Origin of the sequence: Pseudoalteromonas sp. S408, assembly GCF_005886645.1 — a bacterium.
GTDB lineage: Bacteria > Pseudomonadota > Gammaproteobacteria > Enterobacterales > Alteromonadaceae > Pseudoalteromonas.
Genome location: NZ_PNDY01000022.1, coordinates 57,672 through 161,960, shown reverse-complemented (window position 1 = coordinate 161,960; position 104,289 = coordinate 57,672). Strand labels below are relative to the sequence as shown.

Annotated in this window: 110 protein-coding genes, 3 tRNA genes, 1 other RNA gene and 1 riboswitch (1 of these 115 cut by a window edge); of the genes, 72 read left to right on the top strand and 42 right to left on the bottom strand. The window is 40.4% G+C overall.

Annotated elements, in window-relative coordinates; genetic code table 11:
* The 3 genes from CWB62_RS16060 to CWB62_RS16050 all read right to left on the bottom strand — a co-directional run.
* Nucleotides 1-667: ABC transporter permease (locus tag CWB62_RS16060; RefSeq protein WP_138556286.1), on the bottom strand; the 667-nt coding region annotated here is incomplete at its 3' end.
* Nucleotides 664-1,350 carry an ABC transporter ATP-binding protein gene (locus CWB62_RS16055; protein ID WP_138527887.1) on the bottom strand — a complete coding sequence of 229 codons (687 nt, stop codon included), beginning with the start codon at nucleotides 1,348-1,350 and terminating at the stop codon, nucleotides 664-666. The genes CWB62_RS16060 and CWB62_RS16055, both read right to left, overlap by 4 nt.
* 8 nt (nucleotides 1,351-1,358) lie before the next feature.
* A complete protein-coding gene (locus tag CWB62_RS16050; protein WP_171034594.1) occupies nucleotides 1,359-2,432 on the bottom strand; it encodes a CDP-glycerol glycerophosphotransferase family protein in 1,074 nt (357 codons plus the stop codon).
* A 200-nt stretch (nucleotides 2,433-2,632) separates the two neighbouring features.
* Between CWB62_RS16050 and CWB62_RS16045 the strand changes: the two genes are divergently transcribed.
* The 8 genes from CWB62_RS16045 (at nucleotide 2,633) to CWB62_RS16010 (ending at nucleotide 10,532) form a co-directional block, all read left to right on the top strand.
* Nucleotides 2,633-3,736 carry a phosphoribosylaminoimidazolesuccinocarboxamide synthase gene (locus CWB62_RS16045; RefSeq protein ID WP_138527876.1) on the top strand — a complete coding sequence of 368 codons (1,104 nt, stop codon included), beginning with the start codon at nucleotides 2,633-2,635 and terminating at the stop codon, nucleotides 3,734-3,736.
* 122 nt (nucleotides 3,737-3,858) lie between these two features.
* On the top strand, nucleotides 3,859-4,524 hold the full coding sequence (locus CWB62_RS16040; protein WP_138527878.1) for a methylamine utilization protein: 666 nt from the start codon (nucleotides 3,859-3,861) through the stop codon (nucleotides 4,522-4,524).
* Complete coding sequence (locus CWB62_RS16035; RefSeq protein WP_138527879.1) at nucleotides 4,514-6,829, top strand: bifunctional diguanylate cyclase/phosphodiesterase; 2,316 nt, start codon at nucleotides 4,514-4,516, stop codon at nucleotides 6,827-6,829. The genes CWB62_RS16040 and CWB62_RS16035 overlap by 11 nt, the downstream gene beginning before the upstream one ends.
* Nucleotides 6,816-7,649, top strand: a complete 834-nt coding sequence (locus tag CWB62_RS16030; RefSeq protein WP_138527881.1) for a DUF3034 family protein — start codon at nucleotides 6,816-6,818, stop codon at nucleotides 7,647-7,649. The genes CWB62_RS16035 and CWB62_RS16030 overlap by 14 nt, the downstream gene beginning before the upstream one ends.
* The gene (locus CWB62_RS16025; RefSeq protein WP_058403291.1) at nucleotides 7,649-8,074 is read left to right on the top strand and encodes a group I truncated hemoglobin; all 426 of its coding nucleotides are present in this window, start codon (nucleotides 7,649-7,651) and stop codon (nucleotides 8,072-8,074) included. Before CWB62_RS16030 ends, CWB62_RS16025 begins: the two co-directional genes overlap by 1 nt.
* Nucleotides 8,075-8,161: 87 nt before the next feature.
* A complete protein-coding gene (locus CWB62_RS16020; RefSeq protein ID WP_058403290.1) occupies nucleotides 8,162-9,229 on the top strand; it encodes a CDP-glycerol glycerophosphotransferase family protein in 1,068 nt (355 codons plus the stop codon).
* Nucleotides 9,226-9,621, top strand: a complete 396-nt coding sequence (locus CWB62_RS16015; RefSeq protein WP_058403289.1) for an FAD synthase family protein — start codon at nucleotides 9,226-9,228, stop codon at nucleotides 9,619-9,621. Before CWB62_RS16020 ends, CWB62_RS16015 begins: the two co-directional genes overlap by 4 nt.
* A gap of 80 nt (nucleotides 9,622-9,701) precedes the next feature.
* Entirely contained in the window at nucleotides 9,702-10,532 is an 831-nt protein-coding gene (locus CWB62_RS16010; protein WP_138527883.1) for a sulfurtransferase, read from the top strand.
* 414 nt (nucleotides 10,533-10,946) lie between these two features.
* Here CWB62_RS16010 and CWB62_RS16005 read toward each other — a convergent pair whose 3' ends face one another.
* Nucleotides 10,947-11,306 carry a DUF5522 domain-containing protein gene (locus CWB62_RS16005; protein WP_138529530.1) on the bottom strand — a complete coding sequence of 120 codons (360 nt, stop codon included), beginning with the start codon at nucleotides 11,304-11,306 and terminating at the stop codon, nucleotides 10,947-10,949.
* A gap of 43 nt (nucleotides 11,307-11,349) precedes the next feature.
* Between CWB62_RS16005 and CWB62_RS16000 the strand changes: the two genes are divergently transcribed.
* Nucleotides 11,350-11,676 (top strand): hypothetical protein, encoded by a 327-nt coding sequence (locus CWB62_RS16000; protein WP_138529532.1) that lies wholly within the window; start codon nucleotides 11,350-11,352, stop codon nucleotides 11,674-11,676.
* 63 nt (nucleotides 11,677-11,739) lie between these two features.
* On the opposite strand, the gene CWB62_RS15995 is transcribed toward CWB62_RS16000, so the two are convergent.
* On the bottom strand, nucleotides 11,740-12,708 hold the full coding sequence (locus tag CWB62_RS15995) for a class 1 fructose-bisphosphatase (RefSeq protein WP_138529534.1): 969 nt from the start codon (nucleotides 12,706-12,708) through the stop codon (nucleotides 11,740-11,742).
* Between the two features lie 154 nt (nucleotides 12,709-12,862).
* Between CWB62_RS15995 and CWB62_RS15990 the strand changes: the two genes are divergently transcribed.
* Nucleotides 12,863-15,292 (top strand): zinc-dependent metalloprotease, encoded by a 2,430-nt coding sequence (locus CWB62_RS15990; protein WP_138529536.1) that lies wholly within the window; start codon nucleotides 12,863-12,865, stop codon nucleotides 15,290-15,292.
* Between the two features lie 148 nt (nucleotides 15,293-15,440).
* Entirely contained in the window at nucleotides 15,441-16,214 is a 774-nt protein-coding gene (locus CWB62_RS15985; protein WP_058403284.1) for a YggN family protein, read from the top strand.
* A gap of 69 nt (nucleotides 16,215-16,283) precedes the next feature.
* On the opposite strand, the gene rsuA is transcribed toward CWB62_RS15985, so the two are convergent.
* Nucleotides 16,284-16,982 carry a 16S rRNA pseudouridine(516) synthase RsuA gene (gene rsuA / locus CWB62_RS15980; RefSeq protein WP_058403283.1) on the bottom strand — a complete coding sequence of 233 codons (699 nt, stop codon included), beginning with the start codon at nucleotides 16,980-16,982 and terminating at the stop codon, nucleotides 16,284-16,286.
* 59 nt (nucleotides 16,983-17,041) lie between these two features.
* Here rsuA and zapE (CWB62_RS15975) point away from each other — a divergent pair, with 59 nt between their 5' ends.
* Entirely contained in the window at nucleotides 17,042-18,151 is a 1,110-nt protein-coding gene (zapE, locus tag CWB62_RS15975) for a cell division protein ZapE (RefSeq protein ID WP_058403282.1), read from the top strand.
* Nucleotides 18,152-18,197: 46 nt separating this feature from the next.
* On the opposite strand, the gene galE is transcribed toward zapE (CWB62_RS15975), so the two are convergent.
* Nucleotides 18,198-19,214 carry a UDP-glucose 4-epimerase GalE gene (gene galE / locus CWB62_RS15970; protein ID WP_058403281.1) on the bottom strand — a complete coding sequence of 339 codons (1,017 nt, stop codon included), beginning with the start codon at nucleotides 19,212-19,214 and terminating at the stop codon, nucleotides 18,198-18,200.
* A 272-nt stretch (nucleotides 19,215-19,486) separates the two neighbouring features.
* Between galE and CWB62_RS15965 the strand changes: the two genes are divergently transcribed.
* Nucleotides 19,487-19,978 (top strand): DUF3016 domain-containing protein, encoded by a 492-nt coding sequence (locus CWB62_RS15965; RefSeq protein WP_058403280.1) that lies wholly within the window; start codon nucleotides 19,487-19,489, stop codon nucleotides 19,976-19,978.
* Nucleotides 19,979-20,018: 40 nt separating this feature from the next.
* Here the strand turns inward: CWB62_RS15965 and CWB62_RS15960 are convergent, their stop codons facing one another.
* Nucleotides 20,019-20,309, bottom strand: a complete 291-nt coding sequence (locus tag CWB62_RS15960; RefSeq protein ID WP_010555634.1) for a hypothetical protein — start codon at nucleotides 20,307-20,309, stop codon at nucleotides 20,019-20,021.
* A gap of 72 nt (nucleotides 20,310-20,381) precedes the next feature.
* Between CWB62_RS15960 and CWB62_RS15955 the strand changes: the two genes are divergently transcribed.
* Entirely contained in the window at nucleotides 20,382-20,591 is a 210-nt protein-coding gene (locus tag CWB62_RS15955) for a hypothetical protein (RefSeq protein ID WP_058403279.1), read from the top strand.
* A gap of 8 nt (nucleotides 20,592-20,599) precedes the next feature.
* On the opposite strand, the gene epmB is transcribed toward CWB62_RS15955, so the two are convergent.
* Nucleotides 20,600-21,613 carry an EF-P beta-lysylation protein EpmB gene (gene epmB / locus CWB62_RS15950; protein WP_058403338.1) on the bottom strand — a complete coding sequence of 338 codons (1,014 nt, stop codon included), beginning with the start codon at nucleotides 21,611-21,613 and terminating at the stop codon, nucleotides 20,600-20,602.
* 41 nt (nucleotides 21,614-21,654) lie between these two features.
* Here epmB and efp point away from each other — a divergent pair, with 41 nt between their 5' ends.
* Nucleotides 21,655-22,221: an elongation factor P gene (efp, locus tag CWB62_RS15945; RefSeq protein WP_058403278.1), complete on the top strand. Its 567-nt coding sequence runs from the start codon at nucleotides 21,655-21,657 to the stop codon at nucleotides 22,219-22,221.
* A gap of 87 nt (nucleotides 22,222-22,308) precedes the next feature.
* Nucleotides 22,309-23,283, top strand: a complete 975-nt coding sequence (gene epmA / locus CWB62_RS15940) for an elongation factor P--(R)-beta-lysine ligase (RefSeq protein WP_058403277.1) — start codon at nucleotides 22,309-22,311, stop codon at nucleotides 23,281-23,283.
* 124 nt (nucleotides 23,284-23,407) lie between these two features.
* On the opposite strand, the gene CWB62_RS15935 is transcribed toward epmA, so the two are convergent.
* Entirely contained in the window at nucleotides 23,408-25,525 is a 2,118-nt protein-coding gene (locus CWB62_RS15935; RefSeq protein ID WP_235591396.1) for a TonB-dependent receptor, read from the bottom strand.
* A gap of 130 nt (nucleotides 25,526-25,655) precedes the next feature.
* Here CWB62_RS15935 and CWB62_RS15930 point away from each other — a divergent pair, with 130 nt between their 5' ends.
* The 8 genes from CWB62_RS15930 (at nucleotide 25,656) to CWB62_RS15895 (ending at nucleotide 33,281) form a co-directional block, all read left to right on the top strand.
* Nucleotides 25,656-26,060 (top strand): acyl-CoA thioesterase, encoded by a 405-nt coding sequence (locus CWB62_RS15930; protein ID WP_058403276.1) that lies wholly within the window; start codon nucleotides 25,656-25,658, stop codon nucleotides 26,058-26,060.
* Between the two features lie 121 nt (nucleotides 26,061-26,181).
* The gene (locus tag CWB62_RS15925) at nucleotides 26,182-26,580 is read left to right on the top strand and encodes an META domain-containing protein (protein WP_082653578.1); all 399 of its coding nucleotides are present in this window, start codon (nucleotides 26,182-26,184) and stop codon (nucleotides 26,578-26,580) included.
* Between the two features lie 99 nt (nucleotides 26,581-26,679).
* Nucleotides 26,680-26,788: riboswitch (TPP riboswitch) on the top strand.
* Between the two features lie 143 nt (nucleotides 26,789-26,931).
* Nucleotides 26,932-28,884, top strand: a complete 1,953-nt coding sequence (thiC, locus tag CWB62_RS15920) for a phosphomethylpyrimidine synthase ThiC (RefSeq protein ID WP_058403275.1) — start codon at nucleotides 26,932-26,934, stop codon at nucleotides 28,882-28,884.
* A gap of 105 nt (nucleotides 28,885-28,989) precedes the next feature.
* Complete coding sequence (locus CWB62_RS15915; RefSeq protein ID WP_138529538.1) at nucleotides 28,990-29,997, top strand: FAD-dependent oxidoreductase; 1,008 nt, start codon at nucleotides 28,990-28,992, stop codon at nucleotides 29,995-29,997.
* Nucleotides 29,998-30,192: a sulfur carrier protein ThiS gene (gene thiS / locus CWB62_RS15910; RefSeq protein ID WP_058403273.1), complete on the top strand. Its 195-nt coding sequence runs from the start codon at nucleotides 29,998-30,000 to the stop codon at nucleotides 30,190-30,192.
* A 4-nt stretch (nucleotides 30,193-30,196) separates the two neighbouring features.
* A complete protein-coding gene (locus CWB62_RS15905) occupies nucleotides 30,197-30,988 on the top strand; it encodes a thiazole synthase (RefSeq protein ID WP_138529540.1) in 792 nt (263 codons plus the stop codon).
* 12 nt (nucleotides 30,989-31,000) lie between these two features.
* The gene (gene thiE / locus CWB62_RS15900) at nucleotides 31,001-32,539 is read left to right on the top strand and encodes a thiamine phosphate synthase (protein WP_138529542.1); all 1,539 of its coding nucleotides are present in this window, start codon (nucleotides 31,001-31,003) and stop codon (nucleotides 32,537-32,539) included.
* Nucleotides 32,532-33,281 (top strand): HesA/MoeB/ThiF family protein, encoded by a 750-nt coding sequence (locus CWB62_RS15895; protein WP_138529544.1) that lies wholly within the window; start codon nucleotides 32,532-32,534, stop codon nucleotides 33,279-33,281. The genes thiE and CWB62_RS15895 overlap by 8 nt, the downstream gene beginning before the upstream one ends.
* Nucleotides 33,282-33,659: 378 nt before the next feature.
* On the opposite strand, the gene asd is transcribed toward CWB62_RS15895, so the two are convergent.
* Together asd and rsgA are read right to left on the bottom strand one after the other, a co-directional pair.
* Complete coding sequence (asd, locus tag CWB62_RS15890; protein ID WP_171034611.1) at nucleotides 33,660-34,538, bottom strand: archaetidylserine decarboxylase; 879 nt, start codon at nucleotides 34,536-34,538, stop codon at nucleotides 33,660-33,662.
* Nucleotides 34,539-34,553: 15 nt separating this feature from the next.
* Entirely contained in the window at nucleotides 34,554-35,612 is a 1,059-nt protein-coding gene (gene rsgA, locus CWB62_RS15885; RefSeq protein WP_058403269.1) for a small ribosomal subunit biogenesis GTPase RsgA, read from the bottom strand.
* Between the two features lie 162 nt (nucleotides 35,613-35,774).
* Here rsgA and orn point away from each other — a divergent pair, with 162 nt between their 5' ends.
* The 4 genes from orn (at nucleotide 35,775) to CWB62_RS15865 (ending at nucleotide 36,769) form a co-directional block, all read left to right on the top strand.
* On the top strand, nucleotides 35,775-36,320 hold the full coding sequence (gene orn, locus CWB62_RS15880) for an oligoribonuclease (protein ID WP_058403268.1): 546 nt from the start codon (nucleotides 35,775-35,777) through the stop codon (nucleotides 36,318-36,320).
* A gap of 93 nt (nucleotides 36,321-36,413) precedes the next feature.
* Nucleotides 36,414-36,489, top strand: a tRNA-Gly gene (locus tag CWB62_RS15875).
* A gap of 38 nt (nucleotides 36,490-36,527) precedes the next feature.
* Nucleotides 36,528-36,603: transfer RNA gene (locus CWB62_RS15870), tRNA-Gly, on the top strand.
* A gap of 90 nt (nucleotides 36,604-36,693) precedes the next feature.
* A tRNA-Gly gene (locus tag CWB62_RS15865) sits at nucleotides 36,694-36,769 on the top strand.
* A 232-nt stretch (nucleotides 36,770-37,001) separates the two neighbouring features.
* Here CWB62_RS15865 and CWB62_RS15860 read toward each other — a convergent pair.
* The 3 genes from CWB62_RS15860 to CWB62_RS15850 form a co-directional block, all read right to left on the bottom strand.
* Nucleotides 37,002-37,430 (bottom strand): secondary thiamine-phosphate synthase enzyme YjbQ, encoded by a 429-nt coding sequence (locus CWB62_RS15860; protein WP_058403267.1) that lies wholly within the window; start codon nucleotides 37,428-37,430, stop codon nucleotides 37,002-37,004.
* Nucleotides 37,427-37,894, bottom strand: a complete 468-nt coding sequence (locus CWB62_RS15855) for a chemotaxis protein CheX (RefSeq protein WP_058403266.1) — start codon at nucleotides 37,892-37,894, stop codon at nucleotides 37,427-37,429. Before CWB62_RS15855 ends, CWB62_RS15860 begins: the two co-directional genes overlap by 4 nt.
* A 73-nt stretch (nucleotides 37,895-37,967) precedes the next feature.
* On the bottom strand, nucleotides 37,968-38,405 hold the full coding sequence (locus CWB62_RS15850; protein WP_058403334.1) for a transcriptional repressor: 438 nt from the start codon (nucleotides 38,403-38,405) through the stop codon (nucleotides 37,968-37,970).
* A gap of 94 nt (nucleotides 38,406-38,499) precedes the next feature.
* On the opposite strand from CWB62_RS15850, the gene CWB62_RS15845 reads away from it, so the two are divergent.
* The 8 genes from CWB62_RS15845 to CWB62_RS15810 all read left to right on the top strand — a co-directional run bounded on the left by CWB62_RS15845 (nucleotide 38,500) and on the right by CWB62_RS15810 (nucleotide 44,020).
* Entirely contained in the window at nucleotides 38,500-39,120 is a 621-nt protein-coding gene (locus tag CWB62_RS15845) for a MarC family protein (protein WP_138529546.1), read from the top strand.
* A 93-nt stretch (nucleotides 39,121-39,213) separates the two neighbouring features.
* Nucleotides 39,214-40,188 (top strand): tRNA dihydrouridine(20/20a) synthase DusA, encoded by a 975-nt coding sequence (gene dusA / locus CWB62_RS15840; RefSeq protein ID WP_138529548.1) that lies wholly within the window; start codon nucleotides 39,214-39,216, stop codon nucleotides 40,186-40,188.
* Nucleotides 40,189-40,430: 242 nt separating this feature from the next.
* A complete protein-coding gene (locus CWB62_RS15835; RefSeq protein WP_138529550.1) occupies nucleotides 40,431-41,111 on the top strand; it encodes a PspA/IM30 family protein in 681 nt (226 codons plus the stop codon).
* An 8-nt stretch (nucleotides 41,112-41,119) separates the two neighbouring features.
* Entirely contained in the window at nucleotides 41,120-41,335 is a 216-nt protein-coding gene (locus CWB62_RS15830) for a PspC domain-containing protein (protein ID WP_058550685.1), read from the top strand.
* A gap of 1 nt (nucleotide 41,336) precedes the next feature.
* Entirely contained in the window at nucleotides 41,337-41,663 is a 327-nt protein-coding gene (locus CWB62_RS15825) for a hypothetical protein (RefSeq protein WP_008130274.1), read from the top strand.
* Nucleotides 41,664-41,741: 78 nt separating this feature from the next.
* Nucleotides 41,742-42,251: a copper chaperone PCu(A)C gene (locus CWB62_RS15820; RefSeq protein ID WP_138529636.1), complete on the top strand. Its 510-nt coding sequence runs from the start codon at nucleotides 41,742-41,744 to the stop codon at nucleotides 42,249-42,251.
* 8 nt (nucleotides 42,252-42,259) lie between these two features.
* Entirely contained in the window at nucleotides 42,260-43,246 is a 987-nt protein-coding gene (locus tag CWB62_RS15815) for a DUF2333 family protein (protein WP_058403261.1), read from the top strand.
* Between the two features lie 3 nt (nucleotides 43,247-43,249).
* A complete protein-coding gene (locus CWB62_RS15810) occupies nucleotides 43,250-44,020 on the top strand; it encodes a TIGR04219 family outer membrane beta-barrel protein (RefSeq protein WP_058403260.1) in 771 nt (256 codons plus the stop codon).
* A gap of 33 nt (nucleotides 44,021-44,053) precedes the next feature.
* Here CWB62_RS15810 and CWB62_RS15805 read toward each other — a convergent pair whose 3' ends face one another.
* Complete coding sequence (locus CWB62_RS15805; RefSeq protein ID WP_058403259.1) at nucleotides 44,054-44,941, bottom strand: TIGR03899 family protein; 888 nt, start codon at nucleotides 44,939-44,941, stop codon at nucleotides 44,054-44,056.
* Nucleotides 44,910-45,491: an SRPBCC family protein gene (locus CWB62_RS15800; RefSeq protein WP_138529552.1), complete on the bottom strand. Its 582-nt coding sequence runs from the start codon at nucleotides 45,489-45,491 to the stop codon at nucleotides 44,910-44,912. Before CWB62_RS15800 ends, CWB62_RS15805 begins: the two co-directional genes overlap by 32 nt.
* Nucleotides 45,492-45,642: 151 nt before the next feature.
* Between CWB62_RS15800 and CWB62_RS15795 the strand changes: the two genes are divergently transcribed.
* Entirely contained in the window at nucleotides 45,643-47,838 is a 2,196-nt protein-coding gene (locus CWB62_RS15795) for a bifunctional diguanylate cyclase/phosphodiesterase (RefSeq protein WP_138529554.1), read from the top strand.
* 107 nt (nucleotides 47,839-47,945) lie between these two features.
* Nucleotides 47,946-50,132, top strand: coding sequence for a YgiQ family radical SAM protein (locus CWB62_RS15790; RefSeq protein ID WP_058403256.1), 2,187 nt, complete (start codon nucleotides 47,946-47,948; stop codon nucleotides 50,130-50,132).
* A gap of 68 nt (nucleotides 50,133-50,200) precedes the next feature.
* Here CWB62_RS15790 and mgtE read toward each other — a convergent pair whose 3' ends face one another.
* From mgtE to CWB62_RS15730, 12 genes are all read right to left on the bottom strand, one after another.
* Nucleotides 50,201-51,559 (bottom strand): magnesium transporter, encoded by a 1,359-nt coding sequence (mgtE, locus tag CWB62_RS15785; protein WP_058403255.1) that lies wholly within the window; start codon nucleotides 51,557-51,559, stop codon nucleotides 50,201-50,203.
* A gap of 109 nt (nucleotides 51,560-51,668) precedes the next feature.
* Nucleotides 51,669-51,941: an HPr family phosphocarrier protein gene (locus tag CWB62_RS15780; RefSeq protein WP_058403254.1), complete on the bottom strand. Its 273-nt coding sequence runs from the start codon at nucleotides 51,939-51,941 to the stop codon at nucleotides 51,669-51,671.
* Between the two features lie 43 nt (nucleotides 51,942-51,984).
* Nucleotides 51,985-52,830 (bottom strand): RNase adapter RapZ, encoded by an 846-nt coding sequence (gene rapZ, locus CWB62_RS15775; RefSeq protein ID WP_058403253.1) that lies wholly within the window; start codon nucleotides 52,828-52,830, stop codon nucleotides 51,985-51,987.
* A 19-nt stretch (nucleotides 52,831-52,849) separates the two neighbouring features.
* Entirely contained in the window at nucleotides 52,850-53,302 is a 453-nt protein-coding gene (gene ptsN, locus CWB62_RS15770) for a PTS IIA-like nitrogen regulatory protein PtsN (RefSeq protein ID WP_058551044.1), read from the bottom strand.
* A gap of 4 nt (nucleotides 53,303-53,306) precedes the next feature.
* Nucleotides 53,307-53,594 carry a ribosome hibernation promoting factor gene (gene hpf / locus CWB62_RS15765; RefSeq protein WP_006792096.1) on the bottom strand — a complete coding sequence of 96 codons (288 nt, stop codon included), beginning with the start codon at nucleotides 53,592-53,594 and terminating at the stop codon, nucleotides 53,307-53,309.
* Nucleotides 53,595-53,620: 26 nt separating this feature from the next.
* Nucleotides 53,621-55,120 (bottom strand): RNA polymerase factor sigma-54, encoded by a 1,500-nt coding sequence (locus tag CWB62_RS15760; RefSeq protein ID WP_138529556.1) that lies wholly within the window; start codon nucleotides 55,118-55,120, stop codon nucleotides 53,621-53,623.
* Between the two features lie 69 nt (nucleotides 55,121-55,189).
* Entirely contained in the window at nucleotides 55,190-55,915 is a 726-nt protein-coding gene (gene lptB / locus CWB62_RS15755; protein WP_138529558.1) for an LPS export ABC transporter ATP-binding protein, read from the bottom strand.
* Nucleotides 55,912-56,448 carry a lipopolysaccharide transport periplasmic protein LptA gene (gene lptA / locus CWB62_RS15750; RefSeq protein ID WP_058403250.1) on the bottom strand — a complete coding sequence of 179 codons (537 nt, stop codon included), beginning with the start codon at nucleotides 56,446-56,448 and terminating at the stop codon, nucleotides 55,912-55,914. The genes lptB and lptA overlap by 4 nt, the downstream gene beginning before the upstream one ends.
* Complete coding sequence (gene lptC, locus CWB62_RS15745) at nucleotides 56,438-56,992, bottom strand: LPS export ABC transporter periplasmic protein LptC (RefSeq protein WP_058403249.1); 555 nt, start codon at nucleotides 56,990-56,992, stop codon at nucleotides 56,438-56,440. Before lptC ends, lptA begins: the two co-directional genes overlap by 11 nt.
* A complete protein-coding gene (kdsC, locus tag CWB62_RS15740) occupies nucleotides 56,989-57,540 on the bottom strand; it encodes a 3-deoxy-manno-octulosonate-8-phosphatase KdsC (RefSeq protein WP_058403248.1) in 552 nt (183 codons plus the stop codon). Before kdsC ends, lptC begins: the two co-directional genes overlap by 4 nt.
* Nucleotides 57,541-58,512 (bottom strand): KpsF/GutQ family sugar-phosphate isomerase, encoded by a 972-nt coding sequence (locus tag CWB62_RS15735; protein ID WP_138529560.1) that lies wholly within the window; start codon nucleotides 58,510-58,512, stop codon nucleotides 57,541-57,543.
* Between the two features lie 3 nt (nucleotides 58,513-58,515).
* Nucleotides 58,516-59,484, bottom strand: a complete 969-nt coding sequence (locus CWB62_RS15730; protein WP_058403246.1) for a calcium/sodium antiporter — start codon at nucleotides 59,482-59,484, stop codon at nucleotides 58,516-58,518.
* Nucleotides 59,485-59,858: 374 nt separating this feature from the next.
* On the opposite strand from CWB62_RS15730, the gene CWB62_RS15725 reads away from it, so the two are divergent.
* The 7 genes from CWB62_RS15725 to murA are packed head-to-tail and all read left to right on the top strand — an operon-like array spanning nucleotide 59,859 to nucleotide 64,524.
* Complete coding sequence (locus tag CWB62_RS15725; RefSeq protein ID WP_138529638.1) at nucleotides 59,859-60,674, top strand: ATP-binding cassette domain-containing protein; 816 nt, start codon at nucleotides 59,859-59,861, stop codon at nucleotides 60,672-60,674.
* On the top strand, nucleotides 60,674-61,453 hold the full coding sequence (mlaE, locus tag CWB62_RS15720; RefSeq protein WP_006792105.1) for a lipid asymmetry maintenance ABC transporter permease subunit MlaE: 780 nt from the start codon (nucleotides 60,674-60,676) through the stop codon (nucleotides 61,451-61,453). Before CWB62_RS15725 ends, mlaE begins: the two co-directional genes overlap by 1 nt.
* 14 nt (nucleotides 61,454-61,467) lie before the next feature.
* A complete protein-coding gene (gene mlaD, locus CWB62_RS15715) occupies nucleotides 61,468-62,016 on the top strand; it encodes an outer membrane lipid asymmetry maintenance protein MlaD (RefSeq protein ID WP_006792106.1) in 549 nt (182 codons plus the stop codon).
* A 5-nt stretch (nucleotides 62,017-62,021) separates the two neighbouring features.
* Entirely contained in the window at nucleotides 62,022-62,702 is a 681-nt protein-coding gene (locus CWB62_RS15710; protein WP_138529562.1) for an MlaC/ttg2D family ABC transporter substrate-binding protein, read from the top strand.
* Nucleotides 62,695-62,988 carry an STAS domain-containing protein gene (locus CWB62_RS15705; RefSeq protein ID WP_058403244.1) on the top strand — a complete coding sequence of 98 codons (294 nt, stop codon included), beginning with the start codon at nucleotides 62,695-62,697 and terminating at the stop codon, nucleotides 62,986-62,988. Before CWB62_RS15710 ends, CWB62_RS15705 begins: the two co-directional genes overlap by 8 nt.
* A 5-nt stretch (nucleotides 62,989-62,993) precedes the next feature.
* Nucleotides 62,994-63,251, top strand: coding sequence for a BolA family protein (locus CWB62_RS15700; RefSeq protein ID WP_006792109.1), 258 nt, complete (start codon nucleotides 62,994-62,996; stop codon nucleotides 63,249-63,251).
* A 13-nt stretch (nucleotides 63,252-63,264) separates the two neighbouring features.
* A complete protein-coding gene (murA, locus tag CWB62_RS15695) occupies nucleotides 63,265-64,524 on the top strand; it encodes a UDP-N-acetylglucosamine 1-carboxyvinyltransferase (protein ID WP_058403243.1) in 1,260 nt (419 codons plus the stop codon).
* 43 nt (nucleotides 64,525-64,567) lie between these two features.
* Here the strand turns inward: murA and CWB62_RS15690 are convergent, their stop codons facing one another.
* From CWB62_RS15690 to CWB62_RS15680, 3 genes are all read right to left on the bottom strand, one after another.
* Nucleotides 64,568-65,650 (bottom strand): trypsin-like peptidase domain-containing protein, encoded by a 1,083-nt coding sequence (locus tag CWB62_RS15690; RefSeq protein WP_058403242.1) that lies wholly within the window; start codon nucleotides 65,648-65,650, stop codon nucleotides 64,568-64,570.
* Nucleotides 65,651-65,751: 101 nt separating this feature from the next.
* Nucleotides 65,752-67,104: a DegQ family serine endoprotease gene (locus CWB62_RS15685; protein WP_058403241.1), complete on the bottom strand. Its 1,353-nt coding sequence runs from the start codon at nucleotides 67,102-67,104 to the stop codon at nucleotides 65,752-65,754.
* Nucleotides 67,105-67,235: 131 nt separating this feature from the next.
* Nucleotides 67,236-67,679: a Z-ring associated ZapG family protein gene (locus CWB62_RS15680; protein ID WP_138529564.1), complete on the bottom strand. Its 444-nt coding sequence runs from the start codon at nucleotides 67,677-67,679 to the stop codon at nucleotides 67,236-67,238.
* A 133-nt stretch (nucleotides 67,680-67,812) separates the two neighbouring features.
* On the opposite strand from CWB62_RS15680, the gene zapE (CWB62_RS15675) reads away from it, so the two are divergent.
* The 8 genes from zapE (CWB62_RS15675) to CWB62_RS15640 all read left to right on the top strand — a co-directional run bounded on the left by zapE (CWB62_RS15675) (nucleotide 67,813) and on the right by CWB62_RS15640 (nucleotide 74,316).
* Nucleotides 67,813-68,901, top strand: coding sequence for a cell division protein ZapE (gene zapE, locus CWB62_RS15675; protein WP_138529566.1), 1,089 nt, complete (start codon nucleotides 67,813-67,815; stop codon nucleotides 68,899-68,901).
* A gap of 270 nt (nucleotides 68,902-69,171) precedes the next feature.
* Nucleotides 69,172-69,600 (top strand): 50S ribosomal protein L13, encoded by a 429-nt coding sequence (gene rplM / locus CWB62_RS15670; RefSeq protein ID WP_002957960.1) that lies wholly within the window; start codon nucleotides 69,172-69,174, stop codon nucleotides 69,598-69,600.
* A gap of 8 nt (nucleotides 69,601-69,608) precedes the next feature.
* Nucleotides 69,609-70,001, top strand: a complete 393-nt coding sequence (gene rpsI, locus CWB62_RS15665) for a 30S ribosomal protein S9 (RefSeq protein ID WP_086007041.1) — start codon at nucleotides 69,609-69,611, stop codon at nucleotides 69,999-70,001.
* Between the two features lie 579 nt (nucleotides 70,002-70,580).
* A complete protein-coding gene (gene petA / locus CWB62_RS15660) occupies nucleotides 70,581-71,171 on the top strand; it encodes a ubiquinol-cytochrome c reductase iron-sulfur subunit (RefSeq protein ID WP_006792117.1) in 591 nt (196 codons plus the stop codon).
* Nucleotides 71,171-72,436 (top strand): cytochrome b, encoded by a 1,266-nt coding sequence (locus CWB62_RS15655; protein ID WP_006792118.1) that lies wholly within the window; start codon nucleotides 71,171-71,173, stop codon nucleotides 72,434-72,436. The genes petA and CWB62_RS15655 overlap by 1 nt, the downstream gene beginning before the upstream one ends.
* Complete coding sequence (locus CWB62_RS15650; RefSeq protein WP_058403238.1) at nucleotides 72,433-73,176, top strand: cytochrome c1; 744 nt, start codon at nucleotides 72,433-72,435, stop codon at nucleotides 73,174-73,176. The genes CWB62_RS15655 and CWB62_RS15650 overlap by 4 nt, the downstream gene beginning before the upstream one ends.
* Nucleotides 73,177-73,255: 79 nt before the next feature.
* On the top strand, nucleotides 73,256-73,882 hold the full coding sequence (sspA, locus tag CWB62_RS15645; protein ID WP_006792120.1) for a stringent starvation protein SspA: 627 nt from the start codon (nucleotides 73,256-73,258) through the stop codon (nucleotides 73,880-73,882).
* Nucleotides 73,882-74,316 carry a ClpXP protease specificity-enhancing factor gene (locus CWB62_RS15640; protein WP_058403237.1) on the top strand — a complete coding sequence of 145 codons (435 nt, stop codon included), beginning with the start codon at nucleotides 73,882-73,884 and terminating at the stop codon, nucleotides 74,314-74,316. The genes sspA and CWB62_RS15640 overlap by 1 nt, the downstream gene beginning before the upstream one ends.
* Before the next feature lie 60 nt (nucleotides 74,317-74,376).
* On the opposite strand, the gene dolP is transcribed toward CWB62_RS15640, so the two are convergent.
* The 4 genes from dolP to CWB62_RS15620 are packed head-to-tail and all read right to left on the bottom strand — an operon-like array spanning nucleotide 74,377 to nucleotide 77,831.
* Entirely contained in the window at nucleotides 74,377-74,946 is a 570-nt protein-coding gene (dolP, locus tag CWB62_RS15635; protein ID WP_138529568.1) for a division/outer membrane stress-associated lipid-binding lipoprotein, read from the bottom strand.
* Nucleotides 74,939-75,532: an SIS domain-containing protein gene (locus tag CWB62_RS15630; RefSeq protein WP_058550706.1), complete on the bottom strand. Its 594-nt coding sequence runs from the start codon at nucleotides 75,530-75,532 to the stop codon at nucleotides 74,939-74,941. The genes dolP and CWB62_RS15630 overlap by 8 nt, the downstream gene beginning before the upstream one ends.
* 25 nt (nucleotides 75,533-75,557) lie before the next feature.
* Nucleotides 75,558-75,929, bottom strand: a complete 372-nt coding sequence (locus CWB62_RS15625) for a YraN family protein (protein WP_058403234.1) — start codon at nucleotides 75,927-75,929, stop codon at nucleotides 75,558-75,560.
* Nucleotides 75,930-75,953: 24 nt separating this feature from the next.
* Nucleotides 75,954-77,831 carry a penicillin-binding protein activator gene (locus CWB62_RS15620; RefSeq protein WP_138529570.1) on the bottom strand — a complete coding sequence of 626 codons (1,878 nt, stop codon included), beginning with the start codon at nucleotides 77,829-77,831 and terminating at the stop codon, nucleotides 75,954-75,956.
* 61 nt (nucleotides 77,832-77,892) lie between these two features.
* Here CWB62_RS15620 and rsmI point away from each other — a divergent pair, with 61 nt between their 5' ends.
* Together rsmI and rnpB are read left to right on the top strand one after the other, a co-directional pair.
* On the top strand, nucleotides 77,893-78,750 hold the full coding sequence (gene rsmI / locus CWB62_RS15615) for a 16S rRNA (cytidine(1402)-2'-O)-methyltransferase (protein WP_058403232.1): 858 nt from the start codon (nucleotides 77,893-77,895) through the stop codon (nucleotides 78,748-78,750).
* A 41-nt stretch (nucleotides 78,751-78,791) separates the two neighbouring features.
* Nucleotides 78,792-79,155: RNase P RNA component class A (gene rnpB, locus CWB62_RS15610), an RNA gene on the top strand.
* 58 nt (nucleotides 79,156-79,213) lie between these two features.
* Here rnpB and CWB62_RS15605 read toward each other — a convergent pair.
* Entirely contained in the window at nucleotides 79,214-80,230 is a 1,017-nt protein-coding gene (locus tag CWB62_RS15605) for a mechanosensitive ion channel family protein (RefSeq protein ID WP_502704947.1), read from the bottom strand.
* A gap of 176 nt (nucleotides 80,231-80,406) precedes the next feature.
* Between CWB62_RS15605 and CWB62_RS15600 the strand changes: the two genes are divergently transcribed.
* Complete coding sequence (locus tag CWB62_RS15600) at nucleotides 80,407-81,360, top strand: YihY/virulence factor BrkB family protein (RefSeq protein ID WP_058403231.1); 954 nt, start codon at nucleotides 80,407-80,409, stop codon at nucleotides 81,358-81,360.
* A 7-nt stretch (nucleotides 81,361-81,367) separates the two neighbouring features.
* Here the strand turns inward: CWB62_RS15600 and CWB62_RS15595 are convergent, their stop codons facing one another.
* Together CWB62_RS15595 and CWB62_RS15590 are read right to left on the bottom strand one after the other, a co-directional pair.
* Nucleotides 81,368-82,252 (bottom strand): LysR family transcriptional regulator, encoded by an 885-nt coding sequence (locus CWB62_RS15595; RefSeq protein ID WP_138529574.1) that lies wholly within the window; start codon nucleotides 82,250-82,252, stop codon nucleotides 81,368-81,370.
* Nucleotides 82,253-82,364: 112 nt separating this feature from the next.
* Nucleotides 82,365-85,394 carry a bifunctional diguanylate cyclase/phosphodiesterase gene (locus tag CWB62_RS15590; RefSeq protein ID WP_138529576.1) on the bottom strand — a complete coding sequence of 1,010 codons (3,030 nt, stop codon included), beginning with the start codon at nucleotides 85,392-85,394 and terminating at the stop codon, nucleotides 82,365-82,367.
* Between the two features lie 276 nt (nucleotides 85,395-85,670).
* On the opposite strand from CWB62_RS15590, the gene CWB62_RS15585 reads away from it, so the two are divergent.
* Both CWB62_RS15585 and CWB62_RS15580 read left to right on the top strand, forming a co-directional pair.
* The gene (locus CWB62_RS15585) at nucleotides 85,671-86,516 is read left to right on the top strand and encodes a pirin family protein (RefSeq protein WP_058403228.1); all 846 of its coding nucleotides are present in this window, start codon (nucleotides 85,671-85,673) and stop codon (nucleotides 86,514-86,516) included.
* Nucleotides 86,517-86,533: 17 nt separating this feature from the next.
* Nucleotides 86,534-87,505, top strand: a complete 972-nt coding sequence (locus tag CWB62_RS15580) for a glutathione S-transferase family protein (protein WP_138529578.1) — start codon at nucleotides 86,534-86,536, stop codon at nucleotides 87,503-87,505.
* On the opposite strand, the gene CWB62_RS15575 is transcribed toward CWB62_RS15580, so the two are convergent.
* Genes CWB62_RS15575 through CWB62_RS15565 form a run of 3 tightly spaced genes read right to left on the bottom strand, consistent with a single transcriptional unit; the run spans nucleotide 87,506 to nucleotide 88,547 of the window.
* On the bottom strand, nucleotides 87,506-87,748 hold the full coding sequence (locus CWB62_RS15575; protein ID WP_138529580.1) for a hypothetical protein: 243 nt from the start codon (nucleotides 87,746-87,748) through the stop codon (nucleotides 87,506-87,508).
* Between the two features lie 10 nt (nucleotides 87,749-87,758).
* Nucleotides 87,759-88,205 (bottom strand): threonine/serine exporter family protein, encoded by a 447-nt coding sequence (locus CWB62_RS15570; RefSeq protein ID WP_138529582.1) that lies wholly within the window; start codon nucleotides 88,203-88,205, stop codon nucleotides 87,759-87,761.
* Between the two features lie 6 nt (nucleotides 88,206-88,211).
* Nucleotides 88,212-88,547: a hypothetical protein gene (locus CWB62_RS15565; RefSeq protein ID WP_058403224.1), complete on the bottom strand. Its 336-nt coding sequence runs from the start codon at nucleotides 88,545-88,547 to the stop codon at nucleotides 88,212-88,214.
* 496 nt (nucleotides 88,548-89,043) lie between these two features.
* On the opposite strand from CWB62_RS15565, the gene mraZ reads away from it, so the two are divergent.
* The 14 genes in view from mraZ to ftsA are tightly spaced (at most 29 nt apart) and all read left to right on the top strand, a layout consistent with a single transcriptional unit that may run on beyond the window.
* The gene (gene mraZ, locus CWB62_RS15560) at nucleotides 89,044-89,502 is read left to right on the top strand and encodes a division/cell wall cluster transcriptional repressor MraZ (protein ID WP_006792136.1); all 459 of its coding nucleotides are present in this window, start codon (nucleotides 89,044-89,046) and stop codon (nucleotides 89,500-89,502) included.
* 29 nt (nucleotides 89,503-89,531) lie between these two features.
* Complete coding sequence (gene rsmH / locus CWB62_RS15555) at nucleotides 89,532-90,470, top strand: 16S rRNA (cytosine(1402)-N(4))-methyltransferase RsmH (RefSeq protein ID WP_058403223.1); 939 nt, start codon at nucleotides 89,532-89,534, stop codon at nucleotides 90,468-90,470.
* Nucleotides 90,467-90,796: a cell division protein FtsL gene (gene ftsL, locus CWB62_RS15550; RefSeq protein WP_058550716.1), complete on the top strand. Its 330-nt coding sequence runs from the start codon at nucleotides 90,467-90,469 to the stop codon at nucleotides 90,794-90,796. Before rsmH ends, ftsL begins: the two co-directional genes overlap by 4 nt.
* The gene (locus CWB62_RS15545; RefSeq protein ID WP_058403221.1) at nucleotides 90,793-92,610 is read left to right on the top strand and encodes a penicillin-binding transpeptidase domain-containing protein; all 1,818 of its coding nucleotides are present in this window, start codon (nucleotides 90,793-90,795) and stop codon (nucleotides 92,608-92,610) included. The genes ftsL and CWB62_RS15545 overlap by 4 nt, the downstream gene beginning before the upstream one ends.
* On the top strand, nucleotides 92,603-94,081 hold the full coding sequence (murE, locus tag CWB62_RS15540; RefSeq protein ID WP_138529640.1) for a UDP-N-acetylmuramoyl-L-alanyl-D-glutamate--2,6-diaminopimelate ligase: 1,479 nt from the start codon (nucleotides 92,603-92,605) through the stop codon (nucleotides 94,079-94,081). Before CWB62_RS15545 ends, murE begins: the two co-directional genes overlap by 8 nt.
* Nucleotides 94,078-95,460 (top strand): UDP-N-acetylmuramoyl-tripeptide--D-alanyl-D-alanine ligase, encoded by a 1,383-nt coding sequence (locus CWB62_RS15535; RefSeq protein WP_138529584.1) that lies wholly within the window; start codon nucleotides 94,078-94,080, stop codon nucleotides 95,458-95,460. The genes murE and CWB62_RS15535 overlap by 4 nt, the downstream gene beginning before the upstream one ends.
* On the top strand, nucleotides 95,460-96,542 hold the full coding sequence (gene mraY, locus CWB62_RS15530; protein ID WP_138529586.1) for a phospho-N-acetylmuramoyl-pentapeptide-transferase: 1,083 nt from the start codon (nucleotides 95,460-95,462) through the stop codon (nucleotides 96,540-96,542). Before CWB62_RS15535 ends, mraY begins: the two co-directional genes overlap by 1 nt.
* The gene (gene murD, locus CWB62_RS15525) at nucleotides 96,543-97,877 is read left to right on the top strand and encodes a UDP-N-acetylmuramoyl-L-alanine--D-glutamate ligase (RefSeq protein ID WP_138529588.1); all 1,335 of its coding nucleotides are present in this window, start codon (nucleotides 96,543-96,545) and stop codon (nucleotides 97,875-97,877) included.
* A complete protein-coding gene (gene ftsW / locus CWB62_RS15520) occupies nucleotides 97,874-99,049 on the top strand; it encodes a cell division protein FtsW (protein WP_138529591.1) in 1,176 nt (391 codons plus the stop codon). Before murD ends, ftsW begins: the two co-directional genes overlap by 4 nt.
* Nucleotides 99,046-100,122, top strand: a complete 1,077-nt coding sequence (gene murG / locus CWB62_RS15515) for an undecaprenyldiphospho-muramoylpentapeptide beta-N-acetylglucosaminyltransferase (protein ID WP_138529593.1) — start codon at nucleotides 99,046-99,048, stop codon at nucleotides 100,120-100,122. The genes ftsW and murG overlap by 4 nt, the downstream gene beginning before the upstream one ends.
* Entirely contained in the window at nucleotides 100,123-101,574 is a 1,452-nt protein-coding gene (gene murC, locus CWB62_RS15510) for a UDP-N-acetylmuramate--L-alanine ligase (RefSeq protein WP_138529595.1), read from the top strand.
* Nucleotides 101,571-102,491, top strand: a complete 921-nt coding sequence (locus tag CWB62_RS15505; RefSeq protein ID WP_138529597.1) for a D-alanine--D-alanine ligase — start codon at nucleotides 101,571-101,573, stop codon at nucleotides 102,489-102,491. The genes murC and CWB62_RS15505 overlap by 4 nt, the downstream gene beginning before the upstream one ends.
* A gap of 1 nt (nucleotide 102,492) precedes the next feature.
* Complete coding sequence (locus CWB62_RS15500) at nucleotides 102,493-103,272, top strand: cell division protein FtsQ/DivIB (RefSeq protein WP_138529599.1); 780 nt, start codon at nucleotides 102,493-102,495, stop codon at nucleotides 103,270-103,272.
* Nucleotides 103,269-104,289 carry the 5' portion of a cell division protein FtsA gene (gene ftsA / locus CWB62_RS15495; RefSeq protein WP_138529601.1) on the top strand. Its footprint extends 212 nt past the window's final position, so only the first 1,021 of its 1,233 coding nucleotides appear in the window; the start codon lies at nucleotides 103,269-103,271; the stop codon falls past the right edge of the window. The genes CWB62_RS15500 and ftsA overlap by 4 nt, the downstream gene beginning before the upstream one ends.

Here is a 104,289-nt window from a genome sequence, read left to right as displayed (position 1 = left end):
CATCGTGCTCATCGTGCTCATGGCTTGCGTTACCGCCATGAATTAAATCAATAGCGGCGAGCGGTATATGCAGTGTTTTATCGACCGGAGTGCCTGTTGGATTTAAAATGCCGACTACTTCAAACGGGTTGTCGTTGTGATGATGAAAACTGGTATTGCCCATACCATGGGATATTATAATGCTATCGCCCAGTTTGTAGCCTAGTTTTGTAGCTACCTCGCTACCCAATACCACACCGTGAATAGTGCTAAAAGGGTTGCCTGCACTAAAACTTAAGTGTTGTTTTTTAGCAAAGCGGTAATGGGTAAAGTAATCGGGTGATGTACCTAAAACGGCTTGACCTTTGTGGCTATCGCCAAGGCTAATGGGAATGCTCCACTTTACCCCGCGTTGGCTTGTTATGTATTTGTAGCTTTGCCAGCTTACGCCATTATTGGTGTGGCCAATTCTAAATACCGATGAAAGCAGTAATTGAATATCGCCGGTGCGTGCTCCTACAATTAAATCGGTGCCCGAAATAGTATTGCTAAAACTACTTTTAGCATCAGCTCTAATACGTTCAATACTTAGCAATAACATAACGCTTACGGCAATGGTAAACAGCGTTAAAACAACACTTGCACGCCTATTTAATAAGCTTTTAAAGGCTAATTTTGTAAGGATCATAATGCCCCCTGCAAGCTTACTAAGTCGATTGAGCGATTAAATAGCGGTTTTAAATTTTTGTCGTGACTTACAAATATGAGTGTGCTGTTTGCATTGCTCGCTTGCGCAAACAATAAGTTAATAAAGCTTTCGCGGTTTTGTGTATCAAGGGCTGAGGTTGGCTCGTCGGCAATTATAATTTCAGGGTTACCAATAAATGCGCGTGCGGCAGCTACACGTTGTTGTTGGCCAATGCTTAGTTCTGCCACATTTTTAGTATGGTATTGCTCGGTTAAGCCCAGTGCGTTTAATAGCCGGGTAGCCTCATCATTTAAAGTAGTTGAGTGGCTTAATGCTTTTTGTTGGCGCTTTTTTGAAAATTGGCAGCCCAGTATTACGTTTTCAATAGGCGATAAGTAAGGGAGTAAGTTAAAGTTTTGAAAAATAATACCAATGTGGTCAGCTCTAAATATATCTCGCTGGGTGTTACTTAGGGTATTTAAGGTGTGGTTTAATAACGTGACATTGCCGCTGGTGGCTGTATTTATACCGGCCAATAAGGCTAGTAACGTTGATTTACCCGAACCACTTGGGCCATGTAAAAAAACGTGTTGGCCTTTTTCTATATTCAACTTGCTAATAGTTAGCGTGGGCGTTGTATCGTTTTTATGCCATTTAAAAGTAACGTTATTAAGGCTTATCATTGTTTGGTTTACCATTTCCAATAATTAAGATTTTTGCGTGTTTTAAACTGCCTAATAATATTAAACGGCTTAGGTTTTAGTTTATCGTCACTCAGTAAAAACTCATTGGTTGCAGCGACTACTCGCTCACTTGACTTACCATCTGTGTATGGATGTAGCTGTTGGCAATAGCTTTCTATATTTTGCATCAATGTTTTAGGGTGAGTAAAAGCAAGGTCTATCGCGTCTTCTAGTTTATTTGGATCTGTTACGTTTAGTAAGTGTTTGTCTGGGGCATTATTACAAAAGGTCACCACCGGCTTGCGTTGCACTATAAACATTAAAAGTACCGATGAGGTATCACATAGCATTACATCGGCCGACTTTAATAAGGGGACTACGTCGTCTGTTTCAATAAACGTTAAATTTTGATTACTCAGCGCTTTGTACTTATTAACAAGTTCAAGCGGCATTTTAGGATGAAACTGCATTAATATGCGCCACTTTCCTGTTTCGCTAAAGTGTTTTATTTGCTCGTAAAGTTTAGGTGCAAGTGATAAACGTTTTGAAAAAGTAGAACAAATTAAAAGTGTAGGGCGCGTGTCGGCTTTATTGGTGTAATTTGTTTGCAATTCACCGGTAAATAAACGGTCGAGCGTTGGCCAGCCCGTTTCGGTTACTTTAAAATACCCCAGCTTTTTTTGTAAGGCTTTAAATGGCGCTGTGGTATTTGGGCCTTGGGTACAGTAAAGGTCAAAGCAGCCCCTTGCTTTTAGGTGGTCGTTGTTGCCTTTTTTATCAAGTTTTCCGGCGTCAAAACCATGAAACACACCGACTTTAATACCCGGAAAAAACGTAGGAATCAAATTGGCCGGTGCGAATGTTGCGTCGGGTTTCCAGTTGTGAATATCGTCTATTGAATTAAGGCGTATTTCATCGGGTGTTAAAAAGTTAGGGTTTACTGAACTACCTTGTAAAAACCAGCGCACTTGCCCTCCATTCGCTAATATGGCCGCCTGAATAGGTCTCAAAATTGCGTATGAATAATTTTGAGATATATACATTAAGTATTTTTTATTTTTGGTAGTGGTTAGGTAGTTCAAGCTAGCTCCTCGACTCGTTAGCATAGCCAGTTTACCCGATTGTGACAGCCATATAAATATTCTTGGTGAATCTCTCAACCAAAGTTCAGGCTATTTAGTTTTTAGCCCACGATTGAGCTTTGAAGTTGGCTGGATTATCATACCGCACATAACCCCATACTCTACTTTGCTCATAGAGCATCCCTAACCCCGGAGATAGCATGACTAGCTATAAAGTTTTAGACGTAAACGATGATTTACCCATTCGAACCAAAGGTGAAGTACACAGTGGTAAAGTCCGTTCAGTTTATTGGCTAACAGACGAAGACAGCGCGCGACTCATCAAAGAAAAAGAGTACAGAGTACCCGCAGGTACCGAGCTGGCTATTATGGTTATTTCAGACCGTATTTCTGCGTTTGATTGTATTTGGCAAGGTGAAAATGGTTTAAACGGCGTGCCAGGTAAGGGGATAGCGCTTAATACGGTTGCATCTTACTGGTTTAAGTTATTTGATGAGGCAGGCCTTGCTGGTAATCATATTGTTGATATTCCACACCCGTATGTATGGATAGTACGTAAAGCAAGCACAGTTAAGGTAGAGGCGATAGCGCGCCAATATATTACCGGTAGTATGTGGCGTGATTATGCTAAAGGGACACGTAACTTTTGCGGTATAGAGTTGCCTGAGGGCTTAAACGCGAACCAAAAATTAGAAAACGTACTAATCACCCCGTCAACGAAAGGCATTATTGAAGGCGTTGCCGATATCCCGCCAGTAGACGATGTAAACATTACCCGCGAAAATATAACTAACAACTTAGATGTGTTTAATTTTAAGTCGGCAGACGACGTAGCTAAATACGAAAAGCTGTTAGTAGAGGGTTTTGGCTTAATTAGTAAAGAGCTTGCCAAGCTTGACCAAATTTTTGTAGACACTAAATTTGAATTTGGTTACGTAGAAGATTTAAATGGCGCACAACAACTCATTTATATTGATGAAGTAGGTACACCCGATTCGTCGCGCATTTGGGATGGTGCTGCATACCGAGAAGGTAACATTGTTGAAAACTCTAAAGAAGGCTTTCGCCAGCTGTTAATTAATAATGTGCCAGAAAGCGATGTATTACTAAATAAAGATCGCATGGCTGAGCGCGAAAAATTAGCAAAGGAGTATATTTTACCTGAATCAGTTATGCTTGAAGTGTCTAATACTTATGTGGGCATTGCTAGCAAAATTGTTGGTGAAGCAATTACTATTCCTGAGGATCCGCGCCAAGAGGTTATTTCTATTTTAGATGCTGATTATGGCTTAATTGTAAAATAGTCATGATTTAGTATTAAAAATCCCAGTAGCTTATTTTTTATTTTTAGTTACTGGGCTATATTCCTTGCAATTAACCCCTTTAATTAATTACCTTAACCTAACGTTAATAGTTAGGTGGTGTTATGTTTGAACGTGGTTTGCAAAAAATAACTAAAAGTTGCCGTTTTTTAGCCATGGGGTTGTTTTTTGGTAACTTTTCTAACGCCGCTGCACTGGAGTTGGTAACAGAAGATCAGCACGGTAATAAATTAGAAAATACCGTTGTTGAGCTACATTTTAACGCCGAGCAATTAGCTCAAGCAAACCTTCCATTGGCCACTATGGATCAAGTTCATAAACAGTTTATGCCTGAACTTTTAATAGTACAAAAAGGGCAACAAGTTGATTTTCCTAACAGCGATAACATTCGCCATCATGTGTATTCTTTCTCGCAAGCTAAGCCTTTTCAGCTTAGGTTATATTCAGGCCAACCCAAAGCACCGATTACTTTTGATAATCAAGGCGTGGTTGTCTTAGGGTGTAATATTCACGACTCTATGGTTGGCTACATATATGTGGCAGGTAGTAAGCATGTTTACAAAACAAACAAGCAGGGCAAAGTGACCTTACCAGATAATCTATTACCAATTGAGTTAAGCGTATGGCACGCTTTGCAAACCGCGCCATTGGAGAATAAAAAAATTATTAAATTGAATGCTAAAAATAAACATACCGTTACTGTAAACACATCTACACCCGCACCTAGAAACACTTTTGGCAGCAAATTTAAGGCTGGTAATGACGCATAGTTTAAAAAACCGAATTACCATACTTTGCGTAGGGCTAGTGTTATTAACAACGCTGGTGAGTGTTGCTAGTTTTTGGTGGTCAACAAGTCAGTTTCAAGAACAAAAAGTAGAGCAAGATATAAGTGTTGCGCAAAACGTTTATAAGCAATATTTAACCTCAAAAGAAAGCTTATTGTTAACTGCAGCTAAGGTACTCACCGCCGATTTTGGTTTTAAGCAAGCGGTTGCAACACGCGATGCTGGTACAATAAGCAGTGTTTTGTATAACCATAGCCAACGGATAGACGCGCAATTAATGTTGCTTATAGATTTATCGGGTCAGCTAATTTCATCAAATTTAGAGCAGGGAGCCTTTGAAGACGACTTGCGCCCTTTACTCGCAGAGCTATTTAACGCACAAGAGCAATCCACATTTGTAGTGTTAAACAATGAGCTTTACCAGGTTATTTTATTACCTGTAAAAGCTCCAAGAACCATAGCTTACAGTTTAGTGGGCTTTAAAATAGACGACAGTGTTGCAAGCGAGCTTAAAAGCCTAACAGGCATGGACGTTAGTTTTGTAGGCAGTGCCGACCACTTAGTTATTAGCTCGCTAGATGCGCGCCCAACGCCATTTGAACCGGTGAGTTATTTTAACAACACGACCACTACAAGAATATTTGGTGAGTACCCAGTTTACCAAAACCGAGATATTAATTTAGCGTCTTTAGCGACCCATCCCATTATTATTTTGTTAAGTGCCGATTTAAAACAAAGCTATAGCGATTTTGAAAAGCTATTTTTTACTCTTATCATTTTGTCTATCTTAACTATGTTTGTGGGTGTTGTTACCAGTAGCTTATTGGCTAACAACTTAACAACGCCGCTTTCTCAGTTGGTTGTGATTGCAAAGCAGTTTGCACAAGGTAATTATAACTTTGAGTTTAAAGATAAAAAGCAAAGCACAGAAATAACGACCTTAGTAACCGCGTTCGACAACATGGGTAACGACATTAGCAAGCGTGAACAGCAAATTAGTTTTCAGGCGCGTCACGATGCGTTAACTGGCTTTTATAATCGTTCTGCAATGTTAGAAGTGCTAGACAACGAATTAAGCGAATCCATCCAATATACGCTTGTAGCAATAGACATAAAGGGTTTACGACATATAAACGATAAGCTGGACCCACGTATTGGCGATGAGTGTATAAAAACTGTAGCATGCAGAATTAGTGAGTTTTCGGATGAGTTCGGTGGAATGCATGCGCGTATTGGCGGCGATGAGTTTTTAACGGTATTTCCAAGCACCGCGGTTAGCGAGAAAAAATGTGGAATAGAGGGGTTAATTGCTAGGCTACAACAGTGTTATACCATTCAAACGTTAAAAATTAACTTACAGTTTAGTACCGGGGTATTGCAGTACCCATCTCAAGGAACCGCCAGTGACGACTTGGTAAGGCGAGTACTTATTGCCGTAGAAAATGCGGCAAATAATCAAAATCATATACATTATTACCAAGATGGCGAAGACGAGGCCCATTTAGATCGTTTAATTATGCTTGATGAATTAAAACAAGCGATTAACGATGACGATGGTCAGCTGTTTATGACATACCAACCTAAGTTGCATATGCAAACCCAAAAAATAGACAAGGTTGAGTCACTTATTCGTTGGCAACGTAAAGATGGTAGCTGGGTTAACCCTGAGTTGTTTATTGATTTAGCTGAGCGTTCAGGGCTTATTGTTGAGCTAACTGCATGGGTAATAAATACCGTTGTTGCGCAAGTTGCCGATTGGAAGTCGAAGGGCATTGAGCTGCAAGCAGCTATAAACGTATCTGCTCAGGATATTGCGTTTCCGGGTTTTCATGCCGCGTTGGTGGCGACGCTTAAAAAGCATAATGTGGATGCAAGGTTAATCACTATTGAATTAACTGAACGCGACATGATAGAAAACGAAGAAAAGGGCATAAAAGCGCTTAAAGATTTAAAGCAAATTGGCGTTAAAATATCGCTTGACGATTACGGGGTAGGGCAAACATCGTTGGGGCGTTTAAAAATGCTGCCTATTGATGAACTTAAGCTCGATAAGTGTTTTATTTTAAAGCTAGATGCGTCGCAAAAAGATCAATTTATAGTGCAATCGTCAATTACGCTGGGGCATCAATTAGGTTTTTCGGTGGTGGCTGAAGGAGTAGAAACCGAAGAGTCGTTAGCTTTACTCAAAACAATGCAATGCGACCATGCGCAAGGTTACTACCTTAGCCGGCCTTTAAAAGCAGAGTTACTAGAACAATGGCTAGAAGAATACTATGTTAAAAATTAGGTTTTTATTTGCCTGTGTTTTATTGCTAATAAGTTTGCCTATTTTTGCAAGCAGCGGGAAATTATTAGCAACACCTGGCGTATCACAAATTGAAGGTAGCGGCGGCGGCGGCATTGTGCCTTGGGCTCAGCTTGCCGGGTATGCGAGCGAAGATGAATTTTCGGTAAATGGTTTTTGTAGTCGAGCCGATGTAAGCGACTACGCATTAAATGTATGTGGTGCGCAATTAAACTTATTTAATCGAGTGGAGCTAAGTTACGCAATTCAGCATTTTGACGTACCTGCGCTTAACACAGAAATAGAGCAATCTATTACCAGTGCAAAAATACGTTTATATGGTGATATTGTTTACAGCCAATGGCCGCAATTAAGTTTAGGTATCCAACATAAGTCGCTAGATGACGGCACCGTAGCCAAACTTGTTGGCGCAGAGGATACAAGCGGTACAGATTATTACTTGGCTGCCAGTAAGCTTCACTTAGGTGCACTTGCAGGTTATAACTGGTTTTGGAACGTAACAACACGCTATAGCGAAGCGAATGAGCTGGGCTTATTAGGCTTTGGTGGTACAAATGCACAGAGCAAGTTTTTATTTGAAGGTAGCACCGCGGTATTTTTAAGTCGCGAATTGGCAGTGGGTATTGAGTATCGTCAAAAGGCAAATAATTTAAACTTGAGCGAGCAGGATTGGAACGATGTTTTTGTTGCCTGGATGCCTAACAAAAACATCAGTGTAACAGCTGCGTATTTAGATTTAGGACGTATTGCAGGCGCAGACGATCAAACGGGTTGGTATTTATCTGTCACAGGGTATTGGTAATGAAGTTAATTGCAGTTGGGATTTTATGTGTTGGTATTTTAATGGGCTGTGCAAATAAAGCGCCACCTACTTTATATTACCAAGTCGGTGGCAACGCCGGCATAGAAAAACTAATTGATAGCTTTATTAATCAAATAGGCAATGACGAACAAGTATTTCACTACTTTGAGCACGCAAATATAGCGCATTTTCGTCAAGGTTTTATTTTACATATGTGCATGCTTACCGATGGCCCGTGTAAATATAGTTATGTAGGTGATTCAATGGTAGACATACACACCGGGATGAACATAACAGAAAAAGATTTTAATCATGTTGTTGATTTATTAGTGAATGCCATGAATGAGCAAAATATTTCTCACCCTATCCAGAATAAAATTTTGTCAAAAACGGCGCCATTAAGAGCCGATATTATTAACATATAGCGGATAAACATTATTTTCTGTTTACCTACAATACAAGCCATTAGTTATGTACAATGGATAATATTGTTACTTTATTGTATATTTTTCATGTTTGTATATTTCGACGTCCAGCATATTTATTATTTACCTCAATATATACCTGTAATTGAAAAATTATCACATAGAGGTCATCAATGCGCATTAGTATTTTATAGATCTCAAGAGAAGCAATTTATAGATATTTGCGAGACATTCGCTGTTGAACATTCAATAAAAGCAATTTGGCTGGAAGATAAATCAAATACATTAGATTTTTATCAGGGTGTTGAATGTGATTGGGTTGTGTTTGGTAATGCATTTTTAGACGTTGATAAGCTCAATAATAAAAGTGTATTAATGCAGCACGGCATAGGTCCAAAAAGCTGCTACTACGATGTATCAAACACAACGACTACTGTTCGCTTTGTTGAAGGTGAGCATCGCTTAAAACGGTTAGAAAACTTATACCCAAATGGTAATTTTGTTGATACTGGCTATGCGAAATTAGATCCAATTATTAATAACTCAGTCGAAAAAATTGATTTGTCTAGGTTGGGTTTAGATGAAAATAAGCCAACACTTTTATATGCCCCCACTTTTTATCCTAGCTCTATTGAGTGTATGAACGATGACTTTCCAGAGTATTTTCCCGATTATAATATCATTATAAAACCGCACTTTTTTAGTTTGTCTAAACCTCGTTATAAAAAACAAAAAAATAAAATCATGCGTTGGCAAAAATATAATAATGTTTATTTAACAAGCGAAAGCGAATTTAACTTAACGCCTTTTTTAGCCATTGCGGACATAATGTTATCAGACGCGTCATCTGCTATATTTGAGTTTGCAGCTCTGGATAAGCCTGTTGTATGGTGTGACTTTTACAAGTTACGATGGAATTATAGAGGCATATTTTCTTATCGTTTTAAGGCACGGCTTGATGAGGACATAAATTATTTTCACAAAATCTGTCAAAGGGCTGAACAATTCAGCGATGTGGTATCTGCAGTTCAATTGTGTGGCTCGGAATCTGAAGAATTCAGATTTAACCGAAAAAAAATTATTGAGCAGCTTGCAGGCAAAATAGATGGCAATTGCGCTGAGCGTATAGTTAATTACTTAGAGAGTTATGAATGAAACGAGTTATTACATTTGGTACCTTTGATATTGTTCATGTCGGCCATATTAATATTTTAGAACGCGCTAAATCTTTAGGTGATTATTTAATTGTTGGCATATCATCAGATGCACTCAATATGCAAAAAAAGGGTAGAGCTCCTGTCTACAGTGAAAGCGATAGGGTTAAAATAATTAGCTCTTTACGCTGTGTTGATGAAATTTTTATAGAGCATTCCCTTGAGCTCAAAGGCGATTATATAAAACAACATGATGCAGATTTGTTAGTTATGGGGGACGATTGGGCTGGTAAATTCGATAACTTTAAGACGTTATGTGACGTAAAATATTTAGCTAGAACACCTTCTATTTCAACCACGGAAATAATTGAAGTAGTTCGTAACCCCTCATAAAAACTTATAAGAGCGATTGTTCAGCACTATTTTGGTTAATGCTCCAAACCTTATAAGCCTCATTATTAAAAGGGTATCAAATCAAAAATCTAATAACTTGCCAACAATTACACAAAAGGCTAAATGACCCTGCTCTAGTTTTGTTTGATGCGGGTATGCTGCGCCCTGGTGTTTTAGGCTCTTATAAGCCTGAAGCTATGCTGCCAAACGCAAAGCGGTTTGACATAAAAAATGAGCTGGCAGATAGATCAAACCCGCTACCAAGTACAATGTGTAATGCACAGCAGTTTACACAGGTTATGCAGCAGTCGGGCGTAAACCACGATTCGTTTATTGTTGTTTATGAAGATCAAGGCTTATTTAGTGCTGCAAGAGCGTGGTGGATGCTAAAAGCCATGGGGCACCACAATGTAAAAGTATTAAGTGGCGGCCTTAAAAAGTGGTTAGCTTGCGGCTATGCAGTTCAGCAAGGTTATAGTGAGGCTTTAATGGGTGGTGATTTTGAAGCAAGTTATAACCCAAGCTACTTTATTGGCAGCCAGCAAGTATTAGCAGCAATAGACGATACCAATACTGTATTGTTAGATGCGCGTGCCTATAAACGCTTTACTGGTGAAGAGACCGAACCTCGAAAAGGTATGCGAAGTGGGCATATACCCCAAAGCCGTTCGTTGCCTTTTTTGGATTTATTATCTGATGGTGAAGCAAAATCTTTTGAGGATATAAAAGCAAAGTTTGCATACGCTGTAGGCAATGTACAGCATCTTCAATTTAGTTGTGGCTCTGGTATTACGGCGTGTGTTTTAGCTTTATTTGCTGATGAATGCGGCTACAAAAACTTAAGTGTTTATGACGGCTCTTGGAGTGAATGGGGCGCAAGTGATTCATTGCCGATAACCAAAGATGTATAAGCGAAAATACCATAACAAGCAATTTGTGTAGGGGCCTTGCTTGCCGGCGCGTTTAATTTATACATAGTTACGTTAACAACCTTTTGCGTGAGCAAGCTTCACGCCTACGTGTGGGTGACTTTAAATGTTTATTACCACCGAGAACACCGAGGCGCAGCGCGCTACACTTAGTAGAGCGTAACGGTTGATTGGTTTTAAAATCACTTCTCCTGCACTGCTTCTTGTCTTCTCTGTGGTGAATAAGTCCCTTTTTGTTGTATTACTTAATAGCATTTAATTACCACCGAGAACACCGAGGCTCTGCGCGCTACACTGAGTAGAGCATAACGGTTGATTGGTTTTAAAATCACTTCTCCTGCTTTGCTCCTTATCTTCTCTGTGGTGATAATAATGTTTTATTCACTTTGAAACTTTTTACAGTTTGTATCCATACGGGCAGTTTTTACAGCCATTTTTACAACAGGTTCCTCGCTTTAAAAAAAACCATTTACTAAATACCATGTAGCCATTTTGCATGGTGTAGTCGAGTTCTTCAATTAAGTTATCGTTTCCTCTAAATGCTTTCGCAAACGCAATTTGATCTTTAATTGGTTGGGTATAAAGCTCTTCAAGGTAGTGACTAATTTTATTTAGCGTACATGGTTTGCACAAACAGCTTGTTGCTGTTGCGTCTAGGGGTAAAATAGCGGGGAGTTGGTTACACCAACATGCGGTTATATTATTTACATTACAGTTAAGCGCGGTATTACATTGGCTGCAGTTTGTTTGAGTCATTTTAGTTCTTATCAACAGTAGAGCGCCAAGAATAACAAATATTATGAATATACAAAAAGCGTTAGCAGAATTTATTACGTTTTCAGTGCAAAGAGATGATGCAATATCGGTTATTGTATCAACGCCTGCATATGATCAAGCCCCCTTATATACATTAAAAACAGATGTGTTAGTTGATGTAATTGAACGCTGTTTAAGCGGTGAAATAGACCTAGACGACTTAGAACTTTGGGCTAATGTGATTGAGTCACGAGAAGATGTTGATTGCGCTGAACACGAAGGCGTTATTTATGCGCTAAGCAACAGCGAACAAATGGGCGAGCTTGATCACCAAAAGCTTAAAAAAATACGGGTACTGTTAAAGGATTAAAGTTTAGGTTAGCTTAAAACCGCATTTAAATTAAATGCAGTTTTAGTATTTTTGACAACGTGTTTACTTATGGTATCCCAAGCAGGTTTCTACTTCGTTTTTAGAACCTAAAATAACCGCTACACGCTGGTGGATAGCGTTTGGCTGAATATCCATAATACGTTCAGATCCTGTTGAGGCAATGCCGCCGGCTTGCTCTACTAGCATAGCCATCGGGTTTGCTTCGTAAAGCAAGCGCAGTTTATTAGGTTTGTTAGGATCTTTTGTATCGGTTGGGTAAGTAAATACACCGCCTCGGCTTAAAACGCGATGAACATCGCCCACCATGGCTGCAATCCAACGCATATTAAAGTTTTTAGCGCGAGGGCCTGTATCGCCTTCTAACAAATCATTTATATAGTTTTGCATAGCGGGTTGCCAATGGCGTTGATTAGACGCATTAATAGCAAACTCGTTGGTATCTGCAGGTATTGTGGCAAAGTCTTCTGTTAGTAAAAAGCTACCTTGGGTTTTATCAAGGGTGAACATACGCGTGCCCTTACCTGTACTGAGTGCCAACATAGTTGATGGGCCGTAAAGTACGTAACCTGCTGCAACCTGTTTATGGCCAGGCTGCATAAAAATACTTTCGTCTGCTGCATCTGAACCTTCAGGCGCTTCCATAATTGAAAATATAGTCCCTACCAGCGAGTTAATATCGGTGTTTGACGAACCATCTAGTGGATCAAATGCCACAATATATTTAGCATCGGGGTTACCTGCAACGGTGTAGTCTTCTTCTTCAGAGGCAATGGCTTTAACGGTGCCCGACTCCAGTAAAATATCTTTTAATAGCTGGTTAGATAATACATCGAGCTTTTTTTGAGTTTCGCCTTGAATGTTTTCATCAAGTGTTGAGCCCAATACGCCAGAAAGCGCACCTTGGCCAACACGAAACGATATTTCTTTACATGCCGCTAAAATAGTTCGGATTAACGATAAAAGTTCTCTTGGGCAACCATCTTCAAGTAATACTGGAGGGAGTCTACGCATTCTATTTTCCTGATAACGTGTTAAAACCAATCATAATGTGAGAGAGATTAGTTTAGAGCGCTGAATTTCGTCTTAAATATCTGTATTGTTTAAATACCGCCCTATAATGGGGGCACCTAATCGTACCTAAAACGCCAATAACAAAGATAAGATTATGAAAAAAATACCACTACTAAGTTACATATTCTTTACTGTGCTGTGCTCTATCATAACTCAAGCGCACGCAGCAATTAAGTCCATTGATGAATTTACTACACAAATGAACCACTTTCCGGGCTACTACTCGTTTTTTTACGATACTCAAAACGGTAAGGTATATTTAAAAGTAGATAAGTTTGAGCAGCCATTTTTACTGCAACAAAGCTTGCCATACGGCATCGGCTCAAACGATATTGGGCTTGATAGAGGTCAGCTTGGTAACACGCACCTTGTAAAATTTGAGCGCTTTGGCGATAAAGTGATGCTGCGTGCTGTAAATACCTACTATCGTGCAAACACCCAAAATAAAGCGGAACAACAAAGTATTAAAGAAGCATTTGCATCAAGCATATTAGCGGGCTTTAAAGTGGTTGCAGAGGATCAAAGTACTGCACTTATTGATTACACGCCTTATTTATTAAGCGATGTACACGGAGTAAGCCGCACATTAGCTGCGCGTAAGCAGGGCAATTTTAACCTTGATGAATCACGAAGTGCAGTTTACATGGCGCGCTCAAAAGCCTTTGTAAAAAACACCGAGCTTGAAGCTGTATTAACGTTTAAAGGGACAAAACCGGGTGAGTTTGTTCGTCAAGTTAGCGCAGATCCGTACGCTATTACCGTACATATGCACCATTCACTTATTGAATTACCTGATGATAACTACACTCCCCGTCAGTTTAATCCGCAATCGGGATTTTGGAGTATTGAACATAAAGATTACGCTGCGCCTTTAGGCGAGTCGATGTTTGTCCGTTATATACCGCGTCATCGTTTAGCAAAAAAAGATCCGAGCTTGCCTATTAGCGAGCCAGTTGAACCTATTGTTTATTATTTGGATCCGGGTGTACCCGAGCCGGTTAAAAGCGCCTTACTTGAAGGTGGTAAGTGGTGGAACGATGCATTTAGCGCTGCAGGCTATAAAAATGCGTTTATTGTTAAAGTATTACCAACCAATGTTGACCCGATGGATATTCGTTATAACGTGATTCAATGGGTGCATAGGGCAACACGTGGCTGGTCATACGGAAGCTCGGTTATTGATCCGCGTACCGGTGAAATATTAAAAGGCCATGTAACGCTGGGATCGCTTCGCGTTCGCCAAGATATTTTAATCGCAGAAGCACTTGCTGCTCCTTATCTTAAAGGTGATGAAGTGGCTAAAAACTTACACGCGATGGCGCTTGATCGCATTCGCCAGTTAAGTGCACACGAAATTGGTCATACATTGGGTATTGCCCATAACTTTGCCGCATCAGTTAACGATAGAGCGTCAGTAATGGATTATCCGCACCCATTATTGAGCTTTAATGAACAAGGTAGGCTTGATGTAACTCGTGGCTATGCAACCGGTATGGGCATATGGGATACCCAAGTAATTAAATACGGTTATAGCGATTTTACTCATCAAGATGAAAGCGCAGAGCTGGCTGAAATTTTAAAAGAGAACAAAGCTAAAGGTTTAGCGTTTATTTCTGATTCTGATGCGCGTGCCAAAGGAGGCGCTCATCCAACGGCTCACTTATGGGATAACGGCGCTAATCCATCAGAAGAGCTTTTACGTGTACTTGACGTTCGTAAAAAGGCGCTCTCGCAGTTTGGTCTTAATAATATTAAGTCGGGTGTTGCGCTATCTCAATTAGAAGAAAAGCTTGTACCACTTTATTTATTTCATCGTTTTCAAGTTGAATCTGCGGTTAAGTTAATTGCCGGCGTACATTACGAATACGAAACCCGCGGTAATGAGCCTGCGCAAGGTGCAAAGGTTGTTGATAAGCAAGTACAACAAGCGGCTGTAAATGCCATTTTAGCCACGCTTACAGCCAGTAACTTAGTCATACCTGAATCGGTATTATCGTTGATTCCGCCAAAAGCATATGGTGAGTCTAAAACACGCGAAAGCATCGTTGGACGTACTGGGTTAACGCTCGATGCAATGGCTTTACCTGAGGTGGCAGTGCAGCATAGTTTATCTTTGTTGTTAAATCCGCAGCGTTTAAACCGTTTAGCGCAACAACAAGCGCGTAATAACCAGTTTTATAGTTTAGATGTGTTACTAAAGCAGTTATATAGCCATGTTTATAATGTGTCGGCGCCCGATACAATGAAAGGCAAAATAACTCAGCGTATTCAGTTTTTAACGGCAAAAACCTTTGCTGATTTAGTGGCAAATAATAATGTAAGTCCAGAGGTACAAGCGCAACTTCGTTATTACTTAGTCAAGTTAAGTGAAGACTTTAATCAAAACACGATGCTGAGTAATACAAGCACCGGCGAAAGCGCATTTAAACAATATTTAGCGATGCATGTTAAACACTTTTTAGCTAATGGAGAGTGGCCTAATAACTTTAAGGTTCTGCCAATCCCGCCAGGTTCTCCTATTTAATTTTTTAAGGGCAAAGGTTGACTCGCCTTAAGCCTTGAACGCTTGTATAAACAGCGCTTCGATAGTATCGAGCGCTGTTTTTTTCTTGCATAAAATTGGTTTTTTGTTAACCTAGCTGCCTTCCACTTTTTGTCTTTTTGAGGTGTTTATGGCGTTTTTATCTCGTGCGATTTTATCGCTGTCCATTGCACTTTCAAGTACAACTGCATTAGCACAAAAGCCCTGCGACGTAGAGCTCAGACATGGTCTAATTATTACCGATGACGTAATACGTATTGTAGATAAAGGCCAAACCCGAGTACAAATTAACAATAATAACCAGCTGTTTATTCGTGGATACTGGGTAGATTTAGGTGACGATGAAAGCAAAGTGCTCGAGCAGTTTAGCCAAGGCATTCGTCAAACAGTGCCTGAGCTTGTTAATTTAGCCACCGATGGTGTTAATTTAGGGCTGAGTGCGATTGAGCAGGTGGTTGAAGGCATGTCGGATAAAGAGCCTGAAGTGCTCAAAACCCAGCTGCAATACGTAGAGCGGGCGTTGATGGATAAGTTTAAACGTGGCGACGACTTTTTTTTTATAGCTCCGCAATCGCTTTCGCAAATAGATGACTTTTTTACAAAAGAAATAAGCCAAAAAATTCACTCGGCGGTTCATGGTTCATTAGGTGCTATTTTAGTGTCTTTAGGGGATGCGTTTAAATCCCGTGAAGGCAATATTGAGGACCGTATTAATGATATGGGTCAACGTATGGATATCATTACTAAAGAAATTGATAAGTCATTACAAAAAAAAGCAGACCAATTAGAACTTAAAGCGTCAGAATATTGCGAATACCTTAATACGTTAGATGTCACCGAATCTCGCTTACAAGCGATTGTACCGGGTATGGCAGACTTTGATTTAGTGCAGATTAAATCGTGAAAAAGTATTGAGTTTCAACTGACCCCGATAAAGTAGACATCAGTCGACTAGTTTAATGACTGACCGCTCTTATAGTTTTATCTCATCCTCGGTTAATAAACGGTATTCGCCTGGGGCTAAGTTTTCATCTAATGTAATACCCGCAATTTGCTCACGGTGTAATTCAACTACTTTGTTATCCACGGCATAAAGCATACGCTTTACCTGGTGGTACTTTCCTTCACTAATTGATAAACGCAAACCGTAATTAGCTAAACGTTCAGCAATGGCGGGGCGAGTCGTGTCTTTTTCGTTATGTAGCATGACGCCTTCGCGTAATTGCGTTAGCGCTTCGTCGGTAATTGGCTCTTGGGTTTCAACTAGGTATGTTTTAAATTTATTACTGCGTGGTGAGGTAATTTTATGTGACCAGTCACCATCGTTAGTGATAATGACTAAGCCTGTTGTGTCTATATCTAACCGGCCTGCTACATGAAAGTCACTCATATTTGGCTCATCAAGTAGGTCAAACACAGTTTTGTGTAAGTCGTCGCTGTTTGCGCACACATAGCCAACAGGCTTATTTAGCATAAAGTAACGTTTACCTAAAAACACTAATGGCTCACCGTTATGTAATACTTCATCGTCTTTTGCTAGCTGAAAATTATGTGCTGTAATCGCCTCACCATTTACGCTTACTTCTTTACGCTTAATACTGGCGCGAGCTTGCGTGCGCGGTATTTCTGCTAAGTGGCTAATAAATTTATCTAAGCGGCAAGGGAATTTCATTTTTGTTCACATTTTTAGTCGGCTACAATGGGCGCGATTATAGCCGATAGTGAAATACCATGACAGTGCACAGCACACTAATTTTAAACCTATATAAGGCTAAAGTAGCCTCAGGTGAGCTGGTGTATGATGCGGCCCAGCAACGTGCGGTTATGGCATTAAGCACCTTAAGCCTACAACTTCAAACACCAGTAAAATGGTGGCAAAAAGCACCAAAAATAAACGGGGTTTATTTGTGTGGGCCAGTGGGACGCGGTAAATCTATGTTAATGGATTTATTTTATAATAATGTGCCTATAGTACAAAAACAGCGCCTGCACTTTCATCACTTTATAGCACATGTTCATAGTCAATTAGCAGACTTACAAGGTCAGGCTAATCCTCTGACATTGATAGCTAAAAAATGGGCTAAAAACATTAAAGTATTATGCTTTGATGAATTTTTTGTCAGCGATATCGGCGATGCCATGATTATGGCAAGGTTGTTTAAGGCCTTGTTTGACCAAGGTGTAGTGCTGGTGGCTACCTCTAATGCAAAGCCAGAGCAGCTTTATAGCAACGGCCTGCAACGCGCAAGATTTTTACCTACAATCGATTTAATTAACGATCACTGCCACATAGTTAGTGTGGCCGGGCAGGAAGATCACCGTTTCAGATACGGTAAAAACAACTGCCATTACTTTGTTAATTTACCCAATGATGAGTTTAATAAACTGTTTACTAAGCAGTACCCTCAAGCGACTAAAAATCAAAGCTTACAGGTGCACTCGCGCGCTTTGCCATATTTATTTAAAGCGAAGAATGCGCTGATGATTGATTTTATGGCGCTGTGCTCTGGCCCTAGAAGCGCTCACGATTATATGTTTTTAGCCAAAGAGTTTGATGTTTTGTATATAGCAAACGTGCCTAAAATGGGGGTAGGGGCTACGGGTAAGGTAATAGTGCACGGGATTGAAGATAGCTATCAACGAGAAAAACAAACGCTTGATGAGCACTATTTAGATGACGAAGCACGGCGTTTTATTGCATTGGTTGATGAGTTTTACGATTGCCACAAGCTGTTAGTAATTAATGCACAGGCGCAGATTGAAACGCTTTATGAGGGTAAAAAATTAAGCTTTGAATATGCGCGAACACAGTCGCGGATAGTCGAAATGCAAAATTGGTAAAATAAACGCGCTTAACGGTTTATGGCTAAGCGCAAATTTAATTATTTTACTTGCTGTAGCCATTTGGGTTGTTTGACTGCCAGCGCCATGTATCTTCCATCATGGCATCAATTCCTCGTACCGCTTCCCAACCTAGCTCATTTAGGGCTTTTTCAGGTGCCGCGTAACAGGCCGCAATATCGCCCGGGCGACGAGGTGATACTTGATAAGGCACGGCTTGGTTGCTTGCTTTAATAAATGCATTAACCATTTGCAGAACAGAATAACCATTACCAGTGCCCAGGTTATAGATAAGTGCACCTTTATTTTTAGCAATTTTATCTAGCGCTTTTAAGTGGCCAATAGCTAAATCTACCACGTGAATGTAGTCGCGTACGCCTGTGCCATCAACTGTGTCGTAGTCATCACCAAATACAGCGAGTTGCTTTAATTTACCTACGGCAACTTGGGCAATAAATGGTAGTAAGTTATTAGGGATACCGTTAGGGTCTTCGCCAATCAAGCCTGATTCATGTGCACCAACAGGATTAAAGTAACGCAAAATAGCAAACGCAAAGCGCTCGTCAGATTTAGCGATATCTTGCAGCATCATTTCAACCATTAACTTTGATGTGCCGTATGGGTTAGTTGTGCCACCGACGGGGAAGTCTTCTTTAATAGGTAAACTGGCAGGATCGCCATAAACGGTGGCCGATGAGCTAAATACTAATTTAAACACGCCAGCATCACGCATTGCATCTACGAGCGTTAGCGTACCTTGTACGTTGTTTTGATAGTACTCAACAGGTTTAGCAACAGACTCGCCAACCGACTTTAAACCAGCAAAGTGAATAACGCTATCTATGGTGTGTTTAGCAAATATTGAGTCTAAAAACGCTTTATCAAGAATATCACCTTGATAAAAGGTTGCCTCTTTACCCGTAATTTTTTTAACGCGAGCCAGAGACTCTTGCGATGAGTTTGCTAAATTATCTATAACAACAACATCACTTCCTTGTTGCAAAAGTTCTAAAACGGTATGCGAGCCAATATAGCCTGCGCCACCGGTAACTAAAATAGTCATGAAAGCTCCGTGGGGGTCTTTATTCAATTGTTTTAATTTCAACACAAAATGACATGTTTTACATGCTTTATATTTAATTTTTAGTTTTCACAGAGGATGTTTTAACGTAGTTTTAAAAGGTACATTCGATTACATTTTGTTCGTTTATATTTACATTTAACATCTATGATTAAGTTATAGTTAATATATACCTGTTAAAGTTATTTAATTAAAGTGAGCAATAGAGTGACGCCATATACATTGTGTTATGGATTACTTTTATGGAGATAGCGATGAACTCAGTAACAAAAATTTCGATGGCACTGTGTGTTGCATTGCCACTGTTTGCACATGCTGGTGAGTCTGCAGTTAAGTGGCATGATTTTAAAGACTATCGCGATGTGCGTGCATCAAACCAAGCTAAAGCGTCATACCATAAGCAAATTGCTAAGCAGTTTGAAAAGCACTTTGAAAAGCTTGCTGAACAATTGCCAAAAGATTATAAGCTGAATGTTGAAATTACAGATGTTGATTTAGCTGGCGATGTGCGTTTTAGTGGCACAAGTGAAATTCGTGTGGTTGAGCCTATTTTTTTCCCACGTATCAATCTGAATTATTCGTTAGTTGATAAAGAAGGAATTGTAATAAGTGAAGCAAATGATGTTGAACTTAAAGACATGGGATTTATGGATAGAATCAGAAGAGGAAGAGATGAGTCTTTCGATCATGAAAAACGCTTAATTACCCAGTGGTTCGGCGAGCAAATTTTAACAAGTATTGATTAAGTTATCTTGCCGCTTAATCGCGGCAAGTAATTAACTCTGATTACTTAAACGTGGCAAGTAAAGTAAGTAACTGTTGTAATTTAATGACGGTAGTTTTTAACTTTTCTTCGTTAAAGCCATCGTTTGATAAGCTTTCTACATCGGCTGCAACGTCTAGTACATAGGGTTTGAAACGCTTTGCTTCAAAGTCGAACCCAGCGTCTTTTCCAAATAAGGCTTTAAATTTACCATGGCCTTGTTGTTGTAGTTCATCTAATTTTTTGTCGGCATCAAGTGCCTGACGATAAACAATTTTTAAGTTAGCGTTGAGTTGTTCAATTATAGAATCCATGGTTTGTCCTAAAGCTTTGTACTGCATGGCCGATATAATACGTGGATTACATTTAAAAGTCAGGTTAGTAATATGAATATATCAGGTTCAAGTTTACCCGTTATGTCAGGGGCTAGCGAAAGTGGTGAAGTTTACAGCGCTTCTTTAGCTAAAAAACAGCAACAGGCAGACGGTGCAGCGGCACTTGCACTAATTGAAGGTGCTGCGCAATCGTCAAGTGCGCAAACACCGACTAAATCGGTGACTGCAACACTTGGTAATAACATAAACGTATACGTTTAAATGTTGCTCTAAACGAGTTTGAGGTCGATAGGGGTTTTACTTTTTTGACCGCCTATTTCTCTTACTAGTTTAGGGACTAAAAATCCGGGCAGAGCTTTTAATAGCTCTGCCATTATTTTTATCGCATGCTGTTCGTTAATATCAAAGTGGCTTGCGCCTTCAACCTTATCTAGTAAATATAAATAATAGGGCAGTACGTCGGCATCAAATAACGCCTCGCTTAAGTTTATTTGTGCATCAACGGTATCGTTCACATCTTTTAAAATAACCGCTTGGTTCAATAGCATAACGCCTGCATGTTTTAGCTTTTGCATGACGGCTTTAAACTCGTTATCTATTTCGTTGGCGTGATTAATATGGTTAATAAATACAATTTTTAGCGGTGATTGCTTTAGCCTCGCGCATAACTCATCGGTAATACGCGCAGGTATAACAACAGGTAAACGGCTATGTATTCGCATACGTTTTATTTGTGGTAACTGTTCAAGCTCATCTAAAAACCAGCTAATGGCATCGTCTTTGGCCATAAGCGGGTCGCCACCACTTAAAATCACTTCGTTTATGTTGGTATCTGATTTTATATAACTCAGTGCGTCAAGCAGGCTTTTTTTATTGAGTTGGTTTTCTTGATACGGAAAGTGACGTCTAAAACAATAACGACAATTTACCGCGCAACCGGTTTTAAACATAATTAAAACACGTGATTTATACTTATGTAAAATCCCAGGTTGGGAGTTGTCTTGCTCAAGCAAAGGATCTTTATTAAAACCCGATTTAGTTAAAAACTCTTGGTGGCGCGGCATAACTTGTAGCAATAAAGGGTCGTTTGCATCACCTTTGCGCATTTTTTTTATAAAAGGCACTGGCACCCGTACAGGAAACAAACTGCGAGCTTTTAGGTCGTTTTCATGGGCTTGGCTCGATAAACCAACCATTTCAAGCAAGGTTTTTGGACAGGTAACTACATTTGCTAATTCTTTTTGCCAGTTTTTATGCAAATTTGCTTCATTTCTTTGTATCATTGGCACGTAGATTACTCGAAAAAATTAAAATAGAGGAAACGATGGCGAATTATAGCACCAACGAGTTCAAGGGCGGCCTAAAAATTATGATGGACGGCGAGCCTTGCAGTATCTTAGAAAATGAAATGGTAAAACCAGGTAAAGGCCAAGCGTTTAACCGTGTTCGTATCCGTAAGCTTATTTCTGGCAAGGTACTTGAAAAAACCTTTAAATCAGGTGAATCTGTTGAAGGTGCTGATGTAATGGATACGGACCTAGCGTACCTATACACAGACGGTGAGTTTTGGCATTTCATGAACAACGAAACATTTGAGCAAATTGCCGCTGACGAAAAGGCATTAGGCGATGCAGGCAAATGGTTAGTTGAAAACGATGTGTGTACTATCACACTATGGAACGGCAACCCAATTGCAGTTACTCCACCAAACTTTGTAGAGCTTGAGATCACTGAAACAGATCCTGGCCTTAAAGGTGATACAGCGGGCACAGGTGGTAAACCAGCAACGCTTAGTACGGGTGCAGTAGTACGCGTTCCATTATTCGTACAAATTGGCGAAGTAATTAAAGTAGACACCCGCAGCGGTGAATACGTAGGCCGTGTTAAGTAATATTTAATGCAGCTTAATAATACCAACCCACTTAATTAAGGGGAGGTATAAATCCCAGCCCAAGCTGGGATTTTTTTTGGAGAAAATATGTCAGTAACATCTTGGGCGCCCAGCGCAGATATAAAAACATTAAAGCAACGCGCAGATATTTTACGCACTATTCGTGAGTTTTTTCACGTGCGAAATGTAATGGAAGTAGAAACACCAAGCTTAAGTGCAGCCAGTGTCACTGACATTCACTTAGCAAGCTTTAGTACTTCATTTGTAGGCCCAGGGCACGCTGGTGGTTTGCCGCTTTATTTACAAACATCACCCGAGTTTGCAATGAAACGCTTGTTAGCGGCCGGTTCAGGCGCTATTTTTCAGCTTTGTAAAGCCTTTAGAAATGAAGAAGCCGGTAGTCATCATAATCCTGAGTTCACAATGCTTGAGTGGTATCGCCCGGGTTTTGACGAATTTGCATTGATGAATGAAATGGATGAGTTAATTCAATGCATTCTTGGTGTTGAATCAGCAACGCGTATAACTTATCAAGATGTGTTTACACAAGTATTAGGCTTAGATCCATTAACAGCATCTTTAGAGCAACTAAAAGCACTTGCCTGCGAACATGGATTTGCTGATATAGCCAAAAACGAAACAAAAAAAGATACCTTATTGCAGCTGTTATTTTGTATGAAAGTAGAGCCAACTATTGGGCAAACTAAGCCGTGTTTTGTGTATCACTTTCCGGCATCGCAAGCGGCACTGGCACAGATTTGTGAGCACGATAATCGGGTAGCAGGGCGCTTTGAGCTTTATTATAAAAATATGGAGCTAGCGAATGGTTTTAACGAGCTAACTAATGCTAAAGAGCAAGCAAAACGCTTTGATGAAGATAACGCTTATCGCGCAGAGAATGGCTTAAACCACGTACCTATGGATACCCGTTTAATAGGCGCACTTGAGCACGGACTGCCAAAGTGTGCAGGCGTTGCAATGGGAATAGACAGGCTAGTAATGCTCGCAACAAACAAAGACAAAATTAAAGACGTAATAGCATTTGATGTAGATAGGGCTTAGAAAAGTTATTAGTTTTCAGATAAAAAAACACCGCGCTTTAATTAAACGCGGTGTTTTCTAATCTTTAACTGACAACTGACAACTGACAACTGACAACTGACAACTGACAACTGACAACTTTATTTTACAGCTCTAGCGTAAATGTTACGCCCGCTACACGTGGTTCACCTAATTGTGTGTAGGTATGCGTCTCATAGCCATCAAGTGGGTCGTTACCAAACTCAAAGCCACGCGTTGGCACAGCTTCGTCAAACACGTTGCGTGCCCATGCGCGTACTGACCACATATCAGCTTCGTAGCCAAGGCTTAAATTAACTAAGTTGCTGTTAGGCGCTTTTGAGTTATGGCTATCTGAGAAGTAGTAATCATCTTTCCCCTCAATACCCACCATGGCATAAAAAGCATTGGTAAAGTTATAGCGTGCAGTGAATGCGTATTGGTATTTAGGCGATTGCGCTTGCTCACGTCCATCTTGGTTTAAACCAGATTGCGTTACAAAGTCATCTATTTCTGTGTCTAAATAACCAGCGCTACCGGTTAATAATAGGTTGTCGGTGAGTCGGTAGTTACCTTCAATTTCAAGGCCGTAGTTACTACCAGAGCTTGCGTTATCAACGTAGCCTGTAAACTGCTGGCCTTCAACTTGCCATGCTTTTAATTGAATGTCGTCGCGGTGCATATAAAATGCCGCTAAGCGAAGCGTTAAAGCGTCATCGAGTGATGATCCTTTAACACCAAATTCACCGCTCCATAAATATTCGGGATCGAAGCTGGTGTGCTGTTGAAAAAAGTTAGCGTCTAGGTTTAAGCCTTCATCTTTTGCTTTTGCAAGCGCTTCTGAGTTAATACCACCGGCTTTGTAACCTCGGGTAATACTTGCGTAGATCATAGTGCGATCTATTACTTGATACTCAAGCGCGACTTTACCACCGAGCATAACATCGTCGGTTTCTTGTATAAACCCGTTACTGTCGGTGTAATCACCTTGGTATTGCTCAACACGTAGGCCTGTTATTAAGGTGGTTTTTGGGCCAATAGGGGTTGCTACTTGGCCATACAATGCAATATTGCTGGTTTCATAAGTAGAGGAAAACGGGCTTGCAAGCCATGTGTATTGGCGCTCTAAATCAACATCGCGGTTTTGATAATAAAGACCTGCAACCCAGTTACCGGTTTTATCGTTAAACTGTAAGTTAGCTGATTGATCATCGCGATCGCGATTGTAAATATCAGTAGAGCTGTAACCCCAAGGGTGTAGGCCTGCAGCACAAAGTTGCGGCTCGTTAACATCATTACATACCCAGTCTTCATCGTAGCTGTAAAGTAACTCGCTATCAATTGCTGAAACATTAAGGCTTACATCAAATTTATCGAAACCCGTGTAAGTGTTAGCAATACCTACCGCGTAACTTTTTTGGTTATCTTGACCTGGTTCATCCGCAACGCTGTCGCGGCTGTTGTCGAGCGTAAAGGCATCGTAACCATTGTTTATATCAATATAATGAAAATTTAACTCAGTGTTTAGGTTTTCAGTAAGCTGAGAGTTTAATTTAAAGCGTGCAACTTGCTCGTCTTGATTTTGTGTTGATTCGTTCAAGTATAAGTTGTCTACGTAGCCGTCAGATTTTCTGCGAAAGTAACTTACACGAGCCGTTGTGTCGTCGGTCAAACCAGTGCTTGCTGCAAGGCCAGCTTCATGGCTGTTGTATGTGCCAGCACCTAAGTGAAGTTTTAAACTCGGAGCGCTAGTTGCTTTAGCCGATTGCATTTGAATCATACCGGCCATGCCGTCTGCACCAAAACGTGTCCCTTGTGGTCCGCGGTAAATTTCTACTTGGTCAATATCAAATAGTAACGAGCTGCCACCAAGGCCAGAGTAGTTTATGCCGTCAATAACTAAACCAACCGAAGGATTAATTGGATCAACAAATTGAGAACGTAAACCCACGCCACGAATTTGTATAAAACGTCCACGCGACGCCCCTGCAGTAAAGTTTACGTTAGCGGCACTACCTAATATTTCGTCTAAGTAACTTGCACCACGTAGGCTTATTTCTTCTTCGCTGAGTAAGCTTGCACTGGCGCTCAAAGTTTGAATGGTTTCGCGTTGAAAGTCACCGGTAACTACAATTTTTTCTATGTCGCTATCATCAGCATTTGCTGAAAAAGAGGCGCTTAATAGCGGCAAAATTGCAGCGGTGATTAAAGACAAACGTAAGTTCATTTTGTTACTTAACTCCATTTTATGGGCTTATGCTGGGGCCTGTTGACCTTTGTAATATTCGTCTTAAAAGACAAGCTGACCCTAGTAATTATTTTTATACCTGTGTTATAACGCAGCGATTATACGTAAAAAAACTAGGATTACTAATATGACTTTTAAAGTTGATTTTAAAGTACGTCATTACGAATGCGATTTACAAGGGATCGTTAATAACAGTGTTTATTTTAATTATTTAGAACATGCTCGCCATGAATTCCTATTTGCAAACGGGGTTGACTTTGCATTATTGGCTAAGCAAAAAGTTAATTTAGTTGTGATTCGTAGTGAAGTTGACTACAAGTATTCATTGGTGCCTGAGGATGAGTTTTATGTGTCTGTGGAGCCTGTTCGTATAAGTCGTTTAAAGTTTGCGTTTGAGCAAACTATTGTACGTAAACACGATCAGCAAGTGATGCTCAAAGCAAAAGTAATAGGTACTGCCGTTAACGAAAAAGGGCGTCCTTTTCTTCCCCCCGAAATGCAAACACTATTCATAAACCCTGATTTAGACTAATTCATATTCCATATATAACGTTTTATGAACAAAAAATTACATTTAAAACATACAAATTTAACGGATAAATCGCATAAATATTGTTATTATGACATTAATTAGACAATGAGTTAGTAGCAGTATGAAATTAGCAGCAATACCGATGCTTGTAATCGGTTTATGTGTTGGTTGCGCATCAACAGGGACCGTTACCAGTGAGCAGCTAAAGTACACACAATGGCAATTATCAACAATTGATGATGTAGCCTTAGAGGAACAATACACGGCTTCCGTTGGCTTTATTGAAGCACTTCAAGTAAATGGATTTGCAGGGTGTAACCGATTTTTTGGTGAGGGTGAACTTAAAGAAAGTAGCCTGAGTGTGCAAAAAGTTGGAATGACCCGAAAATCTTGCGGCGAAAAAACAGATAAGTTTGAACAGCAGTTTTTAAAAACGTTAAAGCAAGGTGCAACGCTTAGCATGCAAGGTCAAAAATTAGTTATGCAAGGCGAGCAAAAGTTTGTATTTGTTGCTAAATAAATTTTAGCGTTTTAAAAATGACCCCTTGCGGGTCTTTTTTAACTGGCGTACACTCAACGCAGATTTAATAAGATTGTTTATTAAATCAACGAACAATTTATATACTTGTCGGAGTGCCTAAGTATGTTGCTTAGGCTGAGATCGCGAAAGCGGGATCCGTGAACCTGATCAGGTTAATACCTGCGTAGGGAACAAGCTGCCTTAAACGGGACGCTTGTGCGTCTTTTTTTATGCGTACAATAAAGCCACTCCTCGTTTTATAGGCTGCAAAGTGGCACGAAGCTACTTTACGATCTTTCTCTATTCCTTTGGAATATCTGGCAAGACAACCCTTTAGTTATGAGGTAAGTCATGTCAAACACTACAAATAAATCATCGCGTCGCGAAACGCGCGCAGCTGCATCTGAATACATTTATAATTTAACAGGGCAGCCATTTCCAAATTCTCAGAAAGTGTACGTTGAAGGCAGCCAATCAGGCGTGCGTGTGGGTATGCGCGAAATTACACTTAGTGATACGTTTATTGGTGGCACCGACGAAAATCCGGTGTATGAACCTAATGAGCCGCTTCGTGTTTACGATACATCGGGTCCTTACACCGATCCAAATTTTGAATTAGATGTACGTAAAGGATTACCAAAATTTCGTGAGCAATGGATTGAAGGGCGCAACGATACAGAAGTACTCGACTCAGTCACCTCACAGTTTGCCCAGCAGCGCATGGCTGATGACGGATTGGATCATATTCGATTTGAACACTTACCAAAAATTCGCCGTGGTAAAGCGGGCAAAAATGTAACCCAAATGCATTACGCTCGCCAGGGGATTGTAACACCAGAAATGGAGTACGTAGCTGTACGCGAAAATATGGGCCGTGCAAAAATTCGTGAAGAATTATTAGCTGCGCAGCACAAAGGCGAATCGTTTGGTGCGAGCATTCCCGACTTTATAACCCCTGAATTTGTACGTGATGAAATAGCACGTGGTCGCGCAATTTTACCTAACAACATCAACCACCCAGAAACAGAGCCGATGATCGTTGGCCGTAACTTTTTAGTTAAAGTTAATGCTAATATTGGTAACTCATCGGTCACCTCATCTATTGAAGAAGAAGTAGAAAAAATGGTGTGGTCAACTCGTTGGGGCGCCGATACCGTAATGGATTTATCAACTGGGCGTTACATTCATGAAACGCGTGAGTGGGTAGTGCGCAACTCGCCTGTACCCATTGGCACAGTGCCCATTTATCAGGCCCTTGAAAAAGTAAACGGTGTTGCTGAAGACTTAACGTGGGAGATATTTCGCGATACGTTAATTGAACAAGCAGAGCAGGGTGTCGACTACTTTACTATTCATGCCGGTGTGCTTTTACGCTACGTCCCTATGACGGCAAAACGTGTTACTGGTATTGTATCGCGCGGTGGTTCTATTATGGCCAAGTGGTGTTTAGCGCACCATAAAGAGAACTTCCTATACACTCACTTTGAAGACATTTGCGAAATTTTAAAACAATACGATGTGTGTTTTTCATTAGGCGATGGCCTTCGCCCTGGTTCTATTGCTGATGCCAACGATGAAGCGCAATTTAGTGAGTTACGCACCTTAGGTGAGCTGACTAAAATTGCATGGAAGCACGACGTACAAGTATTTATTGAGGGTCCAGGGCATGTGCCAATGCATATGATCAAAGCTAATATGGATGAGCAATTAAAACACTGCGACGAAGCGCCTTTTTATACTCTTGGTCCACTAACAACCGATATTGCACCAGGGTACGATCACATAACATCGGGTATAGGTGCTGCACAAATAGCGTGGTACGGCTGTGCCATGTTGTGTTACGTAACCCCTAAAGAGCATTTAGGCTTGCCTAATAAAGAAGATGTTAAAGAAGGTTTAATTACTTACAAAATTGCAGCGCATGCCGCCGATTTAGCTAAAGGCCACCCAGGCGCGCAAGAGCGCGATAATGCCTTATCAAAGGCACGCTTTGAATTTAGATGGCACGACCAATTTAACATTGGTTTAGACCCTGAGCGTGCCCGCGAATACCACGACGAAACACTGCCACAAGAGTCGGGCAAAGTCGCTCACTTTTGTTCTATGTGTGGCCCAAAATTTTGTTCGATGAAAATTAGCCAAGAAGTGCGTGATTACGCTAACGATCTAGAAGAGCGCGGTATTGATCCTAATAACGCGGGTGAGGCTATTGAAATTAAAATGATTGATGTAGAAGCGCAAATGAAAGCTAAGTCAGAGGAATTTAAACAAACAGGCTCTGAAATTTACCACAAAGCAATATAAATCGGCTTTAGGCTGCGGATATCGAGTTGCATGCAATGTGATGGCTACCAAAGTACACCATTACATGTGGTTTGTGACTCGCAGCCAACGAATAGAGGAGCTGTTATGCAGTACAATATTGCGGTCGTTGGATTTGGCTTGGCGGGAAGGCTTGCTGCACTTGAGCTGAGCAAGCTGCACCATGTTAGCGTGTTTGAGGCAGATGATGAACATGCACTCAATAGCGCAGGTAAAGTCGCAGCGGCCATGCTCGCGCCATTGGCTGAGTCGGTATTATGTGAAGCCGATTTAGCACAAATGGGGTTGGATTCGATTAATCGCTGGCCTCAAATTATTGAAGAGCTTGATCACGATGTGTTTTTTCAGCAGCAAGGCACATTAGTGGTTGCGCATCACCAAGATAAAGGCGACCTACAAAGCTTTACCCAGCGTATAAAACCTGTAGCTGGGCACAGCGCTCAGGCGTTAAATGCTCAGCAAATAGCGCAGTTAGAGCCCGAGCTTGCAAATCGTTTTAGCCAAGGTGTGTTTTTGCCATGTGAAGGGCAAATAGATAACCAGGCGTTTTATAAAGCAAGCTTTACCCTGCTTAACAAACGAAAAGTGAAGTTTGTGTTTAATCAGCGGGTAACCATTAAAAATGGTGAAATTAATAATCGCCCGTTTGATTTTATTATTGATTGCAGGGGGCTTGGCGCAAAAGCAGGGCAACTGCTTCGCGGTGTAAGAGGTGAGGTTGCACGACTTTATGCGCCAGAAGTTAATTTAACGCGCCCAGTTCGCTTAATGCATCCACGTTATCCTATTTATATTGCACCAAAACCTAATAATGAATATGTCATTGGCGCTACCGAAATTGAATCGCAAGACAGCGGCCCTGCCACGGTACGCTCAACACTTGAGTTATTGTCGGCAGCTTACACGGTGCATAGCGGATTCGCAGAAGGGCGCTTATTAGGTATTCAAACAGGGCTTCGCCCTGCGTTTAGTAACAACAGACCACAAGTAAAAAAATCCGAAAATGTAATCAGTATTAATGGCTTATATCGTCATGGCTATATGTTGGCTCCTGTTCTTGTTGCGCAAGCACTATTGTACATAGGTGAGTATTAGATGAACATTACATTAAATGGTGAGCTTTTAGATTTAACCTCTCATGCATTACTTGAAATATTAAAAGAGTATGGAGCAGTTGCTCCTTATGCGGTGGCTGTTAACGGCATATTTATACCAAAAAGCCAGCATAACGGTTTTGTTATAAATGAAGGGGATAGCATTGAGTTGTTATCGCCTATTCAAGGTGGGTAGGCGCATGCATGTAAAAGACACTTTAAATATTTATGGTGAAGCAATTGATAGCCGATTACTAATTGGCACCGCTTTGTATCCATCGCCAGATATTATGACCCAATCAATAGAGGCGTCTGGTGCGGGGATTGTGACGGTATCACTTAGGCGACAGCAAAGCGTGGCGGCGGGAGATGACTTTTGGCAATTAATAAAAAATACGGGTTTAAAAATACTGCCCAATACGGCCGGATGTCACAGTTTAAAAGAAGCTATTACGCTTGCTCAAATGTGCCGCGAAGTATTTGCTACTGACTGGATTAAACTTGAGCTTATAGGTGACGACTATAACTTACAACCCGATCCGTTTGCTTTGCTTGAAGCCACAGAAATATTAATTAACGACGGGTTTAAAGTCCTGCCTTATTGCACCGATGATTTAGTGCTTTGCCAGCGTTTAAATGAGCTAGGGTGTGAAGTGCTTATGCCTTGGGGGGCGCCTATTGGCACCGGTAAAGGGCTTTTAAATAGTTATAATTTAAAAACAATTCGTGAGCGCTTACCAAATACGACACTTATTGTGGATGCAGGGTTAGGTTTACCGTCGCATGCCTGCCAAGCGCTTGAATTAGGGTATGATGCGGTATTATTAAATTCAGCGATTGCTGGGGCGGGTTGCCCCATTACCATGAGCCGTGCATTTAAGGCGGCGGTGGAAGCGGGACGTTTTGCTTATAACGCAAAAGCAATGCCTGAAAAAGATTTAGCAGCCCCATCAACCCCCACAATGGGCATGCCATTTTGGCATCAGCAGTAGGAAATAAATAGTATGAACAATTTAGTGTGGACAATTGCCGGATCAGACTCAGGTGGTGGTGCAGGTATTCAAGCCGATATAAAGGCGATGCAAAGCTTTGGTGTGCATGGTTGCACCGCAATTACCGCCCTCACAGCGCAAAATAGTTTAGGTGTAGAAGCTATTAATGCGGTGTCTACTGACGTGATTGAATCACAGCTTTTGGCACTTGAAAAAGATATGAAAGCCAAAGTTATTAAAATTGGCATGTTAGCAAATGTTCAGCAAATTCAATTAATAAGTGAGCATGTAGCACATTACAAAGCTAAATGGCCCGTACCACCTGTCATTGTTTACGACCCGGTTGCCATTGCATCAAGTGGTGATGTATTAACTGAAGAAGACACCGTAAGTGCCATTAAAGAATGCTTAATGCCGCTGGTGGACGTAATAACGCCTAACACGCACGAAACTCAATTATTAACCGGCGTATATTTAATTGGCCCAAGCGCTGTCAAAGACGCCGCAAATAAACTGCTAAGTTGGGGCGCAAAAGCGGTTGTTATTAAAGGTGGGCATTGGGATTACCCAAGCGGCTACTGTATTGATTATTGTGTGAATAATTTGACGCAAAATGGTGAAGAGTATTGGCTTGGTAATAAAAAAATTCAAAGCCCACACAACCATGGTACGGGGTGCAGCATGGCGTCGGTTATTGCCGCGTGTTTAGCAAAAGACTACCCACTAAAAGATGCCTTTATTTTGGCTAAAGCTTATATAAACCAAGGCTTAAAGCAGTCGGTGAGATACGGTGAAGGAATAGGACCTGTTGCGCAAACTCGCTTTCCTACACATTTAGATGACTTTCCACAAGTTATTGAGCCAGGTAGCTGGCTGGGTGATGAGCTTGATTTTGATGTGCCGCTTGAATTTAATATGGCCGCTGATTTCGCACCTTGTGAAAGTAAGCAATTAGGTTTGTATGCGGTTGTAGACAGTAATGAATGGTTAGAGAAGTGTTTACAACAAGACATTAAAACAGTTCAGCTACGTGTAAAAAATAAAACTGACGCTGAGCTTGATGAGCTCATAAAACAGGCAGTTGAACTGGGTGAAAAGCACCGCGCTCACGTATTTATTAATGATTACTGGCAGTTAGCAATAAAGCACAGTGCTTACGGTGTGCATTTAGGGCAAGAAGATTTAAACATTGCTAATTTAGCCGCTATTAAAGACGCAGGTTTAAGACTTGGGCTTTCTACCCATGGCTTTTACGAAATGCTGCGTGCGCATAACTACCGACCAAGTTACATGGCATTTGGTGCAATTTACCCTACCACGACCAAAGATATGACAGGGCAAATACAAGGGCTCGATAAACTTAAAAAGTTTGTGCCTTTAATGCAAAGCTACCCAACAGTTGCCATTGGTGGAATAAATTTAGCCCGCGCAAATGAAGTTGCGAATACAGGCGTAGGCAGTGTAGCGGTGGTAAGAGCTATTAGCGAAGCGGATGATTATATTGCAGCTATTAGCTCGCTACAAAGCGCTATAAATCAGCCTAATGGATAAGCTCAGCGATAAAGAAGCCCTGCGTTATAGCCGCCACTTATTATTAAAAGAAGTTGGGCTAGAAGGGCAGTTAGCGCTAAAAGCTGCAACGGTAGCTGTTGTAGGTGCAGGCGGCTTAGGCAGTCCTGTACTTTTATATTTAGCGGCGGCAGGTATTGGTACGCTTATATTAATAGATGATGATGCCGTTGAGCTTTCAAACTTGCAGCGCCAAGTGCTTTATAAATTAAATCACTTAGGGCAAAGTAAGGTGGCGGCCGCTGGCAAAGTATTAACAAGCCTTAATAATCAAATACACATAGTGACGCACAGTAAAAAGCTCGATGATAACAATGCCGCTAAGCTTTTAAATAATGCCGATGTAGTACTTGATTGCTCAGATAATTTTACCACGCGCTATAGTGTTAACCGCTATTGCCTAGCGAATAAAACGCGTTTAATAGCTGGTGCTGCTATTGCAACAAGTGGGCAGTTAATGGGGTTTGATTTTACACAAACTCAAAGTCCTTGCTACGGCTGTATTTTTCCAAAAACGAATAAGGCACCAGTTATTAATTGCAGTAATGCAGGAGTAATAAGCCCGTTATTGGGTGTCATTGGTTCTATGCAGGCTCAACTTACGCTTAATATGCTGCTAGGGCATGTTGAGGGTAGTGTGTTTATTACTTTTGATGCGCTGAGTTTAAAGCAGCAACATTTTAAAGTAGTTAAAGATTTAAACTGTAAAGAGTGCGGTGGATAAAGTAAGAGGTAATTCGCGGGGGAAGCTATGAGAAGCTGCGCTTCTCACGTGAGCAAGCTCTGCGTCTTGCTTGCGCATTTGAAATTTATGCTGTGTATATTTATTAATGCAAAATATCCGACGCGAGGTGAACTCGCTGCGCTTTAGAGGAAAAGATAAGCTTAAAATAAGTATTTGTTTTATCTTTTCTCATTTATTCCTCTTTCACTTCTCTTTGTACAAAATATTAAGTTATTTATTAACTAAAAGGTTAAGAAGTGGGTCGTTTTAGAGGTGGAGCATTATGTCTATATTTTGTGTGAGCAAGCTCTATTCCTACCAATAAAAAAAGACCGCGTTTATCATAAACGCGGTGTTTTCTAATCTTTAACTAAAAACTTACAGCTCTTCATTTTCTTTAATTTTTGCAAACGCAGTACCTAATCGAGTTACAACTTCAGGAAGTTGATCGTCAAGTATGTCTGCTTTATTAGCGCCCCATGCAAGTACTACCGTTGAGCCTAATTTAAAGCGACCCATTTCATCTCCTTTTTTAAGGGTAATCGCGTTTTCGCCTTTAGTAGGGTAGTTCCAGCTAAATACATCACTGCCAGCTGGTGGAGTAACGGTGCCAGCCCAAATAGTCTCAATGCTAGCAACAATTGTTGCGCCTACAAGTACCATGGCAAGTGAACCAATTTCAGTCTCAAAAATAGCGACTACACGCTCGTTACGCGCAAATAAGTTGGGAACATTCTGCGCTGTAAGTGGGTTTACTGAAAATAAATCGCCCGGTACGTAAATCATTTTGCTTAATGTGCCATCAATAGGCATATGAATACGGTGGTAGTCTTTAGGTGCTAAATAAATAGTTGCAAATTTACCGCCTAAAAATGGCGTGGTGTCGTCCTCAGAGCCGCCTAATAGCGCTTGTAAGCTGTAGTCGTGGCCCTTAGCTTGAATTAGCTGTCCGTCAACTATGTCGCCTAACTGGCTTATTGCGCCGTCTACAGGATGAATAATCGTATCTGAATCTTCAACCATAGGGCGAACGCCGTCTTTAAGCGGACGAGTAAAAAACTCATTAAAGGTTTTGTAATGAGCAGGATCAGAATATTTAGCTTCGCTCATGTCTATTTTATATTGTTTAATAAACAGCTTGATAAGCGTAGTTGTTAATGCTCCGGCTTTAGCGGCTGCTAATTTACCAACAACGCGCGAAATAAAATGTTTTGGCATTGCGTATTGCATTGCTATTTTAAATTTATCTAAACTCACAGTATTTTTCCTAAATTATACGCGAGGCGCGCGAGCGCCGGCACGGCCATCGGCCATTGATTCTAAAATTCGGTGGTAACTATCAAAGCGAAGCTGAGATATTTCGCCATTAGCTACGGCTTCTTTTATTATACAGCCCGGATCGTTTAAGTGTTTGCAGTCTCTAAAACGGCATCCGCCTATAAATTCTCTAAATTCTTTAAAGCACCAAGTCACACGTTCAACGTCTAAATGCCACAATCCAAATTCACGTATACCCGGCGAGTCAATTAAGTTACCACCACTGGGTAAGTGATGAAGGCGTGATACTGTTGTGGTGTGTTGGCCCAAGCCACTGTTCTCAGATACTTCTTTAGTTAATATTTCTGCATCTGGCAGAACAGTGTTTACCAGGGTTGATTTGCCTACGCCACTTTGGCCTACAAAAATATTATTTTTGCCAACAAGCATGTCTTTGAGCTCATCAATTCCTTCGCCTGTTATATTACTAACAAGTAGTACGCGATAATTTAATTTGCGATAAATATCGAGCACTTTTCGGATGTCATTAAGGCCAGCTTCGTCAATTAAGTCGATTTTGTTAAGGACTAAAATAGGCTCAATACCCATGTCTTCACACGCAATCAAATAACGGTCAATTATGCTGGGTGTAAACTCAGGTAATACAGCAGAAACCATCAGTATTTGGTCAATATTTGCAGCAATGACTTTTACACCATCGTAAAAGTCAGGGCGTGTTAGTTGTGAGCGACGCTCTTGTGTTGCTTCAATAACTCCCGCTAAATCGCCTTCACTGACTTTAGCGCGACGAAATAACACTTCGTCACCACACACTAAATTAGATACTGTACGACGTATATTACAGCGAAGCACATCGCCACTTTGCGTTTCAACATCAGCGTGCTGACCAAAGCGACTGATCACAATAGCGCTTTCAACCTGACCTAAATTATCGGCCTGCCATTCTTGAGCACCTTTTTTAGCTGGTTTTGAACCTGCGCTATTAATGCGCTTTTGATGATTGGCCTTAATCTGACGTGATTGGCCTTTACTTAATTTTTTCTGTTTTGCCACTTTTGGCCTATAACCTTGTTTAAATGTCGGCTTTGAGCATAATACCAATTTGCAATAATACTTAACCGAGTTGGTATAAAAAAAGCTTTAGCTCGACGGTTGATGCTAATATGATATATCGAAATGCGTTGGATCTAAAGAAAAGCACCGTTTAAGGTAATTATGACTATTAATAAATCAAACTTAATTTGGCTCGATCTGGAAATGACCGGACTTGAACCTGCGACTGACAAAATACTCGAAATTGCAACTGTTGTCACGGATGCAGACCTTAATATATTGGCTGAAGGGCCAACTATAGCCATTCACCAAAGTGATGAGCTACTTAATGGTATGGATGAGTGGTGCACGACCCAGCATGGTAAATCAGGCTTAACTGCGCGCTGTAAAGCAAGTACGTTTGATGAAGAGTATGCGATAGCGCAAACATTAGACTTTTTAAAGCAATGGGTGCCTGCGGGGGCATCCCCAATGTGTGGAAACTCAATTGGGCAAGACAGACGCTTTATGAATAAATATATGCGTGAACTCGAAGACTTTTTCCATTACCGTAACCTCGATGTGAGTACAATTAAAGAGCTTGCAAGGCGTTGGAAGCCAGAAGTATTAGCCCAAGTAAATAAAAAAGGTTCGCACCTTGCCTTAGACGATATTAAAGATTCAATTATGGAATTGAAGGTATACAGAGAAAAATTCTTTAATTTGTAAAAAACACTTGCAAACACATCGTATTATTGTAGAATCCTGCCCCGCTCAAGACGATAACCCCCGCGGGGTTAGTGTGCTTGAGCAAGCGATTATGCGGCACTAGCTCAGTTGGTAGAGCGCGACCTTGCCAAGGTCGAGGTCACGAGTTCGAGCCTCGTGTGCCGCTCCAATTTCTCACCAAAGAAATTGGAGCTAAAGTTTAGAAATGCGGTACTAGCTCAGTTGGTAGAGCGCGACCTTGCCAAGGTCGAGGTCACGAGTTCGAGCCTCGTGTACCGCTCCAATTTCTAACCAAAAAATTTAGTTAAAATATAAAATACGTTGCTAGAATGTTGAACGCGACCCAACGTAAAATAACTAAAGAAGTAAAAATGCGGTACTAGCTCAGTTGGTAGAGCGCGACCTTGCCAAGGTCGAGGTCACGAGTTCGAGCCTCGTGTACCGCTCCAATACTTTATACCTTCAAAATATCTATATTAAAAATAATAAATTATAATTCAAACCTTTATTATCTAATTTTTTCTTATTTGTAATATTCAGCATTCAGGCTTTGGTTATTTGAAGCTATCACTTTTCGCGCAGAGCCAGCTTTGCATTAATAAAGCGATATTTTATTATGAGGTCGTATAGTTGAAGCAAGTGGGGTTGATACTTTTTGACTGAGAAGTGTTGAAACTTCAGTTAAAACAGCTCGCCTTGAATAGTCGCTATAATGCGCCTTGCACCGCCAGCATCGCGGTGCTCGCCTAAATAAATACCCTGCCAAGTCCCTAATGCTAAGTATCCATTTGAAATAGGAATACTTAACGCACAACCAAGTGTACTTGTTTTTATGTGGGCAGGCATATCGTCATCGCCTTCATAGTCATGGCGATAATAAGGTTGTCGCTCAGGTACAAATTTATCGAAGTGACTTTCCATATCCATACGCACAGTCGGATCGGCGTTTTCATTTATAGTCAGGCTTGCCGATGTGTGTTGGATAAATAAATGCAATAAACCTACTTTATAGTGGGCAATTTCGGAGAGATTATTTAAAACGTCGTTATCAATTAAATGGAAACCTCGAGGACGAGGTTTCAATGTGATTGTTTTTTGCTGCCAGCTCATAGCTTGTCGAAACTAACTTCTATATTTGCAGTGCCAGCGTCGCTGCTAAATGGCATTATGATTTTTTTGCCTTGGCTCTTATGCGTTATTGTATGGCCTGCACCCGATACAACAATAGGTGTTGCCATATCGAAATCAAATCCTTTTTCACCTAATAAATTTTTAGCACCACCGGTAACCATGTTGGTGATTTCACCCACCATGTCAGTTACTTCTTCGTTGATAGAGTTAGGGCGCTCGCCTAGCATGCGTTCCATAATTGTCAGTGCCAAGCTTTCATCAAATGTAATTGAAAACGAGCCACGAGTCTGCGGGCCAACCATGCCAATTAAACCAGATACATCCCCACACGCGACCTCGTCAGTTTTAATGCGTGGTTTACCAGGTTTTAATTGTGTTTGTGCCATTGTGCTTAACACATTGATTAATGATGATAAGAAAGGGTTGATAAACTCTACATTCATACTGAATACTCTTAAATTTGTGCTATTAAATGGCTACAATTTACTAGTATAGCCATTAAGAATTATTTTGTTTTTATAAAGCTCTACAAGATTCACATTTACCATGTGCTTCTATTGTTTGCCCTGTTACTACAAACCCACTTTCAGCCGCTAAGTTATTTAGTTCATGAGAAATAACGGTAGAGTGCAGTTCTTTAACAAACCCGCAATTATCGCAAATAAGTAATTGTACCGGATGAATATGATCAAAATGATGACACAACATAAATGCGTTAGTGCTTTCAATTTTATGGATAAATCCCAGTTCGGCTAAAAAATCCAACGCGCGGTAAATAGTGGCTGGTTTAGCACCCGATTCGGTTACTTTTAATTGTTCCAGTAGGTCATAGGCGCCTACACCACCTTGTGCACTGGCTAATAAGCGAAATACTTTTTCACGGATAGGCGTAAAACGAGCGCCACGGTTGTCACATACTTGCTTAGCTTTACTAACTAGTGATTCTATATTCATCATTCTCTTATCCTTACGCTACCGTGATATACTAACATACTGTGTTGTAGTTGCAGTGTTTTTATTAGGCGATTTTTAGTCAGGAAAACTCGAAATGAACGAATTATTAGCCATTTTTATCTTCTTTTTTGCGGTAATAGACCCAATAGGCACTGTACCTGTATTTATAGCTGTGACCCGAGGGGAGGATGATAAATTTAAGCGCAAGGTCATCTTAAAGGCCGTTGGGGTATCGGCTATTGTGCTGCTATTTTTTGTTGTCGCTGGTGAGCTTTTATTAAATGCGATTGAAATTCCATTGTCGGCTTTTCAGATAGCGGGCGGCATAGTACTGCTGCTTTTTGCACTGTCGATGATATTTGGTGAGAGCAAACCCGAAACTGAAATAAAAAGCGTACGAGACAGCACTGAAACAGCCATCTTTCCTTTAGCTATTCCTTCAATTGCAAGCCCTGGTGCGATGTTGGGTGCCGTGCTTATGACGCGAAATGAAGAGTTTACCTGGATTGAGCAACTTATGACGTCGTCGATGATGCTTGCCGTATTAGCCCTAGTACTCATATTACTTTTACTTGCAACGCATGTGCATAAAGTAATTGGCGATAGCGGTGCTAGTATAATAAGTAGAATAATGGGACTTATTTTAAGCTCTGTAGCAGTTACTAATATTTTAAACGGTATAGCGCATTACTTTGGCTTGCAGGTATATAGCTAATATTGCCGCTAGTCGGGGTTTTGTGTAAAATGCGCCTCCCTTAATTGCTTTGCTTTTATACCCACTTGGGTTTTACATTTGGATGAACATATTTTGGATAAACCAACTTTAAACAGACGCTTTTCTGTCGCGCCAATGCTTGATTGGACTGACCGTCATTGCCGTACTTTTCATCGCAAAATGACAAAGCACACCGTGTTGTATACAGAAATGATTACCACAGGTGCTATTTTATTTGGTCGTGGTGATTATTTACACTTTAATCAGCACGAGGGACCCGTTGCATTGCAATTAGGTGGCTCTGATCCTCAAGCATTGGCAAAATGCGCAAAGCTTGCCGGTGAGCGTGGTTATGATGAAATTAATCTAAATGTAGGCTGCCCATCAGATCGCGTTCAAAATGGTCGCTTTGGTGCGTGTTTAATGGCCGAGCCTGAATTGGTTGCACAGTGCGTTGCGGCGATGAAAAGTGAAGTTGCAATTCCTGTTACTGTTAAAACGCGTATTGGGATAGACGAGCAAGACTCGTATGAGTTTTTATGTGCGTTAATTGAAGCAAGCCATAAAGTAGGCTGTGATGATTTTATTATCCATGCGCGTAAAGCATGGTTAAATGGCTTAAGCCCTAAAGAAAACCGTGAAGTTCCACCTCTTGATTACCCCCGAGTTTATCAACTTAAAAAAGACTATCCGCAACTCGATTTAAGTATTAATGGCGGCGTTAAAACGATTGAACAAAGCCTTGAGCATCTTCACTATATTGACGGTGTTATGGTTGGGCGCGAAGCCTATAGTAATCCGTTTATGCTTAATGAGGTTGATGAAAAAATTTATGGTGATGTAGTTAATACGCAAACCCGCCATGATGTGGTTCGCTCTATGTATGATTACATTGAAGAAGAAATGCGATTAGGCGCTAATTTTTGGCATGTTGCACGTCATATGTTGGGTATTTTTCAGGGGCAACCTGGTGCGCGTGGCTTTAGACGTCATCTTTCAGAAAACGGCCATGGTAAGCAGGCTGATTTATCGGTAATGGATAAAGCACTTAGCTTTGTACCTGAATAATTGTTTTTCAAACGTTACATTTAAAGCCACTTATATAGTGGCTTTTTTGATCCTAAAAATTAGTCAAAAACATAATTTATTGGCCAATTATACTTAATGCTGTTCAGCGGATAGTCATTTCAATCTTATCTTTTTTCGTTTTAACTATATGATAATAATTATCTTTTATTAATTTAAAATGACTTGGCATAACTCTTGGAGTCTACTTGTTGTAATCAATTAAAAATCAACAGGAGAATACCGTGGGAATAGTTAATCGCGTAAATGATGTTATTCAATCAAATATTGTAGCACTGCTTGATAAAGCAGAAGATCCTAAAAAACTTGTTAACTTAATGCTTAATGATATGCAGGATGCATTAAACGAGTGTAGAAGCACAGCCGCCGCGCTTTTATGTGAAGAAAAAGCAATAAACCGCCACCTTGATACTAAAAAAGCAGAGCTTCTAGCATGGCAATCTAAAGCTGAATTAGCAATTGAAAAAGGGCGTGATGACCTTGCTAAGTCAGCACTTATATCTAAACAAGCTGTAAGCGAGAGCATTGAAAAAAAGCAAGCCCAACTTGAGACTTTACAAGAGTCTGTATTAAAAATTAGATCTGACTGTGAGCGCCTACAGCAAAAAATAGCAGAAGCAAAGACAAAGCAAGCTCAACTAGCGCAGCGTCACGATGTAGTTGTTGCTCGTTCGCATATAAATACGCAGTTAAATAGCGATAAAGTAGCTCATGCGCTCTCTCGTTTTGAGCAAATAGAGCAACGTGTTGAGAGTATTGAAGCGCAAGTTGAGGCGTATGAGTTAACTGACACAGCTAATTCGACAGCCACTCAAATTGAGTCACTTGTTAAAAACGAAAAAATTGACACAGAGCTGGCTAGTTTAAAAGCACGCTTAAATGTTAGTTCTAAACAAAGCGCGTAGGAGGAATTATGAGTCGATTTAATCATCAGCGTGGCTGGTTTAAAGACACGTTAAACAAAAAAATATCTGGCGTATGTAGTGGCTTAGCATACCGATTAGATTTTCCGGTATGGGCAACACGTTTGGTTACTATTTTACTGTTTTTAAGTTTTCCGTTTGTAGTTGCGCTTGGTTATTTTATTGCGCATTGCTGTTTAGAAGAAAAGCATATCAAGGAGTTTTAAAATGAAAGCTATCGCTGTTTGTATACTCATTTATTTGGTGTTTTTTACTAATTCATTCTCATTTTTAAACTTTGACACGTGGCAGTTTCCATTGTGGATTGCAGATATGAGCTGGGTTGGTGTTGAATTAGTGAGTGTACTTATAGCCATCGTAGCCGTTGCCGCAATTGCTGCATTAGTGACTTTAGGTTTAATAGGTGCAGCCGCAGTGGCTGTTATTGGTACTGTTTTGGCTTTGCTATTTGGCTCAGTGATGATTGCATGGCCATTATTATTTATTGCCGTATTATGCTGGTTAGTGGCTGATAACAAAAAAGTGGTTTCTTAATCCTTAATTTAACTCACTATTCCCCGTTAACTATGTTAAATTTAACGTGTGTTATTACGTTTTTACAAGGATTAAATGATGGCAAAATTGTGTTTATCTTTTGTGTCTGCATTGGCTTTTAGTTTTTTTTCGTCATCTTTGGCTGCGCACTCTGGCCATAACCATTCAGCCGATACTGCACAACTTGAAGTAAGTAACGCGCAAGTAAGAGAGTTCTTACCTGGCGGTAAAGCCAGTGCCGCCTACTTAACTATTTCAAATCATAGTGATACGAATGCAACATTAACAAAGGCCAGCATTGACGGGTTAGGGCGCGTTGAAATACATGAGCACGCACATGTTGATGGCATGATGAAAATGCAAAAGGTTGAATCGGTGAGTGTAAAAGCACATAGCAGTGTCGATTTTCAGCCCGGTGGTTATCATTTAATGGTGTTTGAGCCGCAAGAACCTTTAAAAGCAGGGCAAGAACGCAAACTAACGCTATATTTTAGTGATGGTAATCGCTTGTTTACAAATATAGAGGTGGTTACGCTAGAGTCGCAAATAAATAAAGCTAAGTCATCAGCACAACATTCTCATCATTAGGAGTTTACATGTCGCAACACAAAGGAAAAATAGCAGGCATTTTAGTTTTACTGCTTATTATATTTTACGCCATTGCCGTTTACTGGAGTACTGAGCCTTCACGTTTTGATGTGGTTGAAAATGCAAAAGAGCAAGCGCAACTTCGAAATGAAACGATGGTGACGGGCTATATCACTACATCTACACTTATTACCGTTGCAAATACGTTACTTGATAAGCCAGGTGGGTATTTATCAAATGATGTTATTCCACCTAGTATTATTATGGATGATATGCCTGCTTGGGAGTATGGCGCACTTGAAATGGTCCGTGATTTATCACTTTCTATGAGAAAAGATTTTAGCCGTTCTCAATCTCAATCAACTGAACATGAAGCGCTCAAAAAAGCACAACCGCAATTTAATATAAGCTCTGAAGCTTGGGCGTGGCCAAGTGCAGAAGGTGAGTACCAAAAAGGGATTGATTACTTAATTGTTTATCGTACGCAAATGGCTCATCAGCATGAACGCGACAGCCAGTTTTATGCACGGGCCGATAACTTACGCAGCTGGTTAAAAGAGGCAGAAAAGCGGTTAGGCAGCTTAAGTCAGCGTTTAAGTGCAAGTGTTGGCCAAGATAAGGTTAATACTGACCTAGCTGGTAACTCTTCAAATAAGCAAGCAACGCTTGCGCCATTGCAGCAGCAAGTAAGAACGCCATGGCTTGATATTGACGATGTATTTTATGAGTCTCGTGGCGCAACGTGGGCGTTACTGCACTTTTTACAGGCCGTTGAGTACGACTTTAATGATGTACTTGAAAAGAAAAACGCACGTGTAAGCTTACAGCAAATCATTCGTGAACTTGAGGCCACTCAAGAAACCGTATGGAGCCCACTAATTTTGAATGGCAATGGCTTTGGCTATGTTGCTAATCATTCTCTTGTTATGGCAAATTATATTTCTAGAGCCAACGCGGCTTTAATTGAACTTAGCGAACTATTAGCGCAAGGATAAAAAATGAAAAAGTATTGTTTAGCAGCAGCCCTATCTATGGCTTGTTTAGCTCCAGCAGCGCAAGCTGACACTCTGTTAGGTTTATATGTGGGTGTTGATGGTTGGCAATCAGATAATGAAGGTCAGCTTTCTTATAAAGATAATGCACCTCAGGATTTTAACTTTGAAGACGAAACATACATTAGTTACTATGCTGCACTCGAGCATCCGGTGCCTTTAGTACCTAACCTAAAGCTTAAGTATACTGAACTTGAATTAAACGGCTCGACAGTACTAAATGATACATTTAGCTTTAATGGTTCAGACTATGTAGTGGGTACAACCGTTAATTCTGTAAGCGATTTAACACATGTTGATTATATCTTGTATTATGAAATATTTGATAATGATCTGGTTTCTATTGATTTAGGTCTAAATGCGAAGCAGTTTGACGGTGACATTATTGTTAACGGAACAACGCAAGATGGTGGTGCAAACTTCACTGAAACGGTTGAATTTTCTGGTTTTGTACCACTTGCATACGCGCGTGCAGAAGCAGGCTTACCATTTACAGGTTTAAGTGTGTTTTTTGAAGGTAGCCTTTTGGCAATTGACGATAGTAAAGTGCAAGATTACCAAGTGGGTGTTGCATGGGAGCTTGTTGATAACTTAGCTGTAGATATTGCTGTTAAAGCAGGTTACCGTTCAATGGTATTAGAGCTAGATGATGTTGATGATATTACTACAGATATTGACGCATCGGGTCCGTTTGCAGGTATTCAGGTTCACTTTTAATTAGTACCTTCTAATTAAACAAAGCGTGGCGTTCTATTTTGTAGTGTGCCACGCTAAATCAAACTCTCCTTCTAATGCCGTGTTTACTAGTTGCTTATATATTTTGTTTACAGGAAATCGTATAAGTTTAGATAGCTCATCGCCAGTTTGGGTGAACTTGTAATAACTTAAAACCAAATCACTATTTTTTGCTTTGAGTGTCACTTTTTGAGATAAAAAAGAGAGTGTGAGTTCTTGCCCTGCTTTAAGTACAGCTGATTCTATTTCTTTTCTATAAAGTAAATTCAAATCCATTAAAGTTAAAATATCAGGAAAGCTTATTCCTGTTTTTCCTAAATTTAATGACACTTTATTTCCCTTGCGAAGCAGATCAAATAAAGACGGTTTCTTATAAAAGCCAAGTAAAATAAAGTGGCTGTCGTCTTTTTCATTGTAGCCAGAAAGCGATACACACTTTTGCAAAGAATCGGCTTCGCGCTGAGTCATATGCTTTAAAGTTTGTAAGCTTTTGATTGAAAATGTACCAGGGTTTAATGTTTCACCGGTTAAAATTTTTGCCCACAAGGCTTGCATAGAGCTATTTGAGGTGTCCTCACATAAAGCAATAAAGTGTTCCACCCAGTCTGCGTCTGGCTGTTTATTGCTTGCTACGTCCGGGCAAAACTCCATTGCCGTGGTTAAAATAGCCTCTATGTTTTGTTGTCGCTTTATAGCCAGTAAATCGTGTCTTTGTTTGGCGCGAGTTAGTAAAGGGTGTTCACTATTAATATGATATAGCGGTTTTACTTGCCCTCTTGTATTGTAACTTTGCTCTGTTATTGGCGATGTGTCGCTGCTGGCCACCTTAGTGACAGGATAGCCAAGTAACGATTCTATTATATTGGCTAAATTAATCCGTGCTTGTGCTGTTTTTACTGTCATGGCTATTTGCTACGCTTTGTATATCGCTTAATTGTGCTACGGTTTTTAAATTATTCAACCCAAGCTCTAGAGTGTTATTCAAAATATACTCATACACGAGTGCCATATAGCCTGATATGAGTAGAGTCGTTGATTGTCCTTCAATATAACAGGTCACGGTATTGGTATTTGCTTGCTGTGAAAAGGTGAGTATACCTTCAATAATATGTTCATTATTTAATAGTATATTAAATGTCATTTTATCTTCACTGAGAGATGTAATGGTCATTTCGCCATGCCCCCATTGTCCTACCCACGATTGATGTGCGCCTACGCCAGCTCCTGGTTCATTAACAATAAATTCAATGGAAGGGTCTACTTGCTGCCAAGGTGACCATGTGTGCCATTGATTAAAGTCAGCAACAAGTGTTTTTATTGTGCTGATATTGGCATTGATTTCTACGTTTTTACTCACACGGTAGTTTTGTGGAAGCAGTAATCCGACTACGACTGTTATAAGTAGTAAAACTAATACGTATTTGAACAGTGTTTTTAATAATTTAATAACCATACCTTTGGTAGTTTTTTAAGTTTATATGTAACAACTTTTTGTTAATCGACTATAGTATGAATTAGATCATAAGCCAAAAACTAAATTTATAGCTTTTTAAACATTACGTTAGAGTATTTATAGCATTAAGCAGTATCTGAAAAGGGTAAATATGTCGTCTGAACAAAATGATTTTCTATTTTTAGACCAACAGCAAGACGACGAAATAGTTGTTGAGCCATCTCGTTATTGGGATATTTTAATTGTAGACGACGACGAAGAAATTCATACGGTTACAAAACTCGCATTATCTGGATTAGAATATGGCGGCGCTAGGCTTAGGTTTCATCATGCATACTCTGGCGCTGAGGCCAAAAATATACTTACCCAGCCTAATGATATATCCGTTATTTTTTTAGACGTTATTATGGAAACTGACGATGCCGGCTTTCAGGTGGTTAAACATGTCAGAGACTCCCTAAATAACAAACGCGTTCGCATTATTTTACGTACGGGCCAAGCCGCTAACATCCCCGAAGAAAAAGTTATTCGTGATTACGACATAAATGATTACAAAACTAAAACAGAGCTGACACGTTCAAAACTTGTTACAACACTTATTGCTGCTATTCGTTCTTATGAACAAATTTGCCTACTTGAGTACCAAGCCCAAGCAATGAATACTATTTTATCTGCATCTAAATACATTTTGGGGCAAACAGATATAAAAGTATTGTGCAACAAAGCAATTGAATTTATGGGAGTCATTTTAGGTTGTAAATCTAACGGATTAATTTGCACCAAGCTTGATGGTGAAAATTTTATTCAGGTCCTGGGTGGATGTGAAAAGTACGAAGAGTATTTTGGTGAAAAGTTAGTTAATGTTAACCAAACTGCATTACCTCAGGTTGAAACCAGTTTTGAACAGCTTACCCATCAATATACTGATAATAGCATCACCTTTATTTTAAAAAGTAAGCACCGCAAAGCTGCTTTATATATTGAGTGTGGTGGAGCGCCTACAGATATTCAATTGCAGTTTGCCGAAATATTTTTAACTAATATCAGTATTGCGCTTGATAATATTCGGTTGTTTGTAAAATTAAGAGATGCAGCCTACAAAGACTTACTCACTGGTATTTCAAATAGAACGGACTTTATTGAACGCATAGATGATTTTCAAAACGTACATGAAAATAAATATGTATTTGTTTTATTAGATGTAATTAACTTCTCAGATATAAACGACGGCTTAGGGCAAGATGTAGGCAATAAGCTACTTATTGCTATTGTTGAGCGCCTACGAACAATTGCACCAACGGCGCAGTTGCTCTCGCGAGTAGGGGCGGATGTATTTGGTTTTTTAATATTAAAAAATGAATTTAACATTGCCGATTTTAACGAAAAACTAAGTCCATCCTTTAGTGCTGCAGAACATGTGTTGCCAATTGATTTTAGAATTGGCTTATGCCAACAGCAAGACTTTCAAGGCTCAGGTATTGAAACATTAAAAGTGGCTTATATTGCTTTAAATCATGCTAAAAAAATAAAGCATAAAGAAGGTGTTTATTACAGTATTGATATGCAAGAAAAAATGGAGTGGCGATTAGGATTAATTAGACAGCTGCGCCATGACTTTGCTAGAGGGAAGCTCGAAGTGTGGTACCAACCGCAGTTAGCGTTTGATGATTTATCTTTAATTGGTTGTGAAGCCCTTTTACGCTGGCCATTAGAAAATGGCACCTATATTTCACCTGCGGTATTTATACCATTAGCTGAAGATGCTGGGCTTATTGTAGATATAGGGCAGTGGGTGCTGGAGCAAGCTTGCCAACAGCAAAAGCGATTAGAAAATGAAGGAACCGAAATTTGTATTGCTGTTAACGTGTCGGTTCCGCAATTTAAAGTTAAAGGGTATGCGCAAACAGTTAAAAATACCTTACTAAAATACGGCGTGAATCCAAAAAACATTGAGCTTGAAGTCACTGAAAGTGTAGTAATGGATGAATTAGACACGGTTATTAATACTTTAAGAGAGCTGAAGGCGCTTGGTATTGAAGTGGCTATTGATGACTTTGGTACCGGGTTTTCGTCATTAAGTTACATTCAAAGCTTACCTATAGACAGATTAAAAATTGATAGGGCATTTATTAAAGATTTGGATAATGGTGATAACGGTGCCGTTGCAGGGCTAGTAATATCGTTAGGTGCAAAGTTAGGTTTAAAAACAATAGCAGAGGGTGTTGAAACGCAGGAACAGGCTAAGTTTTTAAAAGACTTAGGATGTGATGAAGTGCAAGGGTTTATGTACGCAAAACCTATGCCTGAAAAAAAGTTACTAGAGTTCATTAGCAAACAAAATACCTAGATAATTATAGGCTTAACGTTATAGGTATTTCATCCCCTGTAATGTTGTATATATAAACAAGGCTATGGTGTATAATTTGCGCCTTTTGTTATTCGACGGTCACATTTATGAGCACACTCAAAGCTAAGCGCGCCTTATTCTCTTACCCAAAGTATTGGGCTGAGTGTTATGGCACCGCACCATTTTTACCCACATCACGCGAAGAAATGGATGCACTTGGCTGGGATAGCTGCGACATAATAATTATTAGTGGCGATGCATATGTTGATCACCCAAGTTTTGGTATGGCCGTAATTGGGCGTGTACTTGAAGCGCAAGGGTTTAGGGTGGGTATAATTGCTCAGCCTAAATGGGATACAAAAGATGCATTTATGGAGCTTGGCAGACCAAACCTATTTTTTGGTGTAACGGCCGGCAACATGGATTCGATGATTAACCGCTACACAGCTGAAAAGCGTATGCGCCATGACGATGCGTATACTCCTGACAACGTAGGGGGCAAGCGACCAGACCGTGCTGTGATGATTTATTCTCAAAAATGTCGTGAAGCATATAAAGGTATTCCTATCGTTATTGGTGGTATTGAAGCAAGCCTTCGTAGGATTGCTCATTATGACTATTGGCAAGAAAAAGTGCGCCGTAGCATTTTGTTTGATTCAAAAGCCGATATATTAATTTACGGAAATGCTGAGCGCCCATTAGTTGAAGTTGCCCACCGGATTGCCGGTGGCGAAACGATGGATACAATTCAAGATATCCGTGGTACCGCTGTTATCCGCAAAGAGCCACTACCTGGCTGGCGTGGCAGTGACTCAACTGCAATTGATAAAATTGGTAAAATAGACCCCATTCCAAATCCTTACGGAGCCGATGATGTTGGCTGCAGTAAATCTGAATTTAAACAAGCCGGTATTGATTTAAAGGCTGAAGCTGCAAAGCCCATTACTGTGCAACCAGCGCGTCCTAAGCCATGGGAAAAAACGTATGTTAAGCTCCCAGCCTACGAGCAAGTAAGTGTTAACAAACCTTTATATGCCCATGCTTCAAGGATATTACACCAAGAAACTAACCCTGGTTGTGCAAGAGCGTTGTTTCAACGTCATGGAGATCGCTCTATTTGGGTAAACCCACCGGCTTACCCGTTAGAAACACATGAAATGGATGCAGTATTTGGGTTACCTTACCAACGAATTCCTCATCCAAGCTATGGCGACGCTAAAATTCCCGCTTACGACATGATCAAAACGTCGGTTAATATTATGCGTGGCTGTTTTGGTGGATGTTCATTCTGTTCGATTACAGAGCACGAAGGTCGTATTATTCAAAGTCGCTCGCAAGAATCAATTATTGAAGAAATTGAACAGATCCGAGATAAAGTGCCTGGTTTTACAGGCGTTATTTCCGACTTAGGTGGGCCAACGGCCAATATGTACAAACTACGTTGTACAAGTAAAAAAGCAGAAAGCACTTGCCGACGCTTATCATGTGTATACCCTGACATTTGTAAGCACATGGATACTGATCACACACCTACTATCGATTTATACAAAAAAGCGCGTGATGTGAAAGGGATTAAAAAAGTATTAATCGCTTCGGGTGTTCGCTATGACCTTGCTGTACGCGATCCTCGGTACGTAAAAGAATTGGTGACGCATCATGTAGGTGGTTACTTAAAAATAGCACCAGAGCACACTGAAGACGGCCCATTATCCAAAATGATGAAACCTGGCATGGGCGCTTACGACCAATTTAAAGAGTTATTTGATAAGTACTCAAAAGAAGCAGGTAAAAAGCAGTATTTAATTCCGTACTTTATTTCTGCCCACCCGGGAACCAAAGACGAAGATATGGTTAATATGGCTTTATGGCTTAAATCAAATGACTTTAAGTTAGATCAAGTGCAAAATTTTTATCCATCACCTATGGCCAATGCAACCACTATTTATCATACAGAGATGAACTCTTTACGTAATATTAAAAATAATAGTGAGATAGTGCCTGTGCCAAAAGGAGCTCGCCAGCGTAGATTACACAAAGCTATTTTGCGCTATCACGATACATCAGGTTGGCCAATGATACGTGAAGCACTTCGTAAAATGGGTAAGGCTAATTTAATTGGTAAAGGGCCAAATTGTTTAGTGCCAGAAGAAGGCCGCGATGAAAAAGCGGGTAAAGCCGTTAATAAAGGCCGCAAAAGTGGTCGCCCAGCGCTTACACGTCATACGGGATTTAGCCAATTTAAAAAGGCCAATACAAAACCTAAAGTGGGTGGAAATAGACAAAAAGCCAGGTAGTTTTTACTGAATAACTAAAAACGCGCAGCTATACACTAACTGCGCGTTTTTTTGTGACAGTTTTATAATTATATTAATAGCCAGGTAGCGGTGCCTAAAAAGGCAAAAATACCCACAATATCGGTCACTGTTGTCAGCACTACACTACCTGCAAGTGCGGGGTCTATATTCATTTTTTTAAGTAAAATAGGGATACTCGCCCCAGCCACGCCAGCTACCACTAAATTCATAAACATAGCAAAAGCAAGCACGCCGCCGAGCATAAAGTCCCATTGCCATAGTGCAATGACACCCGCTATTAATAATGACCATAAAATACCATTAAGCGCACCTATGGCCAGTTCTTTCATCATTAAAAAACGTTGGTTAGTTTGATTAATATGACCGACAGCAATACCACGAATAACAAGCGTAAGCGACTGGCTACCAGCAACACCACCCATAGAAGGTACAATGCCATTAAGCACTGCTAATATAGGTAAAATATCGAGTGTGCTTTCAAAAAAACTAGCTACAAAGGCGGCTGCAAGCGCCGTCAATAAGTTAACTCCTAACCATACTGAGCGTTTTTTAGAGCTTTTTAGGACGGGAGCAAAGGTATCTTCTTCATCATCAAGACCTGCCAAGCTCAGTAAGCTATGCTCGGCGTCTTCTCGTATAACGTCGACAATATCATCGATTGTGACACGACCTAGCAGTTGATCATTATCATCAACAACAGGGGCAGAGATCCAATTATGGCGTTCGAATAATTGTGCAACTTCACTTTCATCCATAGATATTGGAATTGACTCACACTCTTCATCCATTAAGTCGCGAACAATTTTTTCAGGTGAATTAGTCAGTAATGTACTCAGCGATAAAGCACCAATAAAGCAGTTATGTTTATCAACTACATACAGATCATCTGTGCCTTCAGGTAACTCTCCACGAAGTCGAATGTAGCGTAGTACTACATCAATGGTAACGTCTGGACGAATAGTTACCGTATCGGTGTTCATGAGCGCGCCAGCAGAACGCTCTTGATAAGACAACGCCTGTGTTGCGCGCTCTCTGTCTTGAATATCCATAGCGCTAACAACGTCTTTATAAACGGTGTCAGGCAAGCTACGTAACACTTCGCCTAAGTCATCGTGCCCCATATCTTCAGTAGCGGCAGCAATATGCTCAGGTTCCATTTGGGCTATGATGCCTAAACGTACGTCTTCTGATAACTCTTCTAGTACGTCACCTTGAACATCAGGGTCAACAAGTTGCCAAAGTAATCGACGAATTTTATGAGGAGACGACTCTAATAATAAAGCAGTATCACATGGGGCGGTTTTTGCGAGCATGCGTCTAACTTGAACAAACTGGCCACTATTAAGTGACTTAGTCACTTGTTTTAGTTGTTGTAGTGGGTAGTCTTGTTCAAAAGCTTCGGGCATTGGCGTCCTTTATTTATATTGTAACTGTTACTTAGTGGGTGGGAGAGTACGAACTATTAGCCAGTTATTTTTGATTATAGTTATTTTATTTAATTGTTAAAAATTAACGTTACTCTTGCTCGTTAAATCGTTGCGAAATAAGCTCTCCAACTGCATTTAAAGCTTGTTTTGCATCAGGTCCTTCACATACCACTTTAACTTCTTTACCTTGGCTACTTTCAAGTAGCATCAGTGCTAATACACTATCACCAGCAGCTTCTTTGTCATCTTGAAATAAAGTGATTGAAGCATCAAATTTAACAGCAAGTTGAGCCAATACTGTCGCGGCTCTGGCATGTAGCCCTAATTTATTTTGTATTAAAAAAGTGTCTTCTATGCGCATACATTACTCTATCAAAGCTGAACAGGTTATTAGTTTATATAAATTATTTTTCTTGTTCTCTGTGGCGTATTTTTACATTAGGGTGTGTAACTGCAAAGCTTTCACCAATTGTTTGCGCTAAATATACAGAGCGATGTTGTCCGCCAGTACAACCAATAGCAATCGTTAAGTAGCTACGGTTATTGCGTTCTAAATGGGGCAACCAGGTTTGCACAAAAGTTTGTATTTGCCATGTGAACTTTTGAACTATGCTGTGGCTAGCTAAATAATCTTTTACTGGCTGGTCTAAGCCATTGAGTGGTTTTAGTTCAGGCTCCCAATGTGGGTTAGGTAAAAAACGTGCATCAAATACGTAGTCTGCTTCTTTAGGAATGCCATGTTTAAAACCAAATGATTCAAATGTGACAATCAGCTGCTTGTCTTTTTTACCTAATATTTTTTCACGAATCGATTCAGCGAGTTGATGAACACTCAAGTCGCTTGTATCTATCATGTAATCGGCACGAGTAGTTAGCACATCAAGCAGTTCTTTTTCTTTTTTTATAGCTAAATCTAGCGGAAGCGAATCGATTGATAGAGGGTGCAAGCGTCTTGTTTCTGAGAAACGTTTAATTAATGTTTGATCTTCACTGTCTAAATAAAATAGTGTTGGTTTTGTAAAACCCGGTAAATATTCAATAATATGATTAAATTCATCTTGTTCTTTTGGCAAGTTTCGCACGTCGATGCTTACAGCGATTTTATCGTAGTTATCAGAAACGCTTCTTACCAAAGAAGGTAATAAATTTACAGGGATGTTATCTACGCAATAATAACCTAGATCTTCAACAACGCGTAAAGCAACCGACTTACCAGAACCAGAACGGCCACTTATGATAATCAACTCCATTAATCACCCTTTAAATTTACTACGATTGGTCAACAATAATTTGATACAGCTCGGCGTCCGATTTAGCACAGCGTAGCTGCTTGCAAAATTCTTTATTTTTTAGTTTATCAGCTATCGTCGCTAGCGTCTTTAAGTGTTGCTGGTTATCGCCATCAGGTACGATGAGTGCAACAAAAATATCAACTGGTCGATTGTCTATAGCATCAAAGTTAATCGGTGTTTCACTTACTAATACTAATGCTAAAGGTTCTTGTGCGCCGCTCATTCGACCATGTGGAATAGCTATGCCTCTTCCTATTCCTGTGCTACCTAGCTTTTCGCGAGTTAATAAAGCGCCCAAAATATCTTGTTGAGACAAATACGGTAATTTATCGTGAGCAAGCTCGCTAATAAACTCTAAAATTCTTTTTTTACTATTAAAAAGGACCGCAGCTTTGCTGCAGTCCTGGCATATAAGTGAACTTAGTTTCATCATATTAGTGTCGAGCAAGCTTCTCTTTGTGTTTAATTACTTGACGGTCAAGCTTATCAATCAATGAATCAATCGCTGCATACATATCTTGATGTTCAGTGGATGCGAATAATTCAGCGCCACTTACATGAATAGTTGCTTCTGCTTTTTGATTTAATTTTTCTATATCAAGAATGACATGAACATTATTAATATGATCAGAGTGCCTTTCTAGCTTCGCAAATTTGGTATTTATATAGTCTCTTAATGAATCAGTTAGTTCTACATGACGACCAGTTAAATTTAGTTGCATAAGCATTACCCTCTTTGTTTAGCGTCTTAGATCAGACTCTTTCGCTGATTTGACGGTGGAATAGCAAGAGATTCGCGGTATTTTGCGATTGTACGTCTTGCTACTTTAATTCCTTGCTCAGCCAATATATCCGCAATTTTGCTATCACTCAATGGTTTTGCTGAGTTTTCTGCTGCGATTAGTTTTTTGATAAGTGCTCGTATCGCTGTGGATGAACATTCTCCACCATTTTCGGTGCTTACATGGCTTGAGAAAAAGTATTTAAGCTCAAATATTCCACGCGGTGTGTGCATGTACTTTTGAGTCGTTACGCGCGAAATTGTCGATTCGTGCATTTCTACCATTTCGGCTACATCATTTAAAACCATAGGTTTCATGGCTTCTGGACCGTGTTCAAAAAAGCCTTGTTGTTGTTTTACGATACAGTTAGTTACTTTTAAAAGCGTGTCGTTTCTGCTTTCTAAACTTTTAATAAACCATTTAGCTTCTTGTAAATGTGAGCGAATAAACTGGCTATCACCGCTCGACTTAACTGTACGCGACATTGCAGCATATTGGCTGTTTACACGAATTTTTGGCATGCTGTCTGGGTTTAGTTCAACAACCCAGCGGCCTTTAATTTTCTTAACTGACACATCTGGTATTACATATTCAGACTCTTCTCGCACTATTGTGTCTGCAGGCTTTGGGTTAAGCGTATGAATAAGTGTCATTACTTCTTTAAGCTCATCTTCTTTGAGCTTCGTTTTTTTCATTAATGTACGGTAGTCGCGAGCAGCTAACAAATCTATGTGCTCGGTTAAAATCATTTTTGTTTCGTCAATAAAAGGGGTGCCTTTATCAAATTGATTTAACTGAATACACAAACATTCTTGTAAGCTTCGTGCTGCAATACCAACAGGGTCAAATAATTGAATACGCTTTAAAACTGCTTCAATTTCATCAAGTTCAACCTCAACGTCATCGTCGTTATCTTGATTAAAGCTCTCTAAAATTTCTTCACAGCTGAGGGTTAATATGCCTGAGTCGTCCACGGCTTCAACTATTGCAATAGCAATCGCTTCATCCGTAGGGCTAAATGGCGTTAGTTGTAATTGCCACATTAAGTATTCGTGAAGCGTTTCAGTCGATGCACCTTGATAAATAGACTCATCTTCAGGCATGGGGCCTGAAGACGATGCTGGGGCGGCACTCATGTACTCATCCCAGCTAACGTCCATTGCCATGTCGTCACTGACGGTATCTTTTGCTAGGGCTTCACCACTGTCTTGTTCATACTCACTGGGGACTTCATCTGCAGATGCACTTACTGTCACTTCATCATTATCTGCTTTTTGCTCATTTTTGCCTGCAAGGTCATCGGCATAGTCTTGCTCCTCAACCTCAAGTAATGGGTTGCTGTCGAGCGCTTCTTGTATTTCTTGCTGAAGATCCAATGTGCTTAATTGCAGCAAGCGAATAGCTTGTTGCAACTGAGGTGTCATTGTAAGTTGCTGGCCCATGCGCAGCTGTAGTGATTGCCTCATGTATCTCTAACAATCCTTTTAAGTTGTTATAATTAATACTAGCAGATGCATACAAATAAGGCGTAAATGTTACAGCCTAAATTGCTCGCCTAAATATACATCGCGTACAGTTTTATCGTTTAATACGTGTTCAGGGGTACCAGAAGCAATCAGTTCCCCATGAGAAACTATGTAGGCTTTTTCGCAAACATCAAGGGTTTCTCTTACATTATGGTCTGTTATTAATACACCAATACCACGCTTTTTAAGGTGTTCAATAATTTTTTTAATATCCAACACTGAAATAGGGTCAACGCCGGCAAACGGTTCGTCTAATAAAATAAACTTTGGATCTGCAGCTAAAGCACGTGCAATCTCTACTCGGCGACGCTCTCCGCCCGATAGTGCCATACCTTTACTGTCGCGAATGTGTTGAATGCTAAATTCATCCAATAGATTATTAAGTGTATCTTCTCTGGCTTGCTTAGTGAGCTCCTTTCGAGTTTCTAAAATAGCCATTAAGTTTTGATATACGGTTAACTTTCTGAATATAGACGACTCTTGCGGCAAGTAGCCAATGCCTAATCTAGCACGACTGTGCATAGGTAAAAGAGTAATATCGTTCTCGTCGATAGATATTTTACCTTTATCGCTAGGGACTAAGCCTACAATCATATAAAACGTGGTGGTTTTACCCGCACCGTTTGGACCAAGTAAACCCACTATGCTACCGGCTTTAACTTCTAAGCCTACATTTTTAACGACTTCTCGGCCTTTGTAGCTTTTGGCTAATAGCTCTGCTTTTAATGTACTCATGGCTGACCTTTATCGCTTTTTTTTGGCTCCACAGGTACTAAAATGGTGTGCACGCGGTCAGTTGAGCTTTCATCTTTTTCGGCGCTAATGAGTTGTTGCTCAATATCGTAGGTAATACTTTTTGCATTCATTTTTTGCCCAGCTTGAGAGACCTGTGCATCTCCAATTAATGTTAAAAAACGTTTAGAAACATCGTATCTAACTTCATTAGCGCTGGCGCTCATTATTGTGCCGTCGGCTTGTTTTTCTTCAAAATAAGCGGGTGTACCTGTGGCAATTAACAGTTGCTTGTTATCACCCAATTCATCGCGTTTATGCACTTCTAGGCGGTCAGCAGTAATTTTTCTGTCGCCGTGAATAATTTCAACGTTTTTTTCGAATATACCTACATTTTCTTTTAGTTGACCTTCTTGCTTATCTGCACTAATCGAAATTTGATTTGCAGCAAGTGGCGCCGTTGGTTCAGCAGCATTTGCACCGAGTGCAAGTATAAATGTTGGAATAATAAAGAGTGTTAATAGTTTATTGGTCATAATAAATAGTTCGCGTATGGTTAATTAGTTTTATCACTTCGGTTTTTAAATCGGCTTCGAGGCCTTTACCGGTGATCTTTAAATTGGGTCCTGTAACAATGACAGGTTGTTCTGATTGCATCGTTAGTAATTTTATATCTACCTGAATATTATCAGCATTTATTTTATCTATCATTGCGTTATCAGTTAAATTACTAGCAACAACGTTACCTTCTAGTATTAATTGTCTGCCTTCGTATAGTGTTGCTTCGTTAGCGTTAATTCGCCACGTTTGTTTATCGTTATAAAGAGTAAAAATGGGTTTATCAAAAAAGGTAAATCCTAATTCTTGATATAACTCCATTCGCGCTGCCGTTACTTTATGGCTAATTTTCCCATTCTCGTCATACGCTGTTTGTTTTAGCTCTATGGCAGTGTAATCGGGCTTTGCAATAATGTCTGCTTCGGTTTGCTGCGGTAAACTTACTTGTGTGAAATAAGGGTACCAAAGCCAAACCATACAGCTGATGAATAAAACGCTTAATATGATGCGCGCTGCATTCATGAACTCGTACCTTTGGTGGTCAAGGGTTTGTTGTTTTCAAGCATTAGCAGGTCGGTAAGCTCTCTCACTGCACCAAATCCACCAAGCATTTGTGTGGTGTAATGCGCTAAACGTTTTATCAGCGGATGTGCGTCGTTTACTGCAACAGCAAACCCTACTAACTCCATTACCGGCATGTCGGGGCCGTCATCGCCAATGTAGGCAATTTGCTCATCACATAAGTTAAGCTTTGTTTTTAGCTCCTCATAAGCGAGGAGTTTGTTTTCTTGACCTTGGTAAATGTGTTGTACTGTTAGGCTTGTCATACGCTGTTGTACTATTTTTGAGTGTCGTCCGGTAATAACCGCAACGTCAAAGCCGCTGTTAATTAGCGCTTTAATGCCAAAGCCATCTTTTGTATTAAACGCTTTGAGCTCTTCACCTTGGTTACCCAGATAAATACGACCATCAGAAAACACACCATCGATATCACAAATAAGCAGCTTTATTTTTTTAGCACGGGCTTTTGCGTCTTCGCTTAGAGGTTGGTAGAGCTCTTCAAATTGCATTTATAGTACTCCTGCTTTTAATAAGTCTTGCATATTTAATGCACCAATAGGGTGATTTTGCTCATCAACAATTATTAAGCCATTTATACGTTTTTGTTCCATAATATTTAACGCTTCAGCGGCCAAAATATCTTGTGTTGCAGTGGTGCAGGACTTAGTCATCACAACATCTATTTGTGTTGTATGTATATCAATTCGTTGTTCTAAAATACGGCGTAAATCACCGTCAGTAAATAGCCCTACAAGTTGCTGCTGAGAATCAACTATGGCCGTCATACCTAACCCTTTGGCTGACATTTCAATTAGCGCATCTTTTATAGTTTGAGTAACATTAATAATAGGTGTGTTTTTACCGCTATGCATGACATCTTTTAAGGTCAGCAGCAAACGTTTACCTAAACTACCGCCGGGGTGAGATAGTGCAAAGTCATCAGCTGTAAAACCGCGGGCTTCTAAAAGTGCAACCGCCATGGCATCACCCATTGCAAGTGTTGCTGTTGTGCTTGCGGTTGGAGCTAAGCCTAACGAACAGGCTTCTTTTTGTACTTTTATGCAAATATGTACGTTTGCAAGCGTGGCCATCGTTGAGCTGGCGTTGCCTGTCATGGCTATCATTTTGGCGCCAAGGCGTTTTAAAACAGGAATTATATTGAGTACTTCGCTTGTTTCACCAGAGTTAGAAATGAGCATAACCACATCATTTTTAGTGATCATCCCCAGATCGCCATGACTGGCCTCACCCGGATGTACAAAAAAAGCAGGACTGCCAGTACTTGCTAATGTTGCTGCTATTTTATTACCAATATGACCTGATTTTCCCATACCTATAACGATAGTTCGGCCTTGGCAATCATATATTAATTGACATGCTTGATGAAAATTTTCATCCACATATTGTGTAATATCACTCAAAGCTTGGCGCTCTATATCTAATACACGTAAGCCTTGTTCAATAAAATTTAGCGTTGCCATTACTTACCCTACTTGACTAAAAATATACCCTTGGTAGCCCAAAAACGCGATTAATAATAAGCCGCCTTCTACTCTATTGATGCGTTGAGCACCCCTAAAGTTCAATGACATGATAATAAGCGCAACAGTGGCACCAATCATTATTAGTATGTCGCGGTTAGCAACCGACGGGTCAATAACTGAAGGGTTAATAATGCCTGCAAAAGGCAATACTGCAAGAATATTAAAAATATTAGAGCCAACAATATTACCCAGCGCTAAATCATCTTCATTTTTAAGTACGCCCGCAATCGAGGCAGCAAGCTCAGGCAGGCTAGTTCCTATTGCAATAATTGTTAAGCCAATCACTAAATCGCTTAAGCCAAAGTATTTAGCAATATCCACCGCTGAATCAATTAAAAAATGTGCGCTAATAGGGAGTAAAACCATACCAATAACCAACCAAAGTATGGCCTTGTTAGTTGGTACGTCGTTTGGTACTTCGTCACATGCTTCTGATACAAATGGGTCTGTTTGATTTTTAGCACGCAGCGAGACAATAATTAGCCCGCCAATAAATACAACAAAACCAATTAATAACGCAACGCCCTCGGTGAACGAAAAGTAGTTATCTGAAAATATATACCAGGTAGCCAGCGATATAATAAGCACTAACGGGATTTCACGTTTTAATGTGCTTGAAGAAACGCTAAGAGGCCTAAATAAAGCGGTAATACCTAACACCAGCAAAATATTTGTGATATTTGAGCCAATTGCGTTACCTACCGCGGTGTCGGTTTTTTCTGCTAATGCGGCAGAGGCCGACACCATCATTTCAGGTGCTGATGAGCCCATGGCTACAACGGTTAAACCAACAATTAAGGTTGGTACACCAAAGTTTTTAGCCAGTGCCGCAGCACCATAAACAAACCTGTCAGCACTCCAAACTAGGGCTGCAAAACCAAGAATCAAAATAACAAACGAGGTAACCATTGTATTAAGCCAGTTGTTCAAAATAGGAATGGCGCGAATAGTAACAAATGCCACGATGAAAGTATAAATAAAAGAGTAAGGTCAACTACGTAGACTAATTCATTTTACTAAAAATTAATTAGTAGGAGCTGGCAGCCTTTAAGTATCAATTTATAGGAAGTAATCACTCTTCAATAGCTCAGCCTTACCTACATACTAAACAGTTTACTTTAAATTTGATTTCGACAGGGTTACAGGTCCTATTTTAAGTGTTGGTTAAGTGAATATAAGTGAGTCTTAATGTGTGTTTTGCACGTACATTACAAAATCTTACGAATTGTTTTTTCCATATTGGATCAAAAAGATTTAAAATAGGGGCACTAGTGAACATTTTTATGGAGAGCGACTTGTCGCAATCAATAGTAGAAGTCAAGGATGTTAGCTTTTCCAGAGGCGATAGGGTCATATATAAAAATATGAGCTTTAGTGTGCCTAAAGGCAAAATCACTGCGATTATGGGACCAAGCGGCATTGGTAAAACTACGATGTTGCGTTTAATTGGTGGTCAATTAAAACCTGACTCGGGTGATATTTTATTTGAAGGTGGCAGTATTCCTTCCATGACGCGCTCAGAATTATACGAAGCGCGTACAAAAATGAGCATGCTATTTCAAAGTGGTGCTTTGTTTACTGACATGTCTGTGTTTGACAATATTGCTTTTCCGATTCGCGAGCACACAAAACTAAGTGAAGACCTTATTCGATTAGTTGTGCTAATGAAGCTGCAGGCTGTGGGTTTGCGTGGTGCTAAAGATTTAATGCCCTCAGCGTTATCTGGCGGTATGGCAAGGCGTGCAGCTCTTGCGCGCGCAATAGCGCTCGATCCAGAGCTTATTATGTATGACGAACCGTTTGCTGGCCAAGATCCTATTTCAATGGGCGTGCTTGTAAAGTTAATTAAATCGCTCAATCAAGTATTGGGTTTGTCGTCTTTAATTGTGACCCATGATGTGACTGAAGTCATGAGTATTGCCGATCACGTTATTATTATTGCCGATCAGGGCGTAATAGGCTCAGGTACACCAGATGAAATGCGCAATCATGAGTCTGAGCTAGTTCAGCAATTTTTAAAAGGTTTGTCGGATGGCCCTGTTCCATTTCATTTTCCCGCGCAAGCCTATGCAGATGAGCTGCTTGGAGAAAAAGCCTAATGTTGGATCTGTTTCAAAAGTTAGGGCATAAAACGCTTGGGCGCTTTGCTGCCCTTGGCCGCTCAGCTTATATGTTGTTTAGTGCACTTGCGCATGTTCCTAATTTTAAAAAAGGCACACCGCTGCTTGTCCGCCAGCTTTATATGGTGGGCTCGCAATCACTACTAATTATCATGGTTTCTGGCTTGTTTATCGGTATGGTACTCGCACTGCAAGGCTACACCGTATTAGTAGGGTATGGCGCTGAAGATAGCTTAGGGCCGCTTGTTGCGCTGAGTTTATTACGCGAGTTAGGCCCCGTAGTTACTGCACTATTATTTGCGGGGCGTGCTGGTAGTGCACTTACCGCAGAAATAGGCTTAATGAAAGCCACCGAGCAACTCTCATCGTTAGAGATGATGGCAATTGATCCACTTAAACGTATTATTGCACCCCGCTTTTGGGCTGGCTTTATTAGCATGCCTTTACTTGCAATTATATTTTCTGCCGTTGCAATTATAGGTGCTCATTTAGTTGGGGTTGATTGGTTAGGTGTAGATACTGGTAGTTTTTGGTCAATTATGCAATCGCAAGTGTCGTTTCAGGCTGATGTGCTAAACGGCATAATTAAAAGTTTTGTATTTGCAATAGTTGTAACTTGGATTGCACTTTACAAAGGCTATGACTGTGTTCCAACATCGGAAGGGATCAGCAAAGCAACCACCGAAACAGTTGTACATTCGTCATTGGCCGTTTTAGGTTTCGACTTTATTTTGACAGCGGTAATGTTTACTAGCTAATTAGGGTATAAATAATGAATTCACGGAAATTAGAAATTTTAGTTGGCTTTTTTGTAGCGCTTGGCATTTTAGCTTTTGCTATGTTAGCGCTTAAAGTAGCGAATGCGGGTATTAGTGGCTCAGGCGAAACCTATTCACTTAATGCAAAATTTGAAAATATTGGCTCATTAAAAGCACGTGCCCCTATAAAAGTGGGTGGTGTGGTAATTGGTCGAGTTGAGTCGATTTATGTTCATCCAAAGGAGTTTTTACCTGTGGTTGATATGACCATTGATGCGCAATACCTATGTCGTTTTTCAGATACAAGCTCTATATCAATACTTACATCGGGTATTTTAGGCGAGCAATACTTAGGTATAAACCCTGTTATTGCTTCTAGTTCAGCGGAACAGCGCTGTTTAGGTGAAACAGTAACTAACAATGAACAAGATACAGCAATTGATGATTTATTTGGCGTAGAAAGTAAAGCGCTAGGCAATGGAGATTCAATTATTGATACTAAGTCTGCCATTGTATTAGAAGAATTAATTGGGCAGTTTCTATTCAATCAAGGTAGTGAGTAATTATTATGTTGAAAAAGTATTTAACTATTATAACACTTAGCGCATTGAGCCTAGTGCAAACGGTGAGTGCTGCAGAAGTAAAATTAGACGATCCAAATAAAATGGTACGAAAAGTATCGGAATACACATTTGACCGTATAAAAAAAGATCAACAATTGATTGTTAAAGATCAAGAGTACCTTCGCGTTATCGTTGAAGAAGAGTTGATGCCCTATATTGATTATAAATACGCAGCACTTCGTGTACTAGGAAGTGAAGTATCTAAAGTACGCGCAATTACTGATGATGCTGAAAAGGCACAAGCAATTAAAGATATTCAGCGCTTTATTGGCGTGTTTAGAGAGTATTTAGTTGCGACCTACGCTGGTGTATTTACCCAATATACTAATCAACAAGTTGAATTTGGTACACCACAACCATTTAAAGGTCAGGATGTAGTTGTAGTAAAAACAAAAATAATTGAAGATGGTAAGCCAGATATCCGCATTGATTTTAAAGTTCGTGAAGATCGCAGTGGGCAGTGGCGTGCATACGACATGATTGCTGAAGGCATAAGCTTGTTAGATGCCAAGCAAAGTGAACTGCAAGGTATTTTACGTCAACAAGGTATCGACAAGGTAAGTGATCTTTTAGAGCAAAAAAGTCAGCTTCCAGTTCAATTTAGAGGTAACAGCTCGAATGACTAAATTGGCCATAAGCCAAATTGACGAGCAACAGTTTCGAGTGAGCGGCGAGCTCTCTCGAAATTCAATTGGCGATGAACAACTTCTGAACAAGCAGCTACAAACTAAGCATAAAACCATCTATTTTGACCTAAGTGGGGTGTCAAGGGTTGACACAGCCGGCTTAGCTTGGTTAATTCACTCTTTTGCAGAATTAAAGCAACAAGGTATTCGCCTTGAATTGCAAAATCCACCTGAGCAATTGCAAAATTTAATGCAATTGGGTCAAGTTACAACCCTATTTGAGTGAGAGTTATGGAAACTAGCCAAGTCGAAACATTATTACGCGAAGAACTTCAATTAGCAGAAGTTCATGTAAAAGCCAATGGAAGCCATTATGAAGTTGTTGCCGTGGGTGAGTGCTTCGACGGTTTAAGCCGAGTTAAAAAGCAACAGCTAGTATATGGCCCATTAATGAATACTATTTCAGACGGTACTATTCACGCAGTTTCTATTCGTGCTTTTACACCGACTGAGTGGAAACGCGAACAAAAATTTATCTTACCGCAATAAATAGGGCCCCCTAATGGATCAATTTGTTATTCAAGGTGGCACTTCACTTGCTGGTGAGGTGACTATCTCAGGTGCTAAAAACGCAGCACTGCCTATTTTATTTGCCTCACTTTTGGCCGATGGTAAAAGTACATTTACTAATGTGCCGCGCTTACGCGATATTGTTACTACCGAAGCTTTACTAAAAACATTAGGTGCAGATGTAAATTGGCAGGGTGATACACTTATAATTGACGGTGCAACCGTTGATAAAACCTTGGCTCCATACGATTTAGTGAAACAGATGCGCGCGTCTGTATTAGCATTAGGGCCTTTAGTTGCTCGCTTTGGTGAAGCGCAAGTTTCATTGCCTGGCGGCTGTGCTATTGGTGCACGTCCTGTTGATATTCATATTCAAGGTATGGAACGTTTAGGTGCGCAAATTAGCGTTGAAAATGGCTACATTAATGCAAAAGTGGATGGTCGTTTAAAAGGCGCTGAAATCTTTATGGAGATGGTCAGTGTAGGCGCAACCGAGAACTTGTTGATGGCAGCAGCATTAGCCGATGGTAAAACAGTACTTGAAAACGCAGCACGCGAGCCTGAAATTACCGACTTAGCTAACTGCTTAATTGCAATGGGCGCTAAGATTACGGGTGCTGGAACAAGTCGTATTGAGATTGAAGGTGTAGAGCGCCTAGCGGGTTGTGAACATAAAATTTTACCGGATCGTATTGAAACAGGGACTTTTTTAGTTGCTGCCGCAATGGCTGGTGGTGAAGTATTGTGTAAAAATACAGACTTCCATTCACTAGAACCTGTTATTGAAAAACTTCGCGCTACAAATGCCTTACTTGAAGTAAAAGACGATTCTATTTATCTAGATATGCGTGGTCGTGAGCTTAAAGCGGTGAATGTTAAAACTGCGCCACACCCAGGGTTCCCAACCGATATGCAAGCTCAGTTTACCGCACTTAATGTAGTGGCTAACGGCAGTGCGACGATTACAGAAACCATTTTTGAGAACCGTTTCATGCATGTGCCTGAGTTACAGCGCATGGGCGCAAACATCCGCTTAGAGGGTAATACAGCGATATGTGGTGAGACTAAAAGTTTGTCGGGTGCTCAAGTTATGGCGACTGATTTACGTGCATCAGCCAGCTTAATCCTTACCGGTATTGTTGCCCAAGGTGAAACCGTTGTTGACCGTATTTATCATGTTGATAGAGGGTATCAGCGTATTGAGGATAAACTCAGCGCGCTCGGCGCGAACATAAAACGTAAAACAAACTAATACGTTTAAGTGCAGGTCGGTGTAAACACCGACCCTTCTTTATTTAGAGTTTGGTTTCAAGCTCAGCCACAGTAACCATTATTTTTTCGATTTTCCCATCTCTATACAATTCAAATTCTATTTTTTTACCTGGTTCAGTATTGCCAATTTTTTCGAGTACCTTTTGCGGATTAGCCACTGAAAGCCCAGCAATTTTTATTATAATATCTTGTTCTTCAATTCCCGCTTGCCACGCCGGCCCTAATGGATCTAAATTTGTAATACGCATACCGCTTACAGGGGTTAAGTTATCATTTACTTCTTTGCCTGTACTGTCTACTGCAGTGCCTTCAAATCCTAAGTAACCACGGACTACACGGCCATGGCGAATTAGCTTAGCCATGACCTCCTTGGCTAGGGTGTATGGGACAGCAAAAAATATACCTTGAATATTTAAGTTTTCGCGAGTCTTAAATTGCGCCGAAGTAATACCTACTAAATCACCATTTGAATTAACAAGTGCGCCACCGGAGTTTCCTACGTTAATTGCGGCATCCATTTGGAGTAGGTTATTAAACGGACTATCGGTAATTTTTTGTTTACCTGTGGCACTAACAATCCCTTGTGTGATTGTTTGCCCTAGATTAAGTGGGTTGCCAATAGCGAGTACAACATCACCCACACTTGTCGTGTAGTCATCGTTTACAGGGATAACAGGAAGGTGTTCTGCATTTATTTTTAGCAGTGCTAAATCAGTAATTGTATCAAAACCAATAAGCTGAACATCAAAAAAACGTCGGCCGTCAGTCAAAATCACCATAATCACATCAGCGTTATTAACAACATGATAATTAGTTAGAATGTAACCATCTTGCGACATAATTACGCCTGAGCCTAGCTCCTGAACGGTGTTTTTTCTTTTATAGCGGGGCTCTTTGGAAATACTTTCAGAAAAAATAGTGACGACAGACGGCGCTGCGCGTTTAACTGCATCAGAAAAGCTTAAATGGTTAGCGCTCATTGCACTGGGTATAGGAACATTAGGCAGCAATGCTGCTCTCATATTTGGGCTGAAAAACACCACCAAAAAAGCAATACTGAGGCCTGCAAATAGAGGGGGGAGAACAAATTTAATGAATTTCAGCACAAGTTTCTTATTATTAAAGGAGCAATCCCTTTATGATGGCACAAAAAAAATAACAGCGGCAAGTGCCACTGTTATTTTTATTACACATATACCGCGATTAATTACTGAATTAGAATAAATATAGACTCGCGTCCACGCTTAACGCCTAATACAATATTGCCTTTGGTGTTTTCGATGATTTTATTCATATCGCGAATAGTCTCAACTCGTTGGCGGTTCACTTGTACTATCATGTCGCCTTCTTCTAGGCCTACACGCGCAGAAGGAGAGCGAGGGTCGACAGAGGTAATCTCAATGCCCTTAGCATTATTCTTTTGAACATTCTCTAACTCAGCGCCTTGAAATGCAGGATGTAATTCTTCACCAACCGCCTTAATACCAGATGCGCCATCAAGTGTGACTTTAAGCGTTTTTATTTTACCATCACGGTAAATACTTAGCTTGATTTCTCGTCCTTCCCCTAATGTGGCAATTTTGCTGCGTAGTTCATGGAAGCCGCTTATATCGCTACCGTTAATGCTTACAATTACATCCCCGGCTTTTATGCCTGCTTTACTTGCAGCGGTATCATCCATTACCTGCATTACATAAGCACCCTGTTTTACATCAAGTTGTTGTGCTTTAGCTAACCCGGCATCAAGTGGGCGACCGGATATGCCTAAAGAGCCACGACGAACTTCACCATGCTCAATAATTTGATCAACCAAGTTTTTCATCATATTAGATGGAATAGCAAAACCAATTCCAACATTACCACCCGATGCACCTAAGATTGCGGTGTTAATGCCAATCAGCTCGCCATTTAAATTCACTAAAGCACCGCCTGAGTTACCTTGGTTAATTGCGGCGTCGGTTTGAATAAAATCTTCGTAACCTTCAATGTTCAAACCACTGCGTCCAAGCGCACTGACAATACCTGAGGTTACAGTGTGGCTTAAGCCAAACGGGTTGCCGATAGCAACCGCAAAGTCACCGACTCGTAATTGGTCTGAGTTAGCGAGTTTGATTTCTGTCAGGTCATCAGCCTCTATTTGCAGTAGTGCAATGTCAGACTCTTTATCTGTACCAATTTTAGTGGCTTCAAATTCACGGCCATCTTCGAGTGTAACGATCATTTTTTCTGCATCTTGGATCACGTGATTATTAGTAACCACATAACCTTCATCCGCATCGATAATCACACCTGAACCCAAACCACTAAATTGGCGCTTTTGGCTGCGAGGTTGTTGCTGGCCAAAAAAGAACTCAAGCGGGTCTGCGCGGCGGCGAACTTCTTTAGAGCCTGATACCTGAATACTCACAACACCCGGGGAGATTTTCTCAAGCATAGGTGCAAGAGTAGGTAGTTGTTGCCCGTTAACTGCTATTGGTAACTTTGCATAAGACGCTACCGGGCTCATTAATAAGCTTGTAGATAAAATAGCAGCACTGATAAGTGATAATTTCATTTTCATAGTCAGGGTTTACTCCACTTAGGAAAAACAAAAATTAAAAAAGGCTGCATAAGCAGCCTTTTTTAGTTTGTTAGTAAGATAAAACAACAAAGCTGTTATATCTAAAGACTATGGGGTCAAAAAAAAGTTCATCAAGATGCTTTAGAACGTTCCTGTACTTTATTTTCACCAGCAAATAAACCAGACTCACCCGACACAAAGTCTGCAGGTTGCGCCTCTGCTGAAGAGCGATCAGAACGGCGTTCTTTTAAAGATGCTTGTAATTGCTCTGTTGTTTCTTTTGAGAAGTATGGAGCAGCAGGTTCTTTATTTCTATCTTCTAAAAGTAATTGATTTGTTTCTTCAACGTGGCTAAGAAGCTGGTTGTAGTTATCTTTCATTTTATTTACAAGCTTGCTGGTACTGGCTAAATGGTCAGCTACGTCTTGGCGATATTGCTCAAGTGTATTTTGCGCTTGTTCCGCTTGCTCTTTTAATTCATCTTGTTTGAACTGTTTTTTAGTAACAAATGCACCAATAAAAAATGCTATTACCGCTACAATAACAATTAAACCTACCCATATCACTGTGCCCATAAAACTACCCCTTTGGGAAAATAACGAAAGAATGCTGATTCATTTATAAATCATATTAAGTGTAATATACCCCGAGTTATGATGCGTGTTAATATGCTTTACAAATTAAACTGCGTTTTGACAGAAAATACATATGACTCCTTGGCAAACATATCAACAAGATTTAAAACGAGATGACTTTGTACACGACGCAGCACAAGAAAATGCTGTGCGCCACTTGCAACGTTTATACGATGACCTCACACAAGCAAAACCAAAATCAACAGGTTTTTTCGCTAGTTTATTTAGTAAAAATGAACCCGAACCTATAAAAGGGCTTTATTTTTGGGGTGGAGTTGGACGTGGGAAAACGTACTTAGTTGATACTTTCTACGAAGCATTGCCAGGTGAACGAAAAATGCGCGTGCATTTTCATCGTTTTATGCACCGTGTGCATGACGAATTAAAAAAACTAAATAACACGGCCAACCCTCTGGAAAAAGTTGCAGACATATTTAAATCAGAAACAGACATCATTTGTTTTGATGAGTTTTTTGTTCAAGATATAACGGATGCCATGTTGCTTGGTGGTTTAATGGAAGCATTGTTTGCTCGCGGAATTGTTTTAGTCGCTACCTCTAATATAGTGCCTGACGATTTATATCGAAACGGCCTTCAACGTGCTCGTTTTATGCCTGCCATTGAGCTGGTAAAACTCAATACTGAAATAGTGAATGTTGACTCGGGTATTGATTATCGATTGAGAACGTTAGAACAAGCTGAAATTTTTCACAGTCCGCTTGATGAACAAGCGGATAAAAACCTGTTAGAATATTTTGATAAGTTGTCAGCTGAACCGGGTCAACTCGATCAACCTATAGAAATAGAAGGGCGCTTAATAAAAACACGCAAAGTAGCCCAAAATGTTGTGCTATTTGAATTTAGTGAATTGTGTGAGACCGCTCGAAGCCAAGTCGATTACATGGAAATTAGTCGTTTATATAACACGGTCATTATTTCTAATGTAAAACAGCTTGGTCAGAACAATGATGATGCAGCAAGGCGTTTTATTGCTTTAGTCGATGAATTTTACGAACGCCACGTGACGTTAATTATTTCAGCCGAAAAACCAATTACCGAACTTTACACGCAAGGCAACTTAAATTTTGAATTTAAACGCTGCATAAGCCGTTTACAAGAAATGCAGTCGTTAGAGTATTTAGCGAGAGAACATTTAGCTTAATAAACATTAGAATGCCGGTCGTTTTGCTTTCTTAACACTTATTTTTAAATAGCGATAATTTTCTTGTGGGAAAAACAACCGATCGGTAGCAATGTGATTTAAGTGCTGGTATACTCCCGCGTCTGCCACGTTGCGTTCTATGCCTTCATATAGTTTAGCCACTAATGAGCGGCGCAAAAGTCTAAAACTCGAAGGGGTTATAGCAAACTTAGAGCAGTAGTTAATATTAACTACTTGTGGTTTTAATTGAAAAACATTGGATTTTTATAAATGAAAACGTTTGTTGCTAAACCAGAAACAGTAAAACGTGACTGGTACGTAGTTGACGCTGAAGGTAAAACTTTAGGTCGCATCGCTACTGAAATCGCTCATCGCCTACGCGGTAAGCATAAAGCTGAATACACTCCACACGTAGATACTGGTGATTACATCATCGTTATCAACGCTGAGAAAGTTACTGTAACTGGTAACAAATTCAAAGATAAAGTGTACTACGCTCACTCTGGTTTTCCAGGTGGCCTTAAGTCTACTACTTTTGATAAACTTCAAGCTGCAAAGCCTGAAATGATCATCGAGAAAGCAGTTAAAGGCATGTTGCCACGTGGTCCTTTAGGCCGCGCAATGTACCGTAAACTTAAAGTTTACGCAGGTACTGAGCATAACCATGCTGCACAACAGCCTCAGGTTCTAGACATTTAAGGAGCACTATCATGGCAAATCAATACTACGGTACAGGTCGTCGTAAAAGTTCAAGTGCTCGCGTATTCTTACGCCCAGGCACTGGTAACATCGTAATCAACAAGCGCTCTTTAGAAGAGTACTTTGGTCGCGAAACAGCACGCATGGTTGTTCATCAAGCTCTTGAGCTTGTTGATATGACTGAAAAGTTTGACCTTTTCATCACCGTTTCTGGTGGTGGTACAACTGGTCAAGCTGGTGCTATCCGTCACGGTATCACTCGTGCACTTATGGAGTTTGACGAGTCACTACGTCCACAACTTCGTAAAGCAGGTTTCGTTACTCGTGATGCACGTAAAGTTGAACGTAAGAAAGTGGGTCTTAAGAAAGCGCGTAAGCGTCCACAGTTCTCAAAACGTTAATCTATACGTTATCAAGAATTCAAAAACCCAGCTTATGCTGGGTTTTTTGTTATTGGCGTAAAATTTCTTCAGATTCCTTTCCATTTTGATAAATTGTTAGCCTAACCTGTACATTGCAAATTACCGTTTATGATGATCACACTGTGCAATAACGGCGTATTAATTGTACGAAAGGAAGTAAATAGCCAGATCGCTGCAAAAAAGTTAAATAATTATCGTAATTAGTTTAAATCCATCAGTTAATTGATGGAATTTTTTGCTACAATTGGCGTGGAAGTAAAACGATCAAGTTTTATAACACTATGTGTAGTCTTAAAACTTCCGCTTAGTGGAGTTGATCTTGGTCACTACATCGTTTTTACAGAAGTGATATTATTACTTTTCAGCTCGTGCTCGAACTAGCTTAATAAAACCATTGGTGAAATTAATATTTTTCAAGACCTGAGTTGCTAATAACCTTGTTTTAAACAAGGGTTTTAATTATGATCATTTCTATTTTAAAAATTTCGAATAATTAACCTGCTGTAACTGATGTTCTCAATATAGCAAGTGTTGAGAATCGTAAGTGGAGATAAGTGGATGAGCAATGCGCCTGTAGACAATGGCCGACGTCGCTTTTTAACCATAGCTACCTCTGTTGTTGGTGGTGTTGGTGCGGCTGGGGCTGCTGTTCCTTTTATTGCGTCTTGGAATCCAAGTGAGCGAGCTAAATCTGCGGGTGCGCCTGTAGAAGTAGATATCAGCAAACTGGAACCTGGACAATTAATACGTGTCGAGTGGCGTGGTAAACCTGTATGGGTTGTATCACGAACCCCAAAAATGCTTGAGCAAATGAAAGAACATGAAGGTCAACTTCGTGATCCGCAATCGCAAGAGCCACAACAATTAGAATCATCAACAAATGATTACCGTTCATTACGTCCAGAGATTTTTGTCGCTGTAGGTATTTGTACGCATTTAGGATGTTCACCTAGCTTTTTACAAGGTGGCTTTGGTGAAAAAGTGGAAGGGACTGATGATGGTTTTTATTGTCCATGTCACGGTTCTAAATTTGATATGGCTGGCCGTGTTTTTCAATCGGTTCCAGCACCATTAAACTTAGAAATTCCACCATATACTTTTCTTGATGAAACCACTATTTTAGTGGGCGAAGAACAAGGGGTGGCCTAATGTTTGGTAAGATTATTGGTTGGATTGACGACAGAATCCCAATGACACGTGTTTGGAACATGCATATTGCACAGTATCCAGCACCTAAAAACTTTAACTTTTGGTACTTCTTTGGCTCATTGGCAATGTTAGTACTAGTGAACCAAATACTGACCGGCATTTGGCTAACAATGAACTACGTACCGTCTGCTGAAGGTGCATTTGCATCAATAGAATATATCATGCGTGATGTAGATTATGGTTGGTTACTGCGCTATCTGCATTCAACCGGTGCGTCTGCGTTTTTCATTGTTGTTTATCTGCATATGTTCCGTGGCATGATCTACGGTTCTTATCAAAAGCCACGTGAGCTACTGTGGTTGTTTGGTATGTTTATTTTCTTAGCACTGATGGCTGAGGCATTCATGGGGTATTTACTACCATGGGGTCAAATGTCATTTTGGGGTGCGCAGGTAATTATTTCATTGTTTGGTGCAATCCCTGTTATTGGTGATGACCTTACACTTTGGATCCGTGGTGACTACGTAATTTCAGGTGCAACGCTTAACCGCTTCTTTGCATTACATGTTATTGCACTACCATTAGTTATTGTTATTCTAGTATTTTTACACATTGTTGCACTACATGAGGTGGGTTCTAATAACCCAGACGGTATTGATAACAAACGTAAAAAAGGCACGGTTCCTGAAGAAGATAAGCCTAAATTTAAGTTCCATGAATATTACACTGATAAAAAAGACATTATTGATGCGATTCCGTTCCACCCTTATTACACAGTAAAAGATATTGTGGGCGTGGTTGGTTTCTTAATCCTGTTTTGTTGGGTTGTGTTCTTTATGCCTGCTATGGGTGGTTTCTTCTTAGAAGCGCCAAACTTTGAAGCGGCAAACCCACTTAAAACACCGGAACATATATTCCCTGTTTGGTACTTTACGCCATTTTACGCAATCTTGCGTGCAATCCCAGATAAACTAATGGGTGTTGCAGCAATGGGGGCGTCAATTGTAGTACTTGCGTTATTACCTTGGATTGACCGTGGTTCAGTTCGCTCTGTTCGTTACCGTTGTGGTTTCCACAAATGGAACATTGCAGGCTTTGTTGTTACTTTTGTTCTTTTAGGTTGGGTTGGTGCTACACCGCAAACTGACTTTAAAACGATTGTTTCGCAAGTTTGTACTGTGACTTACTTTATGTTCTTCGTGCTGTTATTTGTTTACAGTAAGAATGAAAAAACTAAGCCATTGCCTGAGAGGTTAACGAAATGATGAAAAAACTAATTATTGGTTTATTCGCTTTATCAGTAAATATGTTACCTGCAATGGCGGCAGGTCCGTCGGTTCCTTTAATGGAAGCGGGTAACGATATATCTGATCAGCCATCTTTGCAGCGCGGTGCTAAGTTGTTCATGAACTACTGTCTTGGTTGTCATCAAATGCAGTACCAACGTTATGAACGTACTTTCCGTGATATTGGTATTCCAACGGAAGTTGGCCAAGAGCAACTTATTTTTGATGGTTCAAAAGTTGGTAGCCATATCAAGAATTCAATGGCTAAAGATGATGCAGCGAAATGGTTTGGTGCGGCTCCGCCGGATTTAACCAATGTTGCACGTGTACGCGGAAGTGATTGGATTTACACGTACTTGAAATCATTTTATAAAGATGAGTCTCGCCCGTTTGGTGTAAATAATACGTTATTCCCATCAGTAGGTATGCCACATGTTCTACAAGAACTTCAGGGTGTTCCTACTCCTATTACTGAAGAAGTAACTGTTGACGGTGTAAAAACTGTACATATCACAGGTACTGAAACAGATGGTTCAGGTGAAATGAGCGTAGATGAGTATGACCAAGCAGTTCGTGATTTAACGAACTTCCTAGAGTACGTCGGTGAGCCGACTCGACTTGAATCGGAAGCGCTAGGTATTAAGGTAATCGGATTTTTAATTATCCTATTTATCTTGGCATTTATGCTTAAGAAAGAATACTGGAGAGATGTTCATTAATTTTGAACATATTTAAAGGTAATTTTGCAATAGGGGCTTAAGCCCCTATTGCTGTTTTAGTTATTTAATGGAGGTAGGCATGGCCGTAGCTGCCAATAAGCGCCCTGTAATGACCCTTTTCTCTGGGGCTAACTGTATGTATAGCCACCAAGTACGCATAGTACTTGCAGAAAAAGGTGTAAGTGTAGATATTCATTTGGCTGAAAAGGACAATCTGCCAGAAGCACTTCACGAAATTAACCCTTACGGTACAGTGCCAACACTGATTGACCGTGAGCTTGGTTTATATCAGGCAAATATCATCATGGAATACCTTGATGAACGTTTTCCTCACCCTCCACTAATGCCTGTATATCCGGTCATGCGTGGCCGTAGCCGTTTAATGATGCACCGTATTGACACTGATTGGTACAGCCTTGCTGCTAAAATCAGCAATAACACATCAGATGCAGCACAAGCTCGTAAAGAGTTAACTGAGGCATTACTTGCGGTAGCTCCTATTTTTAGCGAAGCACCTTACTTTATGAGTGAAGAGTTTAGCTTAGTAGATTGTTACTTAGCCCCACTACTATGGCGTTTACCTGAGTTTGGTATTGAGCTTAATGGTGCTGGTTCTAAAGAGATGAAAGAGTACATGATCCGTTTATTTGAACGTGAATCATTCCAAGCTTCGTTAACTGAAGCTGAGCGTGAGATCCGTTTATAATGACGCCTAATCGTCCTTATTTATTACGTGCTTTTTTTGATTGGATAGTCGATAACGATTGTACGCCGCATATTGTGGTGGACGCTGGTTTTGCAAATGTGCAAGTGCCTACACAGTTTGTGCAAGATGGACAAATTGTGCTGAACATTAGCCCATCTGCAGTTACACAGTTTTCGTTAGACTTAACTCAACTTAGTTTTAACGCGCGTTTTGGCGGTCAGCCAATGCAAGTTTATGTACCTTTAGGTGCTGTGCTTGCAATTTACGCTCGTGAAAACGGCGAAGGTACAGTCTTTACTGCAGACGAGTTTGTAGAGGACGAAGACGAGTTTGATGAAGGTCTAGAAAGTGTTGATTCATCAGAGTATATAGATGAAACACCACCAGAAAAACCTGAAAAGAAAAAAGGCTCGCATTTACGTGTTATAAAATAATATGTAGATTATAAAAAACCGCTTAAAAGCGGTTTTTTTATTGCTGTAATTTAGTGACTTTTAATTAATATATTCATATACCTTTACAACGCGCTCAACGCCCGACACATTACGTGCAATATTAACTGCGCGATTAGCTTCATCTTGAGACACCAAGCCCATTAAATACACCTCAGCGTTTTCTGTAACCACTTTAATGTTATTGCTGCTAATATCTTTAGTTGCTAGTAACTGCGCTTTTACCTTGGAGGTAAGCCATGAGTCGTGTGTTTGCGTGGTTATACCAATATTTGAACCAATACGAAGTTGGTTATGAATTTTACGAATGCCAGCAATTGACTCTACGGTTATTTGCGCTTCGTTTTTCATTTCCTGATTAGCAACTTGACCAACAAGTAGAACAATACCATTAACACTTATGGCGTTAACTCGAGCTGATTTTTCTAGGCGTTCAACTTCACTAATAGCAATACTGGCTTTAATTTCTATATTGTTATCATCAATTTGTGAGCCTATGGTGCGACGGTCATTTGCAGCGGTTACTGCACTGGCTGTACCGGCTACAACAGCTGCGGCGCAGCCTTGTAATAAAACAACGGTGCCTAATACGATGAGAGAGCGTTTAAACATAATTTTCATCCTGAGGGAAAAGCGTTAAATCTATGAGTTCACTTAAACAGTGTAAGTTAGTTAAATGCGACTCTATAATTCGGCTAGGGCGTTTAGACGGTGTTCTTATTTCAACATCATTAGGGCCAAGTAAACCCACTAATTCACCCCCGTCGTCACCCACCATAACAATGACCTTCATATCGCGTGTGAGGGCAGCTTCAACGGCTGAAATGACTTGTTTTTCATTGCCATTAATTGCTAATACCAATAGTAAGTCACCTTGCTGAGCAAAAGCACGGATTTGGCGAGCAAATGTGTCGTGATCATCACTGTGATTGTTTTGCCCAAGATTTATATTTTCTTGTGATAAAGCAATAGCAGGTAAGCAAGGACGCTCTGTTTCATAGTGATTAACCAATATCCCCGCCATGTGTTGCGCAAGCATATGACAGTTAGCTGTTCCGCAACAAATTAACTTATTACCATTAATTAGGCTTTGTGCAATTGTAAATGCGGCCGATTCAAGTGCACTGGGTAGGACTTCTCCAGCAGCTATTTGAACTTGAATACTTTCTGTAAAAATTTCTTTTATTGTGTCTTGCATAGCCTACCAATTTATTTTTAGTATTTTAAAATACGTTTTTAAGCCAATTATATGTAGGAGATGATTCTCCAGTTATGGCTACATAGTCAATTCTTAATGCCTGATTTGTTAAGTTTTTAGCCGCTAAGTAATGATAAATACTGCGTTTAAGCCGCGCTTGCTTTTGTGCACTGAGCGCATAATTAGCACCGCCTCGTGCGTTATTTTTGCGAAACTTCACTTCTACAAATACAAGGGTGTTTCCCTCTTTCATAATAATATCGAGCTCACCAAAGGGGCAGTAATAATTACGCTCTATAGGCTTTAACCCTTGCGACACTAGGTATTTTTGCGCTTGTAGCTCGTAGTACTGACCTTTTTCACGACTATTTTGCCACAGCTCTTTAAACCACGACATGTCGCCCCCTTAACTTAATAAAGTCTAATTTAAAGTTTGCACACCACTGGCTGACTGCATAAACAAGGGCACAGGGCGCTGTGTTTTAAGCTGAACGGGCTTAATTTGGCGATTAGTATATTGCGCCCAATCAAGCACTCGTTGTATGTGGCCATTACTATTAACTGATAACTTACCGCTCAAACCACTAAATTGATTACCAGGCATTAAGCTCAGTTGCCTAATATCATTAATAACTAGTACTGCATCGTATGCCATAGCGAATAAGCGTTGACTTATGTCGGCTTGCTCAGGCCAAAGGGTGTTGTACTGCTCACGTAAATTATGTTGTTTTATTTGCGAGTTAAGCATCCAAGGTAACTCTGTAAAGTAGAGTCCATCTAGGTCGCCTTTATCGGTCGAATCTATCTGTTTGCTATGACTTTTAGAACTGGCATAAAGCGGGATCCGTTGTGCAAACGTACTAATGTTAACGTCAAGATAAGGCTTAATTAAACGGGTTTCTGTAGCATCACCTAAAATATAAATGACATCAATATCACTGCGTGAGCGTGTTTCACTCTCAACTTCTTGCTTAAATAATGCTTTGATTGTTTTTATACGCTCTTTAGATTTGTCCACTTCTAATAAGTTAGTAATGGTTTTAGGCATGTCTTGGTTGTTTTCATAAAAACCAATTTGAGGTTTAGTCTCGCTATAGCGTTGCCATTGCTGATTAAAAAAATCAACTAAACGCTGGCCATTATTGTTTTCTGGGGCAAGTAACATAGGTTTTTGGTATCCCATAGCCAGAAAGTGCTCTAATGCTTGTTCTACCTCATGCTCAGGATTTAACGCAAAATAATAATGTTGAAGCGAAATAGTGTTTCCGTCGAATGTATTCAAATGTAGTGTTGGAATGTTAATCAGTGTTTCAGCAGCTGTTAGCTTATCTATATTTGCTTTAAGTAGTGGGCCAACTACAAAATCAGGATTTATTTGATCAAGCTTTGCAGCAATTTCTGCAGTACTTAAATTCTCATCAATAAAAATAGCTTCATTAATGTTTTGTTTGTCTAAGGCCGCCAGAGCACCAGCTTTTAATGCATTTCCTAGTCTTTCGTTTGGGCCAGACTGAGGAAATAAAAGCACTAGACGATTAATATTCAACGGTGCTAACTCAACAAAACCTCCGTCTTGTTTAGGTAAAACAGTGCCAGCAGGGTGCCCTACGTAACGACGTCGCCAGTTATTAATTGCTTGGTCAAGTTCTACACCGCTACCTGCATATACTTGGTGGTATAGAGCAAGGTTTACCCAGCCTTGTTGAATAACAGAGCCGCGGTTAAAACGCTCCAATGCATAGGAAGATAACTGTTTTAGGTTATCCCATAACTGTTGCTCGAGTTGCGGGATGTCAATTTTACTTTTTGCAGATGTCTCAGATGCTCTAAAAAAGTAGGGAGCTGCTTTTTTTGGAAAATTTTGTGAGGCATAAATGCTAGCTGTTAAAAACTGATGCCATGCAAAGTGCTCAGGCTGTGTTAGTTGCCCATCTAACGATTGTAAAATAATTAAAGCCTGGTCATTTTTATTTTGTTGTTTCTGCGCGTATGCAATATAAAGACGATTTTGAGTTTGATCGACACTTGCTGTTAGCTCAAGGTCGCTACCGATTTGCTCTAATAATGGCCAGTTTTTTTCAGAAATAGCGGCATCACGTGCGCTATACAATAATTGTATTTTGTCAGCACCTTGACGATTTACGGCTAATTGATAGATAGACTGCGCACTGGTTGCTTGATTTTTTAGCGCATTAGCACTGCTGCTGAAGTTATCGCTTTTTTTAATTGGTTTTTCGGTTGTGCTACACGCCGATAACCCTGACAATATAATTAATAGACCAACTAGTTTAAGTCGCACAATGATTTCCCAATACGTTAACGCGATTTGCTTATATTACTGACTGACGCAGGAGACCTCAATGTTAAATGAGGAGAATTCACATAAAATTGGCACTCTTTACATTGTTGCCACCCCAATTGGCAATTATGACGACTTAAGTCAGCGAGCAATCGCGACATTATCGCAAGTTGACTTAATCGCTGCTGAAGATACTCGCCACACCGGAAAGCTGCTCAGCCATTTTGGTATTAAAGCAAAAACATTTGCATTACATGATCACAACGAAAAACAAAAAGCGCAGCAAATTATTGATCAACTAAATCAGGGGTTAAATATAGCCTTAGTGTCAGATGCTGGTACGCCGCTCATTAGTGACCCAGGATATGCGGTTGTAAACTTATGCCGTGAACAAGGCGCAAGCGTAACCCCTGTGCCTGGTGCATGCGCTGCTATAACCGCAGTGTGTTGTTCAGGTTTACCTACTGACCGCTTTCAGTTTATTGGCTTTACGCCCGCTAAAAGTAAAGCGCGCCAAGACTTTTTCATCGAAGCGGTAAATTCAGGTATTACCAGCATTATGTATGAAAGCACACACCGTATTATGGCAAGCCTTGACGATTTAGAAACTGCACTTGGCAGTGAACAGCAGGTGGTGTTTGCTAAAGAACTCACCAAAACCTTTGAAACCTTTTTTAATGGAACGGTAACTGAGCTTAAGCAGTTTTTAACTGACGATCCTACTAAGCAACGCGGCGAAATTGTACTCATGCTGCCGGGCAAACCCAAGCTTGTAGACGATATTCCACCTGAGGCTCGTAAAATGTTGGCTCTACTTGAAAAAGAAATGCCAATGAAAAAAGCGTGTGGTGTTGTAGCCGACTACTTTGGCATGAAAAAAAATGCACTATACAAAACAATTATTGAAGAAAAAGAGTAAATATTACTGCGCTTGGCTTTAGCGTCATGTATACTGCGCGCCGAGTCAGCCAAGATAATCGCTGCCTGTGACGAAAATGATCAGGGGGAGGAAAGTCCGGGCTCCACAGGGCAGAGTGCCAGCTAACGGCTGGGGGGCGTGAGCCCACGACAAGTGCAGCAGAGAGAAGACCGCCAACCTCGGTTGGTAAGGGTGAAAGGGTGCGGTAAGAGCGCACCGGGCCGCTAGTAATAGTCGGTTGCAAGGTAAACTCCACTCGGAGCAAGACCAAATAGGGTTCCTTATGGCGTGGCCCACGTTGGAACCGGGTAGGTTGCTTGAGCCATAGAGCGATTTATGGCCTAGACGAATGATTATCACTTTCTTCGGAAAGGACAAAACCCGGCTTATAGGCTGACTCACTCATTCAATAAAAAGCCCGCAGTTAACACTGCGGGCTTTTTTGTGTCTAAATTTTATTGATCTAAATAATATTTTTTCCTTGCTCTGGATCCCTTGACTGCTCTGCCTGTTCGCGTATTTCGTCGGTATCGCTGCTTACATCGTTAAGCGTTAAGGTTTGTTCATGTGTCTCAGACCTTACCTCAGTATTTGAATCTTGCTTGGGTATTGAGTTTATAAAATCTGTACTTGAACTAGTTAATAAAATTCGTTCTCGGGCATCATCCGGCATACTAATATTTTGTTCGGTAAACTCATTGACTAATTCACGCATTATTTGAGAGCTTACTTTTAGGGGGCTGTGCTGTTGCCCATTTACCCAAAAATATAAAATAAAATTTATGGTTGATGAGCCTAAATTCTTTATAAGTACTTGTGCAGGGGGATCGCTTAATACCGCGGCTTGTTGATTTATTATATTTAGGGCTAGCGTTTGCGCGCTGCGTATGTCGTTATCGTAACCTATACCTATTTCTACTTTACCGCGCATTTTTGGGTTGGCAGTTAAATTTTTTATGGTGTTTTTATATACTGTAGCATTAGGAATTTGAATGTGGTTTCCATCGTAGTCAACAAGCGTTGTTGCGCGAGCTGTTACTTTTTTGATAACGCCTAAACGTCCATCTACTTCAATGACGTCGTCTATTTTAAACGGGCGTTGCACACTTAAGAGTAAGCTTGCGATAAAGTTCTCAGCAATGTCTCTAAAAGCAAAGCCTAATATTAAACCTATTAAACCGGTCCCGCTCATCACAGCTACCGCAAACTCAGTGAGCCCAGCTAAACGTAAAAATAGATACAGGCCTAATAAAATGATTAAAGTGCTAATACCGCGCCTTGCGACAAGTAACACTAGTTTACTATCGGTTACAAAAGAGATCGGCTTTGTGAGCAAGCGTGAAAGAGGGCCAGCTGTAAAATAGCTAATAGTGAGTAAGAGTAAACCTAGTAACAAGGTGGGTAATATTTGCGCTGTAGCGTGAACTAATTGCATGGTTTGGTCATAAAAAAATTGCCATGAAAATACATTTTCATCCATTACGGGGTTTAATGACGGTGTACTGGCAGCCGATTGTACGTCTGATGCTATTGTAGGCATTGGGTTTCTTCCGTGTTTAATTACTTTTACTTTAACAGCAAGTTTAATACCAAACACCTTTTTTAAGTTGGCAGTTATTTTGCTTCATTAAAGTACTAATTATAGTGAGATTAAGTATGAAAAAGCCAAAAAGAGGTCAACATGCAGAGCAACCAGCTCATATTCCAATTAAAGGCTGGTGGGATATTGCAAAGCGTATTTTTGCGCGCATGAGTAAAGACAATTTATCTTTAGTGTCTGCAGGAGTGGCGTTTTATGCGCTACTTGCTATTTTTCCAGCCATTGCTGCTTTGGTTTCTATATACGCTTATTTTGCTTCACCTGTGGAGATCAGTGAGCATCTCAGGCAGTTTACATCCTTAATACCAAGTAGTTCACGTGAGCTGATTTTATCGCAAATCTCAGATCTCACACAAAGCTCTCAAACACGTTTAACCTTAGGGGCGTTAGGCACACTATTACTCACTATTTGGAGTAGCTCTAAGGGAAGCCAAGCATTAATTACAGCCTGTAATATAAGTTATCATGAATACGAAAAGCGCTCTTTCTTGAGGGCGCAGCTTGTTCGTTTTATGTTTTCGGTAGGCGCTATTTTAGTCGCTATTTTTGCGCTGTTGATTATTGGTATCTTGCCCATAGTACTCAATTTAGTGGGCCTCAAGGACAGTATTGATTTGTTGATCAAGGTTGTGTCGTGGCCAATACTGGCACTTACGTTTAATTTTGCATTAGTGCTTTTATACCGTTATGCACCGCATAGAAAAGCCGCTAAATGGCGTTGGATAACGCTTGGCTCTGTTATTGCAACCGTATTTTGGATTGTGGCATCTATTGGCTTTTCATTTTATGTATCGCGTTTTTCAAGTTATAACGAAACTTATGGATCGCTGGGTGGGGTGGTGATCATGCTTATGTGGTTATATATAAGTGCGTATATTGTAACCTTAGGTGCCGTTATTAACGCAGAGACAGAGCAGCAAACAGCGAAAGACAGCACAATCGGGCCAGAGAAAGAACTAGGTGAACGCGGCGCTTATGTTGCTGATCATCTGGGTATCAAAAACGATTAATTAACCGCTATTCTGCAGCTATTATTACTGTAAGTTGCTCTTTAAATTCTTGTGCTGCAGGGCCCAATCTATCTGCGTCGTTACACATTAAATATAAGTTAAGAGGACGCGTAGTGCCTTGTTCAAGATTAAGCACTTTGAGGGTATGATCATCAATTAGGTGAGCGACTTGATTGAACGGAAGCCACGCGTAACCTAGGTTTTGGCTCACCATATCAATTGAATTGCGTAAATGGCTTACTGTCCAACGCATATCTGCGCCTAGCCACCCTTCGTCTTGGCTAGTGTGTGTTGCAGAGTCGCGCACTACAATTTGTCGATGTTGTTTTAAATCTCGAAAGCTTAATTGATCTTCGCGCTGGTTAAGTGGGTGATTTGTATGTGCGACGGCAATAAATTCAATGTCTGTTAATTTACTGCAACTAATACCATAAATAGGAACTGATGAAATAGCTAAATCAACAACTGCATTGTTGAGTAATTCGTTGGCACCGGTTAACACGCTTTCAATTAAATCTATTTTTAGCAATGGATAAAGCTCACTTGTTTTAGCAAGCGCTTGGTACAAAATAGGTTGAGGGAATACTTCATCAACTGCTATTTTTAATGTGCTTTCCACACCTTCACTTAGTGTATTTGCAACTGACTCTATTTTATTCGCTTCTTCAATTAAAAACTCTGCGCGGCGCAATATAAGTTTCCCACTTTCAGTTAAAAACGCTTTACGACCTTTAACCTCAAGTAATTTTATTTGCAAAGCCGCTTCTAATTTTTGAACTGCATGATGGACCGTTGACTGGCTTTTGAAAACTGCGGCGCTTGCACCTGCAAACCCGCCATGGTCCACTACGGCTTTAAACATTCGCCATTGATCTAATGTGGGTTTTGCCATTGAAATTCCTGTTAATGCTTTATTTGCCTACGTAAATTGACCGCTCAAAGCGATTATTTATTGCATAACAACAGTGGTTTAATTAAACCCAGGTTTGAGATAAGTTTATTATTCAGCAATCAGTTAACTTAGAAAGCATTACTCTTTTATTAGTGATTAGCGTCATAAAGTCATTTTTATTAAGCGGTTTAGAAAATAAATAGCCTTGTCCATAATCACAGCCAGCTTCAGTTAGTAGCTGGTACTGTAATGGGGTTTCAATGCCTTCTGCTATTACTTTTAAACCAAGCTGATGAGCCATTACAATAATTGCCTCGCAAAGCGAGAGCTCTTGGCTGTTGGCTTTAATATTATCAACAAAGCGTTTATCAATTTTTAAATAATCAGTGTCCATTTCCTGCAAGTAGGCCAGTGAAGAGTAGCCTGTACCAAAATCGTCAAGCGCCAATTGCATCCCCGATTTCACAATTTGTTTGAGGCGCTTTTGTGTAAGTTCCTCAGGGTTAACCATCAAGCCTTCCGTTATTTCTGCAACAATAGACGAGGGTGGAATTTTAGCGGCATCAAGCATGGCATACCAATCATCAATGCCACTATTAGCAGTAGATAGTTGTATGGGCGAGACGTTTATACTTATTTGAAAATCGTTATCTGTAATTTTTTTTATATCGGTAAGCGTTTCTATTGCTTGCGAAAATACAAATTGCCCAATGGCATTAATTTGTCTTGTTTCTTCAGCAAGTGGAATAAACGCAACTGGGCTTATTAGCCCCTTTTGCGGGTGTTGCCAGCGTATTAAGCCTTCGGCCTTGTGTATATGTAAATCGTTAAGCGACACGATAGGCTGATAAAATAATTCAAACTGGTTATATTCTATTGCACAGCGCAAGTCTTTCAGTAAATGCATGCGAGCCTGTGCTTGCTCTCTCATATCCCGAGAGAAAAACTCAAAGCCATTTCGACCATTACTTTTTGCTTTATACATAGCCTGATCGGCTGCTTTTAGTAATTGCTCAGTATTTTCACCATCATCAGGTGCACAGGCAATACCCATACTGGCACTTATAAACACTTCTTCATTATCTATATGTATTGCAGACGATAAGCTTTGCAAAATATTACTAGCAATCTGGTTGATATGGCGGGTACTTTTAATCTGATTAAATACAATAACAAATTCATCGCCGCCAATACGCGCAACAAATTCGGCATTTTTAGCTGAATTGACAATACGCTGTGACACTAGCTTTAATAAGTTGTCTCCGTAGTGGTGGCCTAAAGTGTCATTGATATCTTTAAAGTGATCAATATCTAAAAGCATGACCACAAAGGTTTCATTTTCATTCTTAGAATTAGAAAACTGTTTATTAAGTCGTTTTTTAAGCTCTAATCGATTTGGCAAATCGGTTAAATGATCAAAATGAGCTTGCCGCCAAATTGTTTTATTTGCTTGGATTTTTTCAGTTAAATCAGTAAAAATAGCGATTCGACGGGCTGGGTTATTATTTTCATCGTAAACCGTGTCTATGTTTAACCATTCAGTGAACAGCACCCCATCTTTTTTACGATTTATAATTTCACCTTGCCAACGGCCTGTCGCATTTATTGATGCCCAAATTTTCTCATAAAACTCTTTTGAGTGCTCTCCTGATGAAAGTATGCGGGTAGAGTGGCCAATCACTTCATCTTTCGAATATTGTGTTGTTTCACAAAAAGCAGGGTTTACATCAAAAATAATACCGTTAGCATCTGTAATTGCCATACTTTCACTACTATTGCCGTAAACAAGAGATGCTAAGTGAAGCGAGTCTTCATTTACTTTTCGTTGGCTGATATCACGTAGCACAAGTATTAACTCATCGTTCTTTTCAAGATGATTGATATGAGCTTCAAAGTAATGAGTGGTTATACCTGTACTTATTTTAAAATCAAATGTGATGACGTCTTTGCGAGTTGATGCTTCATTTAAAATTTGTTCAGTGATGTCGGTTGGTAAAATATCTAATAATTTTTTCGGTGATTTATTGTTAGCTGAAAATAGCGGGATAATAGTGCCACTAATATTAAGTACCTTACCTAGGTTATTTAACCTAAGGTACATATCGGGGAGAGCATTTAATAACCCCGTTAGTTCGTCATGTTTATTTTTTAAATCGGCTTCTGTTTGCAAACGAGTCTCAGCCATTACTTCAAAGCGTGAATATAAAGCGGACAGCTCGGGACTATTAGGCTTAATTTTTTTAGTTGGCATATTGCCTTGTGCTAATAGGTCGGTTGCTTGGGCAAGTTCTTCAATGGGGTAAAAAATACTTTTCCTGATAATACGATGCCCAATAAAAGCAATAGTTAAAATAGCGCTAAAAAATAAAATAATAGTTTCTAAAAAGTGTGTATTTGCGCGAGCAATATACTTATCAGTGGGTGATGTAATGTAAATTTCTAAATTATTGTTATTAATATCGTTATAAATAGTCGCGCGATGAAAAATTTGATTTACATTGTTTGCGTCTTTAAACATAGCAAGTGAGTTATCGCCATGTAAAAAGTGTTTGTTGTTTATTTTTTCCCCCAAAGGGAGCAATGAATTCGGGTAACTTGCCAGCACAAGGCCATTAGAATCAGCAATAACAGCCTTAGAACCGTTTGGAAACTCGGCTTTGTTCAAGGCTGTATTCCACCAGTTAAGCGCAATAACTGTAACAACAACCCCCTTCAATTGCCCTCGCTCACTAATAATAGGGGAAGCAAAGTTAACACTGGGTGCTTGAATGCTTCGATCGTATTGAAAATATCCAATTGAAAAGCTTTTATTCGCTATGGCATTTTTAAAGTATTGCCTATCACTAATAGAAACATTTTTTACTATGCCATTGGTTACACACTTTAAGTTTCCTTTAACATCTACCACACCAATGTTGGCAACATTATTATAGAGAATGTGTGTTTGGTGAAAATACTCAGGGCAGGTTGAAGGGAGGTTTGTGTCGTCAGCAATCGTGTTTGCTAGAAATTGAGTGAGCTGCTCAGTTTCGCTAATCATTGTGGTTTGCTGGTGGGTTAAGTGTTTTGCAATATTAACGACTCTCTCCTGGCTTTTTTCTATTGCAGCCTCACGCTCAGCCCATAGAGCTAAAAATGTCACAACGATGCCCGGAATACTGATAACAATAAGTAGTCGATAAAGTTGGCTTTTGAGAGATGAAGTTAAGATACCCTGTCCCTTTTTTGAGTAAATTTAGTGGTGATTGTAGTCAATAAATTATAAAAAAACCATATTTTATAAGTTGTTATAAAAAAAATATTTCACCATTAAAACATTCTATATAAACGAACGATTAGCTCGATATAAAGACATGGTTGTTTTGTTTTTTCAGTGCTTTAATGAGTATAGATAATATTTCATATAGTGATTTAAAAAATGAATATAGCAAAAATATTAACGTCTTATGCAACACAAGATGGCGATGGTGTCAGTATAAGTCGTATACCTGGATTCGATGGTAAATACCTTGACCCGTTTTTAATGATCGATGAGCTTAAGTCAGATAACGAAGCTGATTACATGGGTGGTTTTCCTGCACACCCGCACCGAGGTATGGAAACGTTTACTTATATCATTAAAGGTGGATTTGAGCATCAAGATCAAATGGGTAATAAAAAAGCGATCAGAGCAGGCGATGTGCAATGGATGAGCACAGGCAAAGGGGTGATCCATAGTGAAATGCCTTTAGCTGATGCCAAAGATGGACTTCATGGTTTTCAAATTTGGATCAATATGCCAAGCACAGAAAAAATGCGCGATCCGATTTACCAAGACACAACGCAACATCCGGCTCCAACGTTTAAAAATAAAAGTGGCGTAACACTGACTGCCCTTGCTGGTTCATGGCAATTTGAAGCTGTCGAATTAACATCAAGTATTCAAAAGCTTTCAGCAAATGCCGCTTTAGCTGATGTAACTTTACCTGACGGTCAGCTGTTAAAGCTAGCCCCGTTAAAACAGCAAAATGTGATGCTTTACGTACATTCTGGGTCGCTTATTACGAAAGATAATCAAACACTCAAGGCGGGTAAGTTACTAATTTTAGAACCTGGTAGTGATATTGAGATAGCAACGCAACATGGCGCAGGTGTATTAATTTTAGCGGGTGATCCGCTTAAGCAACCCATTGCACATATGGGGCCATTTGTTATGACTACACAGGCCGAAATACATCAAGCCATTCGTGATTATCAAAATGGTGAATTTGGCACACTTATTTAATTTTTGAGGAGCAAATAATGGGATTACTCGTTAATGGTCAATGGCAAGATAAATGGTATGACACAGATTCAAGCGACGGTAAGTTTGAGCGAGAGGCCGCGCAATTACGAAATTGGATCACGCCTGACGGTAGCCCAGGAAAAACGGGTGAAAGGGGGTTTAAAGCTGAGGCTGGGCGTTATCATTTATATGTTTCGTTAGCGTGCCCTTGGGCACACCGTACGCTTATTTTTCGAACTTTAAAAAAACTTGATGAGTTCATATCTGTATCGGTTGTAAGCCCCGATATGTTAGCTAATGGCTGGGAGTTTGATCAAAATAACTACAGTACCGGAGATGCCTTGTTTGCTAGTGATTACTTACATCAAGTTTACACTAAAAATAATTCTAGTTACTCAGGGCGAGTAACCGTTCCTGTATTGTGGGACAAAAAACAAAACAAGATAGTGAGTAATGAATCTGCCGATATAATACGTATGTTTAATAGTGCATTTAACGAAATAACAGGTAACAAAGACGATTACTACCCTGAATCGCTTCGTAGTGAAATAGATGAACTAAATGCATTAGTCTATCCAAATATTAATAACGGTGTATACCGAGCTGGATTTGCAACAGCAAAACACGCTTACGAGCAGGCATTTGATGATGTGTTTAATGCACTCGACAACGTTGAAAAAATATTGAGTAAAAAACGCTACCTTGTGGGCGACAAAATAACGGAAGCAGATTGGCGTTTATTTACAACGTTAATAAGGTTTGATTGTGTCTACGTAGGGCATTTTAAATGCAACTTGCGCACAATTGAGAGTTACCCTTCGTTAAGCGGGTACCTAAGGGATTTATACCAAGTTGAGGGGGTTGCAAATACGGTTGATTTTTATCATATCAAACGACATTACTATTTTAGCCACACTATGATCAATCCAACCCAAATTGTACCAAAAGGGCCCAAAATTGATTATTTACAGGCACATGGTAGAGGTTAATTAGCCAATTAACCTAAGCAGCCAGCCGTATTTTCTTATAAGGCTGGTTTCGCTTTTGCCTGACTGAACGGCAACGCCAGCTATAAATGCGCTGCTTAAGCCCACTTTGCTGGCAGCAAAACGCTTTAATCGATATATAAAAGCGACTTGATGTTGTCGTTTTAGCTCGCTTTGTAAGTCCATCTGTTTAGTCAGCGCTTTTACACACTCATCGGGGTTTTTAATTAATATATCAACTAACATATTAATATCCTTATAAGTTTAACAATTGCTTAATGCTTCGAATTGTTTTGCTAAACCCTATTTTGTTGCTTAAATAAACGGTGCTTTTCCATAACCAAATCAAACACGCCACTTGCAGCAATGTTGCGGTTGCAATGCTAAGCCATACAGAACCAAATAAGTCATATATTCCATAGCCAATCGCGCCAAGCACTCCCGCCCACAACAAAACCAAACCACTGGCAAAACAGCCTAAAAATATAGAGATCAGTGCAAGCGATCTTAACGATAAGCGCCACTCAGCTTTCGCAAGTTGGTGGGTGATCTTTCCTTGAGTATGATAATCATCCTTGAGCTGTTTTGAATACGTTAAAAGTTTTGCGATGTGATCTTGCCAATCATCCTTTTGATACTGTTGATCAGTAGTTTGGTTTTGCGCTGTACCGTCCTTGGTTGTGCTTGAGTGGAAATCTTCCATCAGATTTTACTTACGACGAAACAGTGAAGTAATTAACATACCCGCTGCAAACGCAATACCTGCAGTTGCTAGGGGGTTTTCAGATGCAAAAGCACGTGTTTTAGCTGTGCACTCACTCAGTTTTTCGCGGGCAATTAACTGCTTTTCACTCAGTGCTTCAGCTGAACTTGATGCACCTTTCCTTACACTACTTTCAGCTGTTGCTGCTTTTGTAGAAAGTGCATCAACAGCATCATGAGCAGCTGATGTTGCTTTTTCTGTCAGTGGGGCATCGGTCGTTTGTGCCTTAGTGTCAGACTTAATATCTGTAGTCGTATTTTGCTTATTTGTTGCAGTAGCCATAATCAATCCTTAATGAGTAAAAGTATTTAAGTAGTGTATTGATAGAAGCAACAATCAAACCACACTATGTAATTTTCTTAATTCATTGATTTTAATTACTATTTTGTTTTTTAGTGAACCACTTTAAATATATAATAAAAACGAAGCAGTAACTCTTACCACCAACCTAAGTAAATATTACAAAGTGGGTAAAACCCACTAAAAAATTGTAATTATTCATTGTTTATTCAGTAATCAAACCATGTAAACAAAAGGTTATTAAAGTAGATAAAAATATTTTTTTGTTTGTATCTCCACTTTTTCCCACGTAATTCAACCGCTTCGCCTGAACCCTTATTTTTTCTAGCTTAGAGACTCGTTAAAGGAGGTCAGCTTACTTGACAAAAAGGCTTGTCAAGCCCTAAACTGGAGCACTGTGGTAAAAAGTGGTTTTTAGTGGATCAAACTGGATCAGCATAGTTAATAGCTGATTAAAATAATTTAAAGCAGGCTAATTATGTTCCGTGGCGCGAGTTCACTGAGTTTGGATGATAAAGGACGTTTTGCGGTGCCGACCAAGTACCGAGAATCTCTGCTATCTGAAGATCAGGGTACAGTGATTTGCACCGTCGCGTTAAATGAGCCGTGCTTATGGTTGTATCCATTGGCTGAATGGCAAGAAATAGAAAGTCGTTTAGCTAAAATTTCCAACATGAATCCACGTGCCCGTCGAATGCAACGCATGTTGCTAGGCAATGCGACAGAGTATCAACTTGATAAAAATGGTCGAATTTTGTTAGCGCCGTCGTTGCGTGCGCATGCAGACCTTGGCAAAAAGATAATGCTAGTAGGGTTAATGAATAAATTTGAAATTTGGGATGAAGCGCGTTGGAACGAACAGATGCGCCAAGACACTGAGCTTGAAAGGCTAGGTGATTTTGAGCCTAATTCAGATTTAGATAACTTTACACTCTAACGGCACAAAAAAAAGGCAAACAATAGCTAATGACAGCGCAATTTGAACACGTATCCGTTTTGATGGACGAAACCATTGATGCCCTAGCAATTAAGCCAGACGGCATTTACATGGATGGCACATTTGGACGAGGCGGTCATTCAGGTCAAATACTTGCACGTTTAGGCGATGCAGGACGCTTACAAGCGATAGACCAAGATCCACAAGCTATAAAGTCGGCTGAAAAATTTGCTGATGATGGCCGTTTTGCTATTGCACACACTCGATTTTCAAAACTATACGATGTAGCAGAGCAAAACGATCTTATTGGTAAAGTGGATGGCATTTTATTAGATATTGGCGTGTCATCTCCACAGCTTGATGACGCTGAGCGTGGTTTTAGCTTTATGAAAGATGGCCCACTTGATATGCGTATGGATCCAACAAGTGGCCGAAGTGCTGCTCAGTGGTTAGCAGAGGCTGAGTTAGACGATATTACCCACGTCATTAAAAAGTTGGGTGAAGAAAAGTTCGGTAAGCGTATTGCACATAAAATTTTAGAAACGAGAGAGCACACACCCATTACTACCACTAAGCAGCTTGCAGATTTAGTTGATGAAGCTGTACCGGTAAAAGATAAGTTTAAGCATCCTGCAACACGCACTTTTCAGGCTATTCGTATTTATATAAACAGTGAACTTGAAGAGATTCAAACAGCATTACAGTCTGCCGTTAAAGTGCTTAAACCAGGTGGTCGCTTAGTGGTTATTTCGTTTCACTCGCTAGAGGATCGCATAGTAAAACAATTTATTCGAAAACAGAGTAAGGGAGAAGCATTACCCAGAGGTCTGCCTTTAACCGACGCACAAATAAATCAAAACCTGACGTTAAAAGCAGTGGGTAAAGCTATTAAACCAAGTGTTGAAGAAGTTGCACGTAATCCGCGTTCGCGAAGCTCTGTACTTAGGATTGCTCAGAGGTTGGGATGAGTACAAAAGCAAATCATCGTCAACCTCCCAATTTATTTTTCGAAATAATTAAAGGCCTGGGTGCTAATAAGCTGACCTTGGCCTTGTTGGTTACGATATTTGTTTCTGGTTTTAGCGTAGTGCAAGTTACGCATTTAGCGCGCGGGCAATTAATTGAACAAGATATGTTACTGCAAGAGCGTGATGAGCTTGATTTAGAGTGGCGATACTTACTCGTTGAGGAGGAGTTTTACTCTCAACATGCGCGTATCGAAGAAGTAGCAACCTCGCAACTAAAAATGAAAAGACCGACAAGTCAGGATGAACAGGTAATTATATTAAAATGAGAAATCGAGGCAAAAAACCAGTCAACAACTTAATTACATGGCGTTTTATGCTTGTGTGTTCGGTTGTACTTTTGGTGTTTGTAACACTCGTATCTCGTGCTGCTTATTTACAAGTAATTGAACCTGATAAAGCACGTTCAGAAAGTGATAAACGCACAGTACGTGTTGAAAAACTACACGTACAACGCGGAATGATTTTTGACCGCAATGGCAAAGAACTCGCGGTAAGTGTACCTGTTGTGAGTGTATATGCTGACCCTAAAGCGTTGCATAAATCGCTTGTATCTAAAGTTGTTAGACAAGCGCGTAAAAATGGCGAGGATAAACAAGCACTGTTAGATAATGCGGTAGAGCTAAACAAGCGCACCGCGCAGTATTACAAAAACGATTTACGTTGGCGCGAACTAGCTGATGTATTACGTATTGACCAGAAAAAAATTAACGCCCGCCTTTTAAATGATCCTAGTCGTCGCTTTGTTTATCTAAAGCGACAGGTAACCCCTGCAGTTGCTGATTATATTGGCAGCTTACGTCTTCCTGGTATTCATTTATTGGATGAGTCTAAACGTTATTATCCGGCCGGTGAAGTAACTGCGCATATTATTGGTTTTACCAACATCGATGGTAAAGGAATTGAAGGCATTGAAAAGCTCTACGAAAACGCTTTAACTGGTGAAGAAGGTCGTCGCACAATTAGAAAAGATGCTCAAGGCCGTGAAGTACAAGTGCTAGATGAGCGTGAACGTGTAGAGCCCGAAAGCATTCAACTAAGTATCGATCAACGTATTCAGGCAATTGCTTATAAAGCCGTAAAGTCAGCGGTTTTATCTTATAAGGCTACATCGGGTTCAGCCATGGTGGTTGATGTTAAAACCGGTGAAGTACTAGCCATGGTTAATAGTCCATCTTTTAATCCAAATAACTTAACCGATGCAGCTCCACATAAACGCAGAAATCGCGCTATTACTGATTTGTTCGAACCGGGTTCAACCGTTAAGCCACTGGCCATTTTAGCTGGGCTAGACTACGGCGCAATTCAAGCCGATGAACAAATAGACACCTACCCAGGTTGGATGCGTTTAGGCGGAAGTTTAGTCCAAGATACGCGTAACCATGGTGAAATGTCACTGCGAGAAATACTAAAATATTCGTCAAATATGGGGGTGACTAAAGTCACTCAGCTGGTACCAAAAGACTACCTGGTAGGTTTATTCCAAAAGGTTGGGTTCGGATCTGATTCAGGCACCGGTATGGTTGGTGAAAGCAGTGGTTTATTTTACCCAAACCGTCGTTGGTCTGATCACGAAATTGCTGCATTGTCATTTGGTTACAATATTGCTGTTAGTACTGCGCAAATGGCTCGCTTTTATGCCATGTTAGGTGCCGGAGGGGTCAATAGGCCACTCACTGTGTTAAAGCAAGATTCCGTCCCTGAAGGGGATCGTGTGTTTCAACAGCAAGATGTTGAAGCGGTAGTACACATGATGGAAAGCGTATTTGAAAGTGGCGGAACAGCACACAACGTTAAAGTTGATGGTTATCGTGCTGCAGGTAAAACGGGAACTTCTAAAAAAGCCGCAGTAGGTGGCTACGGTGATGAATATGTTGGTTATTTTGCGGGCGTGGCGCCAGCAAGTAATCCGCGTTTAGCTGTGGTAGTAATGATCAATGAACCTGGCGGTGATGTGTACTATGGAGGTGCCACTGCAGGCCCTGCATTTGCAGAAATCGTTTCTAACGCATTAAGAATATTAAACGTCGCACCCGACAAGGAAGAAGTTGCGTTCGTAAAAGGCAAAAAGAATGATGCGTGATTTAAAAACCATTTTAAAATATATCGAAATAGATGCACCCTCGCAGTTAGTTAATCATTTGCGATTGGATAGCCGAGACGTCAACCCAGGCGATGTATTTGTAGCAATAAAAGGCCATGAGTTAGATGGCGGGCAGTTTATAGCTAAAGCAATTGAAAATGGTGCAGTGGCAGTTATTGCTGATAGACTTTGCGAGTTCGAAGTTGAATTTGACCCGCTTTACTTAGTGTCTGAGCTTGATAAAAAACTGGCTGAACTTGCAAGTCGATTTTACAACCAGCCTAGCCATAGTCTTGATTTAATTGGAGTAACTGGTACAAACGGTAAATCGACCACCACGGCTATGATTGCTCACCTAGCGCAGTACTGTAATACGCAGTCAGCAATTATTGGTACGCTAGGTTTCGGTCATCCAGAGAATTTAACGCCGTTGATAAACACCACGCCTTCGGCAGTCGATTTACAACATATCTTAAGTGACTTACATCAAGCGGATAAAAAATTGGTGGCAATGGAGGTATCGTCGCATGGCCTTGTGCAGCATCGTGTTGAACGGTGTCTGTTTAAAGCCGCTGTGTTTACTAACCTTTCTCGCGATCACTTAGATTACCATGGCGATATGGCAAGTTATGGTGATGCAAAGCTCATGCTATTTCGCGATTTTGATCCACAGCTTGTCGTACTAAATCAAGACGACAACCAAGCAGAGCAGTGGCTTGAAAAATACGATTTTAATCATTTAATTTGCTACGGACGAAAAAATTTAGCACCTAAAAATGCACAGTATGTGTACTTTTCAGATGTTGATTATTCGGCTGAAGGTATTTCGGCGCAATTATCTACAAGCTGGGGTGATATTAGGGTAAAATCGCCGCTGTTTGGTGAATTTAATCTTTATAATTTAACGGCTGCTTTAGCAACATTACTTGGTTTGGGCTATCCACTAAAACAGCTTATTGCAGGTTGCTTACAACTTCAGCCAGTGGCAGGAAGAATGCAGGCATTTAGTGCTGTGGGTAAACCAACCTGTGTAGTGGATTATGCGCATACGCCAGAAGCACTAGCTTTGGCACTACAAGCGTTGCAAAAACATGTACCTGGTGGTGTTAGCTGCGTGTTTGGTTGTGGCGGTGATAGAGATAAAGGCAAGCGAGCTTTGATGGCACAAGCTGCTGAAAAAAATGCTAACAAAGTTATTATCACCAGTGATAATCCTCGCTCAGAAGAGCCTAATGCAATAATTGCTGATGTGTTGGCTGGTTTAGAGCATCCTCAAAAGGCCCATTCAGACGCCGATAGAGCACGTGCAATAAGCTATGCAATTAATAATGCGTCCTCGGATGAGGTGGTTTTAATTGCCGGTAAAGGCCATGAAAATTATCAAATTATAGGCAATGAACGTTTCGACTTTTGCGATCGTCAATTTGTACAAAAACAACTAATAAAAACAGGTAGAGGGACTCAAACATGATCCCGATGGATTTTGATTGGTTAGCCAGTGTGCTAACAACTGATTATCAAGGTGATAATCAGCAAGTGCTTAACATAAATACAGATACTCGCACAGTATGCGAAGGTGACGTGTTTTTAGCACTGAAAGGGCCAAATTTTGATGGTCACAAATTTATCACTGAGGCAAAACAAAAAGGCGCTATAGGCGTTATCGTCGATCATAAAGTCGATGTTGATATCGCCCAGTTTGTAGTGAAAGACACACGTATTGCATTAGGGGTTATTGGCACCGCTGTTATGGCCCAAGTGGCACCTAAAACAATCGCTATTACCGGCAGTGTAGGTAAAACCACTGTAAAAGAAATGTGCGCGGCTATTTTATCTGTACATGGCGATGTGCTGGCAACAAAAGGTAATTTTAATAACGATATTGGCGTACCTCTAACGTTATTGCGTTTAGAGCCGCAGCACCGTTTTGCTGTAATAGAGCTTGGTGCAAATCATTTAGGTGAAATTGCATACACAACGGCAATGGCAAAGCCAGACGTAGCGGTAGTGTGTAACGTAGCACCAGCACATTTAGAAGGCTTTGGTAGCTTAATGGGGGTGGCCAAGGCAAAAGGCGAAATTTTTGATGGCCTAAAAGAAGATGGCGTAGCCATAATTAATTGCGATAGTGAGTTTAGTCAATATTGGCTAGATAAGCTTGAAGGACGAAATATAAAGCGTTTTTCAACGTCTGAAAAACTTGATATTTGGGCTGAAGATATAAGCTTGGATGCCAATGCTCGTGCAAGCTTTACCTTGTGTACAAAACAAAAAAAGGTACCTGTTACCCTAGCACTACCGGGCAAACATAATATTGGTAATGCGCTTATTGCTGCTGCGCTGACAAGCGAGCTTGATGTAACTTTAGAAGATATTGCCAGCGCTTTGGCGACAATGGGCGATGTAAAAGGACGTGTTAACTTAATAGAAGTGTCTGATCTGCTCACCGTGGTTGATGATACCTACAATGCTAATGTTAAATCGGTTAAGGCTGCCATTGACTTACTGAGTGATATGCAAGGTCACCGTATTTTAGCGTTGGGCGATATGGGAGAGCTTGGCGAAGATGCACGTAAATACCATCAAGAAGTGGGTGAATATGCGCTTCAAAAAGGCATTGATGAGTTATTTACTTTAGGTGTGTTGAGTAAGTGTGCCAGCGATGTGTTTGAGCTGCCTAATCGTCACTTTTCAAACCGCGATCAGATGCAACAACAAATTCAAGCCACAATTAATCACGTTAATAAAAAAACAACCATCGTCGTGAAGGGATCACGCAGTTCTCGCATGGAATTATTAGTAACCGATTTAGTAAATGGCCAGCAACAAGCCATCAATGGAGTATCATAATGTTAGTTTGGCTGGCTGAGTATTTAACACAGTATTATAGTGGTTTTAATGTTTTTTCGTATTTAACACTGCGCGCTATTTTGGGTATTTTAACCGCGTTGGTTATGTCGCTTTATTTGGGGCCAAAGTTAATTCGTGGTTTGCAAAAAATGCAAATAGGGCAAACCGTGCGTGACGATGGTCCGCAATCGCATTTATCTAAATCGGGTACACCTACAATGGGTGGCTTACTTATTTTAGCGGCAATATTTACCAGTACATTATTATGGGCAGATCTCTCTAATAAGTATGTGTGGGCAACATTATTTGTAATTGGTTCTTTAGGTATTGTGGGCTTTATTGATGACTACCGTAAAGTTATTCGTAAAGATCCCAAAGGACTAATAGCTAAATGGAAGTACTTTTGGCAGTCAGTAATTGCATTAGTGGTTGCAACTGCATTGTACTTTTCAAGTACACACGCTGTTGAAACCTCATTAGTTGTTCCGTTTTTTAAAGATGTGTTGCCACAGTTAGGCTTGTTTTACATTGTTATTACTTATTTTGCATTGGTGGGAACATCAAATGCTGTAAACCTGACCGATGGCTTAGATGGTCTTGCTATTGTGCCTACTATTTTAGTGGCTGCGGCACTTGCCATTATTGCTTATCTAACAGGTAATATTAATTTTTCTGCTTATTTACATATTCCTCATTTGCCATTAGCCAGTGAGCTTGTGGTTGTATGTACTGCCATTGTTGGTGCAGGCCTTGGTTTTTTATGGTTTAACACCTACCCGGCGCAAGTATTTATGGGCGATGTAGGCTCATTAGCGTTAGGGGGCGCATTGGGTATTATTGCGGTGTTGGTCCGTCAAGAACTGCTACTTATTATTATGGGTGGGGTATTTGTAATGGAGGCGCTGTCGGTAATTTTACAAGTGGGCTCGTATAAGTTGCGCGGCCAACGAATTTTTAGAATGGCACCTATTCATCACCATTACGAATTAAAAGGTTGGCCTGAGCCACGCGTTATTGTCCGTTTTTGGATTATATCTATTGTGCTTGTTCTTGCTGGCCTTGCGACATTAAAGATAAGATAAATGCAGTATTTAAACGAGATAAAAAATAAACAAATAACAGTGCTCGGACTCGGTGTAACCGGTCTGGGCATTGTGCGTTTTTTACTATCTCATGGTTTGTCACCAAAGGTTGTCGACAGCCGGGCAAATCCACCAGGGATTGAATGGCTAAGTAATCATGCGCATAGTTTAAACACACATTTTGGTAATTTAGATACCGCAGATCTTAATTGCAGCGATATGATTATTATCAGCCCCGGGCTTAGCCTTAAAACTCCAGCTATTGCGAGTGCTATTAATTCGGGTGTTGAAGTAATAGGTGATGTTGAGCTATTTGCGCGCATTAATACTAAGCCTGTCGTGGCAGTTACTGGCTCAAATGGCAAATCAACAGTGGTCACACTGGCGTACGAAGTGTTAAAAACTGCTGGCTTTAATGTGGCACTAGGCGGGAACATTGGTACCGCAGTGCTTGATTTATTGAGTGATGACTTTGATATATATGTTCTTGAACTTTCGAGCTTTCAATTAGATACCACAACAAGCTTAAAGTCGGTGAGTGCTACCGTATTAAATGTATCTGAAGATCATTTAGATCGTTACGACAGCTACCAAGCTTATATCGATTCAAAGCTGACTATTTACAACGGTGCCGAGTGCATTGTTGTAAATGAAGATGACAAACAAACACACCCCGTAAGTACTTACTCAGCGCCTAAGGTAAGTTTTGGTGCATCGCAAGGTGAATACCACTTAGCAGAGCACAATGGCAGTACTTACTTTACAGCTAAAAACGAGTTGCTTTTACCTGTAAATTCGTTAGCTGTTATGGGTAAACACAATTATTTAAACACGCTTGCGGTTATGGCGTTACTAAGCCCTTTTAATATTAGTAATGAGGTGTATAAAAAAGCACTTGGCCACTTTAATGGTTTAGCTCACCGCTGCCAATTTGTTGCACAGTTAGGTGGCGTTAAATATTTTAACGATTCAAAGGCAACTAATGTAGGCGCCACTATTGCAGCCATAGATAGCCTATCAACAGGCATTGAAGATCTCATTGTTATAGCAGGTGGCGATGCTAAAGGCGCTGATTTAAACCCACTTAAGCCTTACTTAAAAAAACACGTAAAAGCGCTAATTTGCTTTGGTAAAGATGCAAAAGATTTAATGGCACTAACCAGTAAAAGTCACTTAACACAGAATATGAGTGAGGCGGTTACTTTAGCAAAGCAGTTTAGTTTGCCAGGTAATGTCGTTTTACTAGCCCCTGCGTGTGCAAGTATTGATATGTACAACAACTATATGCAACGTGGCGATGACTTTGTTACGTGTGTTTTGGCAGAGCAAGTATGACTGCCTTTGCGCAAATAAAAGAGGCGTTAATACCTAAGCCATCGGCGCAGCTTTACGATGTGCCTTTGCTCTATTCAATGCTAATGCTAATTGGCGTTGGCTTTATTATGGTGATGAGTGCGTCTATGCCAACGGCAGAACGCCTTTTTGATAACTCACATCATATTGTTATTCGTCACGGGATGTTTTTGGCCGTTGCGTTTGTGCTTTTTTGGATTGCTGTATGTGTGCCAATGGACTGGTGGAAGCGATCCAATGCTTATTTATTGATATTGGGCATGGTATTGCTCATTGCTGTACTCATTATTGGTCGCGAGGTTAATGGTGCCAAACGGTGGATCCCAATAGGGCCTATTGGTTTTCAAGTGGCAGAGGCTGCAAAGCTGTACTTTTTTAGTTACATAGCGGGTTACTTGGTTCGAAAGCGTGAAGAAGTACAAGAAAACATAAAAGGCTTTGCAAAGCCGATCGCGGTGTTTGCCGTGTATGCATTGCTTATTTTATTACAACCTGATTTAGGCACCGTGGTGGTTATGTTTGTAACCACTGTTGGTTTATTGTTTTTAGCCGGCGCTAAGTTATGGCAGTTTTTTGTACTTATCCTGACGGGAATTGGCTTAGTTGTTTTGTTGATTATTGTAGAGCCCTATCGTATGGCACGTGTTGTCGGTTTTTTAGATCCCTGGGACGATCCATTCGGAAAAGGGTACCAGCTTGTTCAATCGTTAATGGCATATAGTCAAGGTGGTTGGTTTGGCCAAGGGTTAGGTAATAGTGTACAAAAGTTGCAATATTTACCTGAGGCACATAATGATTTTATTTTTGCGGTTATTGGCGAAGAGCTTGGTTTAGTTGGCGTGGTAAGCATTTTAATGGTGCTCGCTACTTTAGTATTTAGAGCACTATTAATTGGCCAGCAAGCCTTAAAATGCGGCAAAGAGTACGAAGGCTATTTTGCTTTTGCAATTGGTATTTGGTTTGCGTTTCAAACCATGGTTAATGTGGGCGCTAGTGCGGGAATTTTACCGACTAAAGGCCTTACGTTACCGTTTATTTCTTATGGTGGTTCTAGTTTGATGATTATGACCATAGCAACTGGAATATTATTACGCGTTGATTTTGAAACTAAAATGGCAACTAAACAAGCGACCTCAGGTGGAGGTAAACGATGAGTAAAAAGTGTGTTGTAGTCGCAGGTGGTACTGGCGGGCATATATTTCCGGGTATTGCAGTTGCTGATTATTTAAAAGAACAAGGCTGGCAGGTTACTTGGATTGGCACACCCGATAGAATGGAAGCAAGCGTTGTTCCTAAACACAATATAAATATTGATTTTATTAATGTAAAAGGTGTTCGCGGGAACGGATTAAAACGCCTCATTAAAGCACCATTCATGGTAATTAATGCAATATTGCAAGCGCGTAAAGTATTGAAACATCAATGTCCAGATGTCGTTTTAGCTATGGGAGGCTACGTCACTGGCCCAACAGGCATTGCTGCAAAAAGTTTGGGTATTCCGTTGGTTATTCATGAGCAGAATGCGGTTGCGGGTATGAGTAATAAATGGCTTTCACGATTTGCAAATCGTGTTTTGGCTGCATTCCCAAGTGCATTTGACTCGGGTAAAGCCGAACTTGTTGGCAACCCAGTGCGTCAAAGTGTAATTGATATACCAATGCGTGATGTTTCAAGCCCTATCAATATGTTGGTTGTAGGGGGATCGTTAGGGGCTCAAGTGCTTAATCAAACGCTACCCGCTGCATTTAAAGCCCTTAATAAAACCAGTGAAATAAAGGTATGGCACCAAACAGGTAAAGGGCATTTAAATGGTGTTGAGCAAGCATATAAAATGCAAAATTTTTCAAGCGACAATGTAAAGGTTGCTGAATTTATTGATGATATGGATGCAGCGTATGCTTGGGCCGATATTGTTATTTGCCGAGCAGGTGCATTAACAGTAAGTGAAATTGCAGCAGCGGGAAAAATGGCTGTATTTGTGCCGTTTCCTCATGCAGTTGACGACCATCAAACGGCTAATGCCCACTACTTGGTGAAGGCTGAGGGGGCGTTAGTTATGCAGCAAAGCGTGTTTAATGAGCAATCGATTGTTGAGCTATTAACCCCTTATTTAGTAACCCCGAGTCTAATTAATAAAATGGCTAGTAATGCAAAAAAACAAGCCATTTTAGATGCCACAGCAAGCGTAGCCGCGCACTGTGAGCAAGTATCGAATAAGAGAGCGTAAGTGAAAGAAGCATCAGTACAAAACAAAAACATACGACCTGCAATGCGTAGAATAGAAACCATCCACTTTATTGGTATTGGTGGAGCGGGTATGGGCGGTATAGCAGAAGTGCTTGCTTTTGAAGGTTACCGTATTACAGGTTCAGATATTGCGCATAGTGCAATGACAGAACGCTTAATTAAAGCCGGTGCAGAAGTATTTATTGGTCACCACGAAAATAACGTAAAAGACGCCAATGTTGTTGTAGTTTCAAGTGCAATAGATGAAACAAACCCTGAAATAATTGCCGCAAAAGCCGCAAGAGTTCCCGTAGTGCGTCGTGCTGAAATGCTTGCGGAATTAATGCGTTTTCGCCATGGTATTGCCATTGCTGGTACCCATGGTAAAACCACAACGACCAGTTTAATTGCCAGTATTTATGCACAAGCAGGGCTTGATCCTACTTTTATTATTGGTGGCTTATTGAACAGTGCGGGTAGTAACGCAAAGGTGGGCAAAAGCGATTTTTTAATAGCAGAAGCTGATGAAAGTGACGCGTCGTTTTTACATTTACAACCCATGGTATCGGTGATCACTAATATTGAAGAAGATCACATGGATACCTATGGCGGCAGCCTCGAAAAAATGAAAGACACCTATGTGGATTTCATACATAACTTACCATTTTATGGACTGGCTGTTGTGTGTATAGATTCTGAGGTGGCTGCCGAACTTATTCCTCGCTTTGGTCGTCCTATTATTACGTATGGCGATTCGCCTAGTGCTGATTATCGTATGAGTGATTTTAGTCAATCAGCGAACACCTGTACGTTTACAGTCACCAATAAACAAGGTGAGTGCTTAACCGCAACGCTTAATATGCCAGGTAAACATAATGCGCTTAATGCAACTGCGGCGATTGCAGTAGCAAAAGATCAAAATATTGCTAATCATGCAATTTTAGAAGCCTTGCAAAAGTTTGAAGGGATTGGTCGTCGTTTTCAGCATTATGGTGAATTTGAGAACGAGCGCGGTAATGTAATGCTTGTTGATGATTACGGTCACCACCCGTCGGAAGTAGCGGCTACCATAGCGGCTGTTCGTGAAGGGTGGCCTGATAAGCGTTTGGTAATGGTTTATCAACCACATAGATTTAGCCGTACTCGTGACTTATACGAAGACTTTGTAAAAGTACTCGCTGATGTTGATCAGCTTTTATTGCTAGATGTTTATGGTGCAGGCGAAGAACCGATTGTAGGAGCTGATAGTAAAAGTTTATGCCGAAGCCTTCGCCAACGCGGCAAAGAGCCATTGCATGTAGCGTCAAGTAAAGAGCTTGCAGGTGTATTAGCCGATAACCTACAAAATAATGACTTAGTGTTAACGCAAGGTGCGGGTAATATAGGTCAGTTAGTAAAAACATTAGCGGCGACAGGTATGTCGGTAGAAAAATTAAAGCAAGGTGAAGTATGACCCAAGTAAATGCACAATTTGGTAAAGTAGCGGTACTGCTTGGTGGAAACTCTGCAGAGCGTGAAGTGTCATTAAAGTCGGGTCAGGCTGTTTTTAATGCATTACAAAATTGCGGTGTGGATACTATTGCGTTCGATCCTCAAAATCGATCGTTATGGGAATTAAAAGAATTAAATGTAGAGCGAGTTTTTATTGCGCTGCATGGCCGAGGTGGTGAAGATGGAACCGTCCAAGGTGCATTAGAGTTTATGAACTTACCTTATACAGGTAGTAATGTACTTGGCTCGGCTTTAGCAATGGATAAAATTCGTTGTAAGCATCTGTTTAAATCTGCGGGTTTAAGCACAGCACCTTATGCCGTTGTTGATGCTAAAAAGGGTTTTGATGCACATGCCATTATGGCTGAATTTAAAAAAGTGATGGTTAAGCCCTCTCATGAAGGGTCGAGCATTGGTATGGCGCAAGCAACTACTGCGCAAGAGCTTGAAGATGCATTAATAAATGCATTTAAGTTTGATAGCCAAGTGTTAGTAGAGCAGTGGGTAACCGGGCGCGAATTTACAGTGACTGTTTTAGGTGATGAAGTACAGCCCGTAATCGAAATGACAACACCGAATGGCTTTTACGATTACCAAGCAAAGTATCAATCAAACACAACACAGTATCATTGCCCAGCAAATTTATCGGCGCACGACACACAGCTTTTACAGGCTATGTCGTTAGAAGCATTTGAGTTAGTCGGTGCAAGCGGTTGGGGTCGCGTAGATGCAATGCAAGATGAGCAAGGCAATTTTTATTTATTAGAGGTCAATACCGTACCCGGAATGACAGAAAAATCATTAGTACCAATGGCAGCAAAAGCAAATGGGGCAACTTTTGAGCAATTAGTTGTTCGCATTTTGGAGCAAACGCTTTAATATGCATCCCTTTTTAGAAAAAGCTCATAAAATCAAACAGAACCTAAATTGGTCGCTGATTTTTGGCGTGAGTTTTTTTTTAGTGGTTGTTATTGGGTTAGTGCAAATTACAACGGGTGTATCTGATTGGTTAGTAAAAAACAAAGATGCGCAAATAAAGCACTTAACTGTGCAAGGACACCCTAAATACACAGATGAAACCGCGATTATAACAGCAATAAAAAAAGCGGATCTTAGTAGTTTTTTTGAGCTTGATGTAAAGCACGTGCAAAAGCTTGTACAAGATTTACCTTGGGTAGCGACAGTGTCAGTGCGAAAACAATGGCCAGATACGATTCAGGTCTATGTTGTTGAACACGAGGCGGTGGCGCATTGGAATAGTGATTTATTAATTAATCACAATGGTGAAGCTTTTCAAGCGCGCAGTGACAAATTAAGTAAAGATTTACCTCAGCTATTTGGCCCAGAGGGCAGTGAACAAGAAGCATGGATTGCCTTTAAACAGTTTGACGAAATGCTTAAAGTAAACGCGTTAACGCTTAAAAGTTTAGCGTTATCAGAGCGTTTTTCTTGGCAGCTTTGGCTTGATAGCGGGGTGCGCTTAAATTTAGGGCGCAGAGATAAAGCCAAGCGTGTGCAGCGTTTTATAGACGTGTATCCACGCATGGAATACCCAGAAAAAGCACAGATAGATGCAGTAGATTTACGGTATGATACCGGCCTTGCAGTGAGCTTTAAGCCAGTGCAAGAAGAACAATTACAAAATAAGAGTAAGGCATGACTAAGTCAGCAGAAAGAAACCTCGTGATTGGATTAGACGTTGGTACCTCGAAAGTGGTAGCCACGGTAGGTGAAATCACCGCAGATAACAAGCTCAGCATTGTGGGTGTAGGCAGCCAAGTATCTCATGGTATGGATAAAGGCGGCGTTAACGATTTGAACTTAGTGTCTGAGTCTATTCGCCGTGCGATTGACGAAGCCGAACTAATGGCCGATTGTCGAATTAGCTCAGTGTACTTGGGGATTTCTGGTAAACATATTCAATGTCAGAACGAAAGCGGTGTTGTTGCTATAAACAACACTGAAGTGACAGATGAAGATATTGAAAATGTTATTCACATTGCACGCTCTGTGCCGATATCGGCTGAGCGTAAAATGCTGCACGCATTGCCGCAAGAGTACAGTATTGATATGCAAGAAGGGATTAAAAATCCTTTAGGTATGAGCGGTGTGCGTATGGAAGCACGTGCACACATTATTACCTGCTCCAACGACATGGCTAAAAACATAGAAAAATGTGTTGAACGTTGCGGCCTTGAGGTCGACCAACTGATATTTACAGCATTAGCTTCTTGTTATTCAGTTCTTACAGACGATGAAAAAGAATTAGGCGTAGCGGTACTTGATATTGGTGGTGGTACAATGGACATCACTATTTATATTAATGGTGCGCTGCGTCATTCAGCAGTCATCCCTGTGGCGGGTAATCAGGTAACGGGAGATATTGCAAAAATATTTCGTACACCTATATCGCATGCTGAGTCACTCAAAGTACAATATGCATGTGCAAGCAGCCAATTGGCAAGCAGCGAAGACACGATAGAAGTGCCAAGTGTAGGCGGACGACCAGCAAGGTTAATGTCGCGTCATACGCTGTCAGAGGTTGTAGAGCCTCGCTTTAGAGAATTGTTTGAACTGGCGATGGAAGAAATTCGTCGTTCAGGTTTAGAAGACCAAATTGCGGCGGGTCTCGTTATAACAGGCGGGACTGCCAAAATGACTGGTGCAATAGAAGTGG

Excerpts from the sequence above, each read along its gene's own strand:
- CWB62_RS15805 (WP_058403259.1), bottom strand. The coding sequence starts at position 44,941 with ATGACAGTAAAAACAGCACAAGCACGGATTAATTTAGCCAATATAATA.
- rsmI (WP_058403232.1), top strand. The coding sequence starts at position 77,893 with ATGTTAAATGAGGAGAATTCACATAAAATTGGCACTCTTTACATTGTT.
- rsmH (WP_058403223.1), top strand. The coding sequence starts at position 89,532 with ATGACAGCGCAATTTGAACACGTATCCGTTTTGATGGACGAAACCATT.
- CWB62_RS15845 (WP_138529546.1), top strand. The coding sequence starts at position 38,500 with ATGAACGAATTATTAGCCATTTTTATCTTCTTTTTTGCGGTAATAGAC.
- CWB62_RS15565 (WP_058403224.1), bottom strand. The coding sequence starts at position 88,547 with ATGGCTACTGCAACAAATAAGCAAAATACGACTACAGATATTAAGTCT.
- CWB62_RS15545 (WP_058403221.1), top strand. The coding sequence starts at position 90,793 with ATGAGAAATCGAGGCAAAAAACCAGTCAACAACTTAATTACATGGCGT.
- CWB62_RS16035 (WP_138527879.1), top strand. The coding sequence starts at position 4,514 with ATGACGCATAGTTTAAAAAACCGAATTACCATACTTTGCGTAGGGCTA.
- CWB62_RS15905 (WP_138529540.1), top strand. The coding sequence starts at position 30,197 with ATGCATGTAAAAGACACTTTAAATATTTATGGTGAAGCAATTGATAGC.
- epmA (WP_058403277.1), top strand. The coding sequence starts at position 22,309 with ATGTCAGTAACATCTTGGGCGCCCAGCGCAGATATAAAAACATTAAAG.
- rplM (WP_002957960.1), top strand. The coding sequence starts at position 69,172 with ATGAAAACGTTTGTTGCTAAACCAGAAACAGTAAAACGTGACTGGTAC.
- ptsN (WP_058551044.1), bottom strand. The coding sequence starts at position 53,302 with ATGAAACTAAGTTCACTTATATGCCAGGACTGCAGCAAAGCTGCGGTC.
- CWB62_RS16025 (WP_058403291.1), top strand. The coding sequence starts at position 7,649 with ATGAAGTTAATTGCAGTTGGGATTTTATGTGTTGGTATTTTAATGGGC.
- CWB62_RS15535 (WP_138529584.1), top strand. The coding sequence starts at position 94,078 with ATGATCCCGATGGATTTTGATTGGTTAGCCAGTGTGCTAACAACTGAT.
- CWB62_RS15705 (WP_058403244.1), top strand. The coding sequence starts at position 62,695 with ATGACTAAATTGGCCATAAGCCAAATTGACGAGCAACAGTTTCGAGTG.
- CWB62_RS15850 (WP_058403334.1), bottom strand. The coding sequence starts at position 38,405 with ATGAATATAGAATCACTAGTTAGTAAAGCTAAGCAAGTATGTGACAAC.
- sspA (WP_006792120.1), top strand. The coding sequence starts at position 73,256 with ATGGCCGTAGCTGCCAATAAGCGCCCTGTAATGACCCTTTTCTCTGGG.
- orn (WP_058403268.1), top strand. The coding sequence starts at position 35,775 with ATGACTATTAATAAATCAAACTTAATTTGGCTCGATCTGGAAATGACC.
- CWB62_RS15930 (WP_058403276.1), top strand. The coding sequence starts at position 25,656 with ATGACTTTTAAAGTTGATTTTAAAGTACGTCATTACGAATGCGATTTA.
- lptC (WP_058403249.1), bottom strand. The coding sequence starts at position 56,992 with ATGAATGCAGCGCGCATCATATTAAGCGTTTTATTCATCAGCTGTATG.
- CWB62_RS15815 (WP_058403261.1), top strand. The coding sequence starts at position 42,260 with ATGTCGCAACACAAAGGAAAAATAGCAGGCATTTTAGTTTTACTGCTT.
- thiS (WP_058403273.1), top strand. The coding sequence starts at position 29,998 with ATGAACATTACATTAAATGGTGAGCTTTTAGATTTAACCTCTCATGCA.
- CWB62_RS15860 (WP_058403267.1), bottom strand. The coding sequence starts at position 37,430 with ATGAGCTGGCAGCAAAAAACAATCACATTGAAACCTCGTCCTCGAGGT.
- lptB (WP_138529558.1), bottom strand. The coding sequence starts at position 55,915 with ATGAGTACATTAAAAGCAGAGCTATTAGCCAAAAGCTACAAAGGCCGA.
- CWB62_RS15500 (WP_138529599.1), top strand. The coding sequence starts at position 102,493 with ATGCATCCCTTTTTAGAAAAAGCTCATAAAATCAAACAGAACCTAAAT.
- CWB62_RS15790 (WP_058403256.1), top strand. The coding sequence starts at position 47,946 with ATGAGCACACTCAAAGCTAAGCGCGCCTTATTCTCTTACCCAAAGTAT.
- CWB62_RS16040 (WP_138527878.1), top strand. The coding sequence starts at position 3,859 with ATGTTTGAACGTGGTTTGCAAAAAATAACTAAAAGTTGCCGTTTTTTA.
- CWB62_RS15585 (WP_058403228.1), top strand. The coding sequence starts at position 85,671 with ATGAATATAGCAAAAATATTAACGTCTTATGCAACACAAGATGGCGAT.
- CWB62_RS15830 (WP_058550685.1), top strand. The coding sequence starts at position 41,120 with ATGAGTCGATTTAATCATCAGCGTGGCTGGTTTAAAGACACGTTAAAC.
- CWB62_RS15655 (WP_006792118.1), top strand. The coding sequence starts at position 71,171 with ATGTTTGGTAAGATTATTGGTTGGATTGACGACAGAATCCCAATGACA.
- thiE (WP_138529542.1), top strand. The coding sequence starts at position 31,001 with ATGAACAATTTAGTGTGGACAATTGCCGGATCAGACTCAGGTGGTGGT.
- CWB62_RS15895 (WP_138529544.1), top strand. The coding sequence starts at position 32,532 with ATGGATAAGCTCAGCGATAAAGAAGCCCTGCGTTATAGCCGCCACTTA.
- CWB62_RS15985 (WP_058403284.1), top strand. The coding sequence starts at position 15,441 with ATGGCGTTTTTATCTCGTGCGATTTTATCGCTGTCCATTGCACTTTCA.
- CWB62_RS15605 (WP_502704947.1), bottom strand. The coding sequence starts at position 80,230 with ATGGATGAAAATGTATTTTCATGGCAATTTTTTTATGACCAAACCATG.
- CWB62_RS15995 (WP_138529534.1), bottom strand. The coding sequence starts at position 12,708 with ATGCGTAGACTCCCTCCAGTATTACTTGAAGATGGTTGCCCAAGAGAA.
- murG (WP_138529593.1), top strand. The coding sequence starts at position 99,046 with ATGAGTAAAAAGTGTGTTGTAGTCGCAGGTGGTACTGGCGGGCATATA.
- CWB62_RS15640 (WP_058403237.1), top strand. The coding sequence starts at position 73,882 with ATGACGCCTAATCGTCCTTATTTATTACGTGCTTTTTTTGATTGGATA.
- CWB62_RS15570 (WP_138529582.1), bottom strand. The coding sequence starts at position 88,205 with ATGGAAGATTTCCACTCAAGCACAACCAAGGACGGTACAGCGCAAAAC.
- thiC (WP_058403275.1), top strand. The coding sequence starts at position 26,932 with ATGTCAAACACTACAAATAAATCATCGCGTCGCGAAACGCGCGCAGCT.
- CWB62_RS15630 (WP_058550706.1), bottom strand. The coding sequence starts at position 75,532 with ATGCAAGACACAATAAAAGAAATTTTTACAGAAAGTATTCAAGTTCAA.
- rsuA (WP_058403283.1), bottom strand. The coding sequence starts at position 16,982 with ATGAAATTCCCTTGCCGCTTAGATAAATTTATTAGCCACTTAGCAGAA.
- CWB62_RS16020 (WP_058403290.1), top strand. The coding sequence starts at position 8,162 with ATGTTTGTATATTTCGACGTCCAGCATATTTATTATTTACCTCAATAT.
- CWB62_RS15710 (WP_138529562.1), top strand. The coding sequence starts at position 62,022 with ATGTTGAAAAAGTATTTAACTATTATAACACTTAGCGCATTGAGCCTA.
- CWB62_RS15800 (WP_138529552.1), bottom strand. The coding sequence starts at position 45,491 with ATGGTTATTAAATTATTAAAAACACTGTTCAAATACGTATTAGTTTTA.
- lptA (WP_058403250.1), bottom strand. The coding sequence starts at position 56,448 with ATGACCAATAAACTATTAACACTCTTTATTATTCCAACATTTATACTT.
- CWB62_RS16005 (WP_138529530.1), bottom strand. The coding sequence starts at position 11,306 with ATGACTCAAACAAACTGCAGCCAATGTAATACCGCGCTTAACTGTAAT.
- CWB62_RS15780 (WP_058403254.1), bottom strand. The coding sequence starts at position 51,941 with ATGCGCATAGAAGACACTTTTTTAATACAAAATAAATTAGGGCTACAT.
- CWB62_RS15855 (WP_058403266.1), bottom strand. The coding sequence starts at position 37,894 with ATGAATGTAGAGTTTATCAACCCTTTCTTATCATCATTAATCAATGTG.
- petA (WP_006792117.1), top strand. The coding sequence starts at position 70,581 with ATGAGCAATGCGCCTGTAGACAATGGCCGACGTCGCTTTTTAACCATA.
- CWB62_RS15650 (WP_058403238.1), top strand. The coding sequence starts at position 72,433 with ATGATGAAAAAACTAATTATTGGTTTATTCGCTTTATCAGTAAATATG.
- murE (WP_138529640.1), top strand. The coding sequence starts at position 92,603 with ATGCGTGATTTAAAAACCATTTTAAAATATATCGAAATAGATGCACCC.
- galE (WP_058403281.1), bottom strand. The coding sequence starts at position 19,214 with ATGACTATTTTAGTTACCGGTGGCGCAGGCTATATTGGCTCGCATACC.
- CWB62_RS15685 (WP_058403241.1), bottom strand. The coding sequence starts at position 67,104 with ATGAAAATGAAATTATCACTTATCAGTGCTGCTATTTTATCTACAAGC.
- CWB62_RS15935 (WP_235591396.1), bottom strand. The coding sequence starts at position 25,525 with ATGGAGTTAAGTAACAAAATGAACTTACGTTTGTCTTTAATCACCGCT.
- CWB62_RS15625 (WP_058403234.1), bottom strand. The coding sequence starts at position 75,929 with ATGTCGTGGTTTAAAGAGCTGTGGCAAAATAGTCGTGAAAAAGGTCAG.
- mraY (WP_138529586.1), top strand. The coding sequence starts at position 95,460 with ATGTTAGTTTGGCTGGCTGAGTATTTAACACAGTATTATAGTGGTTTT.
- CWB62_RS15965 (WP_058403280.1), top strand. The coding sequence starts at position 19,487 with ATGAACTCAGTAACAAAAATTTCGATGGCACTGTGTGTTGCATTGCCA.
- ftsW (WP_138529591.1), top strand. The coding sequence starts at position 97,874 with ATGACTGCCTTTGCGCAAATAAAAGAGGCGTTAATACCTAAGCCATCG.
- CWB62_RS15760 (WP_138529556.1), bottom strand. The coding sequence starts at position 55,120 with ATGAGGCAATCACTACAGCTGCGCATGGGCCAGCAACTTACAATGACA.
- CWB62_RS15990 (WP_138529536.1), top strand. The coding sequence starts at position 12,863 with ATGAAAAAAATACCACTACTAAGTTACATATTCTTTACTGTGCTGTGC.
- mlaD (WP_006792106.1), top strand. The coding sequence starts at position 61,468 with ATGAATTCACGGAAATTAGAAATTTTAGTTGGCTTTTTTGTAGCGCTT.
- CWB62_RS15915 (WP_138529538.1), top strand. The coding sequence starts at position 28,990 with ATGCAGTACAATATTGCGGTCGTTGGATTTGGCTTGGCGGGAAGGCTT.
- CWB62_RS15825 (WP_008130274.1), top strand. The coding sequence starts at position 41,337 with ATGAAAGCTATCGCTGTTTGTATACTCATTTATTTGGTGTTTTTTACT.
- CWB62_RS15595 (WP_138529574.1), bottom strand. The coding sequence starts at position 82,252 with ATGGCAAAACCCACATTAGATCAATGGCGAATGTTTAAAGCCGTAGTG.
- CWB62_RS15810 (WP_058403260.1), top strand. The coding sequence starts at position 43,250 with ATGAAAAAGTATTGTTTAGCAGCAGCCCTATCTATGGCTTGTTTAGCT.
- mlaE (WP_006792105.1), top strand. The coding sequence starts at position 60,674 with ATGTTGGATCTGTTTCAAAAGTTAGGGCATAAAACGCTTGGGCGCTTT.
- zapE (WP_058403282.1), top strand. The coding sequence starts at position 17,042 with ATGACAGTGCACAGCACACTAATTTTAAACCTATATAAGGCTAAAGTA.
- zapE (WP_138529566.1), top strand. The coding sequence starts at position 67,813 with ATGACTCCTTGGCAAACATATCAACAAGATTTAAAACGAGATGACTTT.
- dolP (WP_138529568.1), bottom strand. The coding sequence starts at position 74,946 with ATGTTTAAACGCTCTCTCATCGTATTAGGCACCGTTGTTTTATTACAA.
- CWB62_RS15960 (WP_010555634.1), bottom strand. The coding sequence starts at position 20,309 with ATGGATTCTATAATTGAACAACTCAACGCTAACTTAAAAATTGTTTAT.
- CWB62_RS15700 (WP_006792109.1), top strand. The coding sequence starts at position 62,994 with ATGGAAACTAGCCAAGTCGAAACATTATTACGCGAAGAACTTCAATTA.
- kdsC (WP_058403248.1), bottom strand. The coding sequence starts at position 57,540 with ATGCAATTTGAAGAGCTCTACCAACCTCTAAGCGAAGACGCAAAAGCC.
- rapZ (WP_058403253.1), bottom strand. The coding sequence starts at position 52,830 with ATGGAGTTGATTATCATAAGTGGCCGTTCTGGTTCTGGTAAGTCGGTT.
- CWB62_RS15505 (WP_138529597.1), top strand. The coding sequence starts at position 101,571 with ATGACCCAAGTAAATGCACAATTTGGTAAAGTAGCGGTACTGCTTGGT.
- epmB (WP_058403338.1), bottom strand. The coding sequence starts at position 21,613 with ATGATACAAAGAAATGAAGCAAATTTGCATAAAAACTGGCAAAAAGAA.
- CWB62_RS16000 (WP_138529532.1), top strand. The coding sequence starts at position 11,350 with ATGAATATACAAAAAGCGTTAGCAGAATTTATTACGTTTTCAGTGCAA.
- mraZ (WP_006792136.1), top strand. The coding sequence starts at position 89,044 with ATGTTCCGTGGCGCGAGTTCACTGAGTTTGGATGATAAAGGACGTTTT.
- CWB62_RS15575 (WP_138529580.1), bottom strand. The coding sequence starts at position 87,748 with ATGTTAGTTGATATATTAATTAAAAACCCCGATGAGTGTGTAAAAGCG.
- CWB62_RS16030 (WP_138527881.1), top strand. The coding sequence starts at position 6,816 with ATGTTAAAAATTAGGTTTTTATTTGCCTGTGTTTTATTGCTAATAAGT.
- CWB62_RS15725 (WP_138529638.1), top strand. The coding sequence starts at position 59,859 with ATGGAGAGCGACTTGTCGCAATCAATAGTAGAAGTCAAGGATGTTAGC.
- CWB62_RS15680 (WP_138529564.1), bottom strand. The coding sequence starts at position 67,679 with ATGGGCACAGTGATATGGGTAGGTTTAATTGTTATTGTAGCGGTAATA.
- mgtE (WP_058403255.1), bottom strand. The coding sequence starts at position 51,559 with ATGCCCGAAGCTTTTGAACAAGACTACCCACTACAACAACTAAAACAA.
- CWB62_RS15600 (WP_058403231.1), top strand. The coding sequence starts at position 80,407 with ATGAAAAAGCCAAAAAGAGGTCAACATGCAGAGCAACCAGCTCATATT.
- CWB62_RS16015 (WP_058403289.1), top strand. The coding sequence starts at position 9,226 with ATGAAACGAGTTATTACATTTGGTACCTTTGATATTGTTCATGTCGGC.
- CWB62_RS15925 (WP_082653578.1), top strand. The coding sequence starts at position 26,182 with ATGAAATTAGCAGCAATACCGATGCTTGTAATCGGTTTATGTGTTGGT.
- CWB62_RS15730 (WP_058403246.1), bottom strand. The coding sequence starts at position 59,484 with ATGGTTACCTCGTTTGTTATTTTGATTCTTGGTTTTGCAGCCCTAGTT.
- CWB62_RS15580 (WP_138529578.1), top strand. The coding sequence starts at position 86,534 with ATGGGATTACTCGTTAATGGTCAATGGCAAGATAAATGGTATGACACA.
- murD (WP_138529588.1), top strand. The coding sequence starts at position 96,543 with ATGCAGTATTTAAACGAGATAAAAAATAAACAAATAACAGTGCTCGGA.
- CWB62_RS15795 (WP_138529554.1), top strand. The coding sequence starts at position 45,643 with ATGTCGTCTGAACAAAATGATTTTCTATTTTTAGACCAACAGCAAGAC.
- murA (WP_058403243.1), top strand. The coding sequence starts at position 63,265 with ATGGATCAATTTGTTATTCAAGGTGGCACTTCACTTGCTGGTGAGGTG.
- CWB62_RS15955 (WP_058403279.1), top strand. The coding sequence starts at position 20,382 with ATGAATATATCAGGTTCAAGTTTACCCGTTATGTCAGGGGCTAGCGAA.
- hpf (WP_006792096.1), bottom strand. The coding sequence starts at position 53,594 with ATGCAACTAAATTTAACTGGTCGTCATGTAGAACTAACTGATTCATTA.
- CWB62_RS16045 (WP_138527876.1), top strand. The coding sequence starts at position 2,633 with ATGACTAGCTATAAAGTTTTAGACGTAAACGATGATTTACCCATTCGA.
- CWB62_RS16055 (WP_138527887.1), bottom strand. The coding sequence starts at position 1,350 with ATGATAAGCCTTAATAACGTTACTTTTAAATGGCATAAAAACGATACA.
- efp (WP_058403278.1), top strand. The coding sequence starts at position 21,655 with ATGGCGAATTATAGCACCAACGAGTTCAAGGGCGGCCTAAAAATTATG.
- CWB62_RS15735 (WP_138529560.1), bottom strand. The coding sequence starts at position 58,512 with ATGGCAACGCTAAATTTTATTGAACAAGGCTTACGTGTATTAGATATA.
- ftsL (WP_058550716.1), top strand. The coding sequence starts at position 90,467 with ATGAGTACAAAAGCAAATCATCGTCAACCTCCCAATTTATTTTTCGAA.
- CWB62_RS15820 (WP_138529636.1), top strand. The coding sequence starts at position 41,742 with ATGGCAAAATTGTGTTTATCTTTTGTGTCTGCATTGGCTTTTAGTTTT.